The sequence below is a fragment of the Acidimicrobiia bacterium genome (assembly GCA_009694375.1).
Classification (GTDB): Bacteria; Actinomycetota; Acidimicrobiia; order Acidimicrobiales; family VFJN01; genus VFJN01.
In genome coordinates, this window is the sequence record SHVB01000001.1 from 113,855 (window position 1) to 229,197 (window position 115,343).

General features: G+C 66.1%; 103 protein-coding genes and 1 pseudogene (2 of these 104 running past the window's edge). 49 read left to right on the top strand and 55 right to left on the bottom strand.

Annotated elements, in window-relative coordinates; all coding sequences use genetic code 11:
• A protein-coding gene (locus tag EXQ71_00590; GenBank protein MSO86000.1) for an acyl-CoA dehydrogenase crosses the window boundary here: on the bottom strand, positions 1-1,116 show its 5' portion. The gene continues 27 nt to the left of window position 1, outside the view; the window shows 1,116 of its 1,143 coding nt (coding positions 1-1,116); the start codon lies at positions 1,114-1,116; its stop codon lies beyond the left edge, outside the window.
• An 84-nt stretch (positions 1,117-1,200) separates the two neighbouring features.
• Between EXQ71_00590 and EXQ71_00595 the strand changes: the two genes are divergently transcribed.
• Both EXQ71_00595 and EXQ71_00600 read left to right on the top strand, forming a co-directional pair.
• Positions 1,201-2,214: an anthranilate synthase component I family protein gene (locus tag EXQ71_00595; protein MSO86001.1), complete on the top strand. Its 1,014-nt coding sequence runs from the start codon at positions 1,201-1,203 to the stop codon at positions 2,212-2,214.
• Positions 2,215-2,222: 8 nt separating this feature from the next.
• Positions 2,223-3,026 (top strand): 4-amino-4-deoxychorismate lyase, encoded by an 804-nt coding sequence (locus EXQ71_00600; protein MSO86002.1) that lies wholly within the window; start codon positions 2,223-2,225, stop codon positions 3,024-3,026.
• A 69-nt stretch (positions 3,027-3,095) separates the two neighbouring features.
• Here the strand turns inward: EXQ71_00600 and EXQ71_00605 are convergent, their stop codons facing one another.
• Positions 3,096-3,950, bottom strand: coding sequence for a biotin--[acetyl-CoA-carboxylase] ligase (locus EXQ71_00605; protein ID MSO86003.1), 855 nt, complete (start codon positions 3,948-3,950; stop codon positions 3,096-3,098).
• 5 nt (positions 3,951-3,955) lie between these two features.
• Between EXQ71_00605 and EXQ71_00610 the strand changes: the two genes are divergently transcribed.
• Positions 3,956-5,713, top strand: a complete 1,758-nt coding sequence (locus EXQ71_00610) for an acetyl-CoA carboxylase biotin carboxylase subunit (protein ID MSO86004.1) — start codon at positions 3,956-3,958, stop codon at positions 5,711-5,713.
• Here EXQ71_00610 and EXQ71_00615 read toward each other — a convergent pair.
• Positions 5,703-6,236, bottom strand: coding sequence for a hypothetical protein (locus EXQ71_00615; protein MSO86005.1), 534 nt, complete (start codon positions 6,234-6,236; stop codon positions 5,703-5,705). The two genes, EXQ71_00610 and EXQ71_00615, sit on opposite strands and share 11 nt — an antisense overlap.
• 5 nt (positions 6,237-6,241) lie before the next feature.
• The gene (locus EXQ71_00620) at positions 6,242-7,600 is read right to left on the bottom strand and encodes an NADPH:quinone reductase (protein MSO86006.1); all 1,359 of its coding nucleotides are present in this window, start codon (positions 7,598-7,600) and stop codon (positions 6,242-6,244) included.
• Positions 7,601-7,681: 81 nt separating this feature from the next.
• Between EXQ71_00620 and EXQ71_00625 the strand changes: the two genes are divergently transcribed.
• The 7 genes from EXQ71_00625 to meaB are packed head-to-tail and all read left to right on the top strand — an operon-like array spanning position 7,682 to position 16,821.
• Entirely contained in the window at positions 7,682-9,013 is a 1,332-nt protein-coding gene (locus EXQ71_00625; protein ID MSO86007.1) for a twin-arginine translocation signal domain-containing protein, read from the top strand.
• Positions 9,014-9,023: 10 nt separating this feature from the next.
• Positions 9,024-9,836, top strand: a complete 813-nt coding sequence (locus EXQ71_00630) for a hypothetical protein (protein ID MSO86008.1) — start codon at positions 9,024-9,026, stop codon at positions 9,834-9,836.
• Positions 9,833-10,327 carry a hypothetical protein gene (locus tag EXQ71_00635; protein MSO86009.1) on the top strand — a complete coding sequence of 165 codons (495 nt, stop codon included), beginning with the start codon at positions 9,833-9,835 and terminating at the stop codon, positions 10,325-10,327. Before EXQ71_00630 ends, EXQ71_00635 begins: the two co-directional genes overlap by 4 nt.
• A complete protein-coding gene (locus EXQ71_00640) occupies positions 10,324-12,606 on the top strand; it encodes a hypothetical protein (protein ID MSO86010.1) in 2,283 nt (760 codons plus the stop codon). The genes EXQ71_00635 and EXQ71_00640 overlap by 4 nt, the downstream gene beginning before the upstream one ends.
• A 42-nt stretch (positions 12,607-12,648) precedes the next feature.
• Positions 12,649-13,623 carry an FkbM family methyltransferase gene (locus tag EXQ71_00645; GenBank protein MSO86011.1) on the top strand — a complete coding sequence of 325 codons (975 nt, stop codon included), beginning with the start codon at positions 12,649-12,651 and terminating at the stop codon, positions 13,621-13,623.
• Between the two features lie 49 nt (positions 13,624-13,672).
• Entirely contained in the window at positions 13,673-15,823 is a 2,151-nt protein-coding gene (locus EXQ71_00650) for a methylmalonyl-CoA mutase (protein ID MSO86012.1), read from the top strand.
• Positions 15,820-16,821, top strand: coding sequence for a methylmalonyl Co-A mutase-associated GTPase MeaB (gene meaB / locus EXQ71_00655; protein MSO86013.1), 1,002 nt, complete (start codon positions 15,820-15,822; stop codon positions 16,819-16,821). The genes EXQ71_00650 and meaB overlap by 4 nt, the downstream gene beginning before the upstream one ends.
• Here the strand turns inward: meaB and EXQ71_00660 are convergent.
• Together EXQ71_00660 and EXQ71_00665 are read right to left on the bottom strand one after the other, a co-directional pair.
• Positions 16,818-17,813 carry a glycosyltransferase family 2 protein gene (locus tag EXQ71_00660; protein MSO86014.1) on the bottom strand — a complete coding sequence of 332 codons (996 nt, stop codon included), beginning with the start codon at positions 17,811-17,813 and terminating at the stop codon, positions 16,818-16,820. The genes meaB and EXQ71_00660 overlap by 4 nt on opposite strands.
• A 51-nt stretch (positions 17,814-17,864) precedes the next feature.
• A complete protein-coding gene (locus tag EXQ71_00665; GenBank protein ID MSO86015.1) occupies positions 17,865-19,316 on the bottom strand; it encodes a hypothetical protein in 1,452 nt (483 codons plus the stop codon).
• 52 nt (positions 19,317-19,368) lie between these two features.
• On the opposite strand from EXQ71_00665, the gene EXQ71_00670 reads away from it, so the two are divergent.
• Complete coding sequence (locus EXQ71_00670) at positions 19,369-19,899, top strand: class I SAM-dependent methyltransferase (protein MSO86016.1); 531 nt, start codon at positions 19,369-19,371, stop codon at positions 19,897-19,899.
• A gap of 109 nt (positions 19,900-20,008) precedes the next feature.
• Here the strand turns inward: EXQ71_00670 and EXQ71_00675 are convergent, their stop codons facing one another.
• Genes EXQ71_00675 through EXQ71_00685 form a run of 3 tightly spaced genes read right to left on the bottom strand, consistent with a single transcriptional unit; the run spans position 20,009 to position 24,185 of the window.
• Positions 20,009-22,150 (bottom strand): glycosyltransferase, encoded by a 2,142-nt coding sequence (locus EXQ71_00675; GenBank protein MSO86017.1) that lies wholly within the window; start codon positions 22,148-22,150, stop codon positions 20,009-20,011.
• Positions 22,147-23,418 carry an ABC transporter ATP-binding protein gene (locus EXQ71_00680; GenBank protein MSO86018.1) on the bottom strand — a complete coding sequence of 424 codons (1,272 nt, stop codon included), beginning with the start codon at positions 23,416-23,418 and terminating at the stop codon, positions 22,147-22,149. Before EXQ71_00680 ends, EXQ71_00675 begins: the two co-directional genes overlap by 4 nt.
• Positions 23,370-24,185, bottom strand: coding sequence for an ABC transporter permease (locus EXQ71_00685; protein ID MSO86019.1), 816 nt, complete (start codon positions 24,183-24,185; stop codon positions 23,370-23,372). Before EXQ71_00685 ends, EXQ71_00680 begins: the two co-directional genes overlap by 49 nt.
• 60 nt (positions 24,186-24,245) lie before the next feature.
• Between EXQ71_00685 and EXQ71_00690 the strand changes: the two genes are divergently transcribed.
• Positions 24,246-26,810, top strand: coding sequence for a glycosyltransferase (locus tag EXQ71_00690; protein ID MSO86020.1), 2,565 nt, complete (start codon positions 24,246-24,248; stop codon positions 26,808-26,810).
• An 88-nt stretch (positions 26,811-26,898) separates the two neighbouring features.
• Here EXQ71_00690 and EXQ71_00695 read toward each other — a convergent pair whose 3' ends face one another.
• Together EXQ71_00695 and EXQ71_00700 are read right to left on the bottom strand one after the other, a co-directional pair.
• Positions 26,899-27,891, bottom strand: a complete 993-nt coding sequence (locus EXQ71_00695; GenBank protein ID MSO86021.1) for a class I SAM-dependent methyltransferase — start codon at positions 27,889-27,891, stop codon at positions 26,899-26,901.
• Between the two features lie 17 nt (positions 27,892-27,908).
• Positions 27,909-29,987: a hypothetical protein gene (locus EXQ71_00700; protein MSO86022.1), complete on the bottom strand. Its 2,079-nt coding sequence runs from the start codon at positions 29,985-29,987 to the stop codon at positions 27,909-27,911.
• A gap of 111 nt (positions 29,988-30,098) precedes the next feature.
• On the opposite strand from EXQ71_00700, the gene EXQ71_00705 reads away from it, so the two are divergent.
• On the top strand, positions 30,099-31,475 hold the full coding sequence (locus tag EXQ71_00705; GenBank protein MSO86023.1) for a hypothetical protein: 1,377 nt from the start codon (positions 30,099-30,101) through the stop codon (positions 31,473-31,475).
• Here EXQ71_00705 and EXQ71_00710 read toward each other — a convergent pair.
• The 3 genes from EXQ71_00710 to EXQ71_00720 all read right to left on the bottom strand — a co-directional run bounded on the left by EXQ71_00710 (position 31,461) and on the right by EXQ71_00720 (position 35,794).
• The gene (locus tag EXQ71_00710) at positions 31,461-32,486 is read right to left on the bottom strand and encodes a flippase-like domain-containing protein (protein ID MSO86024.1); all 1,026 of its coding nucleotides are present in this window, start codon (positions 32,484-32,486) and stop codon (positions 31,461-31,463) included. The two genes, EXQ71_00705 and EXQ71_00710, sit on opposite strands and share 15 nt — an antisense overlap.
• On the bottom strand, positions 32,440-33,621 hold the full coding sequence (gene moeB, locus EXQ71_00715; protein ID MSO86025.1) for a molybdopterin-synthase adenylyltransferase MoeB: 1,182 nt from the start codon (positions 33,619-33,621) through the stop codon (positions 32,440-32,442). The genes EXQ71_00710 and moeB overlap by 47 nt, the downstream gene beginning before the upstream one ends.
• An 88-nt stretch (positions 33,622-33,709) precedes the next feature.
• Complete coding sequence (locus tag EXQ71_00720; protein ID MSO86026.1) at positions 33,710-35,794, bottom strand: hypothetical protein; 2,085 nt, start codon at positions 35,792-35,794, stop codon at positions 33,710-33,712.
• Between the two features lie 100 nt (positions 35,795-35,894).
• On the opposite strand from EXQ71_00720, the gene EXQ71_00725 reads away from it, so the two are divergent.
• Positions 35,895-36,083 carry a hypothetical protein gene (locus EXQ71_00725; GenBank protein MSO86027.1) on the top strand — a complete coding sequence of 63 codons (189 nt, stop codon included), beginning with the start codon at positions 35,895-35,897 and terminating at the stop codon, positions 36,081-36,083.
• Between the two features lie 5 nt (positions 36,084-36,088).
• Positions 36,089-37,489, top strand: coding sequence for a class I SAM-dependent methyltransferase (locus tag EXQ71_00730; protein ID MSO86028.1), 1,401 nt, complete (start codon positions 36,089-36,091; stop codon positions 37,487-37,489).
• A gap of 4 nt (positions 37,490-37,493) precedes the next feature.
• On the opposite strand, the gene EXQ71_00735 is transcribed toward EXQ71_00730, so the two are convergent.
• Positions 37,494-38,240: an NAD-dependent deacetylase gene (locus EXQ71_00735; protein MSO86029.1), complete on the bottom strand. Its 747-nt coding sequence runs from the start codon at positions 38,238-38,240 to the stop codon at positions 37,494-37,496.
• Positions 38,241-38,318: 78 nt separating this feature from the next.
• Between EXQ71_00735 and EXQ71_00740 the strand changes: the two genes are divergently transcribed.
• Positions 38,319-38,954, top strand: coding sequence for a hypothetical protein (locus EXQ71_00740; protein MSO86030.1), 636 nt, complete (start codon positions 38,319-38,321; stop codon positions 38,952-38,954).
• Positions 38,955-38,961: 7 nt separating this feature from the next.
• Here the strand turns inward: EXQ71_00740 and EXQ71_00745 are convergent, their stop codons facing one another.
• Genes EXQ71_00745 through EXQ71_00755 form a run of 3 tightly spaced genes read right to left on the bottom strand, consistent with a single transcriptional unit; the run spans position 38,962 to position 42,882 of the window.
• Positions 38,962-40,419: a leucyl aminopeptidase gene (locus tag EXQ71_00745; GenBank protein MSO86031.1), complete on the bottom strand. Its 1,458-nt coding sequence runs from the start codon at positions 40,417-40,419 to the stop codon at positions 38,962-38,964.
• Positions 40,420-40,438: 19 nt separating this feature from the next.
• The gene (locus EXQ71_00750; GenBank protein ID MSO86032.1) at positions 40,439-41,023 is read right to left on the bottom strand and encodes a cob(I)yrinic acid a,c-diamide adenosyltransferase; all 585 of its coding nucleotides are present in this window, start codon (positions 41,021-41,023) and stop codon (positions 40,439-40,441) included.
• Positions 41,017-42,882 carry a biotin carboxylase gene (locus EXQ71_00755; GenBank protein ID MSO86033.1) on the bottom strand — a complete coding sequence of 622 codons (1,866 nt, stop codon included), beginning with the start codon at positions 42,880-42,882 and terminating at the stop codon, positions 41,017-41,019. Before EXQ71_00755 ends, EXQ71_00750 begins: the two co-directional genes overlap by 7 nt.
• Between EXQ71_00755 and metH the strand changes: the two genes are divergently transcribed.
• The 4 genes from metH to EXQ71_00775 are packed head-to-tail and all read left to right on the top strand — an operon-like array spanning position 42,881 to position 48,863.
• Positions 42,881-46,363, top strand: coding sequence for a methionine synthase (gene metH / locus EXQ71_00760; protein ID MSO86034.1), 3,483 nt, complete (start codon positions 42,881-42,883; stop codon positions 46,361-46,363). The two genes, EXQ71_00755 and metH, sit on opposite strands and share 2 nt — an antisense overlap.
• A gap of 51 nt (positions 46,364-46,414) precedes the next feature.
• A complete protein-coding gene (locus EXQ71_00765) occupies positions 46,415-46,855 on the top strand; it encodes a MarR family transcriptional regulator (protein ID MSO86035.1) in 441 nt (146 codons plus the stop codon).
• Positions 46,837-48,153 carry an MFS transporter gene (locus EXQ71_00770; protein MSO86036.1) on the top strand — a complete coding sequence of 439 codons (1,317 nt, stop codon included), beginning with the start codon at positions 46,837-46,839 and terminating at the stop codon, positions 48,151-48,153. The genes EXQ71_00765 and EXQ71_00770 overlap by 19 nt, the downstream gene beginning before the upstream one ends.
• Entirely contained in the window at positions 48,150-48,863 is a 714-nt protein-coding gene (locus EXQ71_00775) for a nitroreductase family protein (protein MSO86037.1), read from the top strand. Before EXQ71_00770 ends, EXQ71_00775 begins: the two co-directional genes overlap by 4 nt.
• Before the next feature lie 38 nt (positions 48,864-48,901).
• On the opposite strand, the gene EXQ71_00780 is transcribed toward EXQ71_00775, so the two are convergent.
• Together EXQ71_00780 and rsgA are read right to left on the bottom strand one after the other, a co-directional pair.
• The gene (locus tag EXQ71_00780) at positions 48,902-49,177 is read right to left on the bottom strand and encodes a hypothetical protein (protein ID MSO86038.1); all 276 of its coding nucleotides are present in this window, start codon (positions 49,175-49,177) and stop codon (positions 48,902-48,904) included.
• A 96-nt stretch (positions 49,178-49,273) separates the two neighbouring features.
• On the bottom strand, positions 49,274-50,290 hold the full coding sequence (gene rsgA / locus EXQ71_00785) for a ribosome small subunit-dependent GTPase A (GenBank protein ID MSO86039.1): 1,017 nt from the start codon (positions 50,288-50,290) through the stop codon (positions 49,274-49,276).
• A 111-nt stretch (positions 50,291-50,401) separates the two neighbouring features.
• On the opposite strand from rsgA, the gene EXQ71_00790 reads away from it, so the two are divergent.
• Positions 50,402-51,505 carry a hypothetical protein gene (locus tag EXQ71_00790; protein MSO86040.1) on the top strand — a complete coding sequence of 368 codons (1,104 nt, stop codon included), beginning with the start codon at positions 50,402-50,404 and terminating at the stop codon, positions 51,503-51,505.
• A gap of 7 nt (positions 51,506-51,512) precedes the next feature.
• On the opposite strand, the gene EXQ71_00795 is transcribed toward EXQ71_00790, so the two are convergent.
• The 8 genes from EXQ71_00795 to EXQ71_00830 form a co-directional block, all read right to left on the bottom strand.
• Entirely contained in the window at positions 51,513-52,367 is an 855-nt protein-coding gene (locus EXQ71_00795) for a hypothetical protein (protein ID MSO86041.1), read from the bottom strand.
• An 11-nt stretch (positions 52,368-52,378) separates the two neighbouring features.
• On the bottom strand, positions 52,379-53,488 hold the full coding sequence (locus EXQ71_00800; protein MSO86042.1) for an aminopeptidase P family protein: 1,110 nt from the start codon (positions 53,486-53,488) through the stop codon (positions 52,379-52,381).
• On the bottom strand, positions 53,488-55,191 hold the full coding sequence (lipA, locus tag EXQ71_00805) for a lipoyl synthase (protein MSO86043.1): 1,704 nt from the start codon (positions 55,189-55,191) through the stop codon (positions 53,488-53,490). Before lipA ends, EXQ71_00800 begins: the two co-directional genes overlap by 1 nt.
• 23 nt (positions 55,192-55,214) lie before the next feature.
• The gene (locus tag EXQ71_00810; GenBank protein ID MSO86044.1) at positions 55,215-56,501 is read right to left on the bottom strand and encodes a 2-oxo acid dehydrogenase subunit E2; all 1,287 of its coding nucleotides are present in this window, start codon (positions 56,499-56,501) and stop codon (positions 55,215-55,217) included.
• 21 nt (positions 56,502-56,522) lie between these two features.
• Positions 56,523-57,926 carry a dihydrolipoyl dehydrogenase gene (gene lpdA / locus EXQ71_00815; protein MSO86045.1) on the bottom strand — a complete coding sequence of 468 codons (1,404 nt, stop codon included), beginning with the start codon at positions 57,924-57,926 and terminating at the stop codon, positions 56,523-56,525.
• Positions 57,927-58,115: 189 nt separating this feature from the next.
• The gene (locus tag EXQ71_00820; GenBank protein ID MSO86046.1) at positions 58,116-58,787 is read right to left on the bottom strand and encodes a TrkA family potassium uptake protein; all 672 of its coding nucleotides are present in this window, start codon (positions 58,785-58,787) and stop codon (positions 58,116-58,118) included.
• A complete protein-coding gene (locus EXQ71_00825) occupies positions 58,784-59,452 on the bottom strand; it encodes a TrkA family potassium uptake protein (GenBank protein ID MSO86047.1) in 669 nt (222 codons plus the stop codon). The genes EXQ71_00820 and EXQ71_00825 overlap by 4 nt, the downstream gene beginning before the upstream one ends.
• A gap of 101 nt (positions 59,453-59,553) precedes the next feature.
• Positions 59,554-60,144, bottom strand: coding sequence for a hypothetical protein (locus EXQ71_00830; protein ID MSO86048.1), 591 nt, complete (start codon positions 60,142-60,144; stop codon positions 59,554-59,556).
• Between EXQ71_00830 and EXQ71_00835 the strand changes: the two genes are divergently transcribed.
• Positions 60,029-60,922, top strand: coding sequence for a TIGR01777 family protein (locus EXQ71_00835; GenBank protein MSO86049.1), 894 nt, complete (start codon positions 60,029-60,031; stop codon positions 60,920-60,922). The two genes, EXQ71_00830 and EXQ71_00835, sit on opposite strands and share 116 nt — an antisense overlap.
• An 18-nt stretch (positions 60,923-60,940) precedes the next feature.
• On the opposite strand, the gene EXQ71_00840 is transcribed toward EXQ71_00835, so the two are convergent.
• A complete protein-coding gene (locus tag EXQ71_00840; protein MSO86050.1) occupies positions 60,941-61,717 on the bottom strand; it encodes an SDR family NAD(P)-dependent oxidoreductase in 777 nt (258 codons plus the stop codon).
• A 290-nt stretch (positions 61,718-62,007) separates the two neighbouring features.
• Here EXQ71_00840 and EXQ71_00845 point away from each other — a divergent pair, with 290 nt between their 5' ends.
• The gene (locus tag EXQ71_00845; GenBank protein ID MSO86051.1) at positions 62,008-62,718 is read left to right on the top strand and encodes a hypothetical protein; all 711 of its coding nucleotides are present in this window, start codon (positions 62,008-62,010) and stop codon (positions 62,716-62,718) included.
• A 219-nt stretch (positions 62,719-62,937) separates the two neighbouring features.
• Here the strand turns inward: EXQ71_00845 and EXQ71_00850 are convergent, their stop codons facing one another.
• Positions 62,938-63,309, bottom strand: a complete 372-nt coding sequence (locus EXQ71_00850) for a WhiB family transcriptional regulator (GenBank protein ID MSO86052.1) — start codon at positions 63,307-63,309, stop codon at positions 62,938-62,940.
• Positions 63,310-63,491: 182 nt separating this feature from the next.
• On the opposite strand from EXQ71_00850, the gene EXQ71_00855 reads away from it, so the two are divergent.
• Positions 63,492-64,220 carry an FkbM family methyltransferase gene (locus EXQ71_00855; protein ID MSO86053.1) on the top strand — a complete coding sequence of 243 codons (729 nt, stop codon included), beginning with the start codon at positions 63,492-63,494 and terminating at the stop codon, positions 64,218-64,220.
• Positions 64,221-64,419: 199 nt separating this feature from the next.
• On the opposite strand, the gene EXQ71_00860 is transcribed toward EXQ71_00855, so the two are convergent.
• The gene (locus EXQ71_00860; protein MSO86054.1) at positions 64,420-65,094 is read right to left on the bottom strand and encodes a recombinase family protein; all 675 of its coding nucleotides are present in this window, start codon (positions 65,092-65,094) and stop codon (positions 64,420-64,422) included.
• A 105-nt stretch (positions 65,095-65,199) separates the two neighbouring features.
• Here EXQ71_00860 and EXQ71_00865 point away from each other — a divergent pair, with 105 nt between their 5' ends.
• On the top strand, positions 65,200-67,707 hold the full coding sequence (locus EXQ71_00865; protein ID MSO86055.1) for a DUF3516 domain-containing protein: 2,508 nt from the start codon (positions 65,200-65,202) through the stop codon (positions 67,705-67,707).
• Between the two features lie 86 nt (positions 67,708-67,793).
• Here EXQ71_00865 and EXQ71_00870 read toward each other — a convergent pair whose 3' ends face one another.
• Positions 67,794-68,840, bottom strand: coding sequence for a hypothetical protein (locus EXQ71_00870; protein ID MSO86056.1), 1,047 nt, complete (start codon positions 68,838-68,840; stop codon positions 67,794-67,796).
• A 29-nt stretch (positions 68,841-68,869) separates the two neighbouring features.
• Here EXQ71_00870 and aceE point away from each other — a divergent pair, with 29 nt between their 5' ends.
• The 4 genes and pseudogenes from aceE (at position 68,870) to EXQ71_00890 (ending at position 72,739) form a co-directional block, all read left to right on the top strand.
• Entirely contained in the window at positions 68,870-71,569 is a 2,700-nt protein-coding gene (aceE, locus tag EXQ71_00875; protein ID MSO86057.1) for a pyruvate dehydrogenase (acetyl-transferring), homodimeric type, read from the top strand.
• A 59-nt stretch (positions 71,570-71,628) separates the two neighbouring features.
• Positions 71,629-71,718: pseudogene (locus tag EXQ71_00880) on the top strand (Fe-S cluster assembly protein HesB).
• A gap of 72 nt (positions 71,719-71,790) precedes the next feature.
• On the top strand, positions 71,791-72,165 hold the full coding sequence (locus EXQ71_00885) for a hypothetical protein (GenBank protein ID MSO86058.1): 375 nt from the start codon (positions 71,791-71,793) through the stop codon (positions 72,163-72,165).
• Positions 72,158-72,739, top strand: a complete 582-nt coding sequence (locus EXQ71_00890; GenBank protein ID MSO86059.1) for an ATPase — start codon at positions 72,158-72,160, stop codon at positions 72,737-72,739. Before EXQ71_00885 ends, EXQ71_00890 begins: the two co-directional genes overlap by 8 nt.
• A gap of 230 nt (positions 72,740-72,969) precedes the next feature.
• On the opposite strand, the gene EXQ71_00895 is transcribed toward EXQ71_00890, so the two are convergent.
• The gene (locus EXQ71_00895) at positions 72,970-73,521 is read right to left on the bottom strand and encodes a hypothetical protein (protein MSO86060.1); all 552 of its coding nucleotides are present in this window, start codon (positions 73,519-73,521) and stop codon (positions 72,970-72,972) included.
• The gene (locus EXQ71_00900) at positions 73,496-75,190 is read right to left on the bottom strand and encodes a hypothetical protein (protein MSO86061.1); all 1,695 of its coding nucleotides are present in this window, start codon (positions 75,188-75,190) and stop codon (positions 73,496-73,498) included. Before EXQ71_00900 ends, EXQ71_00895 begins: the two co-directional genes overlap by 26 nt.
• On the opposite strand from EXQ71_00900, the gene EXQ71_00905 reads away from it, so the two are divergent.
• Positions 75,105-75,686, top strand: coding sequence for a Fe-S cluster assembly protein HesB (locus EXQ71_00905; GenBank protein ID MSO86062.1), 582 nt, complete (start codon positions 75,105-75,107; stop codon positions 75,684-75,686). The genes EXQ71_00900 and EXQ71_00905 overlap by 86 nt on opposite strands.
• Positions 75,687-75,716: 30 nt before the next feature.
• On the opposite strand, the gene EXQ71_00910 is transcribed toward EXQ71_00905, so the two are convergent.
• The 4 genes from EXQ71_00910 to EXQ71_00925 form a co-directional block, all read right to left on the bottom strand.
• A complete protein-coding gene (locus EXQ71_00910; GenBank protein MSO86063.1) occupies positions 75,717-76,079 on the bottom strand; it encodes a hypothetical protein in 363 nt (120 codons plus the stop codon).
• On the bottom strand, positions 76,079-78,139 hold the full coding sequence (locus EXQ71_00915) for an acyltransferase (GenBank protein MSO86064.1): 2,061 nt from the start codon (positions 78,137-78,139) through the stop codon (positions 76,079-76,081). The genes EXQ71_00910 and EXQ71_00915 overlap by 1 nt, the downstream gene beginning before the upstream one ends.
• A gap of 695 nt (positions 78,140-78,834) precedes the next feature.
• Complete coding sequence (locus EXQ71_00920; GenBank protein ID MSO86065.1) at positions 78,835-79,947, bottom strand: hypothetical protein; 1,113 nt, start codon at positions 79,945-79,947, stop codon at positions 78,835-78,837.
• Between the two features lie 1,292 nt (positions 79,948-81,239).
• Positions 81,240-82,673: a hypothetical protein gene (locus EXQ71_00925; GenBank protein ID MSO86066.1), complete on the bottom strand. Its 1,434-nt coding sequence runs from the start codon at positions 82,671-82,673 to the stop codon at positions 81,240-81,242.
• Positions 82,674-82,999: 326 nt separating this feature from the next.
• On the opposite strand from EXQ71_00925, the gene EXQ71_00930 reads away from it, so the two are divergent.
• Positions 83,000-83,515: a hypothetical protein gene (locus tag EXQ71_00930; GenBank protein MSO86067.1), complete on the top strand. Its 516-nt coding sequence runs from the start codon at positions 83,000-83,002 to the stop codon at positions 83,513-83,515.
• Here the strand turns inward: EXQ71_00930 and EXQ71_00935 are convergent.
• The 4 genes from EXQ71_00935 to EXQ71_00950 all read right to left on the bottom strand — a co-directional run bounded on the left by EXQ71_00935 (position 83,421) and on the right by EXQ71_00950 (position 86,307).
• Positions 83,421-84,182, bottom strand: coding sequence for a hypothetical protein (locus EXQ71_00935; protein MSO86068.1), 762 nt, complete (start codon positions 84,180-84,182; stop codon positions 83,421-83,423). The genes EXQ71_00930 and EXQ71_00935 overlap by 95 nt on opposite strands.
• Before the next feature lie 5 nt (positions 84,183-84,187).
• Positions 84,188-84,394 carry a hypothetical protein gene (locus EXQ71_00940; protein MSO86069.1) on the bottom strand — a complete coding sequence of 69 codons (207 nt, stop codon included), beginning with the start codon at positions 84,392-84,394 and terminating at the stop codon, positions 84,188-84,190.
• Positions 84,395-84,695: 301 nt separating this feature from the next.
• A complete protein-coding gene (locus EXQ71_00945; protein MSO86070.1) occupies positions 84,696-85,133 on the bottom strand; it encodes a hypothetical protein in 438 nt (145 codons plus the stop codon).
• A gap of 58 nt (positions 85,134-85,191) precedes the next feature.
• Positions 85,192-86,307: an acyl-CoA dehydrogenase gene (locus tag EXQ71_00950; protein ID MSO86071.1), complete on the bottom strand. Its 1,116-nt coding sequence runs from the start codon at positions 86,305-86,307 to the stop codon at positions 85,192-85,194.
• Here EXQ71_00950 and EXQ71_00955 point away from each other — a divergent pair.
• From EXQ71_00955 to EXQ71_00985, 7 genes are read left to right on the top strand one after another with little or no spacing between them, the layout of a single operon-like run.
• Positions 86,306-86,653 carry a type II toxin-antitoxin system prevent-host-death family antitoxin gene (locus EXQ71_00955; protein MSO86072.1) on the top strand — a complete coding sequence of 116 codons (348 nt, stop codon included), beginning with the start codon at positions 86,306-86,308 and terminating at the stop codon, positions 86,651-86,653. The two genes, EXQ71_00950 and EXQ71_00955, sit on opposite strands and share 2 nt — an antisense overlap.
• Positions 86,650-87,060 carry a PIN domain-containing protein gene (locus tag EXQ71_00960; protein ID MSO86073.1) on the top strand — a complete coding sequence of 137 codons (411 nt, stop codon included), beginning with the start codon at positions 86,650-86,652 and terminating at the stop codon, positions 87,058-87,060. Before EXQ71_00955 ends, EXQ71_00960 begins: the two co-directional genes overlap by 4 nt.
• 4 nt (positions 87,061-87,064) lie before the next feature.
• Positions 87,065-87,676, top strand: coding sequence for an MBL fold metallo-hydrolase (locus tag EXQ71_00965; GenBank protein ID MSO86074.1), 612 nt, complete (start codon positions 87,065-87,067; stop codon positions 87,674-87,676).
• Positions 87,677-88,096 carry a hypothetical protein gene (locus tag EXQ71_00970; GenBank protein MSO86075.1) on the top strand — a complete coding sequence of 140 codons (420 nt, stop codon included), beginning with the start codon at positions 87,677-87,679 and terminating at the stop codon, positions 88,094-88,096.
• Between the two features lie 41 nt (positions 88,097-88,137).
• Positions 88,138-88,908: a Fe-S cluster assembly ATPase SufC gene (gene sufC, locus EXQ71_00975; protein MSO86076.1), complete on the top strand. Its 771-nt coding sequence runs from the start codon at positions 88,138-88,140 to the stop codon at positions 88,906-88,908.
• Positions 88,890-90,143: a SufS family cysteine desulfurase gene (gene sufS, locus EXQ71_00980; GenBank protein ID MSO86077.1), complete on the top strand. Its 1,254-nt coding sequence runs from the start codon at positions 88,890-88,892 to the stop codon at positions 90,141-90,143. The genes sufC (EXQ71_00975) and sufS overlap by 19 nt, the downstream gene beginning before the upstream one ends.
• Before the next feature lie 28 nt (positions 90,144-90,171).
• Positions 90,172-90,645 carry an SUF system NifU family Fe-S cluster assembly protein gene (locus EXQ71_00985; protein MSO86078.1) on the top strand — a complete coding sequence of 158 codons (474 nt, stop codon included), beginning with the start codon at positions 90,172-90,174 and terminating at the stop codon, positions 90,643-90,645.
• A 3-nt stretch (positions 90,646-90,648) separates the two neighbouring features.
• Here EXQ71_00985 and sufC (EXQ71_00990) read toward each other — a convergent pair whose 3' ends face one another.
• The 5 genes from sufC (EXQ71_00990) to sufB form a co-directional block, all read right to left on the bottom strand.
• On the bottom strand, positions 90,649-91,395 hold the full coding sequence (gene sufC, locus EXQ71_00990; protein ID MSO86079.1) for a Fe-S cluster assembly ATPase SufC: 747 nt from the start codon (positions 91,393-91,395) through the stop codon (positions 90,649-90,651).
• 8 nt (positions 91,396-91,403) lie between these two features.
• Complete coding sequence (locus EXQ71_00995) at positions 91,404-91,721, bottom strand: non-heme iron oxygenase ferredoxin subunit (protein ID MSO86080.1); 318 nt, start codon at positions 91,719-91,721, stop codon at positions 91,404-91,406.
• Positions 91,718-92,830 (bottom strand): SufD family Fe-S cluster assembly protein, encoded by a 1,113-nt coding sequence (locus EXQ71_01000; GenBank protein MSO86081.1) that lies wholly within the window; start codon positions 92,828-92,830, stop codon positions 91,718-91,720. Before EXQ71_01000 ends, EXQ71_00995 begins: the two co-directional genes overlap by 4 nt.
• A 126-nt stretch (positions 92,831-92,956) precedes the next feature.
• Entirely contained in the window at positions 92,957-93,316 is a 360-nt protein-coding gene (locus tag EXQ71_01005; GenBank protein ID MSO86082.1) for a hypothetical protein, read from the bottom strand.
• Between the two features lie 4 nt (positions 93,317-93,320).
• A complete protein-coding gene (gene sufB, locus EXQ71_01010) occupies positions 93,321-94,718 on the bottom strand; it encodes a Fe-S cluster assembly protein SufB (protein ID MSO86083.1) in 1,398 nt (465 codons plus the stop codon).
• Between the two features lie 109 nt (positions 94,719-94,827).
• Here sufB and EXQ71_01015 point away from each other — a divergent pair, with 109 nt between their 5' ends.
• Both EXQ71_01015 and EXQ71_01020 read left to right on the top strand, forming a co-directional pair.
• Positions 94,828-96,516 (top strand): diguanylate cyclase, encoded by a 1,689-nt coding sequence (locus EXQ71_01015; protein MSO86084.1) that lies wholly within the window; start codon positions 94,828-94,830, stop codon positions 96,514-96,516.
• 203 nt (positions 96,517-96,719) lie between these two features.
• Positions 96,720-99,098: a hypothetical protein gene (locus EXQ71_01020; GenBank protein ID MSO86085.1), complete on the top strand. Its 2,379-nt coding sequence runs from the start codon at positions 96,720-96,722 to the stop codon at positions 99,096-99,098.
• 15 nt (positions 99,099-99,113) lie between these two features.
• Here the strand turns inward: EXQ71_01020 and EXQ71_01025 are convergent, their stop codons facing one another.
• The 3 genes from EXQ71_01025 to EXQ71_01035 are packed head-to-tail and all read right to left on the bottom strand — an operon-like array spanning position 99,114 to position 101,148.
• Positions 99,114-99,635: a gamma carbonic anhydrase family protein gene (locus EXQ71_01025; protein MSO86086.1), complete on the bottom strand. Its 522-nt coding sequence runs from the start codon at positions 99,633-99,635 to the stop codon at positions 99,114-99,116.
• Positions 99,636-99,640: 5 nt separating this feature from the next.
• Positions 99,641-100,129: a flavin reductase gene (locus tag EXQ71_01030; protein ID MSO86087.1), complete on the bottom strand. Its 489-nt coding sequence runs from the start codon at positions 100,127-100,129 to the stop codon at positions 99,641-99,643.
• Between the two features lie 44 nt (positions 100,130-100,173).
• Positions 100,174-101,148, bottom strand: a complete 975-nt coding sequence (locus EXQ71_01035) for an MBL fold metallo-hydrolase (GenBank protein MSO86088.1) — start codon at positions 101,146-101,148, stop codon at positions 100,174-100,176.
• Positions 101,149-101,165: 17 nt separating this feature from the next.
• Between EXQ71_01035 and EXQ71_01040 the strand changes: the two genes are divergently transcribed.
• The gene (locus EXQ71_01040) at positions 101,166-102,038 is read left to right on the top strand and encodes an alpha/beta hydrolase (GenBank protein ID MSO86089.1); all 873 of its coding nucleotides are present in this window, start codon (positions 101,166-101,168) and stop codon (positions 102,036-102,038) included.
• 6 nt (positions 102,039-102,044) lie between these two features.
• Here EXQ71_01040 and EXQ71_01045 read toward each other — a convergent pair whose 3' ends face one another.
• From EXQ71_01045 to EXQ71_01060, 4 genes are read right to left on the bottom strand one after another with little or no spacing between them, the layout of a single operon-like run.
• A complete protein-coding gene (locus EXQ71_01045) occupies positions 102,045-102,869 on the bottom strand; it encodes an A/G-specific adenine glycosylase (GenBank protein MSO86090.1) in 825 nt (274 codons plus the stop codon).
• A gap of 32 nt (positions 102,870-102,901) precedes the next feature.
• The gene (locus EXQ71_01050) at positions 102,902-103,651 is read right to left on the bottom strand and encodes a methyltransferase domain-containing protein (GenBank protein MSO86091.1); all 750 of its coding nucleotides are present in this window, start codon (positions 103,649-103,651) and stop codon (positions 102,902-102,904) included.
• Positions 103,651-104,370 (bottom strand): SGNH/GDSL hydrolase family protein, encoded by a 720-nt coding sequence (locus EXQ71_01055; GenBank protein ID MSO86092.1) that lies wholly within the window; start codon positions 104,368-104,370, stop codon positions 103,651-103,653. The genes EXQ71_01050 and EXQ71_01055 overlap by 1 nt, the downstream gene beginning before the upstream one ends.
• Before the next feature lie 40 nt (positions 104,371-104,410).
• Positions 104,411-104,932 carry a MaoC family dehydratase gene (locus tag EXQ71_01060; protein ID MSO86093.1) on the bottom strand — a complete coding sequence of 174 codons (522 nt, stop codon included), beginning with the start codon at positions 104,930-104,932 and terminating at the stop codon, positions 104,411-104,413.
• Positions 104,933-105,211: 279 nt separating this feature from the next.
• Here EXQ71_01060 and EXQ71_01065 point away from each other — a divergent pair, with 279 nt between their 5' ends.
• From EXQ71_01065 to EXQ71_01090, 6 genes are all read left to right on the top strand, one after another.
• On the top strand, positions 105,212-106,366 hold the full coding sequence (locus tag EXQ71_01065; protein ID MSO86094.1) for a CoA transferase: 1,155 nt from the start codon (positions 105,212-105,214) through the stop codon (positions 106,364-106,366).
• Positions 106,367-106,500: 134 nt separating this feature from the next.
• Positions 106,501-107,721, top strand: a complete 1,221-nt coding sequence (locus EXQ71_01070; protein ID MSO86095.1) for an acyl-CoA dehydrogenase — start codon at positions 106,501-106,503, stop codon at positions 107,719-107,721.
• Between the two features lie 5 nt (positions 107,722-107,726).
• Positions 107,727-108,893 carry a CoA transferase gene (locus tag EXQ71_01075; protein MSO86096.1) on the top strand — a complete coding sequence of 389 codons (1,167 nt, stop codon included), beginning with the start codon at positions 107,727-107,729 and terminating at the stop codon, positions 108,891-108,893.
• Positions 108,890-109,423 carry a hypothetical protein gene (locus tag EXQ71_01080; GenBank protein ID MSO86097.1) on the top strand — a complete coding sequence of 178 codons (534 nt, stop codon included), beginning with the start codon at positions 108,890-108,892 and terminating at the stop codon, positions 109,421-109,423. Before EXQ71_01075 ends, EXQ71_01080 begins: the two co-directional genes overlap by 4 nt.
• A 17-nt stretch (positions 109,424-109,440) precedes the next feature.
• Entirely contained in the window at positions 109,441-109,905 is a 465-nt protein-coding gene (locus tag EXQ71_01085; protein ID MSO86098.1) for a hypothetical protein, read from the top strand.
• A gap of 38 nt (positions 109,906-109,943) precedes the next feature.
• The gene (locus EXQ71_01090; protein ID MSO86099.1) at positions 109,944-111,077 is read left to right on the top strand and encodes an acyl-CoA dehydrogenase; all 1,134 of its coding nucleotides are present in this window, start codon (positions 109,944-109,946) and stop codon (positions 111,075-111,077) included.
• A gap of 10 nt (positions 111,078-111,087) precedes the next feature.
• On the opposite strand, the gene EXQ71_01095 is transcribed toward EXQ71_01090, so the two are convergent.
• Positions 111,088-113,082: an acyltransferase family protein gene (locus tag EXQ71_01095; protein MSO86100.1), complete on the bottom strand. Its 1,995-nt coding sequence runs from the start codon at positions 113,080-113,082 to the stop codon at positions 111,088-111,090.
• Positions 113,083-113,135: 53 nt separating this feature from the next.
• Here EXQ71_01095 and EXQ71_01100 point away from each other — a divergent pair, with 53 nt between their 5' ends.
• Positions 113,136-114,713: an acyl-CoA dehydrogenase gene (locus EXQ71_01100; GenBank protein ID MSO86101.1), complete on the top strand. Its 1,578-nt coding sequence runs from the start codon at positions 113,136-113,138 to the stop codon at positions 114,711-114,713.
• A gap of 75 nt (positions 114,714-114,788) precedes the next feature.
• On the top strand, positions 114,789-115,343 hold the 5' portion of the coding sequence (locus tag EXQ71_01105) for a CoA ester lyase (GenBank protein MSO86102.1). 507 nt of this gene lie beyond the right edge of the window; 555 of the gene's 1,062 nt are visible here — the first part of the coding sequence; the start codon lies at positions 114,789-114,791; its stop codon lies beyond the right edge, outside the window.

Below are 115,343 nucleotides of genomic sequence, written 5' to 3' on the forward strand. Positions count from 1 at the left end.
ACTGATTACGAGGCGCTGGATTTCGCTGGTGCCCTCACCGATCTCGAGGATCTTGGCATCGCGGTAGAACCGAGCCACTGGGGTCTCGTCGATGAACCCGGCCCCACCAAAAATCTGGGTGGCGATACGGGTGGCGGTCACGGCGGACTCGGTGGTGTGCAGTTTGGCTATGGCGGCCGCCTGCTTCACCGGACGACCGGTGTCGTGCAACCAGGCCGCGTGGTAGGTAACGAGACGAGCAGACTCGGCCATCACTGCGAGATCCGCGATGGGGAAGGCCACCCCCTGATTGGCCCCGATCGGCTGCCCGAAGGCGTGCCGCTCCTGCGCGTAGCGCAGGCAGTGATCGAGACAGGCTTGGATACAACCCACCGCCAGCGCCGAAATGGCGATACGGCCCTCGTCGAGGATCTGCAGAAACTGGGCGAACCCTCGACCACGGACTCCGAGGAGATTGCCTTCCGGCACCCGGGCATCCACAAAGGACAGGCCGTGGGTGTCCGAGGCGTGCCATCCCATCTTCCGGTAGGCCGGTTGGACCTCAAAGCCGGGCGTACCCGAGGGCACGATAATGCTGCTGATTTCGCCCGGACCGGTGCGGGCGGTGACGGTGACGAAGGCCGTGAGATCCGTGCCCGAGTTGGTGATGAAGGCCTTCTCGCCGTTCAGTACCCACTCGGCTGTTTGCTCATCGAGAACCGCCGTCGTGCGGGTGCCGCCCGCATCGCTCCCCGCATCAGGCTCGGTGAGGCCGAAGCCTCCCAAACTGGCACCGGCACAAAGGTCGGGGAGCCACTGCTGCTTCTGCGCCTCGCTACCAAATCGGTAGATCGGGTTGGCCCCCAGACCTACGCCGGCCTCCAGGGTGATGGCCATTGAGTGATCGACACGGGCCAACTCCTCGATGGCGATGCACAACGTGGTGAGGTCGCCGCCACCGCCGCCGTACTGCTCGGGGAAGGGGATACCGAACAGGCCCAGGTCACCCATGGCCCGAACCACCTCCGTGGGGAAGTGGTGGTCGCGATCCCAATCCGCAGCGTGGGGTGCGATCTCGGCCTCGGCGAAGTCACGTACGAGCTGCCGGAGTGCGGCCTGGGGCTGGGTGAACTCCATGTGCACGACAGGCTGCGCCTTCTTCAACTAGGGACGGGTTCGAATGCTGACGAACACTGATCGTACGCTGCGATCATGTCCAGCATGGTCGCGCCCCACCTAGCACTGGCCGTGGTGGGTGGCCGGCTAGCCACCGAACTCGTGGATGTGACCGCTGATTTGACCTGCCTCGACAGCACCGGGTTCTGGGCCGTAGTACTGCCCTTCGAAGGCGAAGCGGTGTGCGCCCGCTTCGCCAACGTCCGTCCCGCCCGCCCGTGGCCTGGTCCGGCCTGGTCCGGCCCCGAGCCAAGCGAGTGGACCACATCGCTCGATGAGGCGGCTTTCCTCGCCGGGGTGCGCTCCATCCGGGAGTCGATCGCGGCGGGCGACGTCTACCAGGTGAATCTCACCCGACGGCTGTCGGCCCCATTCCCATCCGGCGGCAACATCGCCGCGCTCGGGGCCGCCCTCGCCCAGGGAAATCCAGCGCCGTACGCCGCGGTGGTGCGCCTCCCCCACCTCGGTTGCGAGGTGGCCTCGGCCTCCCCGGAACGCTTCCTGTGGCGCGACGGCGACCGCGTGCGCTCCGCCCCGATCAAGGGCACCGCCCCGGATCCCTCCGGCCTTACCGAGAAAGACCGGGCCGAGAACGTCATGATCGTGGACCTGGTGCGCAACGACCTGGGTCGGGTGTGCGAGTTCGGGTCGGTGACGGTGTCGGGGTTACTCGCGGTGGAGGAACACCCCGGCCTCGTGCACTTCGTGTCCACCGTCGAAGGCCAACTGCGACCAGGGTGCGGCTGGGCTGACGCGATCGCCGCCACCTTTCCACCCGGGTCAGTGAGCGGCGCCCCAAAGTTGGCGGCGCTGGATCGGATCGCAACCCTCGAGCCGGTGGCTCGCGGGGTGTACTGCGGCGCGGTTGGCTGGGTCGATGCCGATCGTTCCCAAGGCGACCTGAATGTAGCGATCCGCACGTTCTGGGTGGAGGACGGTCGGCTCCACTTCGGCACCGGCGGAGGCATCACCTGGGACAGCGATCCGGACGACGAATGGGCCGAGACCCAACTCAAAGCTCGCCACCTTCTCCAAGTTGCGTCAGGATCGTGGCGGTGAGCGAAGCAATGGTGTGGTCGAATGGGTCGCTGATCCCCGCCGAGCGGGCCACCGTGTCGATCTTCGACCACGGCCTCACCGTGGGCGATGGCGTTTTTGAGACCATCAAGGCCAACCACGGCGAGCCGTTTGCCCTGCTCCGCCATCTCGAACGCCTGCGACGTTCAGCAACCGCTCTGGGTCTAAGCGTCCCCTTCGACGATGCCACGCTCAGTGACGCCATCACGGCGGTGCTGGGGGCCCAACCGATGCCGCTGGCTCGGGTGCGCATCACCGTTACCGGTGGGGTCGCCCCGCTGGGATCGGAACGGGGCGAGGGCACCATCACGGTGCTGGTGGCCGCAGGGCCCCTGGCCACTGCCCCGGCCTCCACCGCGGTGCACACGGTGCCCTGGCCCCGCAACGAACGTGGCGTTCTGGCCGGCATCAAGACCACCTCGTACGCCGAGAACGTGGTGGCGTTGGCCTACGCCAGGGCGCGCGGCGCCAGCGAGGCCATCTTTGCCACCACCACCGACCTACTCTGCGAGGGCACCGGCGCCAACGTGTTCGTGGGCATCGGTGGTCGGCTGCTCACGCCGCCGCTGTCCTCCGGTTGCCTGGCCGGGGTCACGCGGGCTCTCGTGCTGGAGGTCACCGATGCCCTGGAGGAAGACATTCCGATGGAGGCGTTCGGGACCGCCGAGGAGATCTTCCTCACCAGCACCGGACGCGATGTGCAGGCGGTCCATCGGGTGAACGAGCGCCCCCTGCCCACCCCCGGCCCGCTCACCGAGGCCGCCGCCCGCGCCTTCGCCAACGTCACGGCCTAGCTCTCAAGGTGGGGGGCGCCCACCATCGGTGGGCCGTGGCTGTTGCCCCAACTCCCGCGCTGGGGTGGGTTAGACCGGACGCAGGTGCACGACGTCGCCCACCGCCAAGGAGTGGCGCTGGCCGTCGGAGGTCTCCACCACGAGGTGGCCCTGCTCGTTCACATCCACCGCCATCCCCTCCACATCACCCGAGGCGAGTTCCACCCGGACTCGCCGACCCAGGGTGGCCGAGCGCTCGCGCCAGGCCGCTAGGAGCCCCGTTCGATCGCCCGCGGCCAGCGCGTCGTAGCGAGGACCCAAGGCATTGAGCAGAGCAATCAACAACTCCTCGCGGTCCACCGGCCTGGGCACGATGTGGTTGCAGGCCACCGCTATCTTGGCCAACTCCGAGGGGAGGTTGTCGGGCCAATCCACGTTGATCCCAATACCCACCACCACCACGGCGCGTTCATGGGGGGCTGGCACCCGCCATCCCGCCGTGACCTCAACCCCCAACGGCCAGTCGGCCTCCGCCAAGATTCCGGCCAGTTTGCGATCCGGCCCCGAACCATCCCCCGGCCACACGAGATCATTGGGCCACTTCAGCCGAGGCGCGAATCCCGCCACGGCCTCCACGGCACTTGCCGCCGCCACCGCTACGGCCATCGTGGCCAAATCCATTACGGCGGCCGGGGGCCGCAGGAGGACCGTGAGCAGCAGACTCGCCCCCGGAGGGGCCGTCCAGGGGCGCCCGGCCCGCCCGCGACCGGCCGTCTGATAGTCGGCCACTAGCACGATGCCCTCGGGCTCACCCTGGCGCATCAACTCCATCGCATCAGCGTTGGTAGAGCCCGTTTCGGCCACCCAACGCACGTCCGCAAAGCGCCTTCCGGGGCCCTCGGCCAGAACTGATCTGGCACGTGTACCCGGCACGGCGCTAATCATAGAGGGTGCTTACCAAAGTCCTCATCGCCAATCGGGGCGAGATTGCTGTCCGAGTCATCCGCGCTTGCCAGGAAATGGGTATTGCCACGGTGGCGGTCTATTCCCAGTTAGATCGGGGGGCGCTCCACGTTCGCCTCGCCGATGAGGCTTACGCGCTGGGAGGCCAGACCGCCGCCGAGAGTTACCTCAATACGGCACGAATCCTCGAGGTAATCGAACAGTCCGGCGCCGATGGCGTGCATCCGGGTTACGGCTTCTTCTCCGAAAACACCGACTTCGCCCGGGCCATCACCGAACGCGGTGTGACCTTCATCGGTCCGCCGCCCGAGGCCATCGAAGTGATGGGCGACAAGGTCTCGAGCCGCATCGCTGCGCAGGCCGCCGGGGTGCAGGGCGTGCCCGGCACCACCGAGTTCCTCTCCTCCAGCGATGAGGTGGTGGCCTTCGGTACCGAGTTTGGGTGGCCGGTGGCCATCAAGGCGGCCTACGGCGGCGGCGGGCGCGGCATGCGCGTGGTGTTGAGCGCGTCCGAGGCCCACGATGCACTCGAGTCGGCCCAATCGGAGGCCCTGAAAGGCTTTGGGCGCGACGAGTGCTACGTGGAGCGCTACCTCACCTGGCCGCGTCACGTCGAGATGCAAATCATCGGCGACACGCACGGCAACGTGGTGTGGATCGGCGAACGCGACTGCTCGGCCCAACGTCGCCACCAAAAACTGATCGAGGAAAGCCCGGCGCCGTCCTTCCCCCCCGAGACTCGTCAGGCCATGGGCGAAGCGGCGGTCAAGGTGGCCAAAGCCTGCGGCTATTACAACGCGGGCACTGTTGAGTTCCTCTTCCAAGACGGCGAGTTCTGGTTCCTCGAGATGAACACCCGCCTGCAGGTGGAACACCCCGTTACCGAGTTGGTGTCGGGAATCGACCTCGTGCGCGAGCAGATCCGGGTGGCGTCGGGTGAGCCCCTGTCCTTCACGCAGGACGACATCGACCTGCGGGGTTGGGCCATCGAGGTGCGGGTCAATGCCGAGAACCCCGCGGAAGGACGGTTCCTTCCCTCTCCCGGCACCATCACCGAACTCGTACCGCCGCAGGGCTTTGGGGTGCGCTGGGACGGTGGGTACGAAAGCGGCGACGAAGTGAGCCAGTACTACGACAACCTGGTGGGGAAACTAGTGGTGTGGGGCGACACGCGCGACACCGCCATCGACCGCATGATTCGCGCCCTCACGGAAATGCGCATCGAGGGAATCGCCACCACCATTCCTGCCGACCTCGCCATCTTGCGCCACCCCGACTTCCGGGCCGCCGCGCACTCCACCAAGTGGGTGGAGGATCGCCTCGATCTCACCGGCATCACCTCCGGACCGACAGCGCCAGCGGTTGATCCCGACGAGGCCCCCAAGGTGCAACGAGATGTAGACGTGGAGATCAACGGCAAACGCTTCTCGGTGAAGATGTGGGTACCCGACGTCCCTATGGTGGCGGCCACGGCTTCGGCCGGCCCTCGCCACCGCCGAGCGGTCGCCAGTGGCAAAACGGCGGCCGCTGGCAGCGGAAACGTCTCCGCGCCGATGCAGGGCACCATTGTGAAGGTGCTCGTCGAGGTGGGCCAGACCGTGACCGTTGGTCAGTCTGTCTGCGTGCTGGAAGCCATGAAGATGGAAAACACCATCGCCGCTGACAAGGACGGAACCGTGGCGGAAATCAAGGTCGCCGCGGGCCAGTCGGTGGGGACCGGCGACATCGTGGTGGTTATCGACTGACGCCGGCGGTTCGCGCCACGCTCAGCGCCCGCGGTAGATCCACGAAGGCGGCGTACACCAGCACCAGCGCCAGCGCCGAGAGAGCCACGATGACCACGGCAACACCCGGGGCATCGATGAGGGCGTCGAGAGGCGGTGCCGAAGACCACCCCGCCATGGCCACCGCTACACCCGCCAGGAACACATCCAGCACCACGTGGATCGGATGCGGCGGTGTTTCATCGCGTCCGAAGCACCCGCAGGACCCAATCATCGTGCCGCTCCGCCGGGCGAGCACCACGAACGCCCCGAACGCCCCGTAACTCAGCCCCACCAACGACCACACCAGCGCCCCGCCCACCGTGATGGCCGCCAACCCGAGCACCAGTTCCGCTCCTGATCCCAGCCGCACCCACCCTGAGCGGGCCGGCAGCCCCAGGGCCCGCAAGGCCCCCACGGTCATGGTGGGATCAAGGAGCTTCTGGGCCCCAGCGAGGGCCAGCAATGCCGCGACGACCAGGGCGGGGGCGGTGAGCGCCGGCATGGGGCCTATTCCGACGCCTCGGCCAATGCTTCAGCCAGCGAGGGGTGCACCAGCAGACTGTCCACCAGATCCACGGCTCGCAGACCATTGGTGACTGCTACCGCCACTACCGCGATCAACTCGCCCGCGTGTCGGCCCACCACCGAGCCACCCAACACGATGCCCGTGGCGGGGTCGCTCACCAGTTTCACAAAACCCCGCGAATGACTTTCGATCAGGGCCTTGGGTGATGCCGAAAACGGCACCTTGGTGACCCGCACCTTCCGACCTTGCGCAAAGGCATCCGCCTCCGCCAAGCCAACATCGGCGATCTCAGGCACGGTGAAAATAGCCGTGGCCGCCTTGTCGTAGTCCAGTGTTCGGTGCAGGCCAGAGGGATAGCCCATCACCTTCTCGGCGATCCGGCGGCCCTGCATCGCGGCCACCGATGACAGCGGGAGTTTCCCCGACAGGTCACCGGCGGCATAGACGTGGGGCACGTTGGTGGCGCAGTTAGCGTCGATGGGCACGTACCCGCCCACTACGGTTACGCCCGCCGCCGCCAAGCCCAGTCCCTCGCTATTAGGTAGAGACCCGATGGCCATCAGGGCGTGGGATCCGCTTACCGCTCGGCCATCGTCACAACGCACCGTGAGCGTGTCGGTGTGCCGATCGATCCCCATCGCCCGTGCCCCCTTGAGCACGTTGACCCCCCGGGAGAGCAGTTCGTCTTCCAAGGCGGCCGCCACCTCGGGGTCTTTCCCCGGCAGCACCTGCTGTCGCGACGCAATCAGGGTCACCTCGCTCCCCAACGCCGAGAACATGTGGACGAACTCCACCCCTGTCACCCCCGACCCGATCACCACCAGGTGGGTGGGCCACTCCCGGGGCGGATAGGCGTGGCGCGTGGAGAGCACCCGATGGCCATCCACCTCAGCCCAGTCGGGCCGACGCGGACGGCTCCCGGTGGCGAGAAGAATGGCATCGGCTTCGAGTTCGATCCGCCCGTCGTCGGTAGTGGCCACCACCTGGTGCGGGCCCACCAAACAACCGTTTCCCCGCAGTATCCGCACGCCCTGGCTCTCGAGAAGCTGCCGGGTGTCGTGCTCGATTTTGGCGGAGATGCCCTCGATCCGTTGCCGGAGCGCCACGGCATCCACGCCAACCGGGCCCGGCGTGAGTGCCATTTCTGATGACCGCCGCACCGCGGCCAGCGCCCCACCGGTGGCGATCATGGCCTTGGACGGAATGCAGTCCCAGAGGTGCGCCGCGCCCCCAATGATATCGCGCTCGATCACGGTCACTTCCGCGCCGAAGCCGGCGGCACGGCTGGCCGCAGTGTTGCCGGCGGGCCCACCGCCGATGATCACGAACCTCACAGTCATAGCCTGGACGCTACCGAATCGGCGCCTCTCCCCCGCCGCTAGCGCACCGAGCAGCCCCGATGGCTGCACTATCGTTGGGGCGTGGTCGCTTCCAATCTGCTAGCCCGAGCAACCAATGCGGTGGCCCATCGCATTGACCGACGAAGTTTTCTGGCCCGCTCTGCCATGGCGGGAACGGCGCTGGTCACCGCCCCCGCCAACTTTCTCCTGCGCCCCCAGAGCGCCTACGCCGCCACCTGCAACTGCCAGGGCCAGGGATGCGCTTGCGGCTCCCTGTGCTGCGACGGCTACACCGAGTTCTGCTGCGCCATCTACGGCACCAACACCTGCCCGAGCGGCTCGCTCACCGGCGGCTGGTGGAAGGCCGACGGGTCATCGTTTTGTGGGGGCGCCGCCCGCTACTACATGGACTGCCACAAGCCCTGCGGCTTTTGCAGCTGCGGCGGCTCGGGGGTGTGCAGCGGCGCCTGCAACGGAAGCCCGTGCGGTTGTGCAAAGGGCCGCTGTGACCACCGCAAGGCTGGTTGCACCTCGTTCCGATACGGCAACTGCAACAACGCCACCGCCTGCATCGGTCCGATCCTGTGCCGAGTGGTTACCTGTACCGAGCCCTGGAAGATCGAACCCACGTGCTCCAGCGCCGCCGTGCGAACCGACAACAACACGGCGAACCACAACCGGCCATGCCTCCAAACAGCACCGCCCATCTATCCAGTGGCGGGCAACTGGGACGGAATCGGCAAATCCGGCATCGGCTTCTACGACAACCTCACCCACCTCTGGACAATCCGCCAGTCGGCCAATCTCGGTCCCGTGGCCCCCTTCGCCTACGGCCTCCAACCCGGTGATCGGCCCGTCGTAGGCGACTGGAACGGTGACGGGACAACCGGCGTAGGAATCTTCCGCAACGCCGTGTGGCACCTGTCGAATCAGATCAACCCCGCCTCTACCTTCCTGGTCAGTGCCCCCTACGGGCAGCAGTCCGGCGACATGCCGGTGGCGGGAGATTGGAACGGTGACGGCACCGACTCGCCCGGCATCTTCCGCCGCGGTGGCTATTGGCACCTCAGCGACAATCTGGCCTCCCCCTCGACGGTGCGCGTGGTGCGCTACGGCCTCGCGGTCGGCGACCTACCCGTGGTGGGCGACTGGAACAATGACGGCATCGACGGCATCGGTATTTTTCGCAGCGGCATGTGGCATCTCAACAACACCCTTGCACCCTCCTCCACTGCCCGGCTTATCCCCTTCGGACAGCGCGGCGACATACCGGTGGTGGGTGATTGGCACGCTCTCGGCCAGGTGAGCCTGGGCGTGTACCGACCGTCAGAGGGAACATGGTATTTACGCCGATCACTGACCGACGCGTCGGTGATCACCGTCAAGTTTGGACAACGATGGCTACTCGGCTGATGGCGACTTGATGGCTGCTCTCGTCGTGGCCTTGGCGATGGTGGTGGCTCTCCTCGGCGTGCTCGTGATTGGCCTTCTCCGCTCCCATGCCGAGATCCTGCGGGCCTTGCATGATCTCGGGGTGAACCTCGAGGATGGCGTCGCCGCACCTGCCGCGCCGCTCCGGAGCCCCGCCGTATCAAATCGAGCGCCGATGCGCACGAGCGACGGGGTACCTCGACCCCGTGATGAGAACGCGCCCATGGGCGACGCCGTGGACCTGACCGGTGAACTTCCGCTCGGGGGGGCCGCCCGGGTGGCGGTCACTGGAGTGGGCCACGCCACCCTGTTGGCGTTCCTTTCGTCGGGTTGCGGCACCTGCGGAGTGTTCTGGGAAGCCCTCGCCACTCCCGGAGGCCCCGAACTACCCGGCCCAGACACGCGGGTAGTGATCGTGACCAACGGTCCTGAGGTCGAATCAGCCGCCGCGGTGGCCGACCTCGCCCCGACCGCTATCGTCACGATCATGACCAGCGCCGCCTGGGACGACTATCGCGTCCCGGTGTCGCCCTATTTCTTGCTGGTCGACGGACCTTCAGGGACGGTGGTGGGCGAAGGATCCGGAACCTCCTGGGACCAGGTACGCGACCTCCTCGGTCGGGCTATCGCCGATGCAGGACTGGCGCGGAGCGACGACCACAGCCGCCTCGCCCGCATGGGCGGCCAGGACCGCGCCGATTGGGTAGATAGCGAGATGCAGGCGGCTGGCATCGAGCCGGGCCACCCCAGCCTCTACCCAGAACCCCACCCCTCTCATCTCGGAACCGATGACACCACCCCATGAGCCGGCTCGCCGACTCCGGGATCTCCATCGATCTACCCCACCGATGGGACGGACAGATTCGCGCCGCGGGCCGCGACTTCACCTCCCGCTCCACCACCACCCTGGCGCCGCTCGATGCCACCCCCACCGTGGGATCGGTCCTCCATGCCAGCAGTTTCGCCCTGCCCGCCGAGCGAGGCGACTACGGCTCTGGAGCCGTTGAGTCGATGGGGGGATCAGACATTCTCATCTGCCTCCTCGAACATGAACCCGAGGCCGCCGCCACCGCCCTGTTCCGCCGTGAGGGTTTGCCGAGTGTCGGCGTGGCCGATTTCTCGCCGGAGAGCATGCAACGGGCCATGCCCGGCATGTCTGGGTTTCAAAGGTTCTTCCAGGTGGCGGGGCGGCCGTTCTGCCTCTACGTCGTGGTGGGCCACCATGTCACCCGGGGTCCCCTCGTGCGCTCGGCCCACGCCGTCGTGCAAACGATATCCATCGTCCCAAAATCATGAACTCTTCTCCCCGTTGGCGCGGCGTTGCCTTACTCGTCTTGCTGGCGACCCTTCCCGTTGTCCGCTCGACGGCCAGGGCATCGGCGGCCGAGCCGAGGATCAACGTGGTCCCCACCGGCACCACCACCGTGATTCCCGATGCCGGCTGGAGTTGGTTCTCCGACGAGCGGGCGCAGTTCTCCAGCGACGGCACGACGCTCTATACCGGCGCAGTGGCCAGCCGTTATGCCCAACGACTCCCGCCGGGAACCTCGATGGTCGGCGAGTTCACCCTCGCCACCGGGGCCCGCCGGCTCGTGGGCTTGGGGGTGGCCGAGAGCGATGACCACGACAACCCCTCGATTTATTCGGCGCCCAACGGAGAAGTGACCACCGCTTGGTCTCGTCACAACCGGGACGGCCTGATCCACCAGCAACGCCGCCGCACCGATGGGTCGTGGCTGCTGCTTCCTTCCATTCCAGCCGGGGGAAACACCACCTACAGCCGGTTGGTGTCGAGTACCGGAGCGGCCGGTGAAGCGGTGCTCTACAACTTTTATCGGGGCGATCGATTCGATACGTCGGCCCTGGTATCCACCGATGTCGGACGCAGTTGGGCAGACATCGGACCCATACTGCGCGACCCAACCGACCTCATCAATGGCCGCCCGTACGTGCAGTATGCGGCCGATGGACATGGCCGTGTCGACCTCATCGCCACGGCAACCCACCCCCGGGACGAGCAGACATCCATCTACCACGGCTACATCAAAACCGGGCAGGTCTACCGGTCCGACGGAACGTTACTCGGACCCCTCGGTGCCACCCTTCCGGTGACCGCACTTACCCGAGTGTGGTCTCCTCCCGGCAGTGAACGGGCCTGGGTGGCAGCGATTCAAGACGACCCGATCACCGGACAACCAACGATTGTCTTCTCGGTGCGCCACTCCGTGACTGATCATCGCTACTGGTACGGCTCCTGGGATGGCACGACCTGGCAGACCGCCGAAGTGGCTTACGCCGGCACGGCGCTCACCGCTGAGGAGGAGGACTACACGGGGCTAGCGGCGCTGGATCCAGCCGACCCTACGCACCTGGTCATCTCGACCAACGCCGATCCGGTTACCGGCGCTCCCCTGGTTTCGGTAGCGGATCAGCAACGCCACTGGGAGCTGTGGGAGGGCCGTCAAGCCGGAGGGATCTGGACATGGACGGCGCTCACTCGCGATTCCACGACCGATAACCTACGCCCGGTGCTGGCCGCCTTGAACGGTGCGCACGCGCTGTTATGGATGCGGGGGTCCTACCCCGGGTACACGACCTACGACACCGACATCGTGGGGGTGATTTCCACTCCTGAGGGGACGACCGTGGGTGCGGGAGCGGCCAGGGTGGCCACCAGCGTGCCGGTGCTCCCCACTCCCGCACCGAGCACCGAGCGAGGCACGCCGGTGGTGGGTCAATTCGACGGCCACCCGGCTGACGACCTCCTGATGATCCATCCCGGTGCCGTTTCGGAGTCCCTTTTTCTCGGCGATGAGCAGCACCACCCGAGCGCGATCGCAGCCCCATCGGTCACGGGCACCTACACGCCCATCGCCGGCGACTATGACGGCAACGACACCACCGACATCTACTTCTACGCCCCTGGTCCCGCCACCGACTACCTCTGGCTCGCTTCGGGAGTAGGCCGGTTTACCTCGGTGCCGGTTCGCCAGGTGTTCGGCGTCTACACGCCCATCCCCGGCGACTTCGACTGCGATGGCACCACCGACATCTACTTCTACGCCCCGGGTGCGGCCACCGACAGTCTGTGGATCGCAAAGAGCTCGGCGTTCACACCCCTCGCAACTCGCCAAGTGTTCGGCACCTACACGCCCGTCCGGGGTGATCAAGACGGGGACGGATGCGACGATATTTTCTTCTACGGTGCCGGGTCCACACCCGAGTCGCGCTGGCGTGGCGGGCCCGGTGCCATTTTCCGCGTCACCGAGACCCGACAGGTACTCGGTTCCTACCTCCCGGTCAGTGGCGACTACAACGGCGACGGCCGCACCGACATCCTCTTCTACGCCCCTGGTGTGAGCAGTGACTACCTCTGGCTCGCGTCCGAGACAGGAACTTTCGTCGACGCTCCCATTCGCCAGATCTACGGTCAATTTTCGCCGGTCGCCGGGGACTTCGATGGCAACGGAGGCGACGACGTGCACTTCTACAACCCTGGGTCCCCGGCTGATCCTCTGTGGCTGTCCGGCAATCTTCCCCTCGCCAATTTCACGACCGCGATCAACAACCTCTAGAGCGCCCGAGGGCACCCGTGGCGAAGCTAAGTTGAGCGGCTCATGGAATCTGTGCCGGTAACTTCGTGGTGGAGGGCAGTCTTACAACGCCCGGTAGTGGCCGATCAGTTGGTGCAACTGTGCGAGGCATTGGGAGCCCACACAGTGGCTGATCACCTCGATCGATTCCGATCGGTAGGTGACCTCGTGGCGATCACCGTTCCCCCCGGGTCACGCGATCTCCGGTCCCGACGCTTGCGCATGTACGCCCTCGAGGATCGGGATCAAGTCGTTCGAGCCTTTCGGACCGGTGGCTGGAACGCTTTTGAGGCTCCCCTCCCGAGTGTCTTCGCCCGCCTCGTTCGCCGGTGGCCCCACACGGTGCTCGACGTGGGGGCCAATACTGGTTTGTATTCGCTCATCGCCGTGACGGCCCATCGTTCGGTACGCGCCATCGCCTTTGAACCAGTGCCCGAGATCGCTGCCCTGATGCGCACGAACGTGCGGGCCAACCGAGCCGGCCGCCGGATCTCCCTTCACGAGACAGCGATCGGCGACCAAATCGGCACGGCTGAGCTCCACCTCCCGCTGGCTCAAGGCGACGGCACCATCGAGACCAGCGCGTCGCTCGAGAGCGACTTCAAGGACATCATTGATCGGGTCCTGACCGTGCAGGCCTCCACGCTGGACCAGGCCTGGGCCACCGCAGGCCGGCCCACCGTGAGCCTGGTGAAAATCGACGTCGAGGGGGCCGAGCCCCGCGTCCTAGCCGGGGCCGGGGCGCTGATCGACGCCTGTCGGCCCATCCTCACCATCGAGGTGCTCGACGGCGCCAGCACCGATGCGGCCGAGCGCCTCTGCCGCGACCACCGCTACGTGGACATCGTCTTGAGTCCGCATGAGGCCGTCGTGAACCCTCCCTCGGTGCTCCCCGTGCCGCTGGCCCCGAACCAGCTCCTGGTGCCCGCCGAGCGAGTCGCCGAGGTGGTGGAGGAACTTCGGGCGGTCCCCCGGCTGGTGGTGACCGTGCTGGGGTAATAGAGGGCGGTTTCACGTCCCCGAGGGCCGGTCCGTAGCATGAGGGGTGATGAGCGACGCACCTGCCCCGAACGCCGATCGCGATACATGGCGGGCCATGGCCACCCAGGACCTCAAAGGGGCCGACCCCGACACACTGATCTGGCAGACCCCCGAGGGCATTGCGGTGCACCCGCTCTACACGGCTGCTGATACCGCCACAATCCCCACCGATGGACTGCCCGGTGCCGCACCTTTTCGGCGCGGCGTGCGTGCCACCATGTACACGGGACGGGCCTGGACAATCCGCCAGTACGCCGGTTTCTCCACTGCCGAGGAGTCCAACGCCTTCTACCGCCGCAATCTCGCCGCCGGCCAACAGGGGGTGTCGGTGGCCTTCGACCTCGCCACCCACCGAGGCTACGACTCCGACCACCCCCGAGTAGTCGGTGACGTGGGCAAGGCGGGGGTGGCCATCGACTCGGTGGAGGACATGAAGATCCTGTTCGACGGGATTCCCCTCGACCAGATGTCGGTGTCGATGACCATGAACGGGGCGGTGCTCCCTGTCCTGGCGTGTTTCATCGTGGCGGGCGAGGAACAAGGGGTGCGGCAAGACCAACTCAGTGGCACGATCCAAAACGACATCCTCAAAGAGTTCATGGTCCGCAATACCTACATCTACCCGCCCGAGCCGAGCATGCGAATCGTGGCCGACATCATCAGCCACACCGCCGAACACATGCCCCGGTACAACTCGATCTCGATCTCCGGCTACCACATGCAAGAAGCGGGCGCGACGGCCGATCTGGAGTTGGCCTTCACCATCGCCGACGGGTGGGAGTACGCCCGGTTCGCCACCCAGCGCGGGCTCGACATTGATGTCTTCGCGCCGCGTCTCTCGTTCTTCTTCGCCATCGGCATGAACTTCTTTATGGAGATCGCCAAACTCCGCGCCGCTCGGGTGCTCTGGGATCGGGTGATGACCACCTTCAACCCCCGAAACCCCCAGTCCAAGATGCTCCGCACCCACTGTCAGACCAGCGGCGTCTCGCTCACCGAGCAGGACCCGTACAACAACATCGTGCGCACCACCCTCGAGGCGATGGCGGCGGTACTTGGCGGCACCCAGAGCCTGCACACCAACTCCTTCGACGAGGCGCTCGGCCTCCCCACCGAGTTCAGTTCCGGTATCGCTCGCAATACCCAACTCATCATCCAGGAGGAAACCGGCGTACCCCGCGTGGTCGACCCTCTCGGGGGCAGTTACTACGTGGAGGCACTGACCCAAGCCTTGGTTGATCGAGCCTGGAAGATTGTGGAGGAGGTCGAAGGCCTCGGCGGCATGACCAAGGCCGTTGCCTCGGGCATGCCCAAGCTACGCATCGAAGAAGCCGCCGCTCGCCGGCAAGCGCGCGTGGACCGCGGCGAGGAGGTCATCGTGGGGGTGAACAAGTACCGGCCGGAGGATCCGCCGCTGGTGGACATCCTCGACATCGACAACACGATGGTGCGCGATCGCCAGATTGCCCGACTGCAGCAGATCAGGGCCACCCGCCCAGCGGCCGCCTGTGAGGCCGCCCTCCGCCGTCTGCAGGAGGGCGCCGAAGCCGACGGGAACCTGCTCACCTTGTGCATCGAGGCCGCCCGAGCCCGGGCCACCGTGGGCGAGATGAGCGATGCCCTGGAGACCGTGTTCGGCCGCCACAAGGCCGATATCCGTAGCATTAGTGGTGTGTACGGATCAGGGTTCGAAGGAGACACCGATTTTGCGGCCATCGTGGCCGATGTGGCCGCGTTTGCTAGCGAAGAGGGGCGACGCCCCCGGATGCTCATGGCCAAGATGGGCCAAGACGGCCACGACCGAGGAGCCAAGGTGGTGGGAACCGCCTTCGCCGACATCGGCTTCGACGTGGACTTCGGGCCACTCTTCGAAACCCCCGAGGAAGTGGCGCGGGCGGCGGTCGAAAACGACGTGCACATCGTGGGGGTGTCGAGCCAGGCCGCCGGGCACAAGACCCTCGTGCCCCAACTGATCGACGAGCTACGGGCGGCGGGCGGCGACGACATCCTGGTGGTGTGCGGCGGCGTGATCCCACCCCAGGACTACGACGAACTCCGAGCCGCCGGCGTGGTGGCCATCTTCGGTCCCGGCACGAACATCCCCGAGGCGGCCGAGGTTGTGCTCGGTCTCCTGCGCGCTCGTCCCGGACGCGGTTGAAGCCCCCCACCGTGGCTTCCTTAGACGCCGATCTCGCCGTTGCCATACGCGCCGGCGACCGGCGCGCCCTGGCCCGCGGCATCACCCTGGTGGAATCCACCCGTCCCGACCACCGCATCGAAGCCACCGACCTCATCGAGTCGCTCCTGCCCTTTACCGGCGGCGCCATTCGGGTAGGTATCTCAGGCGTACCCGGCTCCGGGAAATCCAGCCTCATTGAGGCCCTCGGCCACCAAGTGCTGGGCGACGGGCACCACCTAGCCGTGCTGGCGGTGGACCCATCCAGTTCCATTTCCGGCGGTTCGATCCTGGGTGACAAGACCCGCATGTCCGACCTCGGCCGCCACGAACGCGCCTACATTCGGCCCTCGCCATCCTCTGGCACGCTGGGAGGCGTAGCCCGCCGCACCCGCGAGGCCCTCCTGCTGTGTGAGGCCGCCGGATTCCGAGTGGTGCTGGTGGAGACCGTGGGCGTGGGCCAGTCCGAGGTGGCGGTGGCCGACCTCGTCGATCTCTTCGTGTTGGTGGCTTCCCCCACCGGTGGCGACGAACTGCAAGGCATCAAACGCGGGATCATGGAACTGGCCGACCTCATCGCCGTCAACAAGGCCGACGGCGAACTCGCAGGGGCCGCCCAGCGCGCCATGGGCGACCTGCGCCACGCCGTGCACCTCCTCCGGCCCAAGCGACCCGGCTGGGAAGTGGGCGTAGCTACCTGTTCGGCGCGGACCGGGGCTGGCGTGCCCGAACTCTGGGCTGCCATCGAGGCCGCCCATGCCCGCCTCGCCGCCGATGGCCTCGAGGAACTGCGCGCCCGGCAGGGAGTGTCGTGGATGTGGAGCGAAGTTACCGAGACCCTGCTGGAGGGCCTCCGCGATCACCCCACGGTGCGCGACCGAGTGCCCGACCTCGTGGCGGCGGTAGCGGCGGGCTCAACCGCCCCCACCCGAGCCGCCCAGTTGCTACTCGAGGCGTTCCTTGATCAAGACCCCCGCTAGGGGTCTTGCCCCTCTCGGGGGTCCGGCACGTAGTGCGACGGTGCCACGCCCAACTCCAGTTCGATCCGACGCACCCGTTCAAGGGTGCGTTGCGAGACGGTCCGGTGGGCCGCAATGAGGTCCGCAATGACCCCCAGGGCGAAGGTCTGCACCGCCGCCACCAGGAGGACACCCCCCACCACAATCGACTGCAGGTGCCCCGACCGGTCGCCGTACACAATCCAGTCGTACAAGAACGGGCTCCAGGCGATCCCACTCAGAAGCAGCAAACCCAGCGCCAGCGCCGTAAACACCTTGAGCGGCTCGTAGCCTGCGTAGATCCGAAAGATCGCCATCATGTTGCGGCGCACATAGCCCCACATCGAGCCGAACAGCCGCGACTCCCGCAACTCGGGATTCGTCCTCACCGCAACGTGATCCAGCGCCACCAGGCTCTGGCCCGCCTGAATAAGTGACTCCAGGGTGTAGGTGTAGCTCGACACCACGGTCAGACCCAACGCCGCCTCGCGGTTATAGGCCCGAAATCCCGAGGTGGCATCGGGGATCGTCGTGCCCGATGCATGTTGGATGACCCAACTCCCCAACCTCTGCAGCCGCTTCTTGACCAGCGAGAAATGCTCGATAGCCATCACGTTCCGAGCGCCGATCACCATGTCGGCATCGCCTCGCAGGATCGGCTGCACTAGGGCGGGTATGTCCTCGGCGTCGTACTGGTTATCGGCGTCGGTGTTGACCACCACGTCGGCTCCCAGCTTCAGGCACGCATCCAGACCGGCTTGGAACGCATAGGCCAGTCCCTTGTTGTTGGTCAGTTTCACAACGTGGTCCACACCGAGTTCCCTAGCCACCGCAACGGTGCGGTCGGTGGAGCCATCGTCGACGATCAGCCACTCCACCACGTCAAAGCCCTCAACCTCTCGCGGCAACGCCGCCAGGGATACGGGCAGTTGATCCTCTTCGTTGAGACACGGAATCTGGATGATCAGTTTCACGGCGCTCGAACGGTAGCGCCCCGTGGTCCCCATAACGCTCACCCGCCGACCTCAGCCACCCCGAAGGGAAACATTGATGATCAATACCGCCAGCGCCCCGGCCAGGCCAAGCAGAACGATCTGCAACCAGATCCTTGTCTTGCGGTGCGCAACGGGCTCCACCAGACCCAGCAGCATCCCCGGCAGCAGCACGAGCGCGTAGCGAGGAGTCGGCCCACCGCCGATGCTCCATTCGAAGAAGAACATCGCGGTGTAGACCGGTCCGGCCAACACCACGGCAAGGAAACTCAGCCAGCCCGCCAACGCCACCACCGAAGACCGGGCGGCGTTGAGAACGGCCCGCAAGTCCGCCGCCACCACGGTGTAAACCACCAGCATGCCGAACGCACTCACGAATGACGTCCGCAGCGGTGTGGGACCGGAGTAGGCGATGACGAGACCCACGAGTTGTGCAATGACGGTCTCCCCCGGGAACTGACTTACCTCTTTGAACGACAGCAGTGTGTGGAGGACCACGGCTGGGTCCACCGTGGCCCGCGCCTCCACTATCGCCCCCCAGACGAGATAGGCCACCGCCGACACCGCCACCGGAAGGAGCCAGAGATCATCGCGCACGGGACGCCACGACGGACGACGACGACGCAACAGCGCCACCAGCGCCATCGTTGCGATGGCCACGAGAACCTGGGGCTTGGTCCACACCGCCACGGCCCCCAGCAGCGACCACCCCAGGAGCCCACCCCAGGTAACGGCTCGTCGTGCGGCGAGCAGGAAATGGATCGTCACCGCGCCGAGCAGGAGAACGGCGGCGTCGTTGGTAACCGTCGCCGAGTGGTACACCACGGCAGGACCCAGCAGGGCTATCGCCAGGATCGTGGCCGCCCCCGCCGGCCGAACCCGAAGTCGAGCCAGTGCCAGCCAGAGGACCAGGAGTCCGCTCAGGAGCCACGCCGCCCCGGTGAGGCGAGCCGTGAGGACCAGGTCATCGCTGGGGCCGAGCGCCACGAGGCGGCGCAGGGCAGCCGTGACGAAGTAGTACACCGGAGGCTGCTGCGCCTCGTACTGGTAGCCCTTGGCCCCTAGTCGGCCGAGCCGTTGGTCACCGCTGGAGCAATCGGGGAGCCGAACCCCCACCACGCCCCGACACAGGGAAGGACCCACCACCTCCGGCTGGATCAAATCTCCCATGCGGGGCACCTCGCCCTGCTCAGCCCGAAAGACATAATCCACATGAACGCTTTCGTCGTACACGGAGAGATCGGGAAAACGCACCGCCACCGATGTCACCAAGATCAGTGTTCCCACCACCAGGAACAAGGCGGTGAGAGCGCTTGAGCGGCCCTGTGCGAGCAAGCCCCGCACAGCCTCGCCCAGGCCGACGGCTTCCTCCCCGTTGGGTTCAGAAATCACTTCCGCCGTCAGCACCTCCCCACCTTTACAGATCAGCGCCACCCACCCCGACAAGCGATAGGATTGGCTTGTGACGGCCACTGAGGTGCCCACCGGCAACACCTACGACAAGTACGCTTCCACCCGCCGGATTGAGCAAAAGCTCATGACGGGTTTCTTCGAGCGTCTCGATGCGGCCCTCCCCACGGCCCCTGTTCGTTCGATCCTCGAAGTGGGGGTGGGAGAGGCCACCGTGGCCACGTGGGTACAGGCCCGGTACCCCCGCGCGCGTCTGGTGGGGATTGATCTCCCCGACCCTGCGTTGGCTCTCCACTGGGCCCACTGCGGCGTGAGTGGTGTGTTCGCCGACATCCATCGGCTCCCGTTTCCCGACGCTAGTTTCGACCTGGTACTGGGGATCGAGGTGCTTGAGCACGTGGCCGATCCAATGGCGGCGCTGCGCGAACTGTCCCGTCTCGCCACCGGCCACCTCGTGGTCTCGGTGCCCCGCGAACCGATCTGGCGTCTGGCCAACCTCGCCCGGGGCAAGTACATCGGGGCGCTCGGCAACACTCCCGGGCATATCAATCACTGGAGTAGGCGCAGCTTTGTCGAGTTGATCGGACAACACTTCAACGTGGAGTCGGTGACGACGCCCTTTCCGTGGACGATGGTCAGCGCCGCCACTCGGACGTAACCGATCACCAGCCACGGGTTGGCTAGTCCCGATCCCGGCCGATCCAGATCCAAGCGCACCGCTGGCGGCCTCACCCCTCCACCATCGGCGGGTGATTACCGCCGTGCCATCAGCGCTGGTTGCGGCGAATTCGGCTAAGCCCGCGCTCCGCCAGGAGGCGCGGACCACCGGCTTGGAGATAGGCCCAGGCCACCTGCACATCTCGAACACGGCCCCGTCGAACCGGGGCGGCGGCCGCGTGAGGATCGAGGTCGGTGCAGGCGACGTCCGCCGCCCGACGGGGGGCCCGGCAGAACTCCACCAGGGGCTCCAGACAGGCCGACCAGGTGAACGCCGGAGTCAGGCGACCGATGTTGGCTCGGCAGGTAGCCGCCAGGGCGGGATCGGTGAGCAACCGCTCCAGACCCTCCTCCACCGCCTCTACATCCCCGGCCGGCACCACCACGCCTAGTCCCTCGCGACGGATCACCTCCGCGAACGAGTCGCCATCGGTGGCCAAGATCGGCAGTCCCGCCCAGAGGTAGTCGAGGATGCGGGTGCGGAACGAGAACTCCGTCTCGATGTGATCGAGGTGCGTGCTCACGCCGAGATCGGCATCGAGCAGAAAGTTCTGGCGCTCCTCGAAGACCACCCAGTCCTCGTTGAAAAAGACGTGGGTGTTGACCAATCCCAACTCGGTGGCCAGACGCCGCGTCTCCACCGCCATCCGCATCTCGGGAATGTCGGGATTCGGGTGGCGGAGGCCAAGAAAAAACAGCCGGATCTCCGGGATACGGGTCCGCAGGCGGTCGACCGCTCGGATGAGGGTGAGCGGATCGAACCAGTTGTACACCCCGCCGCCCCAGAGGATGACCTTGTCGTCGACACCAATCCCGGGGACCACCCCCTTGATGGCGGAGCGGCTCGCCACCGGCGGTTCGCTGTCAACACCGAAGGGCACGACGGCGAGGAGGTTGTAGAGCGATTCGTCGCCATCGTAGGTAACCGGATTGATGCGAACGAGAGCCGCCAGTTGGCCGAGCCATAGATCGCGCTGTTTGGTACTCGCACACAACACAAAGTCGGCCCGCCCGAGTTGCTCGTTGATCACATGAGTGGCGTTGCGCACCGCATCGAAGCGGCCGTGTTCACCCTCGGCGTCGTGTCCCTGCTCGAGTTGCTCCAGGTGCATCGGGTCATAGACGTCGGCAATGAGGACCTTGTCGGAATAGAGGAGAAAGCCCCGACCTGCCAGCACCCAACCCTGGAACACGAAGACATCGCACCACCGCTCTAGATCGCGCAACCCTTTCTCGGCCACCGCCCGCACCTCGAAGTTCTCGCCGCCGAGGTCGCAGCCACCCGTGGTCGCGAGCACCACCTCGTGCTCGGCGGCCAGACGACGAGCGATCTGCAGGGCGCGAATACCCGGTCCGGCCATCCGCGCCGACAGCGTGTCGGCGGTAACCACTGCGATGCGTCGCCGGATACCGGCCCGCTCCGGGGCGCCAAGAAGAGCCAGAACCTCCGCCACCGGGGCCGCCTGTGGGTCCGTCGCCGCCCAGGCGGTAACCGCCCGATGGGCCAAGGGGAGCAATTCCCCGTCACCCCGTCGACGCCCGGGCTGGAGTAACGGTCGTCGTACCATGCCGGTCCGGTGGGCCTCGCCGTAGTGCGAGTCGGTCCACCCGGCTGCTTCGAGGCTGGCATCGTCGAGCACCGAGGCCAGTACCAGCGCGACCCCCGCCCGCAGTTGATCGGGGTCGCCCAGCGATGCCGGAGCGTGGGGAGGCGGACCCATGCCGCGCACGCGGTACCCACCCAGCCACATGCGCCACCCCAGATCGAACCCTTCCATCACGCTCGGTACACGCACGTCGAATCCACCCAGGCCGTGGAAGGCCCGGTGACGGATCACGCAGGCCGACAGCGGCACAAACAGTTCGAACGCACCCACTGGCCCTCCGGTGGCCGACCAGCCCACCAGAGCGGTGGAGGCGTCACCCCGCAGTTGCTCGATAGCCCCGGCCACAAAGTGATCCGGCACCTCCACCCCCGCCTGCACGAACACCAGATAGTCGTTCGAATCCACCGTGGCCGCCGCATTGCGGGCATTGACCGTAGCGGCGACGTTCCCATTGACCTCGATCTTGGCGTTGGGCACCTGGACTCTTCGCAGGGCATCAGCGGTGGTCCGAGCGGCCGCGGCATCCTCGGGTCCGGCCATCACCAACACCAGCACCCGGGCCGGCCGCGGCACCACGATGCTCATCGGAGTGGAGTTCGAAGGTCGGTTCCGCCGAGCACCCATCGCCCATGCATCGTGATCAGCCCGCTCCACCCGTCGCTTTGCGCACCGCCGTCCACATCGAAGCGCCGTTCCCGATGTCGCTCATCGTAGGTATGCAGCGCGGCAGAGTCGGTGATAGCACCGGACAGATCGTAGGTGCCCGGGAGAAGGGGGAGGCGATCCACCACCAGGTCCACGAACCCCGAACCCGATACTCCGGTAGGCACAATCGTCGCATCCCGAGTGTGCGGATTGGTCACCACGGCACCCTCCAACGTGTGGATAGCCAGGGAGAAGACCGGGTTGGGGACCGCAGCGGCCGCGGTGTAGTGACACCGAAACGTCACCGTGTCACCGGTGCGAATCACGTCGGTGGCACTCCCATCGGGTCCGAGGACCTCCAGCGCATCAATGGTGATCTCCCCGGACCCGGATCGACTGGCCGTAGCGTGGGTTTCGGTCGCCTCACGCTCCTCTCGCACCTCCGTGAGGTACTGCTCAATCACGCTCCCTGCGTTGCCGGTGGCCCGCAGGACACCGTCATCGAGCCAGGCCACTTCGTCGCAGATGGCCTGAACCGAGCCGAGCGAGTGCGACACCACCACAATGGTACGGCCCTCCGCTCGGAGATCAGCAAAGCGTTCGTTACAACGCCGCTGGAACTGCTCATCTCCTACCGCCAACACCTCGTCGACCAAGAGGATGTCGGGGTCCACGTTGATGGCCACCGAAAACCCCAAACGCACATACATACCCGAGGAATAGTTCTTCACCGGGGTATCGATGAAGCGCTCCAACCCGGCGAAGGCCACGATGTCGTCGAAGCGGATATTCAGATCCGCTTTGGACATGCCCAGAATCGAACCGTTCAGATACACATTCTCCCGACCGGACAGTTCCGGGTGAAACCCAGCGCCGAGTTCGAGTAGCGCCGAAACCTTGCCGTTCGTGCGGCAACTTCCCTCGTCGGGTTCCAAGATGCGGGCCAAGCACTTGAGCAAGGTGCTCTTCCCGGAGCCGTTGGTACCAATAAACCCGTAGGTGACGCCCTCGGCTATCTCCAGGGACACGTCTCGTAGCGCCCAGAAATCCTCGTAGCGCGCCCTGCCGCCTCGCATCACGGTGGCTTTCAAACTCTGGTTGCGGTCGTGGTAGAGCCGGAAGCGCTTCGAAAGCTGCTCCACCGAGATGGCGGGTACCGTCACAGTTCCTCCGCCAGGCGGCCCTGCAGCCGGTTGAAGGACACCCATCCGATCACCAGGGCCACCACCGCACAGAGCACCACGTAGCCAACATCAGCGATGGCGGGAGCCCGGAGCGAGTAGTAGAGATCTCGGTAGATCTCCGAGAATCTGGTCATGGGGTTGAGGCGATAGATACCCAGCAGGGTGGGGCGATCGGAGAGGGCGCTGTTTACCACCGACACCGGATACACGATGGGAGTGGCGTAGAACCAAAACTGAAGCCCGATACCGATGAGGTACTCGAGGTCGCGGAAGTACACGTTCCACACCGACAGGGCGAGCGCCACCCCAAGCACGAACACCCCCTGAATCATCGCCACGCCCAGCATCGGCACCATCCAGGGCACCACCATGTTGCCGGCGATGAGCAAGGCGACGCTGAGTACGCCGAGTTCGATGAGGAAAGACACTCCGAAACCAGCCACGGTGGAGGCCACCAGGAGTTGCCGGGGAAACCACACCTTTTTCACGAGGCTGGCATTGGCGAGAAGGGACCCCATCCCCCCGGTGATGCCGTTGGCCAGAAACGTCCAGGGCAGCAACCCACACAGGAGGAAGAAAGCGAACACGTGGAGCCCACTGGGGTCGCCCGTCGGTGGTTCGACCTTCAGGAAGAAGCCGAAAACGAGTGTGAAGATACCCATCTGCGCGAGCGGATTGAGCATCGACCAGCCCCAGCCCAAGGCCGACCGTTTGTACTTTCCCCGCAGTTCCCGCAGCGTCAGGTTTACGAAGAGCTCTCGGTGGCGATGCAGTTCGCGAAGGGTAGTCATGGCGGGGGAAGGCCAGGGGTCGAATGACGACCCGGCGTGGCCCACTACGTTACCTCTCTGATGCGCATCACCGTGGTCTCTGCTCATTACCCTCCCAATTTCCGTAGCGGCGGCACCCTGCAACCCCAACGCCTGGCCCGTGGCCTCCTCGCGGGCGGCCATGACGTGCGTGTCTTCGCTGGCTACCTCGACAGCCAACGCGCACCGCTGGAGGAATGGGACGACATCGACGAGGTGGGCCTCCCGGTGCATTGGGTGGTGTCCACACCCTGGATGGGGTGGGCAGATCCCCTGAACTACGACAATCCGGCCGTGGCCGAGCGCTTCGCCCGGCACCTGCGCGAACATCCCGCCGAGGTGGTGCACCTGCACGCCCTGCAGACCCTCGGGGCTGGGCTGGTGGGGGTGGCCAAGGCTTCGGGCGCCATCACCGTGGTGACAATGCACGACTTCTGGTGGGTGTGCGCCCGGCAGTTCCTCGTGGACCGCAACGATCGCCCCTGCTCGCTCGTCGTGGACGCGGGGGCGTGCGCCTGTGAGGCCGGTCGGGAGCACCTCGAAGCGCGGGCGGCCCGATTGGCCGAACTGCTGGCCCCGGCCGACCTGGTCCTGGCACCGTCCCGCTCGGCGGCGGCGGTACTAGAGGCCAATGGAGTGGCCCCGGGTCGACTGGCCGTGGACGAGAACGGCATGGAGATAGGCACGGTCACCGCGCGGCGATCCCGCCGCTCCGATCAGCCGGTAGTGATCCGATACACCGGCGGCAGCAACCCCATGAAGGGATCGGCGGTCCTCCTCGATGCCGCCCATCAACTGGGCCCGCGTCCTGGCCTGCGCATCATCGCCCATGACCTCCAAGAAGCGGTGCAACGTGACGGCCGCCCCCTCGAGGCCACCGCGCTGGAGTTGGCTCCGGCCTACCACCCCGACGCCCTCAACGAGCTGCTCTCCTCCACCGATGTACTGCTACTGCCGTCGGTCATGCGCGAGTCGTACTCGCTGGTCACCCGGGAGGCCTTGCTGCGGCAGGTGCCGGTGATCGCCACCAACACGTTGGGACCTGAAGAAGTAGTGGAGGACGGTGTGAACGGGTTGATCGTGCCCGCCGGCGATCCCGAGCTGCTGCGGGCCGCCCTCGAACGCGTGCTGGACGCCCCCACCCTCGCCGCCCTGCAGACAGGAGCCGAGCACCCTCCCGTAGTGCGTTCGACCGGCGATCAGATCGAAGGCTTGGAGGCTCGATTTGAAGCGCTGCTGGCCTCTGGTGGCGCGACGGCCGCCGCCGCGCCCCTCGGCACAGTGCTGTTTTTGGTGGGTATCGATGGCGCCCCCTTGCGCTACCGAGCGCAACTGCCCGCCGAGGCCATCGCCCACCGAGGCGTGGCGAGCACCATCGCCCACTACCGCGACCCCGACGTGGCGGCGCGAGCGGCCGCCGCCGATGTTGTGGTGGTCTATCGGGTGCCGGCGACGCCACAGGTGCTCGCTCTTATCGAGGCCACCCGAGCGGCGGGCACCCCGGTGCTGTTCGATGTGGACGACCTCATCTTCGACCCGACCATCGACGATGAAATCCCGGCCCTCCAACTGCTTCCCGCCGCTGAGAGTGCGCTCTGGCTCCAGGGCGTGCAGCGTTACCGCACCACAATGGAGGCGTGCGATGCCTACATCGGATCCACCGCCGCGCTCGTAGACCACGCTCGTCGAGTGGTGGGGATCGAGGCCTACCTCTTCGAAAACGGCGTGGGGGCCGCCCTGGGAGCGGCCAGCGAGGTCGCCACTACTCGCCCTCGACGCCCGGGACCCCTACGGGTGGGGTACTTCAGCGGCACCACCACCCACGACGCCGACTGGCGCCACATCGAAGCGGCGGTGGCGAGTGTGCTGATGGCCCATCCCGATGTCGAACTCTGGCTGGGTGGTCCTCTGGCCCCCACCGAGGCGGTGATGGCGACCTTGGGCGAGCGCGTGCACCGCATCCCCTGGACGGCGTGGGAGGCCCTGCCCGAGGTGCTGCGCGACATCGACATCAACCTGGCCCCCCTGCAACCGGGAAGTCGGTTCAACGACGCCAAAAGCGCCATCAAGTGGCTCGAAGCGGCGCTGGTGGCCACCCCCACCATTGCCAGCCCCACGGCTCCCTTCGTCGATGCCATCACGCCCGGCCGCACAGGATGGCTAGCCGACTCCCCCGACGAGTGGGCCCTCGCCTTGCACCACGCCCTGGCCCACGGGGCCGATCGCGTCACGGTGGGCGAAGACGCCCGTCGCGCCGCTCTCCTGCGCTGGTCGCCGTTCCGTCAGGCGGATCGTTACCTGGCCATCCTCGACCACGCCCGGCACCCCACCGGCCTGCGACGCCAGCCCAACCCCTCCTGGACCACCGTGGTCGTCGACGAACCCTGGCTGCCGCAGCCCACCGCTCTGGCGCCGTATCCCCCCCACCACCCGTCGATAGGTGAAGTCGTATCGCCGCCGATCAAGCGCCCGTCGCTCATGGGGAGGCTCCGGGCCAAGGTTGCCCTTGTAACCACCCGCTATCGGCAGGAAGGACCGGTCGGGGTGGCCCGAGGAGCCACCCGCTGGGCTCAACAGCGAGTCGGTTGGGCTCGTCGCGGTCGCTGAGGACGGCGGCTAGGCGAACGATGACGGCTGGCTGCTCGAGTAGTTCGACCGGCATGGGGGCCAGGGCACAATCGACATACGGCTGCGATTAGCGACGGCCGGAAAGCCGACGCAGCGGCGCCAGCATCCGGTAGCCGCGGGTGGATTGCAGCGCGACGACATGCGCGGCAAGTTCTTGGCACTGCGCCTCGAAGCAATCGGCGCAGCCGGCCGATTCCTCGAGCGCGATGGTGGCTTGATCGAGCGCGATGGTGGCTTGATTCAGCCCAACACGAGTGGACTCCAACTCAGCCTCCGCTACCACCAAACGGGCTCGCTCCCGATCAAGGGCCGTCCCCAACTCAACCACCCGGTTGGCCAGGTTGGCGATCTCGACATCGCCATCATGGGCGACCGCCCGAAGCACGAACTGGTACGTCTCGGATTCGGCCTCGGCCACCACCTCCGCGAGAAGCGCCGGCGATACGGTGGAGGGCTCCACGGCCTGTTCGCTGCTGAACACCGGCACGATCACGCGTTGGAGGTCCACCACGACCAGGCCCGCATCGTGCACCAGTTCCTGGATGGATTCCAACGTGAAGAAGTGCAGGTGCGTCCGATCCAGTAGCCCCGTCTCGCGATACCGGAACCGACCCGCCAGCAACTGGAGCTTCACATCGGCATGGGCGATATTGGGTACGGAGAGCACTACGTAGCCACCGGGTTTGAGGGCCGCCCGGCAGGCTCGGATTACCCGCAGCGGATCGGAGAGGTGCTCCAGTACGTCGCCCCCCAACACCACGTCGAAACGCTCATCGTCGATAGCCGCGGCCACTACGGCGGGATCGGAGAGATCCCCCACGATCACCCGCTCGGTTACCTCATGAAGGAACGTGGCGGACCCGGCATCAACCTCAATGGCCACCACCCGACACCCGTTGGCCACCAATGACCGGGTCACATGGCCGGCGGCGGCCCCTAGTTCCAACACCCGCTTGTTGCAGCCCACCAACGCCAGCGCTGCTGCGCAAGCGTTATTGACGGCGTCCGGGTCAACCTCGGCCCAATAGATGTTGCCGACATGATCAGCCACCGGATCCACCGCTCTATCCTAGCGGATCACCGATACCAGACGGCATCCAGCAGATTGCCCAATCCGTACCAAAAGATACCGTCGTCACCCCCGGTGCTGAAACCGCCCACCACCGCTTCCTGCAGGCTGGGCAGCACCAAGCCGGAGCTTGACCACACTCCCCGACTGGCGAACCGCCATAAGAAATCGGCGGCAGGGCCGGGGGCATACCACACCACGTCATCGCGTCCGGTCTCGTAAAGATCCGCCACCACGGGGTTGTAGAGGCCATTGACCACAAGGCCAGAACTGGTCATCGTCCCCAAGGGCCCCCCGTACCACATGTAGTCCTGGGCCACCCCGGGGCCGTACCAGAGCACATCGTCGCGTCGATCGCCATCGAAGTCGCCTACGGCAGGCTCGTAGGTCAGGAACACTGAGCGGGGCAAGGAGAGGTAGCCACCGGCCAGTTTGTGCAGCCAGAGGAAATCGGGATCACCGCCAGGAGCATAGAAAAAAATGTCATCACAACCATTCCCGTCAAAATCGCCGACGAAGGGTTGATAGCGGCCCGACACCAAAACGGCCGACGACACCACGGTGCCCCCCGAGAGGTCCCACACCTTGTCGGCCAAAGCACCGGTGCCATACCAGAACAGTTCCTGTGCGCCATCGCAATCACGATCGAGGAACAGCGGCATCAACCCCACGCCCGGAGCCAACCCCCCCACGCTAGTGAAGGTGCCGTCCCCGTTGGATCGCCAGAGGAAGGTCAGGCCGGAGACACTGTTGTAGAACAACACCTCGTCGTCGCCGTCGCCGTCTGCGTCGCCAGCAATGATGTAGTCGTAGACCAAGTTGACCGTCGCCGGCCGGGTGCTGAAGGTGCCCGAGCCCTGCCCCAACAACAACGTGTCAGCCACGCCGCCGGGACCATAGAACAACAGGTCACCGCGCTGATCGCCATCAGCGTCGAGGGCAATGGCGCGGGCCACCGACACGATGGTGGGAGAGGAGGAAGAAAGCCCCGGTGGCGTGAGGGGCCTACAGGCCCCGCGAACCGTGGTGAGATCACACAGCCCGGAAGAAGACGACCAGGTCAAGCCGGATCCGGGCTGCGAGGACCGGGGCCGAGCGTTCTTCCCGATCGTGCGGCTCGCCTTGATGTCGATGGAATACCCGGTATCCGCGCGCAGCCAATGGCGCTCCTCGGTCGTCCCCCGATCAACCACATAGAACGCCGCAGACAGCGGAGCGGGTGCCACGGTGGGGTTTCCCCCGCCATCGATTTTGTAGGTGGCCCACGCCGTGGATCCCTGGATCACCCCCACCACTGGTTGCACGTACCAACACGGCACCGGCACTACCACATCCGGTAACGAACACGTACGAGCGACCGTGCCTCCGAGCGCGTCGATTCCCGGCACCGTTTTCACATTGGCGAAATACGGCACCGATGCCGTCATTTCGCCGAAGTAGGTCTGGCACTGCGTGCACGGGAAGCCCCAGTCGCCCCATGCCGCGTAGCGACGTTCTTGATCCGAGAACGGCGCCCCGTGGCCCACCAGGGAGGTCGGAGGGTTGCAGTAACGCGACGCCATCACCCGGGCTACGTCGGCGGCCACCACGCGAACATCCATCGCCTCGACGGCTGTGAACGGTGCCCCCAACCCGGCCGAGTCGTACTGCCAGATCCCAATCCCCGGGTGCCAGTACGCCCGCACATACGACGTGTAGGGGTTTCGAAAGGCGTAGAGGCCATAGTTGGCGTTGGCGGAACTGTTGGTGTCGAACACGCCGGACCATTCGTCATAACGCGACAGCGTCATCGGCGCCGGGGCCGACGCCACAGTGGTGGCGGCGGAGGACTCCTTGAACACCGGCGCCCACACCAGGGCGGCCAAACCCTTGTCGCTGATGGTGCAACTACGAGCGGTGGCGGCGGCGGCCTCAAGAACGGCCTGGAATGGCCCAACGCCGACGTAACGGGTGGTGGCGGTAGCCGTAGGGAGCGGAACCGCGGTGGTGGAGGCGACGCCGGGCGATGCTTGGGCCGACGCGCCGGATCCGACGAGCACAAGGAGAAGGGCGGCGCAGGCCGCGAGTCGGAGGAACAGCGCAGGCATGAGGGAGAGAAGGCGTTAGCGGAGATTGGATCCTACCGTGGTCCTCCTTGCGTGTCTCGGCACTGGCGCATTATCTCAAGTATCAGGGTTTGGCGACCGATGAACTAGAGGATGATTCTCCGACGCAACTCCCTCCGCGCCGCCTCGGCCGTGCTCCTGTGTCTGCTCATCTCCACCGTCTCCCCTGCGGTGATCCCCTCCGCCGGTGCGGCGACGACGGCGGTGACCACCAGCGCCGGCGAGGCCGAAGCCACCTTCGCCACCAAACTCAACCAAGAGCGGGTAAAGCGTGGCCTCCCGACTCTCGTGATCGACACGAAACTAGCGGCCACCTCGCGCGACTGGTCCTCCCGCATGAACAGCACCGGCACCCTGATGCACGATCCCGGTCTCGCCGCCGACATCGCCGCGGTGGAACCCTCCTGGCAGGCCGCCGCCGAGAACGTCGGGGTGGGCTACGACGTGCAACAACTCCACGATGCCTTCATGGGCTCACCGGGCCATCTGCATAACATCGTGGGGGATTACAACCGGCTCGGCATCGGTGTCGCGACCAACGGTGCCAAAATCTGGGTGACGTTCCGCTTTCTGCGGGGTCCGGCCATCGCCGGCTCCACCGGCCTCGTGACCCCGGGCGTACGCACCCCGCTCAGTGGCGACTTCAACGGCGACGGTCGCGAGGACCTCTTGGCCTACGGCCCCGGTTCGAGCATCGACGAGTTGTGGTTTGGCAACGCCAACAAAACCCTCCGCCAGGCAACTGTCTCGATAGCCGGGCAGTACCGCCCCGCCGCCGGCGACTTCGACGGCGATGGGCGCACCGACATCCTCTGGTACGCACCCGGCGCCCCCTCGGACTACCTCTGGAGTTGGAACGGCACCTCCTGGACGTCCAAGTCGATGACCATCGCCGGCACCTACGTCCCGCTGGTGGGCGACTACGACGGTGATGGCGTGGATGACCTCCTGTGGTATTCCCCCGGATCGGGCGCCGACTACTACTGGTACGGCAACCGCAACGACACCTTTACTTCGGTAGCCACCCCCATCAACGGCATGTACCGACCCATCATCGGAAACCTCGACAACACCGCCGGCGACGATCTCTTCTGGTACGCCCCCGGCTCCGCTAGCGACTGGATCTGGTACTCCACCGGCGCCCGGGGGCAGTACAAAAACACCGCCAGCGTCGTGAACGGCCTCTACACGCCCTTTACCGCCAACATCGATGGCCGCTTCGGCGACGACATCTACTGGTACGCCCCGGGAGAAGCCGCCGACTTTCTCTGGTTCGCCGGCGCCACCCGCAGCACGTTTACTTCGAGCCAACGCAACGTCGGCGGGTACTACCTCCCCGCCAGCGGGGACTTCGACGGCAACCAGGCCGACGACATCGTGTGGTTCAACCCCTCGACCGTCGCCGGCGACCCGCTGTGGTGGTCCACTGCGGGATCGACCTCCCCCACAATGTCTTCAGTGCACGGCTGAGCGCCGTAACGCCAGCGAACCGATCACGGCACCCACCGCATCCACCAGTACGAACACCAGTCGTGCGGCCAACGCCACCGCGGCGGCCACCCCCGGGTCAAGCGATCCCGCCGCCGCCACGAATACCGCTTCCCGTACCCCGAGACCTCCGGGCACCGGCACCAGTACGAAGCCAACCACCCACGACAGTACCGCCGCCGCCGCCACCTGCAGCAACGGCGCTTGCGGATCGAGGGCCCGCGCCACCGCCCAGGTGGCCCCGCCAATCGCCACCCAGGCCGGCACGTAGCGAAACACCAGGGACACCGATCTACCCCACGCCGGGATGACAAAATCCACCGGGTGGCGGATGACGCGCTCCACCAGGGCCTGCGTTCGCTGCAGGACCGCCGGGTGCAACGCGCCGAGGCCCACTGGGAGCAAGGCCACCACGACCAGTGCCGCAGCATCCTCGCTGCCCCACAACGCGGGTAGGGCCATCACCACCATGGTCATCGCCGCCAGGTACAAGGTGATGAGCGACAACAACACGCTTCCGTAAGCGGCCGGACGAGGGATCCCCCAGCGGGTGGCCAGTTCGGCGCGACCCAAAATCGACCACACCCCACCCGGCACGTACTTACCGATCTCGCCCACGTAGTAGCGGGCGATCACCTGGGATAGCGGCAGGTCCTCGCCGACGCTCCGAATGGCGTAGCGCCACGGGATGGCGATGGCGGTCATCCCCACCACCGCGAGCACGACCGCAACGGCCATCCATCCCGGCGATGCCCCCGATAGCGTATCGCCGAGTTGGCGTCGATCCCGCACCACCGTGTGGGCCACGAATCCTCCCGCCACCAGCGCGAGCACCACCCCGAGGATGGTCGAGGCCCGCCGCGCCGGGGTGCGTTGAGGAAAAGGAGCAGGGGTGGTCACGCGATGCCATCTTCGCCGCTGGCGCGCCCGGCGCGCCGGACGCTCCTCAGCGAGCCGCAGGAGCCTGGAGCGGATGGGGTAGGCACAGGCCATCGAGTGCGGCCACCACAATGCGGTCCCGGTTCGCGTAGGTGATCTCGTTGGTCGGGTCCGGCCGAATCTTGTACTCCCGGAAAGACTGCTCGAGGCTGTCATAGGCCAGCAGGCGGCCCACCAAGGGATCTCCCAGTTCGAGGAGCAACTTGATGGTCTCGATGGCCTGGATCGAGCCGATGATCCCCGGCAGCACGCCCAGCACCCCCGCCTCGGCACAACTCGGCGCCATTTCGGCGGGAGGTGGCTCCGGCACCATGTCGCGGTAGGTGGGTCCGTGCTGCGGATCAAACACGGTGACCATGCCCTCGAACCGGAAAATCGAACCGTGGACAACGGGAATGCCGAGTTTCACGGAGGCGTCGTTCACCAAAAAGCGGGTGGGGAAGTTGTCGGTGCCATCCACGATGATGTCCCAACCCGGGAGGATGTCCATCACGTTGTCCGCACCGAGGCGCACATCGAAGGAGACGACGTCGACATCGGGGTTGAGCAGCGTCAGGGTTTTGCGGGCGGAGTCCACCTTGCGGTCGCCAATGCGCTCCATGTTGTGGAGGATCTGGCGCTGCAGATTCGATGCGTCAACGACATCCATGTCGATGATGCCGATGGTCCCCACCCCGGCGGCCGCCAGATAGAGCGCCGCGGGCGAGCCCAAACCACCGGCCCCCAACAAGAGCACCCGGGAGTCGAGGAGGGTTTGCTGGCCGACCACATCGACCTCGGGGAGCAGCAGGTGGCGCTGATAGCGGTTGCGCTGATCGGCGTTGAGGCTCCGGGGGGCGGCCCAGTCGCGGCTCTCGTCTTTCCACTTGTTGAATCCACCCGCCATGGAGGCAACGTCGGTGTAGCCCAGTTCGGCGAGCGTCTTGGCGGCGAAGGCAGAGCGCGCTCCCGAGGCGCAGTGGATAATGACCGGCGTTGACTTGTTCGGGATGCGGCTCTCGATCGAACTCTCCAGGGTGCCGCGAGCGATGTGGAGCGCCCCGGGGATCGCCCCTTGCTCGTGTTCCTCGGGCTCACGCACGTCGAGGATCACGACGTCGTCCCGGGCTCGCGCCGCCTCGGTCTCGGCGGTGTCGACTTCGCGAATCTCGGTCTTGGTGGTGGCCAGAAGTTCACGGAAACTAGGCATCGGAATCAGTCCTCGGGGGGAATCTCAAGTAGACGGGGAAAGCCTACTGAAGAGGTCAACAATTGAACCAGGCCCCTCATTCCCGCCCTCACCGCAGCGGGTGCAACACGGAGCGGCCCGCCACCGTGGTCACCTCGTAGGCATCGATCTGATTCGCCCCCTCGCGCAGATACGGGCCCAGCATCGAGTAGAAGGACCAACTGTCGTCATCCTGACGCCGATAGCCACCAGCGACCCCCGCGACCGTGCCATTGGCCACCAAAACCACGTTGGGCGGTGGGTCCTCGCCCGATCCGGTGATGTTCCCTACGATCAACTGCGGCATCTGCCCCGCTTCGTCCGGCAATGAGGCGAACGAAGCCTCGTTGATGGCCGCCCAACTCAGCGCCGCCCTCTCTCCCACCTCAAGGTCGGCCAGCGCGGTGCCCACCAGCGGGCCCGGCTCCCCCACCGCCGCCAGGGCGATCCAGTCGTCGCCGTGGGGAAAGTCCGCCTCATGGCGGCGCACGAGGTCCAGGAGCGGTGCCAGTTCTTCGCTCACCGTCGGCGTGGCGCGGCGCTGGCTGCCATCCACCAGCGAGTGACCGTCCATGACCCAGTCGGTCTTGATGCCCAGGAGGTCGATCAGGGTGGGCAACAGGTCGATGGTCATGGCCACCTCGTCATTCACCACGGCACCGGCCTGTCCGGGTGTCTTGATGAACATCGGCACCCGGAAGATCTCGTCGGCATTATTGCCGGTTACCGCACGACCTAGATCGGGTCCCAGCAGGCTCGTGCCATGGTCGGCGGTCACGATGACGGTTGCGTCGTCCCACACCCCCGACGCCTCCAGATGGTCGATTACGTCCCCGAGGGCCACATCGGTCGCTCCTACCTGGAGGGAGTGGCGCTGGTAGCGCAGTTGCACGCTGCTGTTGAAGCCCGGCAGGGTCGCATCCTCAACCCAGGACGGTGTCGGAGGCATGACGCGAGTACCCCAGGGGGTGGAGAACCATGGCGAGTGGGGCAGCACCACATGCACGAAATAAAATCCGGGGGTGGAGTCCACCGCCAGCCCCTGTTCCACCAGACGAGCCGCCTGGGTCCCGGGTTCTCGTTCGGATGCGGCAAACGCACGGTAGCGGGCGAGCGGATCGGACTGGCCGAACCCATCATCAGGAGTGGCGCCACCCACCGAAGCCACGCTGATTCCCTTCCCGAAGGTCCCCCAGGCATCGTTGATAGGCGGCAGGTGCTGACGCAGATGCGCGGGCAGTACCCGGTGCTGGAATACAACCGCGGCGTCGGACAGCGCCTGACGAAGCGACTGTCCCGGTCGGGCCTCGCAGGCCTCGGGAGGACACATATTAGTGACGGCTTCGTAGCGCTCCACCGGCATACCGGCGCTCATGAGCGCCAGGATGTTGCGGGGGAGGTCCTGATAACTGGGCATCACACGGCCCCCCGGGATCACGCCCGTCATGATCGCCGGAACGGCCCTCTCGGTGGCCGGGCTCACGCTGCTGGCGTTTCGATACCAGGTGGAGGCTTTCGCCAACCGGGCGAAGGCGGGATAGCGCGCCTCGTTGATTGTGCCGTCGGACCGCATCAAGGTGGACATCGGCAACTCGTCAAAGACGATGAACACCACTGGCCCCGACGGGGTTGGCACCGACACCTTGCCCAGCGCCTCCGGGTTGGATTCGTCGCTCAGCAGATCACTGGTAGGGCTCATCACCAGAAAACCAAACAGGAACAAAACGTTGGCCATCGCCAGGTACCCCAGGAGCATGCGGCCCCCCTTGGCCCGGGCCAGTACCACCGTGGCCGCCACCCCCAACACCGTGGCGAGCATCGCCACCACTCTGCGGTCCATCCCGAGCCCGCGCACGAGCACATTGCCGAAAAGTCCACCGAGTCCGCCCAGCAGCACCGCGTGGGTCCAGTTGCCCACTCGCGTCCCACACCACCGCGCCACTCCAAAGACCGCCACCACCACCAGCGAAGGTGCCACCGCCACTACCAAGGCGAACTCCACGACCTGGGCGGGGGTGTAGCGACCGGCGATGAAGAACTCCGGATTTTGACCCATCAGATCAAGCACGGGCTGGGTGATAGCGAGACTCGCCACTCCCGACAGCGCCGCCACCTGCCCCCAGACCGATGCCCATCCCCGATACGGATCGGTCACTGGTGTGTTCACTTGCGGACTCTACCGCCCCTGCAAGTGAACGCACCAGCACCACCAGATCACCCAAAAGCAACCACTGGATGAACGAAGCGACTAAGGTTTGGCCATGTTTAGTTACTTAGACGCCAACACCGGATCCATGATCCTAACGGCCTTGGCCGGTGGTGCCGCCGGTATTGCCGTGCTTCTCCGAATGTACGGCCACCGCTTCCTCGGGATTTTTTCCAAGAAGCATCGTGACCAAGCCGAAGCCAGCTTCGAAGACCTCATGGGCGAGCAGCCAGACTGAGTCCGGTGTCCCCCTTCGCCGATCCCGGTTCGTTTCGGGATCCCACATCACGCGTGTACCTCGACGACCAGGCGGTGTGGCGCGGCCTGAATACCCAGGCCTGGACCGATTTTCAGGCCTTCGCCGCCACCGCCACCTACCGCAACGCCCAGGCCGATGGTCGCCTGATCGCCACCACCGCGGTTGCGGTCGAGGATGCACCGGTGGACGAGGGTTGGGTTGCCGCGCTGCGCCACCGGCGGCTCCCGGTGATCAGCTATCCCTACGAGTGGTCCTTCTCAATGCTCCAAGACGCCGCCCTGCTGCAACTCGATCTGGCCCGAGAAGCACTGGCCGAAGGCATCCTCACCAAGGACGCCACCTCGTACAACGTGCAGTTCGACGGCAGCCAACCGGTGTTCATCGACCTCGGGTCCTTTGAGCGTTTGGTCTCCGGGCAACCGTGGCCGGGCTACCGGCAGTTCTGTGCACTATTCCTGAACCCGCTGATCCTCCAAGCCGAAGCGGAAATCCCGTTCCAGCCCTGGCTGCGCGGGGCGATCAACGGCATCTCCCCCACCCAGGCCGCGGCCGCAATCGGAAAGCGCCGCCGATTCCGCAAGGACCTCTTCACTCACGTCCGACTGCACGCCCGGGCCGAATCCCGCTTCGCCAATAGCGACAAGGACCATGATGTGGGCCGCGAGCTGCAACGAGCGGGCTTCGGGCCCAAGCTCATCGACGCGCAGCTCGCCAACCTGCAACGCTCGGTGCGACGCCTCGAGTGGACTGCAGCGGCGTCCGCATGGTCGGAATACAGCGACCGCAGCCACTACACCGATGACGATCTCGACGCGAAAGCCGACTTCGTGGCGCGCGCCACTCGGTCGTTGACGACCCCCACGGTGCTTGATCTCGGTGCCAACGACGGCCGGTTCTCCCGCGTGGCGCTCGATGCGGGAGCGGGTCTCGCCGTCGCGGTCGACGGCGATCACCTCACCGTGGACCATCTCTACCGGCAGTTGCGACAGGACGGCGAGTCGCGGATCCTCCCGTTGGTGGTCGACCTCGCCGATCCCTCCCCCGCCCTCGGGTGGCGCTCACGGGAGCGGCCCTCCTTCCTGGAGCGGGTGCGGCCCGATCTGGTGCTGTGCCTGGCGGTCATCCACCACCTGGCCCTTACCAACACGGTGCCCTTTCCTGAGATCGTGGCCTTCCTCGCCGACTTCCAGGCGCCGATCGTGGTGGAGATGCCCCACCGCAACGATCCGATGGCCGCCCGTCTCCTCAACCGCAAGCGCGACGGCCTCTTCGACCAGTACGACCAGCCCCAGTGGGAAGTCGCCCTGCGGCAACGTTTCCGCGTGGTGGAGCAGGTCACCCTGCCCTCGGGCACCCGCACGCTCTACCTCTGCCACCCGAGCTAGCGGCTCAGGACAGCAGGGCCGGCAGCACGTCGCTGATCGATCCTCGCAGCACAGCATCGGCGCGCTCGTCCATGGCGGTGGGGCTCTCGTTGAGGATCACCACCTGAGCCCCCGCCGCCGCCGCCGTCGGCACCATGTTGGCCACCGGGAAGACCCCCAATGTGGTGCCAACGGCCAGCAGCATGTCGCAGCGGCGGGCGGCGTTGTCCGCCCGCTCCAGATCGGCCGGCACGAGCGCTTGCCCAAAACTGATGGTGGCGGCCTTCAGGATCCCTCCACATCTACCGCAGGCCGGGTCCTGCTCTCCGGCCCGCACCCGGGCGAGGGTCGAGTCCATCGGCCCCCGCTCCCCACAGGTGAGGCACGCCACCGAGCGGGTCGTGCCGTGCACCTCCACCACCAGGGCCGGATCAGATCCCGCCGCCAGGTGCAGTCCGTCCACATTTTGGGTGACCAACGCCAAGAGGCGACCGCTCCTCTCAAAATCCACCAGGGCGCGATGCCCGGCATTGGGTTGTGGAGCCGGGCCGGTGATCTGGGCCCGCCGCCGCCACGCCGCCTTGCGCAGGTCGGCGTCGGCCACGTACTGGGAAATGTCCGATTTCTTCTCGGCCTCGGGGTTTTTCGTCCAGACCCCTTGAGGACCGCGGTAATCAGCAATCCCACTATCGGTGCTGATCCCGGCACCGGTGAGCACCGCGATCCGCTGGGCGTTCGCCACCCATTCCCGCACCACCGCCTGATCAGCCACGCACCCCAGACTACCCGTTGACGCTGGCGTGAAAATGCATGAAACTCCATGAAACTGCTAGAAATTTGAGGAGACTTCATGCCAGCCCTACCCACCTTCCCCATCACCACCCTGGCGGTGCGGCCCCTGCCCGATGCCGTCATCGACCAGATCGGCCACGACGCTCGCTCCGCGTATGTGGAACGCTTCTGGCTCGGCATCCTCGGCCCTAGTGCCACCTGGTTGCTGCGACGCTTGGTGGACGCACTCGAGGCCGCCCCCGAAGGCTTCGACCTCGATCTGGCCCTCATCGCCACCGAACTCGGCCTCGGCACCCGCTCCGGCCAGAACTCCCCCTTCGTGCGCACAGTGCAACGCTGCGCCCGCTTCGGGGTGGTGGCCATGGTGGGCACCACCGAACTACAGGTGCGACGAAAACTCCCGCCCCTCACGCAATACCAAATCGATCGCCTTCCCCCACATCTCCGCGAAGAGCATCACCGCTGGACGGCCAGTGAGCGGGCCCACCCCTCCCCCGATGAGCGTCGAGAACACGCTCGCGGCCTGGCGCTATCACTACTCGCTGACGGCGAGGACGTTGCCACCGCCGAGCGCTTGCTCCACGGTCGCGCCGTGCACCCGGCCATGGCCCATGAGGCGGTGGCCTGGGCCGTCGCGCACGGTGGGGTGACGCAACGACTCACCGCCGGTGACCGGCCCCCAACCGCCGCCTGAGGTCGGTTCAGGCGATCGGCTTCGGCTTCACGAAACCGTCGATCATCTCCACCAGGGTGCGCACTCCGAATCCGGTGCCCCCCTTCACGATCTCACCGTCAACTTCGGGAGCATCGGCCGGACCGGCGATATCGAGGTGAACCCAGGGGATGTCGCCCGCCACGAAGTGCTCCAGGAACACTCCCGCCGCCAGGGTGCCGCCGTAGCGCAGGCCGGTGATGTTCTTCAGATCAGCGATGTCGCTGCGAAGTTTGCCCTTCAGATACGGCGGCAGAGGCAGGGGCCACACCCACTCCCCCGCCCGCTCGGCGGCCGAGCACACCTGCGCTGACCATCCGGCGTGATTGCTCATCAGACCGGCGATGCGTTCGCCCAGCCCCACCATGCAGGCGCCGGTCAACGTGGCGAGATCCACGATGGCATCAGGCTCGTGCTCCGAAGCCAGCGACAGCGCATCGGCCAGCAGCAACCGACCTTCGGCATCGGTGTTGAGCACCTCCACGGTGGTCCCGTTGCGAATCGTGAGCACATCGCCCACCCGAGTGGCATCGCCACCGGTCATATTGTCGGTCAACGGAAGGAATCCCAGCACTCGCACCTTGGCCCCGAGGGTGGCGATCGCACTCATGGCCCCGAGCACGGCGGCGGCGCCCGCCATGTCTTCCTTCATGCCGACCATCCCCTCCGAGGACTTGAGCGACAAGCCACCGGAGTCGAAGGTGACTCCCTTACCCACGAGGGCGACGGTGCTGCGCGGTTTGGCGGGTTCATAGGACAACTGCAGAAAGCGCGGCGCCTGGAAGGAACCGCGGCTGATCCCGAGCAGGCCACCGAGGCGTTGCTGGCGGATCTCCTTCTCATCCCACACGGTCACGGTGAACCCGGCCCGCTGACCTTCCTTCACGGCCCGCTTGGCAAATTCGATCGGCGTCAGCGTGCCCCCGGGTTCATTCACCAAGTCCCGGGTGCGGTTCACCGCCTCGGCGATCACCACCCCGCGATCGATCGCCGCCTGCACCCGCTGACCGCCACCACCCAGGATGGTCACCCGCTCCAGTACCGTGGGGGTGGGGTCGGCCTTGTAGGTCAAGAAGCGGTAGCCGCCCAGCACAAGGCCCTCGGCGATGGCCTGGGCCACCCGAGCGGGGCTCAATTCATCCCGCACACACCCCGAGAAATCCACCGACAACGTGCTGTACCGCCGCGCCGCCCGAGCCAGACCGCCACAGGCATGACGAACGACATTGGCATCCACCATGGCCGCCGGACCGACCCCCACCACAAAAGTGACGTGCCCAGCCGAGTCCGACAGGACCCGCACCTCGCCCCGTCGGCCATGGAAACGCTGGGCCTCGAGGGAGACCCAGTCCACCCCGCCCCCGCTGCTTTGGCCCTCGAACATGGCCACGGCATGCGCCTCGAGCCCGGCCGGGATACTGCGAGCAAGCGTGATGGTCAGCGGCATGGTGGGGATCCTTCGAGGATCAGGTTTCTCGGGCGAGAAGTGGCACGCCTTCTACCCAGCGAGCGAAGGTCCACAAAAGGGAGGAAAGACGATTCAGGTACGGGATGATCTGGGAGCCATCCTCCACTACCCCCACCGAGGCTCGTTCCGCCCGCCGCACCACCGCGCGAGCAAGGTCCAGCAACGCCGAGGTTCGGTCCTGGCCGGGCACCACGAACTCGGCGGGAAGCACGAAGCGCTCGCTCACGTTGTCGATGATCACCTCGATGGCGGTCACCATGGCGGCTGAGACCTTCGAGGTGCCCTCGGTGAGTTTCGGGTGGTTGGCGGTATCGGTCGCCATCTCCGCCATAAGGACCCACAGATCTCGCTCAACCGCCACGAGGAACCCGTTCAGCTCGCCCTGAGCGGCCGTCTCGGCGCGAGCCATCCCGATAGCCGCCTGCGCTTCATCCAGGTGACCGAGGGCCTCGAACCGAGGAGACGACTTGAGATCACGACCGCCATAGAGCAGTCCGGTGGTGCCATCGTCTCCCTTGCCTGTCCAGATCTTTGTCACGGACGACAACCCTACCGGCGTCTCGCCGCGTCCCCGAATCACCAGGTATCAATGTTGGGCCGCTTCTTGCCCGTCCGGATCACCGTCGGGGCGGCGGCGAAGGTGGTGGCGATCCAGCGTCGAGAGTCGGCCGGATCCACCACGTCATCGATCTCAAAGTGGCTGGCCGTGTTCACCGCCCGGCCGTGAACATACATGCGGTCGACCATCTCCTCGTACGTGCGCTTTCGCTCGGCGGGGTCGGTGATGGCCTCAAGTTCCTGGCGGTACCCAAGACGCACAGCACCTTCGAGACCCATCCCCCCGAACTCGCCAGTGGGCCACGCGATGCAAAACAGGGGGGCCTTGAAACTGCCGCCCGCCATCGCCTGCGCCCCGAGCCCATAGCCCTTGCGCAGGATGATGGTGCCCGTCGGCACGGTGATGTTGGCCCCGGTGACGAAAAGTCGGCTCACGTGGCGCACGAGTGCCGTGGCCTCTGCCTCCGGGCCCACCATGATCCCCGGCGTATCGCACAGAAACAGCACGGGCAGGTCAAAGGCATCGCAGAGTTGCAAAAAGCGAGCGGCCTTATCGGCCCCGTCGGCGTCGATGGCGCCGGCCCGGTGGAGGGGATTGTTGGCCACGATCCCGAGTGGAGAACCCTCGACGCGGGCCAGCGCGGTAACCATGCCGGCACCGAAGGCGGAGCGCAGTTCGAGCACCGAGTCCACATCAACGATCGAGGCCACCGCGGCGCGTACGTCGTACACCGCCAACCGATTCTCCGGGATCACGGTGCGGGCCAGCGCAGGGTCCGGAGCCGTCCAGTCTTCGGTGCTGCCCTGAAAATAGGAGAGGTACTGCCGGGCGGCCACCACGGCGGCGGCCTCGTCGGGTACGGCAATGTCGACCACGCCGTTAGGGACCTGCACCGCCATCGGGCCGATGGCCTCCGGGGGAAACACGCCGAGGCCACCGCCTTCAATCATGGCCGGACCGCCCATGCCGATATTGGAGCCGTCGGTGGCGATGATCACGTCGCAACAGCCAAGGATGGCCGCGTTGCCGGCGAAGCAGCGGCCACTGGTGATGCCCACCAACGGCACGAGCCCTGAAAGTTGGCCGAAGAACAGAAAGGCCATGCAATCGAGACCGGATACGCCGGTGCCGTCGGTGTCGCCGGGGCGGCCGCCGCCGCCCTCGGCAAAGAACACCACGGGAAGTTGTTGACGCTCGGCCACATCGAACAGGCGGTCCTTCTTGCGGTGATTCTGCAGGCCCTGCGTACCGGCGAGGACGGTGTAGTCGTACGACATCGCCACCACCGGGTGACCCGCCACGGTGCCCATACCCCCCACCAGACCATCGGCGGGGGTGCGCTCGATGAGGTCCTCCAGCGGTCGGCGGCGGCGCTGGGCGGCGATAGCCAGGGGGCCGTACTCCACGAAACTGCCCGCATCGAGGAGATCCTCCACATTCTCCCGGGCGGTGCGCTGCCCGGTGCGGCGCCGCCGCTCCACCGCATCCGGCCGGGCCCCGTCGAGCCCGATGGCATGACGGGCTCGCACCTCGGCGAGGTCGTCACGCGTTCTCCCCAACTCCACCTCGGCCACCGCCGGTACGTCAGTTGGCTCGAGTACGGCCAACCGGTCCCCCACCGCCACCCCATCGCCGGGCGCCACCCACAGGCGCATCACCACACCGCCGACGCTGGCCTCCACCGGGTATTCCATCTTCATCGACTCCAACACGACCACCGCTCGGCCCGCCGGCACCGCCTCACCCACCGCCGCTACCCTCACCACGGTCCCCGCCAGCGGTGCGCGCAACTCAATCATCCCCGCCGTTCTAGCCCAACCCCACTCCCCGGCACGGTTTGGGTGCGAGGTGTGAGGGAGAGCACCGGTAACCTCTGGCCTCATGGGCACCACGACCTACCTCGAGTTACTCCGGGAGAAGGTGGTCGTCTACGACGGCGCTTTCGGCACCTACGTGCAGACCCTCGAACTCGGCCCCGACGACTTCGGAGGGGAACACTTCGAGGGCTGCAACGAACTGCTCGTAGCCACCCGGCCCGATGTGATCGCCGGGATGCACGAAGAGTTCTTCCGGATCGGCGTGGATGTGGTGGAGACCGCCAGTTTTGGCTCCTTCGCCATCCCCCTCGGCGAATACGGGATCGGAGAGCGCAGCCACGAGCTCAACGTCACCGCCGCCCGGATCGCCCGCGAAGTGGCCGACGGGTACGACGGGCTGGTGGCCGGCTCAATCGGCCCCGGCACCAAGTTCGCGTCGCTCGGCCAGATCCGATTCGCCGAACTGCGCGATGCCTACGAGGTGCAGGCCCGCGGCCTCCTCGAGGGGGGCGTCGACGTCTTCCTCGTGGAAACCCAGTTCGACCTCCTCGGGGCGAAAGCCGCCATGATCGGCTGCCGCCGGGCCATGGCGGCGGAGGGCCGCGACGTTCCTATCCAGGTGCAGGTCACCATGGAACTCACCGGCACCATGCTTCCCGGCACCGAAATCGGCGCCGCCCTCGCCGCCCTCGACGCCATGCGGCCCGATGCGATTGGCATCAACTGCGCCACCGGCCCCGCTGAGATGAGCGAGCACCTTCGCTATCTCAACCAACACTCGCGCGTTCCGATCGCCTGTCTCCCCAACGCCGGTCTGCCGTCGGTACTCAACGGCAAAATGCACTACGACCTCACCCCCACCCAACTGGCCGACTTCCAGCGTCGCTTCGTGACCGACTTTGGGGTGGGCATCGTGGGCGGGTGCTGCGGAACCACCGTCGAACACATTGCCGCGGTGGTCGAGGCCGTGAAGGACCTCACCCCGACCACCCGCACGTTCGAACACGAAGATGGCGCCACCTCCATCTACTCGTTCACCCCCTTCGAGCAACAACTCACCTACCTCTCCATCGGCGAACGCACTAACGCCAACGGCTCCAAGAAGTTCCGGGAGGCGATGCTGGCGGGCGACTGGGACATGTGCGTGGCCATGGCCCGGGAGCAGGAAAAAGAAGGTGCTCACGTCCTCGATCTGTGCGTGGATTACGTGGGCCGAGATGGCTCCGCCGACATGGATGAGATCGCGTCCCGTTTCGCCACGCAGGCCACCGTCCCGATCATGATCGACTCCACCGAACCCCAGGTGATCGAAACGGCTCTCCAGTGGATTGGCGGACGCGCCATTCTGAACTCGGTGAACCTGGAAGACGGCGACGCCCCCGGCACTCGCCTTGATCGCTTCCTGTCTCTCGCTCGCGAGTACGGCGCCGCCGTGGTGTGCACATGCATCGACGAGGAGGGCCAAGCCCGCACCCCCGAATGGAAACTCAAGGCCGCCACCGCCATTCACGACATCGCCGTACATCGCTACGGCCTCGAGCCCGGCGACTTGTTCTTCGATCCGTTGGCCCTCACCCTCGGGACGGGCATGGAGGAAAGCCGCGGCGACGGCGCCTCCACCCTGGAGGGCATCCGCCTCATCAAAGCGCACCTGCCCGGGGTGCACACCACCCTCGGTCTGTCCAACATCTCCTTTGGCCTCAACCCACCCGCCCGCCACGCCCTCAACTCCGTCTACCTGCACGAGGCCGCCCAAGCAGGCCTCGATTCCGCCATCGTGCACGCCGCCCGCATCATGCCGCTCGCTCGTATCCCCGATGAGCAAAAGCAGGTGTGCCTTGATGTGATCTACGACCGCCGCACCGACGACTACGACCCGCTCCAGGTGCTGTTGGCCATGTTTGACGGGGTCACCGCCTCGACGGTTGAAAAAGAGGACCGCTCCGACTGGCCCATCGAAAAGTTGCTGGCCACCCGCATCATCGACGGCGACCGCGATGGCCTGACCGCCCATCTCGATTTGGCTCTTGAGCAAGGCCACCCACCGCTCGCCATCATCAACGACATCCTCCTCGAGGGCATGAAGACCGTCGGCGACCTCTTTGGCAAAGGGGAGATGCAATTACCGTTCGTGCTGCAATCGGCCGAAACCATGAAGGCGGCGGTGGCCTACCTCGAGCCGATGATGGACAAGGTGGACGGCGAGTCCACTAAGGGCCGCATCGTGCTCGCCACGGTGAAGGGCGATGTGCATGACATCGGCAAGAACCTGGTGGACATCATCCTCACCAACAACGGCTACGAGGTGCACAACCTCGGCATCAAGGTGAACGTGACCGAAATGGTGGACAAGGCAGTGGAGGTCAAAGCCGACGCCATCGGCATGAGCGGACTACTGGTGAAAAGCACTCTCATCATGCGGGAGAACCTGGAGGAGTTGAACAGCCGCGGCTTGGCCGACATTCCGGTGCTCCTCGGCGGCGCCGCCCTCACCCGGGTGTATGTCGAGCGCGACCTGCGCGAGGTCTACGACGGTCGGCTCTTCTACGGCAAGGACGCCTTTGAGGGCCTGCACGTGATGGACCGCATCGGCGCCACCAAACGCGGCGACACTCCCGACGACCCCGACTGGGGTCGCATCCCCACCGACTCCACCATCGAGTTGAAAGGCCGCTTCGCCAAACCGGGGTCTAGCGACGCCAACCCGGTTGAGGTTCCCGCCCGCTCCCCCGAGGTGGCCACCGATAACGAAGTCTTCGTGCCGCCGTTCCTCGGCAGTGAAGTGGTGAAGGGCATCTCCCTCGACGAGATCGCTGGCTTCATCAACGAAACCGCCCTGTTTCGCAATCAGTGGCAGTTTCGCCCCACCAAGGGGGAGAATGACACCGCCTTCAAGGACCGCATCCGGCCGATGCTCAGGGAGGAACTAGCCAAGGCCAAGGCGGCGGGCATCCTCACCCCACAGCTGGTCTACGGCTATTTCCCGGCGAACGGCGACGGCGACGACCTCGTGATCTGGTCCGACGAAACCCGCACGGCCGAGCAAGCCCGCTTCCACTTCCCTCGTCAGCAGAAGGACAAGTTCCTCTGTATCGCTGATTTCTTCCGGCCCGCCGACGGGCCCACGGTGGACTACGCGGCGTTCCACATCGTGACGATGGGACCCGCCGTCAGTGAGGCCGCCGCCGTGCTGTTTCAGGAGGATCGCTACCAGGAATACCTGCTGCTGCACGGCTTGGGTGTGGAAATGGCCGAGGCGCTCGCCGAACTCTGGCACCAGCGCATCCGCACGGAGTGGGGCTTTGTGGACCAGGACGGCCCGGCGGTGGCGGGCCTGTTTCGCCAGCAGTACCGCGGCGGCCGCTACTCCAGTGGCTATCCGGCCTGCCCAGACCTCGAAGACAACGTCACCATCTCGGACCTCCTCGGCGGCCCGCGCATCGGCCTCGAGTGCAGCGAGGACACCGGGTTCCAGTATCAGCCCGAGCAGACCACCAGTGCCTTGATCTGTCATCACCCACAGGCCAAGTACTTCGTGGCCCGCTAGCCCCACCGCCCGGAGTAGTTAGTTAGGATAACTATCTGTTAGACTTGGGGTATGCCCGGCTCCCCCGCCCCAACCGACGTGGAAATCGCGGCTCGCCTGCGCCTCAGCGCCACGCGCCTGGCCCGCCGACTGCGCCAAGAAGGCGGCGGCGGGCTCACGCCCAGCCAACTCTCCGCCCTGGCGGCCGTCCACAACAACGGGCCCCTCACCCTGGGGGCGTTGGCCGACTACGAACGGGTCGCTCCCCCAACCATCACCAAGTGCGTGGCGAAACTCGAAGCCGCTGGTCTCCTCGAGCGCACCACCGACGGCACCGACCGACGGATTCATCGAGTGAGCACCACCAAATCCGGCGATGCCCTCATCGCTGAGACGCGTCGCCGGAAGACCACCTGGCTGACCCAACGCCTTGAAGCCCTCGACCCCACCGAGCGATCCCGCCTCGCCGCCGCGCTCGATGTGCTCGATCGCTTATGCGAAGAACCCCGATGACGAGCCTGAACGTCGCTTCCCGCCAGACCTTCAGATCACTCGGCGTCCGCAACTTCCGCTTGTTCTTCGTAGGTCAGTCGATCTCGCAAGTGGGGAACTGGCTCACCCTTATCGCCCAGACCCTGTTGGTGCTCAAACTCACCAACAGCGGGATTGCCCTCGGGCTCCTCGCCGCCGCTCAATTCGGCCCGGTACTGGTCTTCGGAGCGTTCGCCGGCCTGGTGGCCGACCGAAGCGACAAACGAAAACTGCTCCTAGTGGTGCAGTCGCTCGCCATGGTGCAATCCTTCGCCCTGGCCGCCCTCGCCTTCCAGGCCCATCCCCCGATCTGGGCCATCTATCTCATCGCCAGTTTCGGTGGCCTCGCCACCGCCTTCGACAACCCCGCCCGTCGGTCCTACGTCGTGGAGATGGTTCCCACCAGCCACATCCCCAATGCCGTGAGCCTCAATACCGCCATGATGACCGGCTCCCGCATCATCGGACCAGCGTTGGGGGGTCTGCTGGTGGCCACCGTTGGATTCGGATGGGCGTTCATAGTCGACGGCCTCAGTTACATCGCCGTGCTCACCAGTCTCGCCATGATCGATTCCCGCCAGGTGCGCCCCGCTCCGGTGACCCCGCGTGGTCGGGGACAGGTGCGGGCCGGCCTACTCCACGCGTGGCGCATCACGGAACTACGGGTTCCCATCATCATGCTGGCCGTGATCGGCACGCTGGCCTTCAACTTCCAGACCGTCCTACCCCTGTTTGCGGTGCGCAACCTCGGCGGCGCGGCCATCACCTTCTCGCTTCTGATGTCGGTGACGAGTATCGGCTCCCTCGCCGGAGCGCTCTACTCAGCTCGTCGGACCCACATCTCCATCGACAGCGTGACGTTGGCGGCGGCGAGCTTCGGCGCCGCCCTCCTAGCCCTGGCCCTCGCCCCCAACCAGCCCATCGCCTTCGCCATTGGCGCGGTCATGGGCTTTGCCAGCATCTCCTTCATGACCACCTCTACCGCCATCGTGCAACTCCGGGCCGACCCGATGATGCGCGGTCGCATCCTCGCCCTGCAGTCCCTGGTATTCCTTGGGAGCACCCCCATCGGAGGCCCGATCCTCGGGTTCATCTCCCAGCGCTACGGCGCCCGCTACGGGCTGGCGGTGGGCGGCTTCGCCGGATTGGGGGCGGCCCTCTACGGGGCACTGGCCGTGCGGAAGGCCCGCCGAGCGGGCGAACACCACGCGACGCGTTCGCCCGGCGAGGGCCAGGGCCTCATCACCCCCGCGGTAGCCCCCCAACCGGTGAAATCATGACGGCCGACCTCCCGATTCCGCTGCTCGAGGGCCTAGCCACCACGCGAGCGATCCGACGGTTCCGCGACGAGCCCATCCCCGATACCGACCTGAACCAGATCCTGTGGCACGCCACCCGGGCTCCATCGGGGTCGAACCGCCAGCCCTTCCGCTTCATCGTGCTCCGGGATGGGCCGGTGGCCATCGATGCCCGGGCACTCCTCGGGCGGACCTTCCGGGCGATGTGGGCCGACAAGCGCGCCGCCGATGCGTACGGCACCGGCAGTGGCACCGATGCCACCTCGCCCAAGGCCCGCATGGCCGAAACGATGCAGCACTTCGTGGACCACTTCGAAGCCACACCGGTGGTGGTGCTGGCGTGCATCAAGCGGGACCGCGACCCCGGACCCACCGAAGGAGCCAGCATCTACCCGGCCTGTCAGAACCTCCTCCTGGCGGCCCGAGCCCTCGGGTACGGCGGGGTGATGACCACCTGGCACGCCCTCGCCGAGCCCGCCCTGCGGCCTCTGCTCGGCCTTCCCGACACCGTGGGCATCTCCGCCACCCTGGCGTTGGGTCGACCCGCCGGGCACCACGGTCCCGTGCGCCGTCGCCCCATCGGGGAATTGGTGTACGACGACCGCTGGGAAGGCCCAGCCGCCTGGGCGCGCGACCCCGACGGCACCCGCCACACCACCGCCGGCCCCCGCCCTGACACTCCGCCCCGCTAGCACTTCGCCAAGAGCCGAGTTGACCGTGGCTACCACGGTCAGGGGGCGACACGAGCAAGTTCGGCCCGCACCGGCCCACCCGGTTCCATCAACAGGTGGTCTCGTTGCACCGCGGCGAGGCGGACTCCATTGGTCATCACCTTCATCGAGGTGTCAGGGCCCACACAATCGTTGAGACGAATCGTGTACGCCACCGCCTCACCGATCTCCGTAGCAAGTTCCTCCTCGATCCGCTTCGACCCGGGTCGGCCGCCCGGCGTGGCGGCGGGGTGTGGCCGATCAGCCCCCGCACCCCGAGCCCGAGTTCTAGACAACGCTTCGGAAGATACGGCTCGTACCGGAGCCGGCCTCTCCCGCGATCACCGCCACCGGGCGGGCGGCCCGGCGCGCACCTCGGCGGCGTTGGTCGCTCATGAGCGATCGGATTTTTTCGACGGCGCCTTGGTGGCCTGCCGGTCCTGGGTACGTCGAGCATGATCCTCGGCCCGCGCACCCGCCTCCATCGCCTCCTCCCGAAGCTCGAGATAGGCCTCAAGTCGATCCTCGGTGAGATTCCCCCCCGCCACGGCGGCCACCACGGCACACCCGGGTTCGCCAGTGTGGGCACAGTCGTTGAAGCGACACTGCAGAGCGAGTTCCTCGACATCGGTGAAGGTGGCGTCGACCGACTCCTCATCGCCGGCCAAGCCCACCTCACGAATCCCCGGTGAGTCGATGATCACGCCGCCGCCGGGAACGAGATGCAACTGCCGGTTCGTGGTGGTGTGGCGACCCTTGGCATCACCGGCTCGCACCGCCCCCGTGATGGCCACCTCCGCCCCCACGATGGCGTTGACCAGCCGGGACTTGCCCGCCCCGGACTCCCCCAACAGCACCGAGGTGCGTCCCGCCAGCCGGGTCCGAAGTGCGGTGATCCCTAACCCGGTGGGGGCAGCGGTGAGAAGGCACTCCAGCCCCGGGTGAACGTCGGCGATAGCCGCCAGCGTCTCCTTGAGGTCCGGGGCGAGGTCGGCCTTGGTGAGGACAAGAATGGGGAGTGCCCCCGCGTCCCACGCCAGCGCCTCGCCGCGCTGCACCCGCCCCGCCCGCACGAACCGATCCAGGCCGCACACCAAGAGCACCAGGTCCACATTGGCGGCCAGTACCTGCAGGTCATCTCCCCCGGCCGCCCGGCGCCGCAGCAGCGACGACCGCTCCAGCACCGCCACCAGGGTGTCACCGGTCAAGGCCAGCCAATCGCCCACCGTGGGGGCATCCGCCCCCCGGCGAAGCTTCACGATCCGCTCACCGCTGGCGGTGAGCACATTCACCGACACCCCGTCGTGGCGAAGCACCCGGCCCGGCTCCACCGCCTCACCGTGCTCGGCCAGCAGGGTGGCCCAACGCGAGCTCCAGCCAACGGGAACGAGAGAGTCGAAGGATGCCACGGCGCCCTAACGGTACAAGGGTGCACCGAGACACTACCGATCCGGCCGAAGGCGTCTTCGTGGGAGGATGGGGATCGTCCACCAGCATGATGAGGGCCCACCTTGCCGACCATGACCCGCCGATCTTGTCTCATCGTTCTCGCACTGATCGTGGGGGTGGTGGCGGCCTGCTCGGGCCGCAACGCTCCGACGACCCGACTGGGCGACATCCAGGTCCTCGCCGGCCATAACGCATACCACCTTGAAGGCGAGGCGGCGCTGTTGGCGGTGATCACCGCTAACGTGCCCGCCCTCACGCCCACCATTGAGTACTCACACCCCACCCTCACCGACTCGCTCAACGCCGGTTTGCGGTCCTTCGAACTCGACGTGTTCGAAGATCCCGACGGGGGCCGGTACGCCACCCCGAAAGCCCAGCCGATTCTCGGCCTTGCCCCCATCGACCCCGCCATGCTCGATGCTGGCTTCAAGGTGTTCCACGTGCAGGAAGTGGACTACCGCTCTACCTGCGTCACCTTCGTTCTATGCCTCGAGCAACTCGAAACCTGGTCTGATGCCCACCCCGACCACCTGCCGATCATCATCCAGATCGAAACCAAAGATGACGTCATCCCCGATCCTCTCCACCTCGGCTTCGTGCAACCCATCCCCGCCACCACCGCCACCTACGTCGCACTGGAAGCGGAGATCCTTTCCGTGCTGGACAAGGACCAACTGGTAACCGTGGCCGAGGTGCAGAGCGACGGGGACACCCTGCGCTCCACCATCGAGACCGTCGGGTGGCCCACGGTGGACAGCCTGCGAGGCCGCTTCATCTTCACCCTCGACCACACCGGCGGCAAACGGGACCTCTACCGGGCGATCCACCCCGACACCAGAGACCGGCTCATCTTCGTGTCGGCGGAACCCCCCGATGTCGATGCTGCCTTCATCGTCCTCAACGACCCGATTGCCGATGCCACTCGAATACGTGAACTAGTGATGCTCGGCTATCTCGTGCGCACCCGCAGCGACGCCGACACGGTCGAAGCCCGCCGCGGCGACACCACCCGCCGCGACGCCGCGTTCGCCAGCGGTGCCCAGATCGTCAGCACGGACTACGAAACGGTCGACCCACGCTTCCCCAACTATGTAGTGACTCTGCCCGGCGGCGGGGTGGCCCGGTGTAATCCGGTGACAGCACCCGATTGCGACGCCGCCGCCCTGCAGGAATAAGACCGACCTACCCCAGGAGGGCCCGAGCCACCAGATCGGTGACAAAAGCAGTGAGGATGGCGAGGTACAACAGGCCGGTGGCCGCCATGACGGCGGAGTATTGGCGCTCCTTCAGCGCTGCCCGGGTTACCCCCACCAGCACAATGGTGCCGATGGCGCACGCCGCCCACATCCAACCGAGAATCCCGGCGTACCCGTCGTCGATGGTGCCGTTGAGCACCGAGATCATCCCCACCGGCCAGAGCAGCACCAACATTTCGAGAGGCCAGATGACGGCCAGCGCCCGGATCAGTTCCAAGAGCGGACCGCGCGGCATACCCGGCTGCACGAGATACCAGTGTCCCAAGAGCATGGCGTCGGTAACCGCACCGAGAAAGGCCGCCCCCACCACCACCCGAGCCACCGACAACGCGGCCGGATCACCGGCGGAGATTCCGGCCGCCACCAGACCCACGAGCCCGACCACCGGTGCGATCAGGTCTAATCCAGGGGGAAACTCTGCGGCGGCAACATCCACCGCCGCCCGGGTGCGTTCGATGCCCGTCATCGCCGCCACCCGCTCGCTGCGCGCTTGCTCTCGACCGTGTTCGCCCGCCACCCCGGCCCGGCGACGCTGGACTGAAACCACGAGTGCAACCAGCGTGGCCACCACCACCGCCGCACTGGCGGCGTCGCGCACCGGCACCGGCTCGCCGTAGCGCACGCCGACAATCAAGGCTCCCACGGCCACCACCAGATAGGTGCCCCTCAGCAGCCACCCGTACCCCAACGACACCTGCCGCCGTCGTGTCGTCACCCACAGGAAGAACAGACCGCCCGCGGCCCATTGCAACAGCACCGTGGCAGCGTCAAGACGGATCATGGGCGCAGCGGCTACAACAGAGCGAGGTCGTGGTCAGCGTGGTTGAGGACATCGGGGCCAGAGACCGCCGCCACCACGATGTCCTCTAACCGAAATCCGAAACGGCCCTCCACGTAAATGCCGGGTTCGATGGAAAACGCGTGGCCCGGCTCGAGCGGGGTCTCGTTGCCGCTCACGATGTAGGGATCCTCGTGTTCCTCGATGCCGATGCCATGCCCGGTGCGATGCATGAACTCCTCGCCCCATCCCGCCGCCGTGATGATCCGGCGGGCGGTGGCGTCTACCTCTGCACACGATGTGCCCGCCACCGCCGCCGCCACTGCAGCCTGCTGGGCCTCGATCAGCACGGCGTAGGCCTCGGCCATCTCCTCGCTGGGCTCGCCCAGGTGCACACAGCGGGTGATGTCGGAGCAGTAGCCCACTCCGTGGTCATCGAACATCGACCCACCAAAATCACAGAGCACGACCTCACCGGGTTTGATCACCACTTCGCCTGGCTCATGGTGAGGGCTGGCCGCGTTGGGGCCCGCCGCCACAATGGCGAAGTTCACCCGATGGTGGCCTTCGGCTCGGAGGCGGCGACCGAGTTCGGCTGATACCTGCGCTTCGGTGCGGCCCACCAATTCGATCTCGCCGGTCTGCAGGGCGAACGCCACCCGATCGGCGGCGGCCCCGGCGGCGCGCAGAGCCTCCACCTCAGCGGCGTCCTTCCGGGCACGCAGGGGCCCCAGTACCTCACTGGCCTTGCGCCAGGTGGTGCCCGGCCGTATCCCTTGGAGGTCGAGCACGAACCGAGCCCAGGTGCGATCGCCTATCGCCAGGCGGCCACCGGTTCCCATGAGACCCTGCACGATAGCGATCGCGTCCTCCGTCTCACCCCAGGGCCTCAGCGTGAACTCGGGCCGTTCCATCACGCGGGGGGCTTCGAGGCGAGGAACCACCAACGTCGCTTGTCCCTCGGCCGGGAGTACGAGCATGGTGAGCCGCTCCAGGGGCATCGCCTCGTACCCAGTGAGGTAGGGCAGATCGGGGCCGACCGAGAGCAGGAGGGTATCTACCGCGCCCTCCACCATGGCCGCCCGCGTCCGAGCGAAGCGATCGGAAAACGGGGCGGCGGCCATCAACCCAGGATGACAGGTTGCACGGCACATTCCTGCCCCGTCGTGTCGCCACTCCCGATAACCACCGGCACTGCGGACGCAGCCTGGCGAGCGTGGTAGCTCGACCGGACCAGCGGGCCAGCCTCGACGTGGCTGATGCCCATGGCCTCTCCGGCCACCTTCAGGGCGGTGAGTTCCTCAGGAGTCCACCAGCGCGCCACCGGCAGGTGGTTTGAGGTGGGTCGGAGATATTGACCGATAGTGACGATGTCTACCCCCACGCCCCGCAGGTCACCCAGGGTCTGGAGCATCTCATGGGTGGACTCCCCCATCCCCGCGATCACCGAGGACTTGGTGGTGAGGCCGGCCCGTTTGGCCCGAGCCAGCACCGCCAGCGACCGAGCGTACGAGGCCGAGGGCCGCACGGCGCGCTGGAGCCGCGCCACCGTCTCGATGTTGTGGTTCAACACGTCCGGCCGGGCGGCGAAGATAACCTCCAGGGCCGCAGGGTCGCCCTTGCAGTCGGGGATCAGCACCTCCACCGACACGCCGGGAGTGCGGTCCCGAATGGCGCCGATCACCGCTGCGAACTCGGCGGCACCGCCATCGATGAGATCATCACGGGCCACCCCGGTGACCACCGCGAACTGCAAACCCATGCGGGCCACCGCCTCGGCCACGCGCCCCGGTTCGCTCCGATCGGGAGCCTCAGGATGACGCGTATCCACCAGACAAAACCCGCAAGCACGAGTGCATCGCTCCCCGTTGATCATGAAGGTAGCCGTGCCATCCGACCAACATTCCGACAGGTTCGGGCAGCCGGCTTCCTCGCACACGGTGACCAGATCGAGTTCGCGCATCGTGCGTCGAATAGCCATGACCTCAGGGGTCAGCACGAGCGGGGCTCGCATCCAGGCTGGCTTGCGGGCCGCCATCTCGATGCCCTCGGTTACCCCTGCCTCCACCAGGCGGGTGGCCCGCCGCGCCGTAGGACCCGGTCCCTCACCCCGACTGAAGGGCGCTAGATCCGCCGGAGTATGTCGCCAAGCCACCTCGGCCCGATCCACCCCGGCCGCTCCCCATCGCTCCCCCGCTCGAGCCACCACTGCGTCCACCACTTCGCGCATCGTGGCCGTCACTCCCTCCACCCGCAGGGAGGTCACCGCTTTGTCGGCGATGCCACAGGGAACGATGTGTTCGAACATCGCCAGATCGGGATCCACATTGAGCGCAAATCCGTGCATCGACCGACCGCGAGAAAGTTTCACTCCGATGGCGCAGATCTTCCGGGGGGCTACCGAACTCGGCTCCACCCATACCCCCGGGAACCCTGTGAGCCGGCCCACGTCGGTCAGGCCCAGGTCGTGCAGCACATCGATCACCAGTTGCTCCACCGACGCGACGTAAGCCACGGTGTCGGTGATCCCGCCGCCGCGCCGTCCGGGTACGGTCAGGATCGGATAACCCACCAACTGTCCGGGGCCGTGGAAGGTGACGTCACCACCCCGGTCGCTGTATTCCAGTGTGGCGCCAACCTCTTCGGGAGGTCGGCGAATGTTCCCGAGATCGCCCCGAATTCCGAGCGTGTAGACCGCCGGATGCTCCAACAGCAGGAAGTAATTCTGCGACGAGGACCCGACGAGTCCTCGCTGCAACGCATAGGCGTCGCGGTAGGCCACCCGGCCCAGCCACCGCACGCGCAGCCGGTTGGGGTGGTCCGCCACCGATCGGCCCGCCGCGTTGCTCACTAGAGCTCGGCTGCCCAGTCCCGTGTTTCCAGGAGGTTCCTAACCTGGTTCAGAAACGATGCGGCGTAGGCGCCATCGAAGGCACGGTGGTCCCATGACAACACGATATTTCCGACGGAGTGAATGGCGATGCTCTCTGAGCCGTCGGGTAGTTCAACCACCACGGGTCGGCGCTTCACCCCATCGGTGGACAGGATCGCCACCTGGGGTTGATTGATGATCGGCATGGTCAACAGCGTGCCCTGGGGTCCGGGGTTGGTGATGGTGAAGGTGCCGTTGGAGATGTCGTCGGGGGTGAGTTTCTTGGAGCGCGCCCGGGCACCGAGATCCCTGATTTCCCGGGCGATCGCCCGCATCCTCTTCGAGCCGGCATCGCGCACTACCGGCACCATGAGGCCCTTGAAGTCCAAGTCCACCGCGATGCCGAGGTTCAGATACTGATGCACGATCAGCGCTTCGTCGGTGAAGGTGGCGTTCACCTCGGGGAATTCGGAAATGGCATCGACCACTGCTCGAGTCACGAACGGCAGGTAGGTGAGGCTGAAACCTTCCGCATCGTTCCACTCCTCGCGATGGGCCCGCCGCACCCGGTCCACCGCTTCGAAATCCACCTCGGTGGCCATGTAGACGTGGGCGGAGGTGTCCAACGACCGCCGCAGGTGCTCGGCGCTACGTCGGCGGATGTTGCTGTGGGGGATGACCTGATCGCGATCGCCACTGTGCGGTCCCACTGCCGAATCCGAGGCCGGGGCTGGAACGTCGGGCTCCGCCGCCGACGATGCCCCAGTAGCCACGGTGGTGAGAGGCTGGCCGCCGGAGTCAACCACGGCGAGCACATCGCCACGGGTGATCCGCCCTCCAATCCCGGTGCCCACGATGGTGGACGGATCGAGGCCGTGCGTGGTCAGGAGGCGACGCACCACCGGCGACAACAACACCCCGGCGGCACTCGGTCGGGGAACCTCCGGCGGGGACACCGGAGCGGGCGCGGGCGCGGGCGCGGGCGGCAAGGTGGGCGCGGGCGGCAAGGTGGGCGCGGGCGCGGCCATCTCTGCCTCGCCGATCACGGCGAGCACCGCACCAACATCCACGGTCTCACCTTCGGCGACCCTGATCTCCAAAAGGGTGCCCGAGCACGGGGACGGCACCTCGGAATCCACTTTGTCGGTAGAGACCTCGTAGAGCACCTCGTCCTCGCCCACCAACTCGCCCACGGCCTTGAACCACTTCGTGATGGTGCCTTCGGTGATCGTCTCCCCGAGTTGGGGCATCGTGATGTCGGTCATGGTTTCGATGGGTCCTTTTGACTATCCGTGCAGCGAGCGGCCGGTGAGGCTGATCATGGCCTCGCCGAGCACCTCAGTGAGGGTGGGATGGGGTTGGATGAGAGCCGCCATGTCTTGAACGGTGGCCTCCCAGTTCACGGCCAGGTAGCCCTGACCAATCTGCTCGGTCACCCACGGGCCCACCATGTGCACACCCAACACGCGCCCCGCCCCACCGTCGGCCATCTTTTCGGCGATGACCTTCACCATGCCCTCGGGTTGGTTGACGATCATGGCCCGGCCGTTGTGGTTGAAGCGGCTCTTCTGGGTCACAACATCGAAGCCGGCTTCCCGAGCCGCCTCCTCCGACAGCCCCGTAAACGCCGCCTCGGGGCGGGTGTAGACGGCCCAGGGCACCTTGGCGTAATCCACCGGGGTTGGGTTCTCGCCGAGAATGTCCCCGATGGCGTGCATCCCCTCGATGAACGCGATGTGGGCGAGGGCGGGGGTGTCGATGGCATCCCCCACGGCATACACACTGGGCTCCGCGGTACGACAGCGGTCGTCAACCTCGATGAACCCGCGGTCCGAAACGGTCACGGCGGTGCCATCCAGACCCAGGTCAGTGGTGTTGGGTCGGCGCCCCACCGATACAACGACCACCTCGACGTGGACCGATTTCTCGCCTACCTGCACACTCGTACCGGTAGCGGCGGGTTGGTGGCCGCCCACCTGAACCCCGGTGCGAATGGTGATGCCCCGTGCCTTGAAGGACTTCTCGATGACCTTGGTGAGGTCCTTGTCCAGGCCCGGCAGGATCTTGGGCAGCGCTTCAAGAATGGTTACCTCGGTGCCGAGGTCGGAGAGCAAGGACGCAAACTCGCACCCCACCACGCCGCCGCCGATGATGGCCGCCGACTTCGGCAACCGGGCGATCGAGAGGAACTCATCGGAGGTCATCACCACCTCGCCGTCTACCTCGAAACCGGGCAGGACGCGCGGCACGGAACCAGGCGCAAGCACTACGGCACCACCGGTGAGCTCAACCTCACCCGATGCCCCACCCGCAACAGTGACGCGCCGGTCGGCGTGCAGCCGGCCGTAGCCGTCGAGCACGGTGACCTTGCGGCTCGTCAACAGGGATCCAAGACCCGCCACCAGCCCTGCCACGATGGAGTCCTTGCGATCAAGCGAGGTGGTCCAGTCGATGCGGGGCTCATCGGACACGATGCCGAACGCCCCCGCCTCTTTCACATGGCGGTAGGTGGCGGCGGTCTCGAGCAACTCTTTGGCGGGAATACACCCCACGTTGAGGCACGTCCCGCCGAGTTTGCCCTTCTCGATCATGGCGATGTTCAGTCCGGCGGCGGCACCGTAGAGCGCGGTGGCATAACCGCCGGGACCGCCGCCGATGACGACGACGTCGTAGTGCTCGGCCGTGGGAATCACCTCCGGGTGAAGTAGGCCGTGGACAGGAAGAACCGAGACAACCCTACCGGTGTGTCCACGCCCCTGGCGAAGAAGGGCCGTTAGCTCGCGCCGATGAGCACGAGTTGCAGCGCCCCCGCCATCAGGATCACCATGCCGCACAGCAGCGCAGCCACCAACAGGGCACGAGTGCTCATGGTGGGCCGCTCAGCGCCCGGTCAGGATGGCCTGAACGTCGGCCTCGCTGTCGGGGGTGACAAGGACCAGCACCTCATCACCGGGGGCCAGGCGCGTGTCGCCGCGGGGGAAGATCACTCGGTCGGCCCGCAATACCGCTACCACCGTGGATTCGTGGGGAAAATCAAGGCTGGCGATCTCCTGGTTGGCGGCCTTGGCATCGCTGGCCAGGGTTACCTCGATGAGCGTCGCCCGACCTTGATCGAAGCTGAGTAGCCGCACGAGCGTGCCCACCGACACCGCCTCCTCCACGAGGGCAGTGAGCAGATGTGGGGTGGACATCGCCACATCAACCCCCCAGCTCTCGTCGAACATCCAATTGTTCTTCGGATTGTTCACGCGAGCAATGACGCGGGGCACGGCGAACTCCTGCTTGGCCAGAAGCGACACCACCAGGTTGTCCTCGTCGTCGCCGGTGACCGCCGCTAGGACGTCGACATCGTGGAGGGGCACCTTGCGCAGGTTGTCTACTTCGCAGGCATCGGCCAGCACCCAGCGCACCCGGGCGGTATCGCCGGATTTCACCGCTCGCTCCACGCGGTCGGCCTCGATCTCGATAATCGTCACGTCGTGCCCTCCGCGCGTGAGCTCCTCCGCCGTGAAGGTACCCACGTTTCCGCCCCCCACAATGACGACCTTCATGACCCGCCTCCGTGGGTGGTCCCCAACAGATGGGCGTCGAGTTCCTCGATCCGATCGGCGCTCACCGTCATGTACACCACATCGCCTTCCTGAGTAACAAGGGTGGAATCTGGTACTTGGCCGACCCCAAGGCGGGACAGGGCGGCCACCCGAGCCAGACCGGGTAGCTCAAGGTCGGCCAGGCGGCGTCCCACCCAACTCGCAGCCACCGGGCGCTCCACCATCGCGATCTTCGCCGAAGGGTCCACCCATTCAGTGACGGAAACATCGGGGAGGATCCGACGCAGCACGCGGTCGGTGGTCCACTGCACGGTGGCGATCGTGGGAATGCCGAGTTTTTCGTAGATGGCCGCCCGGCGAGGGTCATAAATGCGGGCGATCACACGCTCCAAGCCGAAGACTTCGCGTGCGGTGCGTGCCACCATGATGTTTGAGTTGTCACCGCTGGTGACCGCCGCGAGAGCATCGGCGTGCTCGATGCCAGCCTCGCGAAGATGCGTACGGTCGAACCCAACGCCCTGAATGAATCGACCCGCAAAACCCTCGGGAAGGCGACGGAAGGCCTTGGCTTGCTTGTCGATCACGGCCACGGTGTGCCCACCGTCTTCCAAAATGCTGGCGAGCCCCGAGCCCACCCGTCCGCATCCCACTATGACCACGTGCACGCTGTACTCCTCCATCCCTGACCAGGCGACTTGCAGAGGCCATAGGCCTGCGCAGCAAGACCCTAAAGCCCCAACCTTTCGGGCACGAAACCTTGCGTCGATCAGTCGGAGACCGGGGCGGGCTTGAGCAAGTCCCGGATCTCCCGCAACACGAGGGTCTCCTCGCTGAGATTGCGCTCTTCGTCATCGGCTTCTCCGGCCAGACGCCGGGCGGCGATGGCCTTTGAGGGTTTGAGGATGAGGAAGAACAACACGAGGAGCGTGGCTAACAACGTGAGGCCGGCATCGATAACCCGGCCGTAGAAGAAGTAGTTTCTGCGCCAGGTGAAGGTCAAGGTTTTGAAGTCGGTGTCGAAAACCACGCCAATCAGAGGGGTGACCAGTTCAGAGGTGATGGCCGAGATGAAAGCGGTAAAGGTCACACCGATCACCACAGCAGAGGCCAACCCCACCACGTTGCCCTGAAACAGGAACTTCTTAAACTCTACGATCACTTTCTTCAACTCATCGATCACTTTCCCTCCAGTGGTGTCTGCAGCCGTCAGAAACTCGAACGCGATCGATAGACTAGCGAGCGTGCGTATCGCTATCACCGGTTCCAGTGGACTGATCGGTAGTGCGCTGATCCGCTCGCTCGAAACCAGCGGACATACGGCGATCCGAATCCTGCGAAGCCCCGGCGGCCCCGGCACCCTCCGCTGGGACATCACCGAGGGCCACATCGACCACGAGGGCCTCGAAAACCTCGACGCCGTCGTGCATTTAGCCGGGGAGGGCATCGCCGAGCGGCGCTGGAGCGACGAGCAGAAGCGCAAGATCCTCGAGAGCCGTACCCAGGGAACCGCCCTGCTCGCCAACGCGCTGGCGGCCCTCACCCACAAGCCCCCGGTGCTGCTGTGTGGCTCGGCTATTGGTTTTTACGGCAACCGCGGCGACGAGCACCTCCAGGAGACGAGCGCCCGCGGTAGCGGTTTTCTCGCCGAGGTGGTGGTGGCCTGGGAGGCGGCGGCCGCTCCGGCGGAAGCCGCCGGCATCCGTACCCCCCGCCTGCGTACCGGGATCGTCCTTGCTGACCATGGAGGGGTGCTCGGCCGTATCGCGCCCCTGGCCAAACTCGGCCTCCTCGGAAAACTCGGCGACGGAAAGCAATGGATGAGTTGGATCAGCCTGCACGACGAAGTGCGCGCCATCCGCTATCTCCTGGAGACCGATGTGACCGGTCCCGTGAACCTCACGGCCCCCGTCCCGGTCACCAACGCGGCCTTCACCAAGGCGGTGGGCAGTGTGCTCCATCGACCCACGTTGCTGCCGATCCCCCGGTTTGGGCCAAAACTCCTCCTCGGTCCCGAGTTGGCCGATGCGCTCCTGTTCGAGGGTCAGCGGGTATTCCCCGAGGTCCTCCAAGAGGCGGGGTTCCACTTCGACCATCCCGAGATCGACGGCACCCTCCGGAGCATCTTCAACCGCTGAGGCGATCGCTGCGTCAGGTCACTTCGGCTGCATGCGGACGCCACCATCCACGCGGATGGTCTCAGCGTTCATGTAACTGTTCGACAGCAGTTCGATGGCCATCGAGGAGAACTCCGTGGCGAAGCCGAGCCGATCAGGGAAGAGCACATCACGCTTCAACTTGTCTTTGAACGCCTCGGAGGCTTCGCCCTCGCCGTAGATCGGGGTGTCGATGAGGCCTGGGGCAATGCAGTTCACCCGGATCCCCGCCGCCGAGAGATCACGGGCCACCGGCAGGGTCATTCCCACCACACCGCCCTTGGAAGCGGAGTAGGAAGCTTGGCCGATCTGCCCATCAAAGGCCGCCACGGAAGCCACTGTGACAATGGCCCCCTTCTCGTTGTCGGCCAGCGGTTCGTTCTGGCCCATGGCGGTGGCCGCCAAACGAATGCAGTTGAAGGTGCCCACGAGGTTCACCTCGATCACCTTTTTGAAAATGGCAAGATCATGGGCCGAGTCGTACTGACCGTCGCGCCCGATGGTGCGGGTAGCCCAACCCACCCCGGCCGCAGTGACCAGCGCCCGCAGCGGACCGAGTTCCTTGGCGGCCTCCACTGCCGCGATCACCTGATCCGGGTCGGAGACGTCGGCCTGGGCGAAAACCCCACCGACGTCTTTGGCGACGGCCTCGCCCTTCTCCGGGTTCATGTCCACCACCACGACCCGGGCGCCGCGACTGGCGAGGCTGCGAACGGTGGCTTCGCCGAGGCCCGACGCGCCGCCAGTGACGATTGCTGAGATGCCGTTGAGATCCATACGGGCGACTCTATTGACGGAGCACCCACGAGGCGAAACCCGCCCCTGGCCGCCAGGATGCCGACGCCATCGCCCGGCTCCCGGCCCAGCCCCACCCCGCCGGCCCGTCGCTTGCTCCCGCGGTTGCCCGTAGGTCGTGACCTTCCCGCCGCAGATCAAACGCCGGGCGGTGGCGGGGTGGGAATCGATGATCAAGCCCCGGTTCACAACGGGGTAGTCCAGCTCGCCCCGGGAGGTGGTGCCCTTGCCCCCCTTTCCAGATGCTCGCCAATGCTGTCGATCAGCACAACATGACCCCCTGCCGCTGGTTTTCTGGCCTCGCCATCGCCCTGCTCGTAGGTGCCGTGGGCATCGCTCCGGCGGTCAGGGCCCAAACCGCCATGCCGCAGCAGCCCGCCATGAGAGCGGTCTCGATGGCGAGGAGCGCATCGTCCTCGCTGGACGCGGAGTTCCTCAGCCGAATCAACAGCCTGCGGGCGTCCAAGGGTCTCAGTCAGCTTCACCTGTCGGGCGAACTAGGGGGCGTGGCCCGAAACAGGACCGACCAAAGGGCGGCCGCTCATGCCATTTCCCACAACCCAAACCTCTCCGGGCAGGTCAGCGGAGCCTGGACCATGCTCGGCGAAAACGTGGGATCCAGCGGCCCCACCAACAGCGTTGACGTGCTCATGCCGGCCTTCCACGAGACCCTCGACCATGACGCCAACCGCCCCGAGGCCACTCGCCCTCCCGGGGCAGGCGACACGCCCCTGCGCATGGCGGTGCCGGCGACGGTGGTGGTACGGATCGACCGGCGCGGCGCGGTGACCGCCGCGATGTCCAATACGGGCCGTCCGCCAGAGCCGGGTGATGACCTGTGGGTAGCCCGCACCGGCCACCCCGACATCGAGCCGGCACCGCCCGCCCTCGTTCGCGCCGTCATGGCGCAAACCTGGCCGGGCCACTGGCCGGAGCCGGGCATCTGGAATCGGGCGGCCACCGATCCCGCCGAGAACCCCTAAGGCGAACAAACCGGAAGGTGTATGCCTGGTGTAGGTCTTTCCGTCGGTCCCTGTGATCGGCACTGGTGTCTCCTCCTGCCCAACAGGTTCATCCTCATCAGGTTCAGAGGTGTGCGACTTTGCACACCTGATGCGAGTGCATCCCGAACGCTGCCGTCACTGTCTCCGGTTGCGGATGCGATCGCCCGAATGCTCATACCCGACTCACGCATCAGCAGATCAAGCGGCACCTCGGCGAGCCATCTTCCGGCCACGCTCCAACATCCCAACCCAGATCCCGCAGGCATCCGAACTAGCAGCTGCCAAACACTCGCAGCGCATCGGGCAGGACGCACAGAGAGCGACCCGCGGGCGAACGTCTGCACCACGGGCCGGGAACCACTGCTCGACACCCTGCCCGCGACAAGCAGCCCGCTCATGCCACCGCAGGCGATGACAGATCAGATCGAGCAGCTCCTCCCGGGCCTCCACCAACTCGGCCCGGTCTTTACCGGCAGGGAAGCCGGAGGTGGCGCTGCGCCTATTCCCCCCACGCAGCGGAATGTTCACTTCGGGGGGCACACAGAACGGGGCGGGGTTACCGAGGTGGATGGCCTCGCCCGGTGGGACGGCCGGCCCCCCTTCGTGGAAAACCGTTGTGCGTGTAGGACGGAAGGGGCTGGGGTTTCCGGGGGTGTTGGCGTCACCGAAAGACCGGGTGCGGGGGTTTGTTGATGGTGGCTTTGGTCAAGGTGCGTTGCGACGGTCATGGCTCCTCGTGGGATGCTGGTTAGGTGAGCAGGTACGAGGTGACGTGGGCGCTGATGCGCCCGGTGACAGCGATGCGGCGCCGGCAAACGAAGCGGCGGCTGGGCGACGTCGAATTCGGAACGTTCGAGGCGAATCACTACCGGCCGTCGTTCGCCCGGTTCCGCGCAGCCGCCCTGGTCGACCCGTCGTTGCTGCTCGACGCCAACCTCGACGGTGGGGTGATCCTCGACGTAGGAGGGTTCGAGGGCGGCTGGTCAAACCGCTTGGTCCGTCACATCGGCGACACCCCTGTCCGCATTCTGGCGTTCGAGCCGGTCCCGATGATGGCCGACAAGTGGCGGCCGACCGACCCGCGAGTCGAGCTCCACCGCGTCGGCCTCGCTGGTAGTGACCGAACCGAGAAGATCACGCTCGCCGGGCAGGGATCGACCATCTTTGGAGCTGGAACCTTCGAGATCCAGATGCGCGACGTAGACAACCTGCTGCGCACCGAGGGAGTCGAGCGAGTCGACCTGGCGAAGGTCAACATCGAGGGCGGCGAGTACGAGCTGATTGACCGGATGCACGCCACGGGCCTGCTCGACCGGACCAGAACGCTCATCATTCAGTTTCACGACTTCGTGCCCGGGGCGCACCGCCTCCGGCGACGGGCCCGGCGACTGCTGGAGGAGACCCACGAGTGCACCTGGTGCTACCCCTGGGTGTACGAGCGCTGGGACCACCGCCCGGCCGCCACCAGCACTCCAAGGTGATCTATGGAAATCGGGCCTCGCTGCCCACCAGCATTCCTTCGAGGTGTCGTGACGGCTGCGAATCGCAGACGAGAACGCATTGTCGTACGGGTTGCCCATGCCCGGTATGAAAGCGGGCTGTGGGCCGCCCCTACGAGACCGTCGATTCGTGCGGGGAGGGAAAGGCAGGGGGCGCTGTTACGCCTAGGGGTTGGGGGGGTTACGGCGGGAAGGGGTGCCCGGTCACCATCGCCCGGTGGTGTGGGTCGGGGCTCTGTCGGCCCGTTTGCGGGCTTCGCCGATGCGTTGGCCGTCTCGGGCGTTGCATGACAGGTGCGAGGGCCGGAACCCGGTCGGGTCGAGGGGTGCGCCACCATGGGCGAGGGGGATCGCGTGATCCACGGAGAAGCTCATCCGATGGGCCATCGGAGTTGGTCGTCGATCGGTTGCCCGCCGAACGCGCCGCGGCCTCCGACCTGTTCACAGGCGTTCTTGTACCGGGCGGTGATCTTCGTCCCTCTCGCGCCTGAGCACACCTGACGTGCCGACGAAGACGACGTGACCGATCCTCGCTCTCCTGGCGGCTCACGGAGCCGATCGTGAGCCCGGTGGCCTCCACCCTGGCGATGAAGCTCTCCATCTCTTTCGGCGAACGATGCCGGCGGTCGCGATGCGACACCACGAGCGCGTCGTCGACGACCGGTCGGATGTCGTCGAGCGTGGCCTCGTAGAGCGGCCTGCGTTTGCCGTAGGCGCTGGCGTCGTTCTCCGGCACTACGGCGGCAACAGTCCACCCGGTGTTCTCGCAGTAGGCCCTGCAGTCCTCCTCCGGGCGCTTGATGCCTAGGGCGGTGCCAGCGTCCTTGCTGATCCTCGTGTAGATGACTGTTCGCAGGAGTACACCTCAGCCAGTCTTCCCTAACGCCACCCCCCGGATTGCCGCCACCGCCACGACCAGCCGCGCCGCCCTCCCCCCGCAGCGGGCAGGATGGCAGCCGTGCTGCTCCTATCCGACTGCATCCCGGTCAACCCAACCCCCGATTCCCTCTTCGATGCCTTCGCCGACTGGGTGACCAATCGGGGCCTTACCCTGTACCCCGCGCAGGAGGAAGCTCTGATCGACGTGGTGTCGGGATCCAACGTGATCGTGGCCACGCCCACCGGTTCGGGCAAGAGCCTCGTGGCCGCCGGGGCCCACTTCGCCGCCCTGGCCGCCGGCCAGCGCACCTTTTACACAGCACCGATCAAAGCACTCGTGAGCGAGAAGTTTTTCGACCTGTGCCACATGTTCGGACGCGAGACCGTAGGGATGATGACCGGCGACGCGGCGGTAAACCCCGCGGCCCCGATCATTTGCTGCACGGCAGAGATCCTGGCCAACATCGCCCTCCGCCGCGGTGAGCAAGCCGACGTGGGCCAGGCCGTGATGGACGAGTTCCACTTCTATGCCGACCCGGACCGCGGGTGGGCCTGGCAGGTGCCGCTCCTCACCCTCCCCCATGTGCAATTCATCTTGATGTCGGCCACCCTCGGCGACGTCACCCGCTTCGAAGCCGACCTCACCACCCGCACCGGCCGACCCACCACCACGGTCCGCTCGGCCACGCGTCCAGTGCCCCTCGATTACTCCTTCCGTCTCACCCCCGTGCTCGAGACGATCGACGACCTACTCGAGCAGGGGAAGGCCCCCATCTACATCGTGCACTTCACCCAAGCGTCGGCCAGCGAACGGGCCCAGCAACTGATGAGCACGAACCTGTGCACCCGCGAAGAGAAGGATCGCATCACCGAACTCATCGCCGACTTCCGCTTCTCTACCGGCTTCGGCAAGACGCTCTCCCGCTTCGTGCGCAGCGGGGTGGGGGTGCACCATGCCGGGATGCTCCCGAAGTACCGGCGGTTGGTGGAACGCCTGGCCCAGGCCGGGCTGTTGAAGGTGATCTGTGGCACCGACACCCTCGGGGTAGGCATCAATGTGCCCATCCGCACGGTGCTGTTTACCGCCCTGTCCAAATACGACGGAACCCGCACTCGCCACCTCGGTGCCCGGGAGTTTCACCAGATTGCGGGCCGGGCGGGCCGGGCGGGTTACGACGTGGAGGGATCGGTGGTGGTGCAAGCCCCCGAACACGTCACCGAAAACGAGAAGGCCGTGGCCAAGGCCGGGGACGACCCGAAGAAGCGCCGCAAAATCGTGAGGAAGAAGGCGCCCGAGGGCTTCGTGTCTTGGGGCGAAGGCACCTTCGAGCGACTCGTCGCGGCCGAGGCTGAGCCACTCACCTCCAGTTTCGCCGTCTCGCATTCGATGTTGCTCAACGTGCTCGACCGGCCCGGCGATGGCTGTTTGGCCCTACGCCGCCTCCTGACCGACAACCACGAAACACGACCCGCCCAGCGGGCTCATATCCGACGCGCCATCGGCACCTACCGGTCTCTCATGGCGGCTGGGGTGATCGAACGTCTCGATGAGCCCGACGAGCAGGGTCGTCTGGTACGCGTCACGGTGGACCTCCAGCGGGATTTCGCCCTCAATCAGCCGCTCGCCCCCTTCGCCCTGGCCGCCGTGGAACTTTTTGACCGCCGCGATGTTGGCTATGCCCTGAACATCGTGTCGGTGGTGGAAGCCGTGCTCGATGACCCGGGGGTGGTCCTTAGCGCCCAGGTGAACAAGGCCAAGGGCGAGTTGGTGGCCGAGCTCAAAGCGGCGGGCATGGAGTACGAGGAGCGCATGACCCGGCTCGAGGAGGTCACCTACCCCCAGCCCCTCGCCGACGAACTCGGGGCCGCCTTCGCCATGTACGCCCAATCCCAGCCCTGGGTGGCCGATCACCCGCTCTCCCCCAAGTCTGTGGTGAGGGATCTCTGGGAGCGGGCCATGACCTTCGCCGACTACGTGGGGTACTACGGCCTCACCCGGGCCGAGGGCACGTTGCTGCGGTACCTCAGCAACGCCTACAAGGCCCTCATCCAAACCGTGCCCGAGGCCGCCAAGACCGATGACCTCTACGACCTCACGGAGTGGCTGGGCGAACTGGTGCGTCAGGTCGACTCCAGCCTGCTCGACGAATGGCAAGCCCTCTCCCACCCCGAGGAGCTCCTTGAGGAGTCCGGGGCCGACGTCGACCATGCGCCACCACCGCTCACCGACAATCGGCGTGCCTTCCGGATTCTGATCCGCAACGAACTCTTCCGGCGGGTCGAACTCGCCGCCCACCGCCGGATCACCCAACTCGTTGAACTCGACGGCGACACCGGATGGGATTGGCACCGCTGGTCCGCCGTGCTCGACGCCTACTTTGCCGAGCACAACTCCATCGGCACCGACTCCGTGGCACGCGGGTCGGCCTTTTTTGAAGTGGACGAGAGCGGGCGCCGCTGGGCAGTACGCCAAGTGCTGGCCGACCCCGCCGGTGACCACGACTGGATCATCGCCGCCGAGGTGGACCTCGACGCTTCTGATGCCGCCGGCGTGGCCGTGGTGCGCGTCCTGGATCTCAGGGAGCGATGAAACGCGCCTGAGCCCACCTTTTCCGCAACCCGACCCCCGCCGGGGGCCCGGCCGCCCAGGGGGAACCACGGTAGCGATAGCGAGTGCTACCGCGAGGGCTGGACGAAGAGCACTTGGTCCGCCCCGAGGTGATCCTCCAGCACTCGCACGAGGCGACCGACCTCGGCGTCTTGGCGATCCCAGACCACCACCGCCGTGTCCACCTGCGTAGCCAGCCAGTCGTCCCGTTTCCCGAGTGCCAGTCCCGCCCCTTGTTTGGAGGTGGGTACCTTGCGATCGAGGGTGACGGCTTTTTTGGCCTGGGCCACAAGGCCGGCAAAGCGCCGTCGCGCCTCGGGCGGCCACGGAGCATCGGGGGCGGGGTACGGCAAGACCGCCACCAGCGGGAACCCCTGCTCCAGGGCGGCCTCGGCGCCAAGTTGCTCCGCCCCCAGGCGCAACCCGCTTACCACCGTGAAGGGTCCGTCGATGGTCCGCAGGCCCACGAGCAACTCGCCTAGCCGGGCCCGCACCGCGTCGGAGATGGGGTTGTCGCCGTAGCCACCCACGGCGCCGGGGCGGTGGCCCGCCACCAGCACCAGTCGCCCCGCCGGCAGCCGCTTATCGCGCCCGCCCCTACTAGGCCCCACCGCGTCGGGCGGACCCAGGTCGGTGGGCTCCCCCTCGCCGGTACGGCCAGCCTGGGTTACCGCCGCCTCCACCGCCAAGCGGTCCACCAGATCGTTCATCGGATCGCCGGCATGCCCCTTCACCCACTCGAAGTTCACATCCCCGCGCTCGAGGTACTCGTCGATGAACGGCTCCCACAGGTCCTGGTTGGCTACCGGCTCCCGCTTGGAGTTCTTCCAGCCCCGCTTCTGCCAGCCTTCGTACCACTTGTCACGGAAGCAATGAACCACGTAGGTGCTGTCACTCACGATGGTGAGCGGTCCTTGGATGGCGGCCAGGGCCTCATGAGCCGCCGTGAGCTCCATGCGTTGGTTGGTGGAATGGCCCTCGGCACCCGATGCGAACCGCCCTCCCGGGATAGCCCACGCCCACCCTCCCGGACCCGGGTTTCCCGAGCAGGCACCGTCCGTGTAGGCCACGTTTGGGTGGCGAGCCGAAGTAGTCACAGGGCGATGGTGGCGCATGGGGGCGCTCGAAGCGAGACAATGGACAGATGAGCATTGACGGCTTCCTGGATCAACTCCCCGACACGGACCCGGCGCAGACCCAGGAGTGGATCGACTCCCTTGATGCCGTCACCACCATCGAAGGGCGGACCCGCGCCCGATTCCTGCTGGCCCGGCTGCTCGAACGAGCCCGTGAGCTTCATGTGGGCGCCCCCGTCAGCGTGTCGACGCCCTACGTGAACTCGATCCCAACCGATCAGGAGCCGTTGTTCCCCGGCGATGAATACATCGAACGCCGAATCCGAGCCTTCATCCGCTGGAACGCGGCGGTGATGGTGGTCAAGGCCAACCACCACGATCAGGGCATCGGCGGTCACCTCGCCACCTTCGCGTCTTCCGCCGCTTTGTATGAAGTGGGCTTCAATCACTTCTTCCGCGGCAAAGACGGCGGCCGGGCCGGTGACCACCTTTATGTGCAGGGTCACGCCGCTCCCGGCATCTACGCCCGGGCATTCCTGGAAGGCCAACTGACCGCCGACCAGCTCGATCACTTCCGGCGCGAAATAGGCGGTGGCGGCCTGTCGTCATACCCTCATCCTCGGCTCATGCCGACCTTCTGGGAGTTCCCGACCGTCTCCATGGGCCTCGGGGCGCTGTGTTCGATCTACCACGCCCGCTTCAACAAATACCTTCACAATCGCCAGCTGGTCGACACCAGCGAATCCCGGGTGTGGGCCTTCGTGGGCGATGGAGAGTGTGATGAGCCGGAGACGTTGGGCTCTATTTCCCTGGCCGCACGCGAGGGCCTCGACAATCTCACCTGGGTGGTCAACTGCAACCTTCAGCGACTCGACGGTCCGGTGCGGGGCAACGGCAAGATCATCCAGGAACTGGAGGCGATGTTTCGCGGGGCGGGATGGAATGTCATCAAGGTGGTGTGGGGCCAGAAGTGGGACGAACTGCTGATGCGGGACGTGGACGGCGTGCTGCTGACCAAAATGCAGACCACCGTGGACGGGGAGTTCCAGCGCTACGCGGTGGAATCCGGCGCGTACGCCCGGGAGCATTTTTTCGGCCCCGATCCACGCCTGACACAACTGGTCGAACACCTCAGCGACGAGGAGATCCGTAACCTTCCTCGTGGTGGCCACGACTACCAAAAGCTTTACGCCGCGTATCGCGCCGCCACCGAGCAAGTGGGCGGACCCACGGTGATCCTGGCCAAGACCGTGAAGGGTTGGACACTCGGCCCGGAGGTGGAGAGCCGCAATGCCACCCACCAGATCAAAAAGATGACCACCGGCCAATTCCGTGCCCTGCGCGAGCGACTCCACCTCCAAGACGAGGTGCCGGAGGAGGCCCTGGCCGATGACCAGGAGCCTCCCTACGTCACCGTGGATGCGGACTCAGACATCGGAAAATACCTCCGGGCCCAACGCCACGCCTTGGGCGGCTCACTCCCCCAGCGGATCGTGAACATCCAACGCCCGCTGGAACTCCCGGCCAAGAAAGCGTTCGAGCCCCTGTTGGCCGGCAGCGGCCACCAGGCGGCGTCCACCACTACGTCCTTCACTCGTCTGCTCCGCAACCTCTGTCGGGATCCCAACTTCGGCCCCCGGGTAGTGCCGATCATTCCGGACGAAGCGCGTACCTTCGGCATGGATTCATTATTCAAAGAGTTCGGGATCTACGCCTCCCACGGGCAGCACTACGAGCCGGTAGACCACGCCCTGTTGCTTTCCTACAAGGAGAGTCAGTCTGGCCAGATCCTCGAAGAGGGCATCACCGAGGCCGGCGGTCTGGCGTCATTTATCGCCGCCGGCACCAGTTACGCCACCCAAGGGGTGCCGATGGTGCCCTTCTTCACCTTCTATTCGATGTTCGGCTTCCAACGGGTGGGCGACCTGATCTGGCAGGCGACCGATGCCCGGGCCCGAGGGTTCCTCCTCGGCGCCACCGCCGGGCGCACGACCTTGATGGGTGAGGGGCTCCAGCATCAAGACGGCCATAGCCTCCTGTTGGCATCGGTGAATCCGGCGGTGGAGGCCTACGACCCGGCCTTCGCCTACGAAGTGGCCACCATCGTGCGGCACGGGCTGCGTCGCATGTGGCTCGACAATGAAGACACCATCTTCTATCTCACCCTCTACAACGAGAATCAACTCATGCCCGCCATGGCGGACGGCGTGGCGAAGGGGGTGGTGGAAGGCCTCTACCGGTGGGCTGAGGCACCCAGCGGCCCTCGGCATAAGGCCACCATCGTGTTCTCGGGGGCGGCCAACGTGGCCGCTCGGGAGGCCCAGACCGAACTGGCCGAGCGCTATGACGTGGCCGCCGAACTGTTCTCCGCCACTAATTACAAGCGACTACGCGAACAGGCGCTCACCACCGAACGGTGGAACCGTCTCCATCCGGACCTACCCCACCGTCGGGCTCGCGTCACGGAAATCCTTGCCGGGCAGGGTCCGGTGATCGCCGTCACGGACTTCATGAAGGCCGTCCCCGACCAGGTGGCCCGCTGGATTCCCCCGGGTCGACGCTTTACTCCGCTGGGCACCGATGGGTTTGGTCGCAGCGACACCCGCGAGGCGCTCCGGCGTTACTTCGAAGTAGACGCCGCCAACATCGTGGTGGCCACCCTGGCCGCACTGGTGGCCGATGGGGAACTCCAGGCTCCGGTGGTCACGGAAGCCATCCGTCACTACGGTCTCGACCCCGAGCGAGCCGACCCTCGGCTCACGCCCTAAGGCAAGACAACCACTCGGTCCTCCGAGATGGGCACGCAGGCTGCCAACCGGTAACCACTATCAAGACCCCCTTCACGGGCAACCCCGAAGCAGACGCCCTCCTCACCGAAAACCCGCTTGCTCTGCTCTGTGGCATGGTGCTCGACCAGCACGGGCAATGAAGGCACAGAAGCGTCCGTCAGTGGTAGACAGGCACTGTTGCAGATTGCTACACTTCAACCGTGGCCACGACGTCTCCCGCTCGTATCGACGATGACCTCTACGCCTCGGCGAAGCTCGCCGGCGAGGTCCAGAGTCGCAGCGCATCCCAGCAGGTCGTCCACTGGGCGAGGATCGGCCGGGAAATCGAGGCATCGGCCAGCATCGCGCAGAAGGACATCGCCGCAGTGCTCGCAGCGAGCCGGTCGTACGACTCCTTGAGCGCCAAGGACCAGGCCATCGTGCGGGCAGAGTGGTCCGCGCTGATGGACGATCGGCGAGCGGCGTTGAACCTCGCTGAGCAGTTCGCCCGGGACGGGCGGGCTTGGGTCGAGCTCGACGACAGCGGCACCGTCGTCCACCGCGACCAGGCCGCCGAACGCCCGCCGGATGCCTGACCCGGTCCTCCACCTCGTCGTAGGACCGAACGGTGCCGGCAAGTCCACCCTTCACGAACTCGTGATCGGCCCGACAACACGTCTCGAGCTCGTGAACGCGGACGTGATCGCCGTGCAGAACTGGCCCGATGATGCCGCCCGCCGGTCCTACGACGCCGCCGCCCTCGCGGCGACACGGCGGGCCGAGCTGATCGAGGCCCGGACTTCCTTCGTCACCGAGACGGTCTTCTCCCACCGCTCCAAGCTCGAGCTGGTCAGCGCCGCCGTCAACGCGAGCTATCTGGTGTCGCTGCACATCGTGCTCGTACCCGAAGCCCTCGCCGTGGCCCGCGTGGCGAACCGGGTCGAGGGTGGAGGGCACACCGTCCCGGAGGCCAAGATCCGCGAGCGATACGGGCGACTGTGGCCACTCGTCGCCGAGGCCATCACCGTGGTCGACAACGCCACCGTCTACGACAACAGCCGGGCCGCGAAGCCGTTCCGGATCGTCGCCACCTTCGAGCGCGGCTACGCCCTCGGCGACGCACCCTGGCCCACCTGGACACCCGAGGCCCTGCGCAACGCGGGCCGTTGAGCGGCGTCGCCTCGCCGTCGTCTCCTGCCCTGCCGAAGCCCAAGATGTCCGCCACCGGCATCCCAAGGCCGACCAGCTCATACAGCAACGAACAGAAGTTCCACGTCCTCTCATGCCGCCCCACGCACCGGCGTGACTGGCACGTGAGCGATGCCCCCCCCGCTTGGCCCACATCCGAGCTCGCCCAGACCCACCTTTGGTGGGCCCGTGCCACCGTGGCGCGGCCCCGACTAGGTGATGCCGCTGATGATGCAGGCGGTGGTCCCCGTTCGGACTCGCGCAACCTCCCGGAAACCGGCGGGTGGATCGAAGGACTCCGCACAGGCGTTTGACGTAGCTTGCGACCGCGATCCGGTTCCACCCAGACCCAGGAAGGTGCGGGCAGCCGCCCACGACACCACCCCGTGCACGGTCAGGCCGTCGGTGCTGCCGAACTCGTTGCGGCCGTCGAAAGCGGCGGCAGCTTCCTGGCCCGGGACGGCGGTACCGAAGTCGACGCCGCCACGTGGGAGGCGGAGACCGTTCCTCGTCCGTCGATCGAGTCGTCCTTCGCTCCCCGCCGCCTCGCAGGCCGACGATGAATCCGGGGTGACGAGCGGCCCCTCTAGATCGCAGCGCCGACCGGCGTGGCTCGGCCGTTCGGACAGGTCCGGCTGAGCCAAAAGGGTGTCGGGCGGCGCCGCGAGTGCGTCAGATCGGCAGTTATTGACCGCGAACGTCAGTACCGCTCCGTGTCGCCCGGTCCTCCCGGCAGCCTCAGAACACACCGGGGTGTGTGTCACCGGAGCAGCTCGGACACCGCTGTGGTTTGCGTCCCCGAACGCGCTCTCGCACCCACGGAAGACCGCAGTCGGTGCAGGTCAGCGTCTCGATCGTGGGGGCCGCCGGGACGGCCGAGCGGGGCGCAGATGGATGGGTGGCGGGTCGCGGTGGGGCGCAGTCCTCGCATCGGCGGGTGGACTGCGCTCCCGACCTGGCTCCCACCGTCCAGGTGGCGTGGCAGTCGGGGCAGGTCACGACCTTCTTCGTCTCGGTCGACGATCCGATCGCTTCGAGGGGGTCGCCGAGGCTGGCGCCGGCGAACTGGGTGGTCGTGATGATCGGGACCCCGTAGGACCGGGCTTTGGTTGCCTTGCCCGATGAGGTGTCTGCTTCGTAGACGACAAGCAGGTCGGTCTGCTTGGTGACGCTCTTGCCGACGATCAGTCCGAAGCTGGTGGCGCGGTCGATGAGTTCAGCTCGGGTGTGCGCCGGGTCGTCGCCCGTGAAGGTGACGCTCATCCCTTCGGTGAGCGGCACCGTGGTAGTCGTGATCCGGGCGGGCCGCGTGCGCTGTTCGACAGTCTTGGGATCGACTTCCAGCGCGCTACCCACCCGCAGAAGGACATCGAGCTCGTCGTCGGTCACGACGTCGTCCGCGAGGGCAGCATCGATGAGGTCGTTCATGTAGCGGCGGTGGGCTTGGGCGAGCTGTGCCTCGTTGAGTCCCAGCTCGGCGGCCCACACCGCTAGTTCGGCGCGTTCGTTTCGGTCGATGTGGAGGTCCGAGACGGCGCGTCCGAGGACGTCGAGGTAGGCGAGCATGTCCGCTTCGATGCCGTCGTGGTTGAGGGCGTAGGCGAGTTGAGCGACGTGCGGTGGGTCCGGTACCACGACGGTGGCGATGACGCCACGGCGAAGGACACGACCTGATCGAGTGAGGCCCACCGGAGCGGCGGCGGGACCGCCGGTGCCGCAGCCGCTGGCGACTCGGATGAGGAGCGTGGCGGTGGCGGTTGCGTCGGCGAGGGCGCTGTGGTGGTCCACGAGCGTGATGCGGTGTTCAGTGCAGGCGACTTCGAGGCGACATCGGGTTGCCGTGAGGGTGTCGAGCCCGGAGGGCGCGGCGAAGTCGGCGCCGATCCGCTCGTACTCGTTGGTAAGCATGCGCCGGTCGAAACCGAGGTTGTGGGCTGCGAGGCAGGCGCCGTGGAGGCGGATGGCGATGTCGCCGGCGATGTCGGCGAAGGTGGGTGCGTCCCGGAGGCTTTCGGCGGTGAGACCGTGGATGTGGGAGGCGCCGACGTCGCGCTGGGGCTGGACGAGCGTGTCCCATTCGTCGATAACCTGGCCGTTGAGGTCGACGGTGACGATGGCGATCTCGACAATGCGGTCGCTGTTGTAGACGCCGGTGGTTTCGCAGTCGACGACCGCGACTCGGTCGGCACCGCCGGTTAGCGCGGCGAGGGGAGCGGTGCTCAGGGGCGGTAGCGGCTCGAACGCGTCGGTGAGGTTCTTGAATCGGTCGAGGAACCTCCAGCCCCTACTTCCACACCGGGTCGAGCCGGGAGAAGTCGAACGAGATGGGCACGTAGGCTGCTTCGCAGTGACCACTATCAAGACCCCCTTCACGGGCAACCCCGAAGCAGACGCCCTCCTGACCGAGAACCCGCTTGCTCTACTTTGTGGCATGTTGCTCGACCAGCAGGTGCCGATGGAGTGGGCGTTCGCCTCGCCGCTGAGGCTCCAACAGCGTTTGGGCGTCCCCCTTGATGCTGCCCACATTGCCGAGTTGCCGCTGGAGGAACTCGAGAGGCACTTCACGGGCCCGCCCGCCCTGCACCGCTACCCGTCCTCCATGGCCAAGCGAACCCAGCAGTTATGCCACCACCTCGTGGATCACTACGACGGCAAGGCCGAGGCGATCTGGACCGGCGTATCCACCGGTGAGGAACTTTTTGACCGACTGCGCGCCCTTCCGGGTTTTGGCGGCGAGAAGGCCAAGATCTTCCAGGCCCTGCTGGCCAAGCGATTCGGGATCACTCCGCCAGGCTGGGAGGGGCCCGCCCAGCCTTTCTCGGATGCCACGCACCGATCCATCGCCGACGTCGACTCGCCCGACGCGCTGGTGGAAGTACGGGCCTTCAAGAAGATGATGAAAGCCCAGGGCAAGGGCAAGGACGGCTGAGCGTATCGTGCCCGACGTTCCTTCGTATGACTAGTCGCCGGGATAGTCCGGACCTTTGCGCACGAACGCTTCGTAGGCCTCTGGACCGATGATGTTAGAGACCCCGTTCTTGCGCTCGAAGGTACGGCGTGGGGTGTCCCCATTGTTGTCAAAGAGGCGAAGCTCGTCGCATAGGTCACGTTCAGCCGCTTCACGGAAGGTGCCTGACACGGATCCGAGGGTCCGGCGGATGATGTCCTCCGGGACATGCCGCCCTGAACTCTGACCTCCGAGAACAGTCCGGCGCACAGTTTCCTCCGTGTCGACTGTGGCGTAGTCGGCCACTATCCGCTGGGCACCGTTCATGATGCGCAACTCCCCCGGCCCCGGAGCCACCCCACCCACCCCCGCCACTACCTCAACACCCCGTTCTCGATCAGGTACTCGTACAGATCGGGCGCCAAGGTCTTGACGAACGAGCTCGTCAGATGGGTGAAGTCACTGTTCACGACCACGCCGTTCACGATCGGGTCGCAGATCGGCAGGAACGGGCACACCAACCCGTCCAGATCCAACGACCACACCTGGTCATCTGCCGCGTCCAGTTCCCGATACAGCGCTTCGAGGGAGCTGCGGGTGGGGTCCGCCACGTAGCGGCACTCGTCCACCACCTCGGCCTCCGAGAGGCAGCTCAGGGGGTTGAAGCCGTCACCCGCATAGGGGATGGGATCGAGCAGGACGACCTTGCGACCTCCGGCGCGCAGCTCGGCCAACGAGCGCGTCGTGGTCTCCTCGATCCAGTCCTCCAGCTCCGCGGATCCGCTCAGGAGCTCGTCGCCATCAGGCCCCAGCACGGTCATCATTTCGCCTCGCTCGTAGCCGAGGTTCATGGCGACGACGACGTCGGGGTCAAGCTCGTCGAGGAGCCGATTGTAGGTGTCCTCCTTCGCCCGCTCACAGGCCTTCCGCCGTGCGACAGGGTCGTTCTGCGGCACGACGTAGAGGTCGCGCTGCCAGGGGCAGGCCAGCCGGGCGGACACAGAAAGGGTGAGGTCGTGTTCTTCGGCGATGGCGAGGAACGCAGGGATCAACATGCCGGCGTGGCTGTCCCCGATGAGCAGGATGCTGGCGCCGTCGCCCGTGGCGATGGTGCAGGCGGAGGCGGGCTTGGCCAGGCAGTCCGGCAGTTTGATCCCGTTGTTGGACTTGATGGCGCTGTAGTCGAGGTCGGATGGGACAGGGATGAAGCCGCTGGTGGCGGTGGTGGTGGTGATGGGGGTGCGGGTGGTGGTGGGTTGGAGGATGTTGGGGATGAGGAGGAGGGCGGAGAGAGCGCTGGTGGCGAGGCCAGTGGCGATGACGGGGTAGCGGTGGCGGTCGAGGAGCTGGGAGAGGCGGATGGGGTGTTCGAGGAGCTGGTAGCTCAGCGATGCGAGGGCGGTGGCGACCACAACGGTGTAGGCGGTGGTGCTCCAGGGAGAGAGGCCGAAGGTGCGGGTGATGATCAGGATGACGGGCCAGTGCCAGAGGTAGGTCCCGTAAGAGATCTTGCCGAGGTAGACGATCGGGGCCAGGGAGAGGCCCCAGCGGGCGGGGCCGGTAGTGGTGGTCTCCAGGCCGATCAAGATGACGACGGTCAAGGCGGTGACGGCGGTGCCGCGCTGGATGGGGTCGAGGGTGTTGGTGGCGGAGGAGGCGACCAGCACGATCCCGGCGATGGCGGCCAGGGCGACCCATCCGGCGGCGCGGGCGTAGCGCCGGAAGCGGCCGATGAGGCCGGGGGTGAGGGCGAGGAGGGCGCCGGCGAGAAGCTGGTAGGCGCGGGCGTCGGTGCCGTAGTAGGCGCGGCTGGGATCGGAGTTGCGGAGCGACCAGGCCCAGGCCAGCGACAGGATCCCGGCGGTCAGGATGGTGCCTTGGCGGATGCGCCATTGGGCGCGTCCGAAGCGGCGGGTGATGGCGAACAGGCCCCCGAGCAGCAGGGGCCAGGCCAGGTAGAACTGCTCTTCCACGGCGAGGGACCAGAACTGCAGAACGGGGTTGGTGGCCAGGTCGGCCCCGAAGTAGTCGGCGGCTTGGTCGATGAAGTACCAGTTGGCGACGTAGAGGAACGCGGCCTTGAACCCGCCCACCGCGTCGGCGATCTCCACCGGGGACGCCAACGCGGCATAGACCAGGGCAGTGATTACCAACACCACGAACGCGGCCGGCAACAGGCGCCGGAACCGCCGGGCGTAGAACCGGCCGTAGCCGACCCGGCCCGCTTCGCTGGTCAGGTCCTTCAACAGCAGTCGGGTGACCAGGAACCCCGACAGGACGAAGAACACGTCCACCCCCACGAACCCACCCGCCCACCCGGCCACCCCCGCGTGGAACACCACCACCAGATACACCGCCACCGCCCGCAACCCATCCAACCACGCCCGATACCCCGTATCCCCGGGCCCCGGAGCCACCCCACCGACCCCCGCCACTACCCCAACACCCCGCTCTCCGAGAGGAACACATCCAACGCCGACCGCTCGTCATCGCCGGCGGAGATCGAGGCGCACCGGGCATGCATGGCCGTGCATGCTCTCACTCGCCGGCCGCCAATCGGTAATCAGCCTTGCGGCCGGCGCCTCGTGAGCTCGGGTAGTTCGCCCGGCCGGGCGATCCTCGATGTGGCGGCGTTCCAGCGACAACGATCTCGTAGGTGTGCGTGTACCCGTCTGTGCAGAGGTGCTGGGCCACCTGGCCCATCGGCCCTGACGCAGCCTCGACAGCGTTGCGGAGGTGGTCGAGTCGCTTGCCCTTGCCAGCCATACCCCAACGAGCGTACCGGCCTGCGACAACATCCGAGGTGGCGCGCTCAGCCGCCAGAGGGGACGGTCAGTAGCCGGACTTCAGACGGCTGTCCTTGATACACGGCATCGGGCAGTTCTGCAGCGTGGTCTTGCCGCCCGAGCGCCAGGGCTTGATGTGGTCCGCCCCCCTGCCGTCGAAGGGGCAGGTCTCCTCGCGGACGGGGCGCACGCCCTTCTGATCGAAGGCGGACCGCTTCTCCGAGTTTCGGAACTGCCGGAGATTCAGCCACTTCTCCTCGCCGGTGAGGACATAGGTGTAGTTCCCCTCGGCGGCCCTCAGCGCACCACCGGCAGCACGTCACCCGCATGGTCCGGCGCAGCCATCAGTAAAGGACCGGGACCTGACCGGCGGGGTAGGCCGACGGCGCGAAGAACCAGGACTCGATGGCGTGACGCTCCTGCGTCATCGCCGGGGAGGCTCCCGTGCGGTGGAGGAGGAGGTGGTCGAAGATCAGCGCATCGCCTGCCCCGAACTCGGGCCGCAGGATGGGGGTGTCCGCAGCAGCGGCCGCCACGGCCTCGTCGGACGCCGCCCAGTCGTAGCGGGCGCCGTCGTTGGGGACGATACCCTCGAGGCGCTTCGGCACGATGTCGAGCCCCGGCGCGTCGACCCCGCACGGCGTCAGCGCGAGCCAGCAGTTGAAGGCGGCCACGTGCTCACCGAGGAAGGCGCCGTCCTGGTACCAGCGACCGTCGGTGTCGACGTCCGGCGGCATCCGTCGGAGCGTGCCCTTGATGGCGGACATCACGGGCCGCTCGCCGAGGAAGTCCGTCATCAGCGGGCCGAGCCCCACCTCGTCGATCAGCTCGAACAGCTCGAAGAGCATCCGGGGCGAGTCGACCGTCCACAGGCTCCCCCGCGACCGGAGGAAGGCCCGGTGAACGTCCTCCGGCAGCCCGGGGCTGACGCGGTCGGGCATGGGGCCGGGGTCGTACCACCCCGCGTCCACTGACCCGCTTCCGGCGAGGGCGGCGTCGTAGGCGGCGGCCAGTCGCGCCGCCCGCTCGGCGGAGGCGAGCCCGGCGGCCAGTCGCGCCGCCCGCTCGGCGGAGGCGAGCCCGGCGGCCAGTCGCGCCGCCCGCTCGGCGGAGGCGAGCCCGCGTACCAGCACGCACCCACTGCGGGCAATCCCATCGCGCAGCACATCGGCGGTCAGCGATTCGGAAGCGACCTCGACGATCGTGCCGTCGGCCGGGACGGGGGCGATGGCGCTCGGCTGGCGCGTCTGGCCAAGGGGGAGGAGCTCGGCGCCATCGCGACGAAGCCGGACGAGGGCCCGCTCGAGGTCGCCGTGACGCTCGGTCCGGTTCGCTCGGGTGAGCACCTCGATGGCCTCGTGGACCGCATCGTCAGCCGCCAGGTCGTCGGCCCACGCGACCGTGGCGACGACTGCCGCGGACGGGCCCGCCTCGATCACCGACCCACCTTCCTGCATCCACCCACAATGCTACGCGCCGCTCCGCGCATCATCTGGCGGCCAGCCCCGTCAACGGGCCGCGCTTGCCCGCGAGGTTGTCGGAGGAGCATGTCGGCTCGGCGCCGCACCCAGGCGTCAAGCGAAGCCCCTCACGCAGGGCAGGGGCCGACCTGGAGGTGCTGTGGATGACTGACCCCGCTCCGATCCCCTACCTCTCTGCGAACGGAGCGCGGGATGCGACCCGCGCCGTCTTCATCCCCGCACGGGCGAGCGCCCCAACGTCCATCATGAAACCGATGGCTACCAGGTCAAGGATGAAGTGCGTGCTGCCGCCAGTGGTCGCTCCGCAGCGCACGTTGATCGAGCCGTCCACCAAGGACAACCACGTGAAGGCGTTGTTGGCGATCGTCTGACCTTGTCTGTCCCAATTGATGCTGGAGGTTCCCGGCCACTCTTCGTCTCCCGGGAACAGGGACAAGTATCCGGTAGACCCCACGGTTCCGGTGAGCCTCACGTTGAAGCAGTAGGCAAACTCCTCGGGCTCAGCAAACTCACCCCCGAGATTCCGAGTCTGGTTTCGGCCGATCCGACCGCCCCCTTTCGCGGGAGTCGTACAGCCGCATCGGCCCGAAGGGCAGGTAGACGGGAACGAGCGGAGCCGCCCCCGCGGGCCCTGCCGTGACCACGGACGATCCGACACCCGCCGCCTGCGCACCGCGATGGTCGGCAAACATGTCACCGGCTGGTGGGCCTACGCCCACGTCAACGGCGGCGTCGACAAGTTCATGCTGCGTCGTCACACCGTCGCGCGGCCCATAAACGGTGACGCTGGAATCTCCTCGTAGTTTCGGCCGCCAGCAGCAGCTTCAAAGAAGCCCACGCAGACTGCCGACTAACGGACGTTTCTCGTCGCCGACCTGGGTGACCGAAACCGGTGGCCGACGTTTGTCGCCGCCGCAGTCAAGGCGGCCACAAACGGTGTTACGCGAATCAAGCGTGGGTTTCGGTCGCGACGACTCGAGATGAACGATCGAGATTCGGCCGCCGACTATCCCTCTAGTACGACACGGCCACGCCTGGTCGGTGGCGAAATCGACCATCTGTGGGCAGCATTCAGTGGCGGTCGTCAATCTCGCGGCCGTTCAGTCTCTGCCCACCGGGACCCCGCTGCAACCCGGCCTCGAGGCGAGTGCCGCTGCCCGTGAGCTCCACCCATGCTGATCGGTCTGGCCACGATGGCGCCCCCGGCGGATCGTGCTCGCGAGGGGAAGCACCGCCATCGCAAAGCGAAGGCGCCACTAGTCGTCGGCTCAACCAGACAACCAGCAGGCACCCTTGCCGTCGCTGGCCTGATCCGAGGTCGCGAGGTAGTTAATCTTCAATTTTCCGCCATCGGCGTTGAAGTCGTAGGGCTGGCAGGAGAACCTTCTCTGCCACTGGTCTGGGTTGCTGTCGCTCTGCGATTCAGTCAGGGTGAGGACATATGCGTCCTGCGGTTTACCCAGCGGAATGGAGTTGTCTTTGACGAACCTATCGAGTGAGGAACTCAGGCTAGACCTTGCTGAAGGGGACAGTTCACTGATCGTCTTCATGCCAGCTGGAAGTTTGACGACGATGCTGTCCCAATTGCTCGGACTGCTGTCGATGCTCTTCGATACCGGGGTTTCATTCCAACCCCAGTAGTACTTCATCCCGTCTTGATCGGTCAGATTCCGCTGCCCGTCCGGAGCCTGAGGCACTAGGCCGTTGAACCAGCTCGCGCGGGTCCGCCAAAAAGCATTTTGCAGAGCGACCAGGTCGTTGATGTCTGATACCCAGCAGGATGACCAGTCCATTGCAAACATTGGGGCCTTGCCCGCCTGTCCGCCTGACTCGTTGTAGGGGGTGTTCGTGTCGTTACCGGTGAAGTAGGTGTATTGCGGCAATATGCCCGGGTGGTTGCTGGCGTACTTGAGCCAGTGATCAATCCAGTCGGCCCAACCGTTCCCGCTGAGTTTAGCTTCGCACTTGCATGTCGGGTCGGAGACTAACTTCAGTCCATCAGGGCCTGGAGCGTCTACCTGCGTCGGCTGGCAGCCTTTGCCGTCAACACTGCCTGCCCCACCCTTTCCGTCAGAGCCCGGGCATTCGTAGGCCGAACCGTTCCAACGGCATCTCTTGTCAGTCGAGTTGGAATCCGTCGGGTAGTAGATGCCGCTATCAAATCTCTTTAGCTGTGTTCCGACAACCACCCCGACCGCAGCCTCGAGGAATGGGTCGACGCCGGCAAGCTGGCCCCTGCCATCGGGTGGTGAACTCGAGTCTGAGCAGAAATCGATAACAAATTCCTGCGCGCTCACATAGCCATCAGTGGCGCTTTCGTTCCCCGTGCCAGTGCATTGCGGCGGGTCAACATACATCTGCGTAGGAGGGTAGATGTCGTTGCGTGTGAAGGTCGCCGGCACGACTGTGCCGTCAAGACCGTCAGGGACTCGCAGCAGCACGCCTGAGCCACTCGGTTCGAGCATGGAGTTCAGTGCACTGGTGATGTCGGTCTGACCTGAGTCAGAGGGCGACGATTCCCCGTCAGAGGGCGACGATTCCCCGTCAGAGGGCGAGGATTCCCCTGACGACGAGCACGCGGCGACCAGGAACAGCACCACCAACACAGCAAGCAGCCGAAGCCACAAATTTGCGAGCGCGGATCCGACCACACGAGGAGGGTAGTCTTCCGCACGTTGGCTTGGAAAGTTGAGGATCGGCATCGGAAGAATTCATAAATGCTTCGGGATGTGGTCGAGGATCACCCGTGGTTGTGAACGCCACGAACACCCAGAGCTCGGCGCACGGGCATCCATCCGGAGTGCCTCAACGCGCTTGCTCAGTGCGGAAGATGTAGCGAACTGAAATGGACGTTTTCGGGCGGCTGATTCAGCAGCAGGGGTGGCAACTAGCTCCCAACAATCCGCGCATTTTGTCACCCACATTCACACTCTGAGACATCTATACCGACACCAGAGCGGAGAGCTGTTTATCCACAAACAGGGAGACATGCGCGGGGGAGCCCCAGAAATTGAGGAACACGAGCGGGATGGCCAACGACCACTACGGAACAGTCCTCACATTCCCCAGCGGCAAAGCCGCCCCTGACAGTGACAACACGATTGCCGATGAACTCGACGACATCGAGAAAGCCTTGACCGCCGCCGCCATACGGCTGCGCCAGATGTCGCAGAACCTCGATCGACAACTGCAACACGGGCACCTCGACCAACTAGACGACCCGTTCGCCGTCACCGCCGACGTGGGGGACCGGATCGACCAGGCGTCGCAGGCCGCCACCCTCGCCGCCCCGCAGCAACGCACGCCGATTCAGGCGGTCTTCCATCGCGTCATCTGTCATCTGTTTCTCCCCGGTCGTTATACGCCCATTTCTTCTTCCCATGAACCCGGTGCGACAACGTCGAGGGTGGTGGTGGGGCGGTCACGCGGCCCGTCCACCCCACGCTGCATCAGTCGAGACGGTGCCGTTGGCGATCGAGCCATCCCAGCAGGACCGCCACCGCCCGAGGGTCGTGACGGAGGCGATGACCAGCACCGTTCATGATGCGCAACTCCCCCAGCCCGGAAGCATCCGCCAGAACCCGAGCGTCGAATACCGGCACGAGGTCGTCTTCGCTGCCGTGGATCACCAGCAAGGCCCGGGGCGCGATGGCGGGGGCAAAGGCCACCGCCCGCCACTCCCGCAACTGACCGGCCCAGGCCGCCATGTCGGGCGGGAAGGTGGCATCGCGCACCATGCCCACCTCCCGAGCGTGCTCCAGTAAGCGGCCCGGATGCGATGCCCAATCATCAAAATCGGCCGGCGCTCCGAGCGTGGCGGCACCCTGCACCTCGGGATCTTGGGCGGTGGCACAAATAGCCAGCGCCCCTCCGGTGCCAAATCCTGCGATCCACACCGCGCTCACACTGGCATCGTTGCGCAGGTGGGCGGCGGCGGCGGCGATGTCCTCGAGCCAGCCGCCGAGTGAGAAACTTCCTTCGGACTCGCCACAGCCGCGCAGTGCCACCACCATGACCACCCAGCCCAACTCGGCGGCAATACGATCGGCCAACTCCGGCAGCGCCGCCGCCACCATCGAGGCTTCGGTGACGTCGCTGGGGTAGCCGTGGACGAGCACCAGGGCCGGGCTCTGGGTCACATCAGCCCGCATCGGCGGACGGGCCAAGTGGGCGGCGAGAAGCTGCCCGTGTGAGGGGAAGCGATACTCCAACGCGCTCAGTCGGGCTCGCCGTAGGGAGACGCGGCGCGATAGCCACGGTTGCGCGCCTCGGCGAGCGTGTCGGGCCCGAAGGAAAGGAAGGTTTCGGCGGCCATCAGTTCGTCGATCACCTCAGGTCGGTCGAAGGTATCGAGGTCGTAGACGGTTTGGGTGCGCTTATCTCCGAGCCAACGGGTGTGCTCGAAACGGGTCGGACGGTCCATCCCTGCAACCTATCGGGAGACGCGGATCGGGGATCGCATCGACATCGTCGACACGATCCCCGTTTCCGTTCGTACTGGGAAGAACCGGAGGGCATCACCCTGACGGGCTGAGGGGTGGGACCACGTTCCCAACGCGTCTCCGGCGGCGGCTGGCTTGGTTTCGCCAGCTGGTCCAGCAAGCCGCGCTAGCGGCCAGCCACCTCCAGGGTCCCGCAAGAACAGTCGTTCATTGGACGGACCACCTCCTCTCTCTGGTAGCCCCAGTGAACCACGTCATCGGCGGTTTGAGGCGACCATTTTCTTATTCGGCCAGCGGACCCAGGGCCCCGATGCGCCCGAGATGGTCGAACAGCCCTGCGATAATGACGTGAGCGTCGGAGTCGCTGATCTCCAACCCGTCTTGATCCAGGGCGCCCAACACCGATGCCACGGTCTCATCGTCAGCCACGACCACCTCCGGCCGCTCGCCGATCACCCGCACATCGCGCCCGGGGGCGGCGCTGAGACCGTTGGCCGCGAGGTGGTCCAGAGCGGCGAGGATCGCCCGGCGCACCTCCGCGTAGCTCACGCGGGCTTGTACCTCGACAGGGAGCCGATCGCCCACCGCCCGCACGGCCTCATCTACATCGAGGATGGCCGAGGGCGTTTCATGGGCCAGCCGGAACGTCTCTGATCCCACCAGCAAGGCCGCGATCGCAAACACGAGCACGCCAGCTACTCCGACAAAGACCCAACCCATTGGGCGAGGCTAGAGCGCAGGAGAGCTCATCGGACAAGCTCCGCCGCTCTCGAGACGCTTAGATCCCGATGCGCTGAGCAAGAAGCTCACGGTGATAGGTGGGATCACCAAAGAGGAGCTCGGAACTCTTGGCTCGCTTGAAGTAGAGGTGGGCCGGATGCTCCCAGGTGAATCCGATGCCGCCGTGGATCTGGATGTTCTCCGCAGCTGCGTGGAAGTAGGCCTCGGAGCAGTACGCCTTGGCCAGGCTTGCCACCGACGGAAGTTCGTCGTTCAGCTCGGCGGCGCACCAAGCGGCGTAGTAGGCGGCGGACTTGGCCGACTCGACCTCCAGAAGCATGTCGGCGCACTTGTGCTTGATGGCCTGGAACGACCCGATCGGGCGGCCGAACTGCACGCGATCCTTGGCGTACTGTACGGCGGTCTCGAGCACCTTCTGGGCCCCACCCACCTGCTCGGCCGCCAGAGCTACGGCGGCCAGATCCAGCACTCGATCAAGGGTGACCCACCCGGCACCATCGGAGCCGATGAGGGTACCGGGGGTGTCCACGAAGTCGATCTTGGCTTGCTTGCGAGTCTGGTCCATGGTGGCGAGGTTCGTGCGGGTGACACCGGCGGCGGAAGGGTCCACGGCGAAGAGGGACACCCCCGCGGCGGTCCGGGCGGCCACGATCAACAAACTGGCCTGGGCCCCGTCGAGCACAAACATCTTGGAACCGGTAATGGCGTACCCGTCACCGGCCGGGGCGGCGGTGGCGGTGATGCCGGCCTCGTCCCATCGGCCGTTGGCCTCGGTGAAGGCCAGCGTGGCGATTGTCTCGCCCGACGCGATGCCCGGGAGGTACTCCTTCTTGGCGGCGTCATCACCCGAGTGCAGCAGGGCACTCGTGGCCAGCACACAGGAAGAGAAGTAGGGGGCGCACAACAGAGCCCGCCCCATCTCCTCGAGCACCACGGTGAGTTCCACAAAGGTGAAGCCCTGGCCGCCGAACTCCTCAGGAATGATCATGCTCTGCAGGCCCAACTCGTTGGCCATCTGACCCCACACGGCGGCGTCATAGCCCTCGTCGGTATCCATCAAACGACGGACCTCGGCCTCGGGAGACTTGCTCTCCAAGAACTGGCGGGTGATACGGCGGAGCTCTTCTTGCTCCTCGGAAAAGGCGAAGTTCATGGGTCAGGGTCTACCGCGTGCGTCCGCTCTTGGTCCAACCGCAGCGCGTACACATGCGTACACTACGGCCATGGATCAAATCGGGGCCCGGGAGCTGCGGGCCAACCTGGCCGCCACGGTGCGCCAAGCCGGGGCCGGTGAACGGGTCATCATCACCATCGATGGCCGCCCGGTGGCGCAGCTCGGCCCCATCGAAGCCAATGGGACACCGTCGCTCCCTGACCTCGCCGCCGCCGGCCTGATGGAAGCACCCCATTCCCCCCACCGCCCCGCCCCGCCCCGCCCGGTGGACACGGCGGTGGATGTGCGCCTCGAACGGGTGTTACGCGAGGTGCGAGGCGGATGAGTTTGTACGTGGATACCTCGGCATTGGTGCGGCGCTACCTCCAAGACCGCCACCGCCGGATCGTGATGGACACCATGGACGGCGACGACGCGTGGTGCGCCTCGGCCCTCGTGCGCACCGAAGCGCAACTGGTACTGCACCGGGCCGCGGTATCCGGGCGCCAACAGGCGGAGTTGTGGCGAACCCTGCGCCGGGAATGGGATGCCTTCTGGGTGGTTCCCCTCGATGATCGCGGCTTGGCCCGGGCGGTGGAGATCGGCGCCACCTACGGCGTGCCCCTGGTAGATGCCATCCACCTCGCCGCCGCCGATCGCCTTCCAACCCCGGTGCGCTTCTTGACCTTCGACCCCCAGCAGATCCCCGCCGCCGATGCCCTCGGCTTTGAGGTGCTCAGCCCCCTAGCCTGAAGGTATGAGCGACACGCTGATCTTCACCACCACCGGGGTGGAGATCCACCAAGTGGTGGTGGGCCCGGTCGATAACAACGTCTTGGTGCTCCGCTGCACCCAGACCGGCGAAGCGGTCCTGCTTGATGCCGCCAACGAACACGAGTTACTGCTGGGTCTATGCGAACAACTCGGCGTCCGGCGGGTGCTGGAAACCCACGGCCACTGGGATCACATCCAGGCGGTACCGGCGCTGCGAGACGCCGGGTACTCCGTGGGAGTCACGGCGGCAGATGCCGCGATGCTCCCGTCGTATGACGAAGTGCTCGAGGACGAGTCGGTGATCGAGGTGGGCCACCTTCGACTCCACACCATCGCCACCCCTGGCCACACCCCAGGATCGATGTGTTTCCGGCTCGAAGGGCACCCCGTGCTCTTCAGCGGCGACACGCTCTTCCCCGGTGGCCCGGGAAATGCCACTTTTGCGGGCGGCGACTTCTCCACCATCATCGAGTCGGTGGATCGCCGCCTCTTCACCCTCGCCGCCGACACCATCGTGCTGCCCGGCCACGGCGACCGGACCACCATCGGGGCGGAACGGCCCAACCTGCAGGCCTGGATCGACCGGGGCTGGTAGATGGGCGCAGCCCGGTCCGATCACGAGCGGCCCGATGACCACACTCGGTGCCACACCCACGAACTCCCCCCCACGCCCCTCCGCGACCGAGCCATCCCCGCCACGGCCTGGGTGGAAGCCCCCGCCGAACTTCTCCGCCTCGGCGAGGACCTGCCCCACCAGCCGATCGCCCGCTACAAACGCCGCATTGGCCCCTGGCTGCTCTGGCGGGCCGGCCCGGCCCGCCATGCCGACGCCCGATACTGGGCGGCGCGCGCCAGTCACCTGGCCGACCAATGGACCTTCACCCTCACCCCCGACGGGCACGATCACGGGGTGGGCCCCTCGGGGATCCGCCACGATCGCTTCCGGGCCTGGAAGGAAGACCTCCGGGATGCACCCCCGCCCGCCGCCGCCCCCGGTACCAGAAATAATCCCTGAGGCTTTTCCACTATCGAGATAGTGCTAATACACTGATGGGTATGCCCCCCGCCATCCCCCTGTTTGAGATCCGTGACCTCCACGCCCGCCCCGCCGGTGGCTCCGAGGCCTCCGAGATCCTGCAGGGCATCGACCTCACCGTGCTCCCCGGCGAGGTGCACGCCATCATGGGTCCCAATGGCTCGGGGAAATCCACCCTGGCCTCCACCCTCATGGCCTCACCGGAATACGAGGTCACCGGCGGAACGGTGTTGTTCAAAGGAGACGACATCACCGAGTGGGACACCGAGATTCGGGGCAAGGCGGGCATGTTCCTCGCCTTCCAGTATCCGCAGCAGGTGCAAGGGGTGTCGGTCCTCAACTTCCTTCGTCAGGCCCTCTCGGCCCGCAAGGGCATCGACCTGTCGATGCTGGAGTTGCGGTTGTCGATCATGGAGTGGATGGCCCGGCTCGACATGGACCCGTCCTTTGCCGACCGCTTCCTCAACGAAGGCTTCTCCGGTGGTGAGAAGAAGCGCAACGAAATCCTGCAAATGGCCATCCTTGAACCCGAGATCGCCATCCTCGACGAAACCGATTCCGGCCTCGACATCGACGCCCTGAAAGTGGTGGCCCAAGGCGTACAGGAGGTACGGCGCGACCGCCCCGACCTCGGCGTCGTGGCCATCACGCATTACCAACGCCTCCTCGATCACCTCGAGCCCGATGTGGTGCACATTCTGGTGGACGGTCGCATCGTGGAGTCAGGCGGCATGGAACTAGCCGAACGGCTTGAACACGACGGCTATGAGGCCTGGCGGGTCACGGCGTGAGCCACGGCCTCGACGTCGCCGCCATCAAAGCCGACTTCCCCATCCTCGACCGGGAGGTGCATGGCGGTCGCCTCATCTACCTCGACTCCGCCAACACCAGCCAGAAGCCCCGCGCCGTCCTCGATGCGATGGATCACTATTACGCCAACTCGAATGCCAACGTGCACCGTGGCACCTACCTCATCGCCGAAGAGGCCACCAACGCCTTGGAGGAAGCCCGGGCCAAGGTGGCACGTTTTATCGGTGCCCCGGCGAGCCGGGAGGTGGTGTTCACAAAAAACGCTACCGAGTCACTCAACCTGGTAGCCAAGGCCTGGGGTCGCGCCAATCTTCGGGCGGGCGACGTAGTGGTGCTCACCGAGCTCGAACACCACGCCAACATCGTGCCCTGGCACCAACTGCACGACGAGTTGGGTATCGAGTTGCGCTGGCTCCCCATCACCGCCGATGGCCACCTGGACCTCACCGAAGCAGATCGGATCATCGACGGAGCCAAGGTCGTCTCGTTTGCCGCCACCTCCAACGTGCTGGGCACCATGCTCCCCGTCCGCCGCCTCGTGGATGCTGCGCACCAGGCCGGGGCCATCGCGGTGGTCGATGCTTCTCAGCACGTCCCCCACGCCGCCACAAACGTGGCCGCCTGGGGTGCCGACTTCGTGGCCTTTACCGGCCACAAGATGCTCGGCCCCACCGGCATCGGAGTGCTGTGGGGCACCTCGGAAATCCTAGAGGCCACCCCCCCGTTTCTCAGCGGTGGAGAGATGATCCTCAACGTCACCAAGGAAGGCTTTACCACCAACGACATTCCCTGGAAGTTTGAGGCGGGCACCCCTCCGATTGCCGAGGCCGTAGGACTCGGGGCGGCGGTGGATTACCTCGAAGGCCTCGGCATGGACGCGGTGCGCGAGCACGAGGTGAGCCTCACCGGGTACGCCCTGCGCACCCTCGCCGAACGCTTCGGCGAGGACCTTTGCATACACGGCCCCGCCGATGCGGCCGAACGCGGCGGGGTCATGTCGTTCACCTTCAAAAATCTTCATCCCCACGACCTCACCCAGGTGTTCGATCAACACGGGGTGTGTGTGCGGGCGGGTCACCACTGCGCCAAGCCACTGATGCGGGTGCTCGGTGTCGCAGCCACGGCGCGGGCATCGCTCTACGTCTACAACGACGAAGCCGACGTGGATGCCCTAGCCGCCGCCATCGCGGCGGCCGCCGAGTTCTTCTCCTTCTAGAGCCCACCCCGTTAGGATCACCAGCCAGATGCCCGGCCTTGAAGACCTCTACCGAGAAATCATCCTCGACCACTACCGCTCGCCCCGGAACCGTGGCGAACTACCCGCGCCACCGGCCACCAGGGTGGAAGGCTTCAATCCGCTCTGCGGCGACGAGATCGTGATCTTCCTCACCGTCGCCAACGGCGCCGTGGAAGACATCCGCATCGGCGGCCAGGGCTGCTCGATTAGCCAGTCCTCGGCATCGATGATGTCGGCGGTGGTCAAGGACAAGACCGTCGATGAAGTTCGCCGCCTCACCAATGCCTTCAAGGCCATGATGTCGATTCACGTAGGCGGCGATGAACACGGCGACGCCCTCCCTGATCCGGACGTCAAACTGGGCGACCTCGAGGCCCTGCAGGGCGTCGTGAAGTTCCCCGTTCGCATCAAGTGCGCCACCCTTTCCTGGAACACCCTGGCGCAGGCCATCGATGAAGCGATGGCCAGCAAAGATCCCTGACCGCTAGGAGAGGCTCGCCTCGCCATGGGCGGCGGTGAACTCGCCGTAGCCGGTGGTTTCCAGTTCCAGAGCCAGTTCTGGTCCGCCGCGACGCTGGATCACCCCGTGAGCCAACACGTGGACGTAATCGGCCCGCAGTTCGTGCAGCAGGCGGTTGTAATGGGTGATGGCCACGACACCGAGCCCGGTCTCTTCGGTGGCCGCCTCGATCCGACGGGCGCACGCCCGCAGGGCGTCGAGGTCGAGGCCGGAGTCGATCTCGTCCAGGATAGCGATGGCCGGTTGGAGCACCCCTAACTGCAATGTCTCATTTCGCTTCTTCTCGCCGCCGGACAAGTCCACGTTCATGGCTCGGTCCAGGAACCGATCGTCGAAGCCGATCCGGCTGGCCTCGGCGCGGAGGCGCTCCGGCACCTCGGTCCGGTTGCGCCCCGATGCCTCGAAAGCGGCCTCAAGCACATCGACCACCGCCACCCCCGGCACCTCAGTGGGATACTGCATCGCCAGAAAGAGCCCGGCCTGCGCCCGCTCCGATGCCGTGAGGGCGAGAATGTCGAGGCCATCGAGCGTGACACTTCCCCCCAACACTTCGTAGCCCGGGTGGCCCATGATCACATGGGACAACGTGGACTTGCCCGATCCGTTCGGCCCCATGATGGCGTGCACCTCACCGGAGCGGACCGTGAGGTCAACTCCCTTGAGGATCTCCTTACCCGCCACCCCGGCCCGTAGCCCTGTGATCTCCAACACATGCTCGCTCATGGAATCCGCACCTCAATCTCGCCATCGACGACGCAAACTTCGTAGACCGGCACGGGCTTGATGGCCGGCAGCGACTGCGGCAGGCCCGTCTCCAGGGAGAACGCGCTGCCATGCTTCCAGCACTCGAGTTGCTTTTCGTGGCACAGCACCTCGCCCTCGGCCAGGGAAATGTCCTGATGGCTGCAGCGGTCGTCGATGGCGTACACGGCATCGTCGATGCGCACAACGGCGATCCGGTGCGGGCCGATGATGACCTGCCGGGCACTGCCGGGGGCCATGTCCTCAAACTTGCCGATCCGCTCGACCATCGTCATGCGAGCACCGTGCGCACCTTGACGGCCACCGCGGCATCGAGTGCTGGGCGCAAGTCCGTGGTGGGAAAAGCGCTGAATACCTCATCAAAAAACCCGGCCACGATGAGGCGCTCAGCCACCACCGTGGGCACGCCGCGACTCTCGAGGTAGAACCGCTGATCCGCATCAATGGGACCGACTGCCGAGGCATGACTGCAGTGCACGTCGTTGTTCTCGATCTCCAGGTTGGGCACCGACTCGGCCCAGGCCTCTTCGGACAGTTTGATGTTTCGGTTCGTCTGGAAGGCGTTCGTACCACGCGCTTCTTTTCCCACCCGGATCAAACCGGTGTAAACAGACCGAGACCGATCGCTCACGGTTCCCTTGAAGAGGAGGTTGCTGGTCGTGTCGGGGGCCACATGCTCCTGGAAGGTGCGGTAATCGAGCGTCTGGTCACCGTCGCCGAAGTAGGCGGCGAGCAAGGTGCCCGTGGCGCCGCGGCCGATAAGAGAGCAATCAGTGCGCACGCGGGCGTAGTCGCCGCCGAAGCCAGCCAATCCCGCCGTCACCGTCGCCTGCGCCTCAATGGCCATCTCCAGGGTGCCAATCGTCCAGGCCGATCGGTGAAGTTCCTGAAACCCCACGTAGCCAACCTGGGCGGCGTCGGCCACCTGCAACACCGTGCGGGGCAGGACCAGACCCGCACCCCCGCCCTCGAATCGTTCCTCGACCACCACCCGACTGTTGGCCCCCGCCCTCACCACTAGGTGGGGGGCACTGACGCACCCATCGGCTGTCCCAACGTGGCGCACCACGATCGGCTCCTCGACGCTTACCCCGGCCGGCACCACAATGACGATCGGATCGACCGCCAAAACCTCGTGCCACCACACGAGGGCGTCGCCCTCCGCGGGCGCCTCGGGGAGCAGATCAACCGCCTCCGAGAGCCGGGCCACCACCGCCGGGCCCAGATCGCCATGAGTGACGGTGACCCCGCCCATGACCGGACGAAATAGGGCCATATCGAGTTCATCCACGCGGCTGTAGCGCCACACCTCCTCGGCCGAGGTGGGCATGGTCGCGTGATCAAGGCGCTCGAGGGCCGCCATCCGGCGCGCGTCGAGGCCCATCGGTCCGGGGAAAGCAGCAAGAGTGAAAGAGCTCAGGGGAACGACCTCAAGAATGTGGCGCTACCCGGTTCGTCGGGGCGTCGGGGGAACCCCAGCCTATCGGCGCGCGGGCGAGGTTCCCAAGGCTCAAGACTTCGCTGGGCGGCGGAAGAAGCGCCGAAACCGGCCGCCGCCGCTCTGCTCGGCCTCTACCTCGGCCAGAACCTGGGCCCCGATGGAGTTCACATAATCCTCGGCTTCGTCGAGCACGGCCGCCACCGAGCCATCGCGGCGCTCGAGGGCGTCCATCGGCTCCTCGGGCGTGGGGGGGGTGACGAGGGTTCCGTGGCTCCAATTCACATCAGCCAGCCGACGCTCAAACTTGGAGCAGTCATCGGGGCAGCGCCACGGGGCCTCCGGCGCGAGGTCCAGATTGCACTTCCGCACGGCATCGCCATTCGGATAGGTGCGGCTCTCGAATTGTTTGCAGTCCTGGCGCATCGGCACGACGTCAGCCTACGGAGCCTTCCATCTGGAGTTCGATCAGGCGGCTCCACTCAACGGCGTACTCCATCGGCAGGGTGCGGGTCACGGGCTCGATGAAGCCATTCACGATCATGCCCATCGCTTGCTCGTTGGAGAGGCCCCGACTCATCAGATAGAAGAGTTGTTCATCGGCCACCTTGGACACAGTGGCCTCGTGGCCGATCACCGCATCGCGAGAACCAACCTCCATGTACGGGTAGGTATCGCTGGTGGAGTCCTCGTCGAGAATGAGGGCGTCGCACTGCACATGGCTCTTGCACCCGTAGGCGTCTTTGTCCACGTGCACTAGGCCGCGATAACTGGTACGTCCCCCATCTTTGGAGATGGACTTGGAGACGATCTTAGAGGTGGTCTCCGGGGCTGCGTGTACCATTTTGGCGCCGGCGTCCTGGTGTTGCCCGGCTCCGGCATAGGCCACCGAGAGCACCTCACCAGAAGCCTTGGGACCCACCATGTACACCGCTGGGTACTTCATCGTGAGCCGACTGCCGATGTTGCCGTCGATCCATTCCATGTGGCCCTCAGCCTCAACCCGGGCCCGCTTGGTGACCAGGTTGAACACGTTGTTCGACCAGTTCTGGATCGTGGTGTAGGTCACCCGGGCCGACGGCTTCACGATGATCTCCACCACGGCGGAATGCAGCGAGTCGGTGGTGTAGACCGGGGCTGAGCAGCCCTCGATGTAGTGCACCTTGGAACCCTCGTCAGCGATGATGAGGGTGCGTTCGAACTGGCCCATGTTCTCCGCATTGATGCGGAAGTACGCCTGAAGCGGCATCTCTACTTCCACCCCCGGCGGTACATAGATGAAGGAACCACCCGACCAGACCGAGGAGTTGAGGGCGGAGAACTTGTTGTCGTTCGGCGGAATGATTTTGGCCCAGTACTGCTTCACCAACTCCGGGTACTCCCGCAGGGCGGTATCCATGTCGCAGAAGATGACGCCCTGGCGCTCCAGGTCTTCCCGATTGCGATGAAATACCACTTCACTCTCGTACTGAGCGGTAACACCGGCGAGGTACTTCCGCTCGGCCTCGGGGATGCCCAACTTCTCGTAGGTGTTCTTGATGGCATCGGGAAGGTCGTCCCAGTTGTCAACCTGACCGGTGGTGGGCTTGATGTAGTAATAAATGTCGTCGAGATAGATCTCGGAGGTATCGCCGCCCCACGTTGGCATCGGGCGCTTCTGGAAATGCCGGTACGACCGGAGCCGGAATTCGAGCATCCAATCGGGCTCGCCCTTCATCCAGGACATCTCCCGGATGATGTCCTCGTTCAGACCCTTCTTGGGCTTGAACACATAGTCCTCGGCATCACTCCAGCCGAGCTTGTATTTCGAGAGATCGAGATCGGTAACAGCCATCGTGCGGCCTTTCAGAGCGACGCGGGTATTTCTCCTACCCTGATAGTAACAATTCTTGCCCGTCGTTCCCACCTGCTGGATCCACCCGACGCACCGCTAGTGTGGAGAGGTGGGAGGCGCCGTGGACAATCTCAGCGACAACGTGCCGCGGCACGAACTCCTAGCCCTGTCGTTCCAGCACTCGCCCCACCCGCAGTTCATTAGCCATGCCGATGGCTCGATCGTGCTAGCCAACCCCGCCTATGCCGAGTTCATAGGTAGCCCCATCGAAGCCGTCCTCGGCACCGGGCCGGCGGACATCAGCCATCCCGACGACCTTGACGTCATCCTCGACGGCGGCCTCCGCCTCCTCCTGGGCGAGATCGACCGGATGGAGATAGAGGTCAGACTGCGCCGGGCAGACGATGAGATTCGCATATGCGCCGTGCGCTCCGTCCTCGCCCACGACTCCCGCGGCAACATCATGTATGTGACCGACCTTGAGGACGTCACCCCGAATCGACTGGCGGAGGCGGAGTTGAGCGCCAGCCGAGTTCAGTTTCAAGCTATGGCCGATTCGGTACCGGTTGGAATTCAATCGCGGGACCAGACGGGTCGCCTGACGTACGTCAACAAACGATGGTCCGAGATCACCGGGGTGTCCGCCGCCACCGCCATCGGTCGTCGGCTAGCAAGCATCATTCACCCCGACGATCTCCCCCAGGTAATCAAACGATCTGCCGAATTGGCTGAAAAAGATGCGGCCTACGAGACCAAGTACCGGGTAGAGCGACCGGACGGTTCCATGCGATGGGTGACGAGCCGCAGCCTGAAGATACCCGAAGCGGACGGCCAGCCAACCAGCTACGTCGGGTCGATCGACGACATCACCGATCTGGTAAAAGCCCAAATGGATGCGAGCCGCCTCGCCACCATCTTGGAGACCACCAGCGACCTGGTATGGATCATCGACGAAGCCTGGCGGGTGACCTGGAGCAACGCCACCGCCCGAGCAGCCTTCGGCCTGGACCGTTTACCACTACCCATCAGCGCCGATCTGCTCTACACCGCGGAGAGCCTCGATAAAATCGATAATGAGATACGCCCGAAACTTTTGCAGGGCGAAAATTGGGTTGGCGAACTCGCAATGAACGGGGCCGATAGCACTCCTTTATGGATCCGGCAATCCTTGAGCCCCCAGTTCGATCCCATCGAAAACACGAACTCCATCGCCGCGCTAGCCCACGACGCCAGCGAACGACGAGAGATCGGCATGCAACTGACCCATCGGGCGAACCACGATCCACTCACTGGGCTTCCCAACCGGGGCCTGCTGCTCGAGCGCCTCGCCTCCGCCATCGCAACCCGCAGTGCCCCAGACGAAGCAATCGCCGTACTGTTCCTCGACGTCGACAATTTCAAGAGGGTGAACGACCAATTCGGGCATCAGGTTGGCGATCAGTTTCTCCATACCGTGGCCGAACGCTTGTCGTCCGTCCTGCGCTCCTCCGATCTGGTGGGTCGATTCGGAGGCGACGAATTCGTGGTCGTCTGCTCAGGCCTGCGCCATACGGCGGTGGCGAACCTCACCGCTCAGCGCCTCCTCACGGCACTGTCACAGACTCCCATCAGTGCCAGCGGGAATCTCATTCCCGTCACCGCCAGTCTGGGCGTCACGTTCCTGGCCGGCGCTGGCGAGTCTGACCCGGAAACTCTTATTCGGGAGGCCGACAAGGCGATGTACCGGGCCAAGAGCCTCGGCCGAAATCGAATCGAATCGTACGATGAGTTGCTGCGGTCGCCTCTACCGAGCGAGTAGTTGCGCCGCTCCGATCACCCCTCGCAACCTCAACGCACCCGTCGCTGAGCACGACCACACCCACGGTGATGTGACGACGATCCCGTCGCGTTGGTCTTCACGGTGCTTTGCAACAGATCGATTCCGGGTCTGATCTGGCCCGATTCCCGCCTACAGATTCCCAACTTGCCTGCCGATACTTACTCGCGAGAGGAGCCTCGTCCATGCGGTTCGATGAGTTTGTGCTGTCGATGGCCGATGACCCGTTCCGGGTGAAGTTCCACCCGCGCCTAACAGTGCTCGCCGGATTGCCCACCGCCGAGCGCGAGGCACTGACCTCCAGTATTCTCTCGGCCCTGACCGGGGGAGGCGAATCCACCGCCCTTCGCTACCAAGACGCTGACAATCGCACCGTGGATCTCCTCAGTCACGATGGCACCCTGGCCTCCCGTTACGACGATGACGGTTCGCCCGCTCCCCTTCCCGTCGGGTACTGGGCACCCACCCGGGAGGCGCTGGCTACCGCGATCCTCCTGCAGGCCAGCGATGTTGTCGCAACCTCCCGACCCATACCGGGCAACGAGCCGCTTGAACTTACTGATGCTCGTGCCATCCTGGCGCAACTCACCGAAGAGGTGGAGGCGGCCCGAAGCGAATCACAGAAGGCATCGACTCTCAAGGCGGAGCTCAACACGATCGACGAACAACTCCGCACCGCCCATGACACCATGGCCCAACGGGCGTACGCCTCAGTGCTCGCCCGGCTCGATCGCCTACGGGCCGAGGTTGCCGCCCTCGATGCCGGCACCGTTGGAATAGCGGCGGATCAGAAGCTCGGGATACAAGCCGCCCAGGTTCTCGAGTTGGCGGCAGGGTGGGAACACGCCCTGGCGACGCTTCAGGAGGGAACAGAACTCGGCGTACCCGAGGAATCCCTCGATGCGGCCGCCCTGGCGGAGGGCCAGACCATCCCCGGCGAGACTCCCGACGGACTCGACGAGGCCATCGCGGCACTCGTGGAGGCCCATACCGATCGAGAGAACCTTGATCACCAGCTTCAGATCATGGCGGTGGCGAAGCTCCCCGCACCATCGGATCTCATCGTCAGCGAACTAGGGCTCGTAGACCAGACCCAGCTCTGGGGTGCCGCCGAGAACCTCCAAGCCACCTCTGCCGAGTTGGCCCGCATCCAGATCACCCTCGGCGGCCTTGGCCGAGACGCCGGGCCCGGCCCCTCCATCATCGAATCCATCGAGGCCAACCACCTCGAGGTGGAGGATGCCCGCCACCGGGCCGAGAGCCTCTACGTCACGGGCGCCACCGCCGTCGCCGTGGGCAGCCTCGTGGCGCTCGCCGGCGCGCTCAGCACGGCCGTGTTGATACCAGTGGGGATAATCGGGGCGGTTTTGGCGGCCACCGTCTTGTTCCTCAGGCCGTGGCGTCGCCTGGCTAACGCTGTCAAGGTCGAGAGGACCGCGCTCGAGACCGTAGGGGCGACGACGTATCTCGCCTTCCACATCCGACGCGTCGATGCCACTATCGACCCCCTGCTGCGTGAATCCGTCCATGTCGCCACGGCCCAGCAGCGTGCGGCTCGGGCCATCTGGGTAGAAATGGCCGGCTTAGAGGTAGACGTGGAAAGGGCCCTCAGCCTCCAACCGGAGGTGCGTGCCTACCACGATGCCGCCCGAAACCTCGGCGGGGCGGCCAGTGAGATCGTGCACCTGCGTCGCGAGCTCGCCGAAAATGCCCTACCGGCGGAAGCCAGCGCGCAGGCCCGAGTGGAGGAACTGTGTGGTCCGTTCGGACTGAGCAGTTCCGAACTGGCGGTGGCAACCGACATCAACCGGGCCATCCACCAACGGGTCCACTTCGGTATGGCCGCCCGCCGTCAGGCCGGACTGGCGGAGGCAGCCGCCCAGGAAAGGCAGGCGGCTGCTCACCTCGAACACATGCTGGGCCAATTGGGGTTCAACGACGGCGACCTGGCCGAGCGGGCGGCGCGGATTCACGAGGTGGTAGAGCAAGCCGCCGAGCGGGAGGATGCCCGGGCCCGGTCTCGCCCCCGCCACGAAATCGACGCCGAATTCGACTACCTTCAGGAACTCGCCCGCCAGCAACGCCGCCCCGAATGGGCGACGGTCACCGCCGCCGATGCCATCGCCCCCGACATCGCAGACCTCGAGCAGCATCGAGAGAACATCCTGGGTCGCCTCGCTGAGGTGCCCCCCACCATTGACCTCGGCCGCCTCCAAGATCGCCATGCCGCCATCGAGCGGCGCATCGAGAGCCTCGAGATCAAACACCTCGGCCACGAAGCTGGCGCCGACCCCAGCGCAGTCGAGGAGATTCAACGCCTTCTCGTATCCCACCTCACCACAGCCGCCCACGCCGGTCCCAACGGAGACCCCATGCCCACTCTGCTCGATGAGGTCTTGCTCCGGGTGCCCGCCAAACGCACGTGGGACCTCCTCGATGTTCTGCACCGGCTGTCCGAGCAGACCCAAATCATCTTGCTTAGCGACGATCCATTCGTGACTGCGTGGGCCCGCCAACAGGCCCCCGCCGGTAGCCTGCGACTACTCGAGCCCGCTCCCGCCTAACTCCCGAGCCCACCGTCAGTCGAGACGACGGAGGTGCTGGCGATAGGTCCGGCCGCGTTCAACGTAGACGAGCATTCCGACCCGGATGGAGTCCAGCGATGACAGCGCATCGAGCCGCAAGGTCGCCGGTACTCCCAAGGCCATCGCCCGGCTCGGAACCCTCAGGTTCCCTGGCACGAGGGCACCGGCCCCCACCAACGCCTCATCCTCGATGACCGCCCCATTGAGCACTACGGCCCCCGATCCCACCAGGCATCCGTGGCCGATCGTGCAGCCCTCCAGGTGAACGAGATGCCCAATAACGCATTCGTCGCCCACCACCGTGGGGGTCATCGGGGTGGTGTGCACCACCGAGCCGTCCTGGATGGAGGTACGCGCGCCAATGACTATCCCGCCGGGGTCGCCCCGCAGCACTGCGCTGGGCCACACCGAAGCCTCCGGACCAAGGGTGACCTGTCCGATCACCACGGCATCGGGATGCACATAGGCCGTGGAGTCGATCACGGGCTCAGCGGAACCCAGCGCGTAGATGGGCACGGGCTCTACACGGCGAAGCGGCCGTAACCACCTCGGAAGAACAGCAGGGGGGCACCCTCATTACTCATGCCCAGGTCGCGCACTCGACCCATCACCAAAAAGTGGTCGCCAGCGTCGCTCACCGACTCGATGTCACAGTCGATCCAGGCCAGCACACCATCCAGGAGCGGCGCCCCTGATCCGGCGGTCTTCCATCCGAGACCGGCGAACTTGTCCTCCGAGCGCGAGGCGAACCGTCGGCAGATCTCCTCTTGGGTCTCGGCGAGAATGTTGACGCAGAAGTGCCCGGACTCCTCGATCTTGGGCCAACTCGAAGATGCCCTGTTCGGGAAAAACGCCACCAAGGGCGGGTCGAGCGATACCGAGGCGAATGACCCAACCGCCAACCCCACCGGAGTGCCCTGTGCGTAGGCGGTCACCACCGTGACACCGGTGGAGAAGTGGCCGAGGACCTGGCGGAACTTGGCGGTGTCGAATGCGAGTGGTTCGCTCATCGGCGGGAACCTACCCGCTCGCGCCGCAACGCACGACAACCGGCCTAGTCGAAGGAAATGACCAGGCCCTCGTGGGCGGCCATCACTTCTTCTACTCCGGTTCCTCGGGCCAGCCCTCGAGCCCGGGCGAGGATCTCATCGACGGCCTCATCACCATGGCTGGGATCGTGGTGGAAGAGCACCAGACGGCGGGCTCCGGCCTCGTGAGCAACCTGCAGGGCAAACTCGGCGGTGCAGTGGCCCCAGGTAGACTTGGCCTGGAACTCCGCCGAGGTGTACTGCGAATCGTGGATGAGTAAGTCCACTCCATCGCAGAGTTCGAGAACGGCATCAGACACGGTGAGTGGGCCCTCCGAGGGCATTTGGTGGTCGGGGATGTAGGCCACCGTGGTACCCCCCATCTCAATCCGATACCCGCTGGTGGGGCCCACATGCGGAACCGCCCGCGCCATGACCTTGGCCCCTTCTATGTTGAGGTCGACATTCCACGCTTCGTGGAATCGAATGTCACCAAGAAGTTCCTCCGCGGTCACCGGGAAGAACGGTGGACGCATGATGGCGTTGAAGGCTCCCTCCACGCTGCCCTCCCCCGACTGGGGCGGCGCGTAAACATCGAAGCGAGCACCCGGACGCAGCACCGGCGTGAAGAAAGGAAGACCCTGTATGTGGTCCCAATGCAGGTGGCTGACCAGCGCCGACCCTCGAAAGCACTCCGTCTCATCGAGGGTGTCGCCCCAGAAACGCAGCCCGGTACCCAGGTCGAGCACGATGGGAGGCTGACCGGACGTTTCGAGCGCCACGCAGGCCGTGTTGCCTCCGTAGCGACGGGTGGAGTCACACGAGCACGGGGTAGAACCGCGCACTCCGAAGAACGTGACATTCAGCAGTTGCTCTCCCCCTTGGTGGTTTCCCCGATGTAACTCAACGGGGTGAGAGTATCGGGCCACCCGCCCCCGCGATGCTCGTGTGACCGAGGTCTCAGCCGCTGGCGCGAGCACAGGCGCGACGCCCGCGAGCACCCACTACGTTACGTTGCATGTCCATCGCTGAAGGTCACACCACCGCTAACGATCTTGACTTCGCCTACTTGGAGGCCGGCACAGGTCCACTGGCGCTTTGCCTCCATGGATTTCCTGATTCCGCCCACACCTACCGGCACCTCCTTCCCGCACTAGCGGCGGCCGGGTTCCACGCCGTCGCCCCCTTCATGCGCGGCTACGCGCCCACTGCCGTACCCAGCGACGCCCGATTCCAAACGGCCGCATTGGCGCTCGACGCGGGGGCGCTTCATGAGGCGCTCGGCGGTGACGATCAGGCGGTGATCGTTGGCCACGACTGGGGGGCGATGGCCACCTACATCGCGGCAAATCACGAACCCGAGCGATGGAAGCGCGTCGTAGCCATGGCCGTACCACCGGCCGGCGCAGTGACCAGCAGTTTCCTCACCTACCCCCAACTCAAGAAGAGTTGGTACATGTTCTTCTTCCAGCACGGTCTGGCCGACATCGTGGTGGGGATGGAGGACCTCTCCTTCATCGATGCGCTGTGGGCGGACTGGTCCCCCGGCTACGACGCCACCGAAGACCTTGTCGGAGTGAAAAACGCGCTGCGCGATCCAGCCAATCTGGCCGCTGCGCTCGGGTACTACCGCGCCACCCTCAGCGGGGTGGGGGTGGATCCCGCTCTGGCCGAGATCCAGAACAAGGGGAACGACATAACCTCCCAACCCACTCTCTATCTCCACGGTCGCAACGACGGCTGTATGGGCATCGAGGTGGCCGAGGCCGGGGCCGACTTCCTCACCTCCGCCGGCTCTCGCATGGAGGTGGTCGACGGAACCGGTCACTTCCTCCACCTCGAAAAGCCCACCGAGGTGAACCGGCTGATCGTGGACCATCTCATTGGCTGAGCCACCTCAGGCCAGGGCGTAGCCTTCGCCCTGCCGACACACCAGCCCATCGTCGATGAGCGTGCCCGCCACGCGCTGGGCCCGCTCGGGGTCCTCGGGCCATCCCATCGTCGCCGCCACCTCGGCCAGCGCGACCTCGCCGAGGCGCAACGCCGCCACCAATGCACCGCGGCCTTGGCGATCACTGCCCGAGAAGGTGGGCTGCCCGACCGACACCCCCGTGGTGCCCTCGGCAGGATCCGGATCCAGCCGACCCGACGAATGCCACGCGCATCCCGCCGTCACCGGACACTCCCCACAGCGAGGAACCCGCCGCAGACACACGGTGGCACCGAGGTCAAGCATCGCCTGGTTCCACGTCCATGCCTGCCCCGCCGGAACGGCCTCATCGGCCGCGTACTGGACCGCGACCGGCCCGAGACGCTCGCCCGCCCAACGGGCCAAGACCCGAGCCGTGTTGGTATCCACGATGCCCACATCTCGCTCGAAAGCGAACGCCAACACCGCCCGAGCCGTGTAGGGACCAACCCCCGGAAGCGCCAAGAGGCCCTTGAGGTCATCGGGCAGCACTCCGCCATGCTGCTCGACAATCACCGTGGCGCCCCGGTGGAGGTTCAGAGCCCGGCGGTTGTAACCCAGGCCGCTCCACCAGCGGACCACCTCGGCGGCTGGCTCCCTCGCCATGGCGGCCGGAGTAGGAAATCGGGCCAGAAACGGACCCCAGCGTTGCGCCACTCGCGCCACCTGCGTCTGCTGCGCCATGACCTCGCACACGAGAATGCCCCACGGATCTCGCGTCGGTCGCCAGGGCAGATCACGGCGCCATTCCATGCCCCAGGCCAGCAGGCTTCGCGGGCGGGTTGTCAGAGGGCTCGACACCACTGCACCCGGCAGGTGTAGGGCATCGGGAAGGGTTCCGGCAGGCGGCTGACCAGACTGATGACCTCAGCAACCAGCCGCTCCCGCTCGGGCAGGGGCATCACGGCGATGTAGCTAATGGAGCGCACCCGCTCTCCGAGGACCTCGCTCGTCATCATCTGGTCCCAGGCCACGGTGCGCTCCTGGAGGCCGTCGAAGTGGCCCGACTCCTCCACCACGGTGGCCCAATTTACGTGTTGGTAGCGAGACACCGTGCGCTCGTGCCACTTGATGATGCGACTCATCTCCGCCACCCACGCAGAGGACTCGTCCCGCTCGTTCCACAACAGGGCCAGACCCCCGCCCGGCCGCAGCACCCGGGCGATCTCCCTGAGCGCCACGGGGGCGTCGAACCAGTGGAACGCGTGGGCCACGGTGAGGACATCAATCGATGCGTCCGGTCGCGGGATCGCCTCAGCGGTGCCATCCACCGCTTCCACCCCCGGCAGCACCGCCGCCAACTGCCGGCGCATTCCTTCCACCGGCTCAACCGCCACGACATCGGCGCCGGTTTCCACCAAGCGCCGAGTGAGCTTTCCCGTGCCAGCCCCCAGATCGCACACGACCATGCCCTCGCCCAGACCGAACTCCTCCACCAGCAAGGCGAGAGCCGCATCGGGATAGCCCGGCCGGGCCATTTCGTAGGCCGCCGCCCCCGCTTCAAAGCCGCGAGCGGCCAGATTGTCGATCGCCATCAGAGGGTTCGTTCCCGCAAGGCGGCGCGTAGCGGCACCCCGGTGGCCGTGGCCCACAAGGCGTAGCCGGCATCGCTCGGGTGGTATCGGTCGGCGGCGAAGTAGCGCCCCGTATCAGAGCGCATCACCGGACCCGTTTCACCGGCGATGTCCACGAACACCGCCGCGTTTTCGGCGGCCGCCGAGCGGGCGACGGCCCCGAGTTGGCGACCGCGAAAGGCGGCAATGTCTCGCAGAGGCTGTCGATATCGCGGGGGCGCCCCCATGTCGGGCACACCCAACACCACGAGGAGCACACCAGAGGGGATCGCCGCCACCAGCGCATCGTAGCGGTCACGGAAGTTGGCCCGGGAGGTGAGGTGCACCACGTCGTTACCGCCGACACTCACCAGCACCACATCGGGATCCAACGCGGCGAGGCCACCCACTTGGTCTTGCACCACATCGGCCACCCGGGCCCCAGAGACGGCCAGGCTAGTGACCTCCACCGGGCGGTGAAGGCCCACGGCCACCAGGTTGGGTAGGGCATGGTCGGCATTGGTGGCCCCCACCCCCGCCGCGGTGGAATCGCCCATCCAGACCATCCGCAGGGGAACCCCGGCGCGGCCACCGACGGCACCGTCAAGGTCGAACGGCGGCCGATCGGGGAGGTTGCGGCCGGTCCGAGCGAGTTGTACCTCTACCCCCAGCAGCATCAGCGCGGCCAGTGGCAGCACCACGAGACCGACGGCGGCTCCTCGAAACCCCCGGCGCAATCCGTTACTCGCCGTCGCTGAAGATCGAGTTGTCGTCGTAGGGGAACTGACGCGGTGGCGCGCTGTCGCGCTTCCACACCATCAACTTGCGGCGAAAAGAGCAGACCTCTTCAGAGCGCTGGTTGATGCCTTTGGTCTCCACGGTCACGATGCCGCGATCACCGGCGGAGGTCTCCTTGACGGCGAGCACCTTGGTGACGGCGTAAATGGTGTCACCGTGGAAGGTAGGCCGGGGGTGACGAAGCGACTCGACCTCGAGGTTGGCGATGGCCGCTCCGCTCACGTCGGGCACGCTCATACCCAGGACCAGGGAGTACACGAGGTTCCCCACCACCACATTCTGCTTCTGCACCGACTCGTTCTCCGCAAACCATGCGTTGGTGTGCAACGGATGGTGGTTCATTGTGATCATGCAGAAGAGGTGGTCGTCGTACTCGGTGATGGTCTTGCCGGGCCAGTGCTTGTAAAGGTCGCCGGGCGTAAAGTCTTCGAGGTGGCGGCCGAAGGGGCGGTCGAACGTGGTCATCGTGGTGCTGCGCCTCCTTTGTTTCAACTCACTCTGCGGCCTTACGGTAGAAGAGGTACCCCCCGAAGCGAAATCGCCACCGGCCGTCGAGGGTGTCGGCGCCTCCCCGCCGCCACGATTGTGGGCGCACCCCTTTGCACCGGTGGCCAGGCCCTAGCCTGAGCCAGCGCCGGAATCGACCGCTAGGAGGCCACGGTGAAACTCGGAGACATCGCCAATGCAGGGGCCCAGGGATACGGCAAGCCGCTCGAGGGGGTGCGCATTCTGGCCGCCGAACAGATGCAGGCCATGCCCTTTGCCACGCAGTTGCTGGCCCGATTGGGGGCCGACGTGGTGAAGGTGGAGCACCCCACCAGCGGCGACTCGGGCCGAGCATCGAGTCCGTTCCTGCTCGACCCCAACGGCGCCCGAGTGGGGGCCACGTTCCTGCGGAACAACTTCAACAAGCGCAGCGTGGGATTGGACCTGAAGAGTCCCGAAGGCCGGGAACTATTCTTGGAACTTGTCCAACACTTCGACGTGGTGGCCGAGAACTTCAAGGCCGGCACCCTCGACCGCCTCGGCCTGGGCTATGACGTCATCGCCGAACGCCACCCCACCGTGATCCATGTGTCGCTGTCGGGATTCGGCCACGACAGCCCCTACCGCGACTGGCCTGCGTACGCCGCCATCGTGGAAGCCATGTCTGGGATTTACGCCTATAAGAACCCCGATGGCCCCCCCACCACCATCCCGGTGGGTGCCCTGGGCGACATCAGCAGCGCCCTGTTCGTGGTGATCGGGATTCTGACTGCCCTGCGCCAACGCGATCAGACCGGGGAAGGCCAGCATGTAGATGTCGCCATGCTCGACGCCATGGTGGCCATGACCGACATCGTCACCAACCTGTGGTCGTTAGGTAACCGACCGGATGGCACCACGCCCATCGGTGTCATTTGCGCCGGATTCCGATGCTCCGACGGCTACGTCGTGCTGCAGGTGGTACGTGAGCATCAGTTCGAAAAACTCGCCGAGGTCATCGGACAGCCGCAGTGGCGGGAGGACCCTCGCTTCGCCGACCGCTACGGATGGGAACGCCACCTCGAAGAGATCATCCGACCGGCGGTGGAAGCGTGGTCCTCCACCCGCACCCGGGCCGAGGCCGCCGTCGCGCTGGCCGCCGCGGGCATCGCGGCCGGTCCGAGCCAGACCGCCCCCGAGGTGATCGCTGATCCGCATCTCGCCGCCCACCACATGCTCGTTGAGATGCCCCGCCCCGACGGTGCTGAGCCGGTCATAGTGCCCGGTAACCCGGTGAAACTTTCCAAGATGGCCGAAGGCCCTGAGACCCGGGTGCCCTGGCTGGGCGAACACACCGACGAAGTGCTCACCGCCGAACTCGGCTTGAGCGTTGACCGCCTCGCCGCCCTGCGGTCCCGCGGCGTGATCGGCTAACCGACGCGCCGCTCCCCCGCCCCTGGCGGGCTCCTCGGTTTATCTTGCCACCATCGCGCACTACGATCACGGGTAATCTGACGATCCGTCAGATTCGGGTCAACCGCACCACACCCCCGTCCCCAGGAGCAACCATGGACTTCGAGTTCTCCCCCGAACAGCAGGCGTTCATCAAGGAGGTAGAGGCCTTCCTGGATGCCCATGATGACCCTGAGGTGTTCGACGTGACGCGGGAGAACATGGCCCAGATCGTGGATACGCCACCGCGCCGAGCCTTCATGGCGCTGCTCGGCGAGAGGGGCTGGCTCGGCATGACCTGGCCCGCCGAATACGGCGGGTCCGATGGCGAAGGGGTGTACGAATACCTCCTCAACGAACGCTTAGCCGGTCGCGGTGGCCCACAGATCGGCAAGGGCGTCGGCATCATCGGCAAGACGCTGATCGCCCACGGAAACGACTTCTTGAAGGAAACCTTCCTCCCGAAGATCCTCCGCAACGAGGTGGAGTTCGCGGTGGGCTACTCCGAGCCCGATGCCGGCTCCGACGCCGCCGCCATGCGGCTAAAGGGCGAGCGCGGCGAGCGCGACGGCCAGACCGGATGGATCCTCAACGGCCAAAAGACCTGGACCACCTCGGCCCACTTCGCGGAGTGGTATTGGCTCGGAGTTCGCACCGACCCCGACAACAAGCACCGCGGCATCACCCTCATGCTGGTGCCGCTGGATCAGCCGGGCATCACCATCAACAAGATCGACACCATGGGCGGGGTCCCCATGGGCGATGAACGCACCAATGAGGTGTTCATCGATGACGTATTCGTGCCCGATGACTACGTGGTGGGAGAGGTCAACTCGGGCTTCCAGTACATCTCGCAGGCCCTCGACCTCGAACGCTTCACCATGTTCACCTTCGCCCCCATCAAGCAGCGCCTTGACCTGCTGTGCGACCACGTGCGCACCGGCACCCGCGATGCCGAACCCCTCAAGAACGATCCCATCATCCGCCAGCGCATCGGCCAGTTGGCCACCGAGGCGGAGGTGGCTCGGGTGATGGGCCTGCGGGTGGTGGCGGAGTCGATGAAGGCCGATGCCGTAGCGGGCACCCCGCCGCCCACCGTGGAGTCCTCGCAATACAAACTGTTTGCCACCGAGTTCTCCCGCCGCTTGGCTGATGCCTCCATGGACATCGGTGCCCCCGGCACGCAGTTGCGGGTGAAAACGGCCGACGCCCCCATGGAGGGACGGGCCGAGAGTACCTACCGCTACACCGTGATCGACACCATCGGCGGAGGGTCCTCGGAGATCCAGAAGAACGTCATCGCCCGCCGGGGTCTCGGACTCCCGAAGAATTTCTGACCCTCATGACGTCCTCGCTCCTCTCCGGCCTCACCGTCGTCGACCTCGCCAGTGTGGGCCCGGCCGCTCGCACCTCACGCTGGCTGGCCGACTTCGGTGCCCGGGTAATCAAGGTGGGACCGCCGCCGCAGCAATCCGGCGTTCAGATCGTGCCGCCCTTCTACGCCTACGGCGGACACCGAGGCATGGAACGAGCCCAACTGGACCTCAAGGCCGCCGAGGGGCGCGACGCCTTCCTGAAGTTGGCTTCCCTGGCCGACGTGGTGATCGAGAGTTTCCGACCCGGCGTGGTGGATCGTCTCGGTATTGGCTTCACCGACGTGCGGGCGGTGAAGAGCGACATCGTCTATTGCTCCACCACCGGCTACGGACAGACCGGCCCCAAAAGCCAGTGGGCGGGGCACGACATCAACTACCTGGCCGTCGGCGGATATCTCGACTGCTCGGGTCGCACCGCCCTCGGGGGCCCGGCCCTGCCCGGCGCCACGGTGGCCGATAGCGCGGCAGGGGGCATGCACGCCGTCATGTCGATCCTGGCCGCGGTGGTGCATCGCCAACACACCGGGGAGGCCCAGCATCTCGATGTGGCGGTGGCCGACGGCGTGATCGCCCTCATGTCGCTCCCCATCGACGAATACCTAGCCACCGGAACCGTGCCCGGGCCCGGCCACAACATCCTCACCGGGCGTTACGCCTGCTACGACCTCTACCGCTGCCAAGACGACCGGTGGGTGGCGGTGGGCGCCATCGAGCCACGCTTCTACGCCAACCTCTGCCGCGCCTTGGGCTGCGAGCAGTGGCTCGACCACCAACTCGACGACGCCGTTCAGGACGAGATTCGAGGCGCCTTCGCCATCGCCTTCGCCGGCCGCACCATGGCCGACTGGGTGGAGATCCTCGCTCCGGCCGACACCTGCGTCTCCCCCGTCGCCACCGTCCCCGAACTCGTGGAAGACGAGCAGTATCGAGCACGCGACACCATCATCACCGCCCACCGGCCCCACGATCCTGCCTTCGAGCAGGTGGGCTTTCCGCTGGCGGGCATGGCCCATGACCAGGCCGCTCCGGTGATCCGAGATGCCACGCTGACCGACACCGATGCCTTGCTCACCGAGGCCGGCTACGACGCCGACGCCATCGCCGCCCTCATCGCCCAAGGCGTGGCCGCATGAGCGATCAGACCCCTCTGGACCCCGCCCTTCCCGCCACCGTGGCCGACCTCATAGGTCAGATTCAGTACGAGACCCTCGGCGACTTCCCGGTGGAGCAGGGTTACATCGCCACCTCGTGCGCATCGGTCGAGAACGGCAACCCTCTGTTCTGGGACCCGAAGGTGGCGAGCGCGCTCACCAACGGACCGATCGCCCCACCCACGATGATCTCGGTCTGGTTTCGGCCCCACCACTGGGCCCCCGGCCGCACCGAGGAGGCACTCCCCCTCCAGGTGCACTTCGACCTCAAGGTCACCTTCGATCTGCCCGAAGCGGTGATGACCGACAACACCATCGTGTTCCACGATCCGGTGCGGCCCGGGGATGTGCTCAAGACCAGACAGATTCTGAGGTCGGTCAGCGGCCCCAAAACCACCAAACTCGGCACCGGCCGGTTTTGGGTGATCGATGTGGAGTATCTGAACCAGCACGATGCCCTGGTGGGCGTCGAGACCTACACCGGATTTGGTTACCGACGGGACACCTCATGACCGCAGCCGCCGCCACCCTGCTCCTGGGCGATGTGCACGCCGGAGACCGCGTGGCCGACCTCGCCTATGACGTAACCGCCACCACCATCGTGCTCGGCGCGTTAGCGGCGCGCGACTGGCGGCCGATGCACCACGACTACGACTTCGCCGTCCACCGCAACGGCACCCAGAACATTTTCATGAACACCCCGAATCAGGCCGCCTGGTTCGAGCGCTACGTCACCGACTGGACGGGCCCGACCGGGCGCCTTGGCCGCATGAAGTTCCGGATGTTGGGATCCGTGTACCCCGGCGACCGCATGGTGTTCAGCGCCAGCGTGGAAACAGTGGCTACCGATGCCGTTGGCTGCGGATGGGCCCACTTGCTGGTGACCCTCGCCGTCGAGGGTGAAACCAAAACCCACTGCTCCGTGGCAGTGGCCCTACCCACCTCCCGCGATGACAACCCCTGGGACCGTCGCGGCGAGCACTGGCTCCCCTGACCCCTTTCCCGTCGAAGCGCCCACCTGAGGACTGAACCATGAATCTGGAATTCTCCGAAGAACAAAACATGCTGCGTGATCTCGTACGAGGCGTCTGCAGCACGTACGCATCCCTCGACACCGTGCGCGCCATGGAGGACGACCCCATCGGCTACCCGGCGGAGTTCTGGACCCAACTAGCGGCCCTGGATCTAACCGGGCTGATGATCCCGGAGCCATACGGCGGGTCGGGCATGACGGCCCTTGAAGGAGCGGTGGTCTACGAGGAGTTGGGACGGGCCCTGGCTCCCTCACCGCACTTCGTGAGCGCCATCGTGGCCGCCGGTCTACTCCTGCGACAGGGGTCCGACCGCCAGAAACAACAGTGGCTACCCGCCATCGCCACCGGCGACGCCATCATCACCACGGCCTCGCTTGAGCCCAACGGCGGCTTCGGCCCCCGGGGCGTGCAGACCACCGCCACCGCCGACGGCGACGGCTTCGTCCTGGACGGCACGAAGTGGCACGTCCCCTTTGCGGCCGCCGCCACCCAGTTGGTCGTCCTGGCCCGCACCGGCCCCTCCCCCGCCGACGTGGATCTCTTCGTCGTGGATCCCGCGGCCCCCGGGGTCACCCTCACGCAACAGTTCAGCCTGGCCTCCGACTGCCAGTACCAGGTGCACCTGGCCGGGGTGCGGGTGCCCGCGACCGACCGCCTGGGCGACCCGGGAAGCGGTTGGGCTGCCTGGGAGGCGGTGCGCTTGGAGGGGTTGGTGTTCCTGGCTGCGCAGGCCATCGGGGGCGCCGGTTACGCCCTGGAGATCACCGTTCAGTACGCCAAGGATCGCCAACAGTTCGACAAGCCACTCGGCGCGTTCCAAGCCATCTCTCACTATCTCGCCGACGCCGCCACCGACGTCAACGGTGGGCGCATCCTCGTGTACGAGGCGGCGTGGGCCTTGGCCAACCACACCCCAATCGACGCACTGGCTCCCATGGCCAAACTGTTCGCCGGGCAGACCTTCCGCAACGGCACCGCCATGGCCCAGCAAGTCTTCGGCGGGGTGGGCTTCACCCTTGACTACGACATCCAACTCTACTTCCGCCGGGCCAAAACCCTGCAGGTAGCCTGGCTCGATGATGTGACCCTGCGCGAAATGGTGGCCGCCACCGTGCTCGACCAGCCGGCCTGAACCCGACCCGTCACCCGCCTACCGCAGGGTTCACGGGGACGGTGGTGAGCTGCTCGGCGATCCACTGGGCTACCCAACCGGCCCCGACCCGCGAAAAATGCAGCCCGTCGTAGCGCCAGCGGGGATCGAACTCGCGGGCCGGACGGTCACAGTTGTTGGCCGGACAAATCTGCTCAAAAAGATCGAGTACTCGAACGCCCGGGTGGGCCTGGCCGTACGCCAGCAACTCGGCTCGCATGGCCACCTCGCGCTGGCCCCCGACATCAAGGGCATTGGCGGCGGCCCCTACCCGGGGAGGCAGTACCACAAGGGCCAAGTGGCCACCGTTGGCCTCGGCCGCCACCTGGAGCTCGTTGAGCAACTCAGCCAACAGGTCGGTGTGGGCGGCGGACCCTAGGGCCACCACGTCCCCATCGATCAGGCGACTCGATGCGTCGTTGGTCAACGCCACGATCAGCACCGCCCCGGGGCGGGCGGCGAGCGCGGCGCGTACATCGCCACGCCAATCCCCACAGAACGCACTGAGGTCGGCGGCCCCGAGGTTGACGTTCAGAGTGCCGCCGGGAAGAAAGGCGCAGGCGGGCTTGGCCACGCTCGACAACACGACCTGTTGCGGATCAAAGGGACTCTGATCGGGGGTCCAGGGGTCGAACACGGGAAAAGCCCCCACGGTCCCACCGGCGATCGTGTGGGCCACTGAGTCGCCGAAGATGACCACCTCCACCGGCAGAGGCACTATGGGGGGCGCCGGAGCATCCACGGCGGGAACAAACCGGTCGCCGGCGGCTGACTGATCCCTCGAGGGGGTCGCCACCGTGGCGACCACCACCAGCGCCACTACCGACACCACCCCCACCGGCAACATCACCCACGACGCTCGCCCGAGCCGCCGGGAGAGCGCACCTTGCCGCACGGGTCGCTCCACCAGCCGGTACGACAGAGTGGCGACCGTAAGGGTGAGAGCGATCTGCAGCAGTCCGAGCATCACTCCGCTCAGCCCGGTGCGCGTCTCATTCACCACCACGATGATCGGCCAGTGCCAGAGGTAGACACCGTAGGAGATCACCCCAAGGGCAACGAGGGGCCGCAGCGACAACCCCCGGCGCAGCCAGGGTGCGCCCTCGATCCCACTGATGATGCCCGCCATAGCCAGGGCCACGATGAGAAATCCGCCGTGCTGGAGCACGCTCGATGCCTCGCGGCTGTTGACCACCGCTACCACCATCACCACGAACCCCACCGCCGCCGCCGATGCCGCCACCCTCCCCCGAGCCCCCTGGCGCGGGGGTCGACCGAGCAACACCGCTCCGAGCGCTACCCCCACGAGGAGCGAGTGCACTCGGGTATCGGTACCGAAATACCCGCGGGAGGCGTTGCCCACCCCGCTCCAGCGAACCGCCATCCAGCCGGCACTCGCCAACGCGCCCACCACGGCCACCCCGAACACCCCCCGTCGCCAACGGGGAAAGGACCATCGGCTGGCCCATCCGATGAGCACCACCACCAGCGGAAACACCACGTAAAACTGCTCCTCGATGGCCAGCGACCATGTATGGCGGAGCGGAGACTGGCCCACCACGAGGTCGGTGTAAGTGGTGCCATCGGCAATGAACCGCCAGTTGGCGAGGTACCCCAACGACCAGAGCGAGTGGTTGCGCAGTCGGCCCACTTCACCCGGGGCCGCCCACACCTCGGCGTAGAGCGCGCCCGCCGCCAGCAGAACCAGCAGGGCCGGGGCCAATCGGCGCAACCGGCGCACGTAGAAGGTGGCGATGTCGATCGAGGCTTCGGCACGGGCCTCGTCGAGCAACAAGGACGTGATGAGAAAGCCAGAGAGCACAAAAAACACGTCGACACCGAGAAACCCGCCGGGCACCGCGGCGGGGGCCACGTGATAGGCCACCACCAACGCCACCGCCACGCCGCGTAACCCATCGAGGGCTCGCAGGTGTGGGAAACGGAGAGAAGTGGACGTGTCGACCGGCGCAGGGTACCCGCCCGGCAGTAGCGGCTCGCACGATGCCGCCGCCGGCGGTGCTCATCACTAACGTGCGCAGCATGGCTGAGCTTGACCTCATCGCGGCAGCAAACGTCTTGGAACTGGCCCAACGGGTGGTGCGGCAAGGAACCGCCACCCTCGCGTCGAGCGGTGGGCCCGATGTGGCGCAGGCCCTCGCCTACGACCTCGCCCATGCGGCCGCCGCCCTAGAAGCGGCCCGTTCCATGCTCGAATACGGAGCATTCGGGGAAACCGAGGCCGCCCTCACCTGCGCGTTCATGGCCGATGTGGTGGGCGAACTGGCCAGCCGCCTGTTTGGCCGGGAGGCCACCTGGGGCATCGACCCCACCGCCTTGGACGAGGCCCGCCCCTTCTGTGGCGTCTACCGCGACCCGGTCTTTCTGGCCGGTTTGGCAGGACAGGAGGGCCCCCGCCACCTCGACGACGACTTCGAACTCGTGCAGGACACGTTCCGCCGCTTCGCCGATCAGAAGCTCAAACCCATCGCCGAGCACATCCACCGCCACAACGCCGACATCCCCGAGGACATCATTTCCGGACTGGCCGACATGGGCGCCTTCGGCCTGTCGATCCCTGAGGAGTACGGCGGCTACGGAAGCGGCGGGGAGTCCGAATACATCGCCATGGTGGTGGCCACCGAAGAACTCTCGCGCGGCTCCATCGGGGCCGGCGGGTCCCTCATCACGCGACCGGAAATCCTCACCCGGGCGCTTCTCAAAGGCGGCACCGAGACCCAGAAGTTGGAGTGGCTACCGAAACTGGCCACCGCCGAGGTGATGAACGCCGTGGCGGTTACCGAACCCGATTACGGATCCGATGTGGCTGGTCTCACCGTGGCCGCCACCGAGGTGGAGGATGGCTGGCTGATCACCGGCGTCAAGACCTGGTGCACCTTTGCCGCCCGCGCTGATGTGCTCATGCTGCTCGCTCGCACCAATCCGGATCGCAGCACCGCCCACCGAGGCCTGTCGATGTTTATCGTGCCCAAGGAGCGGGGCGAGGGCCACGGCTTCGTGCTCTCCCAGCCCGGTGGCGGAAAGATGGAAGGCCGTCCGATCGACACCATCGGCTACCGCGGGATGCATTCCTACGAAATCGCTTTCGATGCCTGGAAAGTTGATGCGGCCAACCTGGTAGGAGGCACCGACGGGCTGGGCAAAGGCTTTTATCTCCAGATGGCCGGCTTCGAAAATGGGCGGCTCCAAACCGCGGCCCGGGCCGTCGGCCTCATGCAGGCCGCCTACGAAGCGGCTTACGAGTACGCCCAGGACCGCAAGGTGTTCGGACAGCCCATTGTCGACTTCCAACTCACGCAGGTGAAGTTGGCCCGCATGGCCGTGACCATCCAAGCATCCCGTCAGGCCTCCTACGCGGTGGCCCGACTGATGGCGAAGGGAGAAGGCGCCCTCGAAGCCGCCATGGTGAAGGCCTACGTGTGTAAGGCCGCTGAATGGGTGACCCGAGAGGCCATGCAGATCCATGGCGGCATGGGTTACGCCGAGGAGTACGACGTGAGCCGATACTTCGTAGACGCGCGGGTGCTTTCGATCTTCGAGGGTGCCGACGAAACCCTCTGCCTCAAGGTGATCGCTCGGCGGATGGCCGAGACGGCCTAGCGCCGAGGGCCCTGGAGATGGCCCGGGATGATCGGGCGTTGGGAAGCGGAGTCGTCGCCTCTCTAGGGTGGGGGGATGCGCTCTGCGAAGGACTTCTTCCGCCCGCTCGCCGTCGGTGCCCCCGAGCCCCTGCGGGAGATCCCATTCCCACCCTCCCGGGTCATCCATTTCTTCCCGGGCTCCAACCCCAAGATGGTGGCCAAGGTGCCCACCATCGCGCCCACCGTCGACATCCTCCTGTGCAATCTGGAGGATGGTGTGCCCGCCAGCGACAAAGAAGCGGCGCGCGCCGGCCTGGTAGAGGTGGGCCAGGGGTGGACTACCTCGGACACCCAATTGTGGACCCGCACCAACTCACTGGACTCCCCCTGGGGGCTCGATGACCTGATCACCGCGGTCACCGAGGTAGGCGACAAACTCGATGTGATCATGATCCCCAAGGTGGAAGGAGCCGAGGACATCCACTTCGTGGACCAACTCCTCGCCCAACTCGAAGCGAAGGCCGGCCTCCGCCGACCGATCCTCGTACATGCCATCCTCGAAACTGCCCGTGGCGTGGCCAACGTCGAGGAGATCTGTGCCGCCTCCCCTCGCATGCAGGGCCTCTCGCTCGGCCCCGCCGACCTCGCC

Coding starts and splice junctions, on each gene's coding strand:
- EXQ71_00595 (MSO86001.1), top strand. CDS start 1,201: ATGGTCGCGCCCCACCTAGCACTGGCCGTGGTGGGTGGCCGGCTAGCC.
- EXQ71_00600 (MSO86002.1), top strand. CDS start 2,223: ATGGTGTGGTCGAATGGGTCGCTGATCCCCGCCGAGCGGGCCACCGTG.
- EXQ71_00605 (MSO86003.1), bottom strand. CDS start 3,950: ATGATTAGCGCCGTGCCGGGTACACGTGCCAGATCAGTTCTGGCCGAG.
- EXQ71_00615 (MSO86005.1), bottom strand. CDS start 6,236: ATGCCGGCGCTCACCGCCCCCGCCCTGGTCGTCGCGGCATTGCTGGCC.
- EXQ71_00620 (MSO86006.1), bottom strand. CDS start 7,600: ATGACTGTGAGGTTCGTGATCATCGGCGGTGGGCCCGCCGGCAACACT.
- EXQ71_00630 (MSO86008.1), top strand. CDS start 9,024: ATGGCTGCTCTCGTCGTGGCCTTGGCGATGGTGGTGGCTCTCCTCGGC.
- EXQ71_00635 (MSO86009.1), top strand. CDS start 9,833: ATGAGCCGGCTCGCCGACTCCGGGATCTCCATCGATCTACCCCACCGA.
- EXQ71_00640 (MSO86010.1), top strand. CDS start 10,324: ATGAACTCTTCTCCCCGTTGGCGCGGCGTTGCCTTACTCGTCTTGCTG.
- EXQ71_00645 (MSO86011.1), top strand. CDS start 12,649: ATGGAATCTGTGCCGGTAACTTCGTGGTGGAGGGCAGTCTTACAACGC.
- EXQ71_00650 (MSO86012.1), top strand. CDS start 13,673: ATGAGCGACGCACCTGCCCCGAACGCCGATCGCGATACATGGCGGGCC.
- EXQ71_00670 (MSO86016.1), top strand. CDS start 19,369: ATGACGGGTTTCTTCGAGCGTCTCGATGCGGCCCTCCCCACGGCCCCT.
- EXQ71_00675 (MSO86017.1), bottom strand. CDS start 22,150: ATGAGCATCGTGGTGCCGCGGCCGGCCCGGGTGCTGGTGTTGGTGATG.
- EXQ71_00680 (MSO86018.1), bottom strand. CDS start 23,418: ATGGGTGTCCTTCAACCGGCTGCAGGGCCGCCTGGCGGAGGAACTGTG.
- EXQ71_00685 (MSO86019.1), bottom strand. CDS start 24,185: ATGACTACCCTTCGCGAACTGCATCGCCACCGAGAGCTCTTCGTAAAC.
- EXQ71_00690 (MSO86020.1), top strand. CDS start 24,246: ATGCGCATCACCGTGGTCTCTGCTCATTACCCTCCCAATTTCCGTAGC.
- EXQ71_00700 (MSO86022.1), bottom strand. CDS start 29,987: ATGCCTGCGCTGTTCCTCCGACTCGCGGCCTGCGCCGCCCTTCTCCTT.
- EXQ71_00705 (MSO86023.1), top strand. CDS start 30,099: ATGATTCTCCGACGCAACTCCCTCCGCGCCGCCTCGGCCGTGCTCCTG.
- EXQ71_00710 (MSO86024.1), bottom strand. CDS start 32,486: ATGGCCTGTGCCTACCCCATCCGCTCCAGGCTCCTGCGGCTCGCTGAG.
- moeB (MSO86025.1), bottom strand. CDS start 33,621: ATGCCTAGTTTCCGTGAACTTCTGGCCACCACCAAGACCGAGATTCGC.
- EXQ71_00740 (MSO86030.1), top strand. CDS start 38,319: ATGCCAGCCCTACCCACCTTCCCCATCACCACCCTGGCGGTGCGGCCC.
- EXQ71_00745 (MSO86031.1), bottom strand. CDS start 40,419: ATGCCGCTGACCATCACGCTTGCTCGCAGTATCCCGGCCGGGCTCGAG.
- metH (MSO86034.1), top strand. CDS start 42,881: ATGGGCACCACGACCTACCTCGAGTTACTCCGGGAGAAGGTGGTCGTC.
- EXQ71_00755 (MSO86033.1), bottom strand. CDS start 42,882: ATGAGGCCAGAGGTTACCGGTGCTCTCCCTCACACCTCGCACCCAAAC.
- EXQ71_00765 (MSO86035.1), top strand. CDS start 46,415: ATGCCCGGCTCCCCCGCCCCAACCGACGTGGAAATCGCGGCTCGCCTG.
- EXQ71_00770 (MSO86036.1), top strand. CDS start 46,837: ATGCGAAGAACCCCGATGACGAGCCTGAACGTCGCTTCCCGCCAGACC.
- EXQ71_00775 (MSO86037.1), top strand. CDS start 48,150: ATGACGGCCGACCTCCCGATTCCGCTGCTCGAGGGCCTAGCCACCACG.
- EXQ71_00790 (MSO86040.1), top strand. CDS start 50,402: ATGACCCGCCGATCTTGTCTCATCGTTCTCGCACTGATCGTGGGGGTG.
- EXQ71_00795 (MSO86041.1), bottom strand. CDS start 52,367: ATGATCCGTCTTGACGCTGCCACGGTGCTGTTGCAATGGGCCGCGGGC.
- EXQ71_00800 (MSO86042.1), bottom strand. CDS start 53,488: ATGGCCGCCGCCCCGTTTTCCGATCGCTTCGCTCGGACGCGGGCGGCC.
- EXQ71_00810 (MSO86044.1), bottom strand. CDS start 56,501: ATGACCGACATCACGATGCCCCAACTCGGGGAGACGATCACCGAAGGC.
- EXQ71_00820 (MSO86046.1), bottom strand. CDS start 58,787: ATGAAGGTCGTCATTGTGGGGGGCGGAAACGTGGGTACCTTCACGGCG.
- EXQ71_00840 (MSO86050.1), bottom strand. CDS start 61,717: ATGGATCTCAACGGCATCTCAGCAATCGTCACTGGCGGCGCGTCGGGC.
- EXQ71_00845 (MSO86051.1), top strand. CDS start 62,008: ATGACCCCCTGCCGCTGGTTTTCTGGCCTCGCCATCGCCCTGCTCGTA.
- EXQ71_00870 (MSO86056.1), bottom strand. CDS start 68,840: ATGCGCCACCATCGCCCTGTGACTACTTCGGCTCGCCACCCAAACGTG.
- aceE (MSO86057.1), top strand. CDS start 68,870: ATGAGCATTGACGGCTTCCTGGATCAACTCCCCGACACGGACCCGGCG.
- EXQ71_00890 (MSO86059.1), top strand. CDS start 72,158: ATGCCTGACCCGGTCCTCCACCTCGTCGTAGGACCGAACGGTGCCGGC.
- EXQ71_00900 (MSO86061.1), bottom strand. CDS start 75,190: ATGCCACAAAGTAGAGCAAGCGGGTTCTCGGTCAGGAGGGCGTCTGCT.
- EXQ71_00920 (MSO86065.1), bottom strand. CDS start 79,947: ATGCAGGAAGGTGGGTCGGTGATCGAGGCGGGCCCGTCCGCGGCAGTC.
- EXQ71_00925 (MSO86066.1), bottom strand. CDS start 82,673: ATGCCGATCCTCAACTTTCCAAGCCAACGTGCGGAAGACTACCCTCCT.
- EXQ71_00930 (MSO86067.1), top strand. CDS start 83,000: ATGGCCAACGACCACTACGGAACAGTCCTCACATTCCCCAGCGGCAAA.
- EXQ71_00940 (MSO86069.1), bottom strand. CDS start 84,394: ATGGACCGTCCGACCCGTTTCGAGCACACCCGTTGGCTCGGAGATAAG.
- EXQ71_00945 (MSO86070.1), bottom strand. CDS start 85,133: ATGGGTTGGGTCTTTGTCGGAGTAGCTGGCGTGCTCGTGTTTGCGATC.
- EXQ71_00955 (MSO86072.1), top strand. CDS start 86,306: ATGGGTCAGGGTCTACCGCGTGCGTCCGCTCTTGGTCCAACCGCAGCG.
- EXQ71_00950 (MSO86071.1), bottom strand. CDS start 86,307: ATGAACTTCGCCTTTTCCGAGGAGCAAGAAGAGCTCCGCCGTATCACC.
- EXQ71_00960 (MSO86073.1), top strand. CDS start 86,650: ATGAGTTTGTACGTGGATACCTCGGCATTGGTGCGGCGCTACCTCCAA.
- EXQ71_00965 (MSO86074.1), top strand. CDS start 87,065: ATGAGCGACACGCTGATCTTCACCACCACCGGGGTGGAGATCCACCAA.
- EXQ71_00970 (MSO86075.1), top strand. CDS start 87,677: ATGGGCGCAGCCCGGTCCGATCACGAGCGGCCCGATGACCACACTCGG.
- sufC (MSO86076.1), top strand. CDS start 88,138: ATGCCCCCCGCCATCCCCCTGTTTGAGATCCGTGACCTCCACGCCCGC.
- EXQ71_00985 (MSO86078.1), top strand. CDS start 90,172: ATGCCCGGCCTTGAAGACCTCTACCGAGAAATCATCCTCGACCACTAC.
- EXQ71_00995 (MSO86080.1), bottom strand. CDS start 91,721: ATGACGATGGTCGAGCGGATCGGCAAGTTTGAGGACATGGCCCCCGGC.
- EXQ71_01000 (MSO86081.1), bottom strand. CDS start 92,830: ATGGGCCTCGACGCGCGCCGGATGGCGGCCCTCGAGCGCCTTGATCAC.
- sufB (MSO86083.1), bottom strand. CDS start 94,718: ATGGCTGTTACCGATCTCGATCTCTCGAAATACAAGCTCGGCTGGAGT.
- EXQ71_01020 (MSO86085.1), top strand. CDS start 96,720: ATGCGGTTCGATGAGTTTGTGCTGTCGATGGCCGATGACCCGTTCCGG.
- EXQ71_01030 (MSO86087.1), bottom strand. CDS start 100,129: ATGAGCGAACCACTCGCATTCGACACCGCCAAGTTCCGCCAGGTCCTC.
- EXQ71_01040 (MSO86089.1), top strand. CDS start 101,166: ATGTCCATCGCTGAAGGTCACACCACCGCTAACGATCTTGACTTCGCC.
- EXQ71_01045 (MSO86090.1), bottom strand. CDS start 102,869: ATGGAATGGCGCCGTGATCTGCCCTGGCGACCGACGCGAGATCCGTGG.
- EXQ71_01050 (MSO86091.1), bottom strand. CDS start 103,651: ATGGCGATCGACAATCTGGCCGCTCGCGGCTTTGAAGCGGGGGCGGCG.
- EXQ71_01060 (MSO86093.1), bottom strand. CDS start 104,932: ATGACCACGTTCGACCGCCCCTTCGGCCGCCACCTCGAAGACTTTACG.
- EXQ71_01065 (MSO86094.1), top strand. CDS start 105,212: ATGCAGGCCATGCCCTTTGCCACGCAGTTGCTGGCCCGATTGGGGGCC.
- EXQ71_01070 (MSO86095.1), top strand. CDS start 106,501: ATGGACTTCGAGTTCTCCCCCGAACAGCAGGCGTTCATCAAGGAGGTA.
- EXQ71_01075 (MSO86096.1), top strand. CDS start 107,727: ATGACGTCCTCGCTCCTCTCCGGCCTCACCGTCGTCGACCTCGCCAGT.
- EXQ71_01080 (MSO86097.1), top strand. CDS start 108,890: ATGAGCGATCAGACCCCTCTGGACCCCGCCCTTCCCGCCACCGTGGCC.
- EXQ71_01090 (MSO86099.1), top strand. CDS start 109,944: ATGAATCTGGAATTCTCCGAAGAACAAAACATGCTGCGTGATCTCGTA.
- EXQ71_01100 (MSO86101.1), top strand. CDS start 113,136: ATGGCTGAGCTTGACCTCATCGCGGCAGCAAACGTCTTGGAACTGGCC.